105 protein-coding genes and 1 pseudogene (2 of these 106 only partly in view) are annotated in these 113,510 nt (G+C 66.4%); 43 read left to right on the top strand and 63 right to left on the bottom strand.

Features of this window, described 5'->3' with window-relative positions:
• From RW112_RS18395 to RW112_RS18385, 3 genes are all read right to left on the bottom strand, one after another.
• On the bottom strand, positions 1–260 hold the beginning of the coding sequence (locus RW112_RS18395; RefSeq protein ID WP_317783134.1) for a cation diffusion facilitator family transporter. It extends 466 nt beyond the left edge of the window; 260 of the gene's 726 nt are visible here — the first part of the coding sequence; its start codon is at positions 258–260; the stop codon falls past the left edge of the window.
• The gene (locus tag RW112_RS18390) at positions 257–583 is read right to left on the bottom strand and encodes a winged helix-turn-helix domain-containing protein (RefSeq protein WP_317783133.1); all 327 of its coding nucleotides are present in this window, start codon (positions 581–583) and stop codon (positions 257–259) included. The genes RW112_RS18395 and RW112_RS18390 overlap by 4 nt, the downstream gene beginning before the upstream one ends.
• Before the next feature lie 77 nt (positions 584–660).
• Positions 661–1,161 carry a mycothiol transferase gene (locus RW112_RS18385; RefSeq protein ID WP_317783132.1) on the bottom strand — a complete coding sequence of 167 codons (501 nt, stop codon included), beginning with the start codon at positions 1,159–1,161 and terminating at the stop codon, positions 661–663.
• A gap of 114 nt (positions 1,162–1,275) precedes the next feature.
• On the opposite strand from RW112_RS18385, the gene RW112_RS18380 reads away from it, so the two are divergent.
• On the top strand, positions 1,276–1,599 hold the full coding sequence (locus RW112_RS18380) for a hypothetical protein (protein WP_317783131.1): 324 nt from the start codon (positions 1,276–1,278) through the stop codon (positions 1,597–1,599).
• A 110-nt stretch (positions 1,600–1,709) separates the two neighbouring features.
• On the opposite strand, the gene RW112_RS18375 is transcribed toward RW112_RS18380, so the two are convergent.
• Positions 1,710–2,948 carry a serine hydrolase gene (locus tag RW112_RS18375; RefSeq protein ID WP_317783130.1) on the bottom strand — a complete coding sequence of 413 codons (1,239 nt, stop codon included), beginning with the start codon at positions 2,946–2,948 and terminating at the stop codon, positions 1,710–1,712.
• 141 nt (positions 2,949–3,089) lie between these two features.
• Between RW112_RS18375 and RW112_RS18370 the strand changes: the two genes are divergently transcribed.
• Positions 3,090–3,839: a metalloregulator ArsR/SmtB family transcription factor gene (locus tag RW112_RS18370; RefSeq protein ID WP_317783129.1), complete on the top strand. Its 750-nt coding sequence runs from the start codon at positions 3,090–3,092 to the stop codon at positions 3,837–3,839.
• Positions 3,840–3,900: 61 nt separating this feature from the next.
• Here RW112_RS18370 and RW112_RS18365 read toward each other — a convergent pair whose 3' ends face one another.
• The gene (locus RW112_RS18365) at positions 3,901–4,221 is read right to left on the bottom strand and encodes a GYD domain-containing protein (RefSeq protein WP_317783128.1); all 321 of its coding nucleotides are present in this window, start codon (positions 4,219–4,221) and stop codon (positions 3,901–3,903) included.
• Positions 4,222–4,457: 236 nt separating this feature from the next.
• Here RW112_RS18365 and RW112_RS18360 point away from each other — a divergent pair, with 236 nt between their 5' ends.
• Complete coding sequence (locus RW112_RS18360; protein ID WP_317783127.1) at positions 4,458–5,714, top strand: MFS transporter; 1,257 nt, start codon at positions 4,458–4,460, stop codon at positions 5,712–5,714.
• A 113-nt stretch (positions 5,715–5,827) separates the two neighbouring features.
• Here the strand turns inward: RW112_RS18360 and RW112_RS18355 are convergent, their stop codons facing one another.
• The 4 genes from RW112_RS18355 to RW112_RS18340 all read right to left on the bottom strand — a co-directional run bounded on the left by RW112_RS18355 (position 5,828) and on the right by RW112_RS18340 (position 9,381).
• Positions 5,828–6,265 carry an ester cyclase gene (locus RW112_RS18355; RefSeq protein WP_305939993.1) on the bottom strand — a complete coding sequence of 146 codons (438 nt, stop codon included), beginning with the start codon at positions 6,263–6,265 and terminating at the stop codon, positions 5,828–5,830.
• A gap of 81 nt (positions 6,266–6,346) precedes the next feature.
• On the bottom strand, positions 6,347–7,180 hold the full coding sequence (locus tag RW112_RS18350) for a DUF2182 domain-containing protein (RefSeq protein ID WP_317783126.1): 834 nt from the start codon (positions 7,178–7,180) through the stop codon (positions 6,347–6,349).
• A 28-nt stretch (positions 7,181–7,208) separates the two neighbouring features.
• Positions 7,209–7,826: a DUF1326 domain-containing protein gene (locus RW112_RS18345; protein WP_317783125.1), complete on the bottom strand. Its 618-nt coding sequence runs from the start codon at positions 7,824–7,826 to the stop codon at positions 7,209–7,211.
• Positions 7,827–8,022: 196 nt separating this feature from the next.
• Complete coding sequence (locus RW112_RS18340; protein WP_317783124.1) at positions 8,023–9,381, bottom strand: MFS transporter; 1,359 nt, start codon at positions 9,379–9,381, stop codon at positions 8,023–8,025.
• Positions 9,382–9,541: 160 nt separating this feature from the next.
• Between RW112_RS18340 and RW112_RS18335 the strand changes: the two genes are divergently transcribed.
• The 3 genes from RW112_RS18335 to RW112_RS18325 all read left to right on the top strand — a co-directional run bounded on the left by RW112_RS18335 (position 9,542) and on the right by RW112_RS18325 (position 12,882).
• Positions 9,542–10,612 carry a glycerophosphodiester phosphodiesterase family protein gene (locus tag RW112_RS18335; protein ID WP_317783123.1) on the top strand — a complete coding sequence of 357 codons (1,071 nt, stop codon included), beginning with the start codon at positions 9,542–9,544 and terminating at the stop codon, positions 10,610–10,612.
• 33 nt (positions 10,613–10,645) lie between these two features.
• Positions 10,646–11,308 carry a hypothetical protein gene (locus RW112_RS18330; protein ID WP_317783122.1) on the top strand — a complete coding sequence of 221 codons (663 nt, stop codon included), beginning with the start codon at positions 10,646–10,648 and terminating at the stop codon, positions 11,306–11,308.
• Positions 11,309–11,427: 119 nt separating this feature from the next.
• Complete coding sequence (locus RW112_RS18325; protein ID WP_317783121.1) at positions 11,428–12,882, top strand: HNH endonuclease signature motif containing protein; 1,455 nt, start codon at positions 11,428–11,430, stop codon at positions 12,880–12,882.
• Between the two features lie 64 nt (positions 12,883–12,946).
• On the opposite strand, the gene RW112_RS18320 is transcribed toward RW112_RS18325, so the two are convergent.
• Positions 12,947–13,282 (bottom strand): cupin domain-containing protein, encoded by a 336-nt coding sequence (locus RW112_RS18320; protein ID WP_305939986.1) that lies wholly within the window; start codon positions 13,280–13,282, stop codon positions 12,947–12,949.
• A 127-nt stretch (positions 13,283–13,409) separates the two neighbouring features.
• Positions 13,410–14,420 (bottom strand): squalene cyclase, encoded by a 1,011-nt coding sequence (locus tag RW112_RS18315; RefSeq protein WP_317783240.1) that lies wholly within the window; start codon positions 14,418–14,420, stop codon positions 13,410–13,412.
• 188 nt (positions 14,421–14,608) lie between these two features.
• Between RW112_RS18315 and RW112_RS18310 the strand changes: the two genes are divergently transcribed.
• Together RW112_RS18310 and RW112_RS18305 are read left to right on the top strand one after the other, a co-directional pair.
• Positions 14,609–15,109 carry a DUF2975 domain-containing protein gene (locus tag RW112_RS18310; protein ID WP_317783120.1) on the top strand — a complete coding sequence of 167 codons (501 nt, stop codon included), beginning with the start codon at positions 14,609–14,611 and terminating at the stop codon, positions 15,107–15,109.
• A complete protein-coding gene (locus tag RW112_RS18305) occupies positions 15,110–15,319 on the top strand; it encodes a helix-turn-helix transcriptional regulator (protein WP_317783119.1) in 210 nt (69 codons plus the stop codon). It begins immediately after the preceding gene.
• Between the two features lie 64 nt (positions 15,320–15,383).
• Here RW112_RS18305 and RW112_RS18300 read toward each other — a convergent pair whose 3' ends face one another.
• From RW112_RS18300 to RW112_RS18290, 3 genes are all read right to left on the bottom strand, one after another.
• Positions 15,384–15,830 (bottom strand): GNAT family N-acetyltransferase, encoded by a 447-nt coding sequence (locus tag RW112_RS18300; protein ID WP_317783118.1) that lies wholly within the window; start codon positions 15,828–15,830, stop codon positions 15,384–15,386.
• Between the two features lie 63 nt (positions 15,831–15,893).
• Positions 15,894–16,769 (bottom strand): alpha/beta hydrolase, encoded by an 876-nt coding sequence (locus tag RW112_RS18295; protein WP_317783117.1) that lies wholly within the window; start codon positions 16,767–16,769, stop codon positions 15,894–15,896.
• Between the two features lie 193 nt (positions 16,770–16,962).
• Positions 16,963–17,316: a GNAT family N-acetyltransferase gene (locus RW112_RS18290; RefSeq protein WP_317783116.1), complete on the bottom strand. Its 354-nt coding sequence runs from the start codon at positions 17,314–17,316 to the stop codon at positions 16,963–16,965.
• Between the two features lie 89 nt (positions 17,317–17,405).
• On the opposite strand from RW112_RS18290, the gene RW112_RS18285 reads away from it, so the two are divergent.
• Entirely contained in the window at positions 17,406–17,771 is a 366-nt protein-coding gene (locus RW112_RS18285; protein WP_317783115.1) for a DUF6457 domain-containing protein, read from the top strand.
• 64 nt (positions 17,772–17,835) lie between these two features.
• Positions 17,836–19,032, top strand: coding sequence for a TerC family protein (locus RW112_RS18280; protein ID WP_317783114.1), 1,197 nt, complete (start codon positions 17,836–17,838; stop codon positions 19,030–19,032).
• A gap of 41 nt (positions 19,033–19,073) precedes the next feature.
• On the opposite strand, the gene RW112_RS18275 is transcribed toward RW112_RS18280, so the two are convergent.
• From RW112_RS18275 to RW112_RS18260, 4 genes are all read right to left on the bottom strand, one after another.
• Entirely contained in the window at positions 19,074–19,403 is a 330-nt protein-coding gene (locus RW112_RS18275) for an acylphosphatase (protein ID WP_317783113.1), read from the bottom strand.
• Positions 19,404–19,433: 30 nt separating this feature from the next.
• Positions 19,434–19,931: a hypothetical protein gene (locus RW112_RS18270; RefSeq protein WP_317783112.1), complete on the bottom strand. Its 498-nt coding sequence runs from the start codon at positions 19,929–19,931 to the stop codon at positions 19,434–19,436.
• A 493-nt stretch (positions 19,932–20,424) separates the two neighbouring features.
• The gene (locus tag RW112_RS18265; RefSeq protein WP_317783111.1) at positions 20,425–21,087 is read right to left on the bottom strand and encodes a hypothetical protein; all 663 of its coding nucleotides are present in this window, start codon (positions 21,085–21,087) and stop codon (positions 20,425–20,427) included.
• Positions 21,088–21,452: 365 nt separating this feature from the next.
• Positions 21,453–22,181, bottom strand: a complete 729-nt coding sequence (locus RW112_RS18260) for a hypothetical protein (RefSeq protein WP_317783110.1) — start codon at positions 22,179–22,181, stop codon at positions 21,453–21,455.
• 160 nt (positions 22,182–22,341) lie between these two features.
• Here RW112_RS18260 and RW112_RS18255 point away from each other — a divergent pair, with 160 nt between their 5' ends.
• Together RW112_RS18255 and RW112_RS18250 are read left to right on the top strand one after the other, a co-directional pair.
• Positions 22,342–23,550 (top strand): mechanosensitive ion channel family protein, encoded by a 1,209-nt coding sequence (locus RW112_RS18255; protein ID WP_317783109.1) that lies wholly within the window; start codon positions 22,342–22,344, stop codon positions 23,548–23,550.
• A gap of 87 nt (positions 23,551–23,637) precedes the next feature.
• Positions 23,638–25,512 (top strand): alpha-glucosidase, encoded by a 1,875-nt coding sequence (locus RW112_RS18250; protein WP_317783108.1) that lies wholly within the window; start codon positions 23,638–23,640, stop codon positions 25,510–25,512.
• A 280-nt stretch (positions 25,513–25,792) separates the two neighbouring features.
• Here the strand turns inward: RW112_RS18250 and RW112_RS18245 are convergent, their stop codons facing one another.
• The 5 genes from RW112_RS18245 to RW112_RS18225 form a co-directional block, all read right to left on the bottom strand.
• Positions 25,793–26,587 (bottom strand): alpha/beta fold hydrolase, encoded by a 795-nt coding sequence (locus tag RW112_RS18245; RefSeq protein ID WP_317783107.1) that lies wholly within the window; start codon positions 26,585–26,587, stop codon positions 25,793–25,795.
• A gap of 99 nt (positions 26,588–26,686) precedes the next feature.
• A complete protein-coding gene (locus RW112_RS18240; protein ID WP_317783106.1) occupies positions 26,687–27,589 on the bottom strand; it encodes a glycosidase in 903 nt (300 codons plus the stop codon).
• Positions 27,590–27,817: 228 nt separating this feature from the next.
• Positions 27,818–28,642 carry an alpha/beta hydrolase gene (locus tag RW112_RS18235; RefSeq protein ID WP_317783105.1) on the bottom strand — a complete coding sequence of 275 codons (825 nt, stop codon included), beginning with the start codon at positions 28,640–28,642 and terminating at the stop codon, positions 27,818–27,820.
• 12 nt (positions 28,643–28,654) lie between these two features.
• Positions 28,655–30,952, bottom strand: coding sequence for an FdhF/YdeP family oxidoreductase (locus RW112_RS18230; protein ID WP_317783104.1), 2,298 nt, complete (start codon positions 30,950–30,952; stop codon positions 28,655–28,657).
• 145 nt (positions 30,953–31,097) lie between these two features.
• Entirely contained in the window at positions 31,098–32,249 is a 1,152-nt protein-coding gene (locus RW112_RS18225; RefSeq protein WP_317783103.1) for an adenosine deaminase, read from the bottom strand.
• A gap of 48 nt (positions 32,250–32,297) precedes the next feature.
• On the opposite strand from RW112_RS18225, the gene RW112_RS18220 reads away from it, so the two are divergent.
• Positions 32,298–34,931, top strand: a complete 2,634-nt coding sequence (locus RW112_RS18220) for an excinuclease ABC subunit UvrA (protein WP_317783102.1) — start codon at positions 32,298–32,300, stop codon at positions 34,929–34,931.
• Positions 34,932–35,178: 247 nt separating this feature from the next.
• On the top strand, positions 35,179–35,862 hold the full coding sequence (locus RW112_RS18215; protein ID WP_317783101.1) for a transglycosylase family protein: 684 nt from the start codon (positions 35,179–35,181) through the stop codon (positions 35,860–35,862).
• A 111-nt stretch (positions 35,863–35,973) separates the two neighbouring features.
• Here the strand turns inward: RW112_RS18215 and RW112_RS18210 are convergent, their stop codons facing one another.
• Positions 35,974–36,567 (bottom strand): hypothetical protein, encoded by a 594-nt coding sequence (locus RW112_RS18210; RefSeq protein WP_317783100.1) that lies wholly within the window; start codon positions 36,565–36,567, stop codon positions 35,974–35,976.
• A gap of 221 nt (positions 36,568–36,788) precedes the next feature.
• On the opposite strand from RW112_RS18210, the gene RW112_RS18205 reads away from it, so the two are divergent.
• The 4 genes from RW112_RS18205 (at position 36,789) to RW112_RS18190 (ending at position 39,864) form a co-directional block, all read left to right on the top strand.
• A complete protein-coding gene (locus RW112_RS18205; protein WP_317783099.1) occupies positions 36,789–37,694 on the top strand; it encodes an MSMEG_6728 family protein in 906 nt (301 codons plus the stop codon).
• A 58-nt stretch (positions 37,695–37,752) separates the two neighbouring features.
• Entirely contained in the window at positions 37,753–38,670 is a 918-nt protein-coding gene (locus RW112_RS18200; RefSeq protein ID WP_317783098.1) for an SDR family oxidoreductase, read from the top strand.
• 43 nt (positions 38,671–38,713) lie between these two features.
• Positions 38,714–39,121 carry a DUF1622 domain-containing protein gene (locus RW112_RS18195; protein ID WP_317783097.1) on the top strand — a complete coding sequence of 136 codons (408 nt, stop codon included), beginning with the start codon at positions 38,714–38,716 and terminating at the stop codon, positions 39,119–39,121.
• A gap of 68 nt (positions 39,122–39,189) precedes the next feature.
• Positions 39,190–39,864: a DUF2071 domain-containing protein gene (locus tag RW112_RS18190; protein ID WP_317783239.1), complete on the top strand. Its 675-nt coding sequence runs from the start codon at positions 39,190–39,192 to the stop codon at positions 39,862–39,864.
• A 68-nt stretch (positions 39,865–39,932) separates the two neighbouring features.
• Here the strand turns inward: RW112_RS18190 and RW112_RS18185 are convergent, their stop codons facing one another.
• On the bottom strand, positions 39,933–40,901 hold the full coding sequence (locus tag RW112_RS18185) for a bile acid:sodium symporter family protein (RefSeq protein WP_317783096.1): 969 nt from the start codon (positions 40,899–40,901) through the stop codon (positions 39,933–39,935).
• Positions 40,902–41,104: 203 nt separating this feature from the next.
• Between RW112_RS18185 and RW112_RS18180 the strand changes: the two genes are divergently transcribed.
• The 8 genes from RW112_RS18180 (at position 41,105) to RW112_RS18145 (ending at position 49,199) form a co-directional block, all read left to right on the top strand.
• Positions 41,105–41,809 carry a GntR family transcriptional regulator gene (locus RW112_RS18180; RefSeq protein WP_317783095.1) on the top strand — a complete coding sequence of 235 codons (705 nt, stop codon included), beginning with the start codon at positions 41,105–41,107 and terminating at the stop codon, positions 41,807–41,809.
• On the top strand, positions 41,806–43,212 hold the full coding sequence (locus RW112_RS18175; protein WP_317783094.1) for an amidase: 1,407 nt from the start codon (positions 41,806–41,808) through the stop codon (positions 43,210–43,212). The genes RW112_RS18180 and RW112_RS18175 overlap by 4 nt, the downstream gene beginning before the upstream one ends.
• Positions 43,213–43,427: 215 nt before the next feature.
• A complete protein-coding gene (locus RW112_RS18170) occupies positions 43,428–44,228 on the top strand; it encodes a transporter substrate-binding domain-containing protein (RefSeq protein ID WP_317783093.1) in 801 nt (266 codons plus the stop codon).
• An 8-nt stretch (positions 44,229–44,236) separates the two neighbouring features.
• Positions 44,237–44,938 carry an amino acid ABC transporter permease gene (locus tag RW112_RS18165; protein WP_305939951.1) on the top strand — a complete coding sequence of 234 codons (702 nt, stop codon included), beginning with the start codon at positions 44,237–44,239 and terminating at the stop codon, positions 44,936–44,938.
• Positions 44,935–45,684, top strand: a complete 750-nt coding sequence (locus tag RW112_RS18160; protein ID WP_305939950.1) for an amino acid ABC transporter ATP-binding protein — start codon at positions 44,935–44,937, stop codon at positions 45,682–45,684. Before RW112_RS18165 ends, RW112_RS18160 begins: the two co-directional genes overlap by 4 nt.
• A complete protein-coding gene (locus RW112_RS18155; protein ID WP_317783092.1) occupies positions 45,684–46,520 on the top strand; it encodes a fumarylacetoacetate hydrolase family protein in 837 nt (278 codons plus the stop codon). Before RW112_RS18160 ends, RW112_RS18155 begins: the two co-directional genes overlap by 1 nt.
• 23 nt (positions 46,521–46,543) lie before the next feature.
• On the top strand, positions 46,544–47,533 hold the full coding sequence (locus tag RW112_RS18150) for a DUF4862 family protein (protein ID WP_317783091.1): 990 nt from the start codon (positions 46,544–46,546) through the stop codon (positions 47,531–47,533).
• An 82-nt stretch (positions 47,534–47,615) separates the two neighbouring features.
• Entirely contained in the window at positions 47,616–49,199 is a 1,584-nt protein-coding gene (locus tag RW112_RS18145; RefSeq protein ID WP_317783090.1) for an HNH endonuclease signature motif containing protein, read from the top strand.
• A gap of 154 nt (positions 49,200–49,353) precedes the next feature.
• Here RW112_RS18145 and RW112_RS18140 read toward each other — a convergent pair whose 3' ends face one another.
• Positions 49,354–51,189 carry a gamma-glutamyltransferase family protein gene (locus tag RW112_RS18140; protein ID WP_317783089.1) on the bottom strand — a complete coding sequence of 612 codons (1,836 nt, stop codon included), beginning with the start codon at positions 51,187–51,189 and terminating at the stop codon, positions 49,354–49,356.
• Positions 51,190–51,260: 71 nt separating this feature from the next.
• Positions 51,261–53,813, bottom strand: coding sequence for a Tex family protein (locus RW112_RS18135; protein ID WP_317783088.1), 2,553 nt, complete (start codon positions 53,811–53,813; stop codon positions 51,261–51,263).
• A gap of 142 nt (positions 53,814–53,955) precedes the next feature.
• On the opposite strand from RW112_RS18135, the gene RW112_RS18130 reads away from it, so the two are divergent.
• A complete protein-coding gene (locus tag RW112_RS18130; protein WP_305939944.1) occupies positions 53,956–54,252 on the top strand; it encodes a hypothetical protein in 297 nt (98 codons plus the stop codon).
• Positions 54,253–54,383: 131 nt separating this feature from the next.
• Here the strand turns inward: RW112_RS18130 and RW112_RS18125 are convergent, their stop codons facing one another.
• The 3 genes from RW112_RS18125 to RW112_RS18115 form a co-directional block, all read right to left on the bottom strand.
• The gene (locus RW112_RS18125; protein WP_317783087.1) at positions 54,384–54,821 is read right to left on the bottom strand and encodes a CBS domain-containing protein; all 438 of its coding nucleotides are present in this window, start codon (positions 54,819–54,821) and stop codon (positions 54,384–54,386) included.
• A 190-nt stretch (positions 54,822–55,011) separates the two neighbouring features.
• Positions 55,012–55,479, bottom strand: coding sequence for a nucleoside deaminase (locus tag RW112_RS18120; protein ID WP_317783086.1), 468 nt, complete (start codon positions 55,477–55,479; stop codon positions 55,012–55,014).
• Positions 55,476–56,075, bottom strand: a complete 600-nt coding sequence (locus RW112_RS18115; RefSeq protein ID WP_317783085.1) for a heme-binding protein — start codon at positions 56,073–56,075, stop codon at positions 55,476–55,478. Before RW112_RS18115 ends, RW112_RS18120 begins: the two co-directional genes overlap by 4 nt.
• 171 nt (positions 56,076–56,246) lie before the next feature.
• Here RW112_RS18115 and RW112_RS18110 point away from each other — a divergent pair, with 171 nt between their 5' ends.
• Positions 56,247–59,903, top strand: a complete 3,657-nt coding sequence (locus RW112_RS18110; RefSeq protein WP_317783084.1) for a TM0106 family RecB-like putative nuclease — start codon at positions 56,247–56,249, stop codon at positions 59,901–59,903.
• On the opposite strand, the gene RW112_RS18105 is transcribed toward RW112_RS18110, so the two are convergent.
• The 12 genes and pseudogenes from RW112_RS18105 to RW112_RS18050 form a co-directional block, all read right to left on the bottom strand.
• Positions 59,869–60,738, bottom strand: coding sequence for a triose-phosphate isomerase family protein (locus RW112_RS18105; protein ID WP_317783083.1), 870 nt, complete (start codon positions 60,736–60,738; stop codon positions 59,869–59,871). The genes RW112_RS18110 and RW112_RS18105 overlap by 35 nt on opposite strands.
• Positions 60,739–62,088 carry an MFS transporter gene (locus tag RW112_RS18100; protein ID WP_317783082.1) on the bottom strand — a complete coding sequence of 450 codons (1,350 nt, stop codon included), beginning with the start codon at positions 62,086–62,088 and terminating at the stop codon, positions 60,739–60,741. It lies immediately after the preceding gene.
• Between the two features lie 52 nt (positions 62,089–62,140).
• Positions 62,141–62,272, bottom strand: coding sequence for a hypothetical protein (locus RW112_RS18095; protein WP_305939938.1), 132 nt, complete (start codon positions 62,270–62,272; stop codon positions 62,141–62,143).
• A gap of 12 nt (positions 62,273–62,284) precedes the next feature.
• The gene (locus RW112_RS18090) at positions 62,285–63,052 is read right to left on the bottom strand and encodes an SDR family NAD(P)-dependent oxidoreductase (RefSeq protein WP_317783081.1); all 768 of its coding nucleotides are present in this window, start codon (positions 63,050–63,052) and stop codon (positions 62,285–62,287) included.
• A gap of 13 nt (positions 63,053–63,065) precedes the next feature.
• The gene (locus tag RW112_RS18085) at positions 63,066–64,058 is read right to left on the bottom strand and encodes a 3-hydroxyacyl-CoA dehydrogenase family protein (RefSeq protein WP_317783080.1); all 993 of its coding nucleotides are present in this window, start codon (positions 64,056–64,058) and stop codon (positions 63,066–63,068) included.
• 2 nt (positions 64,059–64,060) lie between these two features.
• Positions 64,061–64,555 (bottom strand): ribose-5-phosphate isomerase, encoded by a 495-nt coding sequence (locus RW112_RS18080; RefSeq protein WP_317783079.1) that lies wholly within the window; start codon positions 64,553–64,555, stop codon positions 64,061–64,063.
• Entirely contained in the window at positions 64,552–66,330 is a 1,779-nt protein-coding gene (gene dhaL / locus RW112_RS18075; RefSeq protein WP_317783078.1) for a dihydroxyacetone kinase subunit DhaL, read from the bottom strand. Before dhaL ends, RW112_RS18080 begins: the two co-directional genes overlap by 4 nt.
• 72 nt (positions 66,331–66,402) lie before the next feature.
• A complete protein-coding gene (locus tag RW112_RS18070; protein WP_317783077.1) occupies positions 66,403–67,407 on the bottom strand; it encodes a sugar phosphate isomerase/epimerase family protein in 1,005 nt (334 codons plus the stop codon).
• Positions 67,408–67,585: 178 nt separating this feature from the next.
• Complete coding sequence (locus RW112_RS18065; protein WP_317783076.1) at positions 67,586–68,293, bottom strand: GntR family transcriptional regulator; 708 nt, start codon at positions 68,291–68,293, stop codon at positions 67,586–67,588.
• Positions 68,294–68,418: 125 nt separating this feature from the next.
• Positions 68,419–69,498 carry an alkene reductase gene (locus tag RW112_RS18060; protein WP_317783075.1) on the bottom strand — a complete coding sequence of 360 codons (1,080 nt, stop codon included), beginning with the start codon at positions 69,496–69,498 and terminating at the stop codon, positions 68,419–68,421.
• 82 nt (positions 69,499–69,580) lie between these two features.
• On the bottom strand, positions 69,581–70,636 hold the full coding sequence (locus RW112_RS18055) for a 2,3-butanediol dehydrogenase (protein ID WP_317783074.1): 1,056 nt from the start codon (positions 70,634–70,636) through the stop codon (positions 69,581–69,583).
• Between the two features lie 65 nt (positions 70,637–70,701).
• Positions 70,702–72,491 (bottom strand): annotated as a pseudogene (locus RW112_RS18050) (NAD(P)-binding domain-containing protein).
• A gap of 172 nt (positions 72,492–72,663) precedes the next feature.
• Here RW112_RS18050 and RW112_RS18045 point away from each other — a divergent pair.
• On the top strand, positions 72,664–73,959 hold the full coding sequence (locus RW112_RS18045) for a helix-turn-helix domain-containing protein (RefSeq protein ID WP_317783073.1): 1,296 nt from the start codon (positions 72,664–72,666) through the stop codon (positions 73,957–73,959).
• Positions 73,960–73,972: 13 nt separating this feature from the next.
• Here RW112_RS18045 and RW112_RS18040 read toward each other — a convergent pair whose 3' ends face one another.
• Both RW112_RS18040 and RW112_RS18035 read right to left on the bottom strand, forming a co-directional pair.
• Positions 73,973–74,473 (bottom strand): PKD domain-containing protein, encoded by a 501-nt coding sequence (locus tag RW112_RS18040; protein ID WP_317783072.1) that lies wholly within the window; start codon positions 74,471–74,473, stop codon positions 73,973–73,975.
• A 425-nt stretch (positions 74,474–74,898) separates the two neighbouring features.
• Positions 74,899–75,567 carry a DUF6318 family protein gene (locus RW112_RS18035; protein ID WP_317783071.1) on the bottom strand — a complete coding sequence of 223 codons (669 nt, stop codon included), beginning with the start codon at positions 75,565–75,567 and terminating at the stop codon, positions 74,899–74,901.
• 291 nt (positions 75,568–75,858) lie between these two features.
• On the opposite strand from RW112_RS18035, the gene bioB reads away from it, so the two are divergent.
• The 3 genes from bioB to RW112_RS18020 all read left to right on the top strand — a co-directional run bounded on the left by bioB (position 75,859) and on the right by RW112_RS18020 (position 78,049).
• The gene (gene bioB / locus RW112_RS18030) at positions 75,859–76,893 is read left to right on the top strand and encodes a biotin synthase BioB (protein ID WP_317783070.1); all 1,035 of its coding nucleotides are present in this window, start codon (positions 75,859–75,861) and stop codon (positions 76,891–76,893) included.
• Between the two features lie 276 nt (positions 76,894–77,169).
• Positions 77,170–77,604 (top strand): pyridoxamine 5'-phosphate oxidase family protein, encoded by a 435-nt coding sequence (locus tag RW112_RS18025; RefSeq protein ID WP_305939924.1) that lies wholly within the window; start codon positions 77,170–77,172, stop codon positions 77,602–77,604.
• 25 nt (positions 77,605–77,629) lie between these two features.
• Positions 77,630–78,049, top strand: coding sequence for a very short patch repair endonuclease (locus RW112_RS18020; RefSeq protein WP_055797805.1), 420 nt, complete (start codon positions 77,630–77,632; stop codon positions 78,047–78,049).
• A 14-nt stretch (positions 78,050–78,063) separates the two neighbouring features.
• On the opposite strand, the gene RW112_RS18015 is transcribed toward RW112_RS18020, so the two are convergent.
• Entirely contained in the window at positions 78,064–79,293 is a 1,230-nt protein-coding gene (locus RW112_RS18015; RefSeq protein WP_411709939.1) for a glycoside hydrolase family 26 protein, read from the bottom strand.
• Between the two features lie 233 nt (positions 79,294–79,526).
• On the opposite strand from RW112_RS18015, the gene RW112_RS18010 reads away from it, so the two are divergent.
• Positions 79,527–79,928 (top strand): Hpt domain-containing protein, encoded by a 402-nt coding sequence (locus RW112_RS18010; RefSeq protein WP_317783069.1) that lies wholly within the window; start codon positions 79,527–79,529, stop codon positions 79,926–79,928.
• A 55-nt stretch (positions 79,929–79,983) separates the two neighbouring features.
• Here RW112_RS18010 and RW112_RS18005 read toward each other — a convergent pair whose 3' ends face one another.
• Complete coding sequence (locus RW112_RS18005; RefSeq protein WP_317783068.1) at positions 79,984–80,739, bottom strand: response regulator transcription factor; 756 nt, start codon at positions 80,737–80,739, stop codon at positions 79,984–79,986.
• Positions 80,740–80,841: 102 nt separating this feature from the next.
• Between RW112_RS18005 and RW112_RS18000 the strand changes: the two genes are divergently transcribed.
• Positions 80,842–82,509, top strand: coding sequence for a HAMP domain-containing sensor histidine kinase (locus tag RW112_RS18000; RefSeq protein WP_317783067.1), 1,668 nt, complete (start codon positions 80,842–80,844; stop codon positions 82,507–82,509).
• A 59-nt stretch (positions 82,510–82,568) separates the two neighbouring features.
• Here the strand turns inward: RW112_RS18000 and RW112_RS17995 are convergent, their stop codons facing one another.
• Positions 82,569–83,165, bottom strand: a complete 597-nt coding sequence (locus RW112_RS17995; RefSeq protein WP_317783237.1) for a helix-turn-helix domain-containing protein — start codon at positions 83,163–83,165, stop codon at positions 82,569–82,571.
• A 197-nt stretch (positions 83,166–83,362) separates the two neighbouring features.
• Between RW112_RS17995 and RW112_RS17990 the strand changes: the two genes are divergently transcribed.
• Positions 83,363–83,656 carry a hypothetical protein gene (locus RW112_RS17990; protein WP_317783066.1) on the top strand — a complete coding sequence of 98 codons (294 nt, stop codon included), beginning with the start codon at positions 83,363–83,365 and terminating at the stop codon, positions 83,654–83,656.
• Here RW112_RS17990 and RW112_RS17985 read toward each other — a convergent pair.
• On the bottom strand, positions 83,643–84,902 hold the full coding sequence (locus RW112_RS17985) for an McrC family protein (RefSeq protein WP_317783236.1): 1,260 nt from the start codon (positions 84,900–84,902) through the stop codon (positions 83,643–83,645). The two genes, RW112_RS17990 and RW112_RS17985, sit on opposite strands and share 14 nt — an antisense overlap.
• A 37-nt stretch (positions 84,903–84,939) precedes the next feature.
• Entirely contained in the window at positions 84,940–87,171 is a 2,232-nt protein-coding gene (locus RW112_RS17980; RefSeq protein ID WP_317783065.1) for an McrB family protein, read from the bottom strand.
• Positions 87,172–87,340: 169 nt separating this feature from the next.
• On the opposite strand from RW112_RS17980, the gene RW112_RS17975 reads away from it, so the two are divergent.
• Both RW112_RS17975 and RW112_RS17970 read left to right on the top strand, forming a co-directional pair.
• Positions 87,341–87,613, top strand: a complete 273-nt coding sequence (locus tag RW112_RS17975; RefSeq protein WP_317783064.1) for a PspC domain-containing protein — start codon at positions 87,341–87,343, stop codon at positions 87,611–87,613.
• An 8-nt stretch (positions 87,614–87,621) separates the two neighbouring features.
• A complete protein-coding gene (locus RW112_RS17970; RefSeq protein ID WP_317783063.1) occupies positions 87,622–90,063 on the top strand; it encodes an HAD-IC family P-type ATPase in 2,442 nt (813 codons plus the stop codon).
• Here the strand turns inward: RW112_RS17970 and RW112_RS17965 are convergent.
• The 4 genes from RW112_RS17965 to RW112_RS17950 form a co-directional block, all read right to left on the bottom strand.
• Complete coding sequence (locus RW112_RS17965) at positions 90,060–90,329, bottom strand: PLDc N-terminal domain-containing protein (protein WP_317783062.1); 270 nt, start codon at positions 90,327–90,329, stop codon at positions 90,060–90,062. The genes RW112_RS17970 and RW112_RS17965 overlap by 4 nt on opposite strands.
• 99 nt (positions 90,330–90,428) lie before the next feature.
• Complete coding sequence (locus RW112_RS17960; RefSeq protein WP_317783235.1) at positions 90,429–90,845, bottom strand: acyl-CoA thioesterase; 417 nt, start codon at positions 90,843–90,845, stop codon at positions 90,429–90,431.
• 44 nt (positions 90,846–90,889) lie between these two features.
• A complete protein-coding gene (locus RW112_RS17955) occupies positions 90,890–92,932 on the bottom strand; it encodes an ABC transporter ATP-binding protein (protein WP_317783061.1) in 2,043 nt (680 codons plus the stop codon).
• On the bottom strand, positions 92,929–94,662 hold the full coding sequence (locus RW112_RS17950; RefSeq protein ID WP_317783060.1) for an ABC transporter ATP-binding protein: 1,734 nt from the start codon (positions 94,660–94,662) through the stop codon (positions 92,929–92,931). The genes RW112_RS17955 and RW112_RS17950 overlap by 4 nt, the downstream gene beginning before the upstream one ends.
• A gap of 418 nt (positions 94,663–95,080) precedes the next feature.
• On the opposite strand from RW112_RS17950, the gene RW112_RS17945 reads away from it, so the two are divergent.
• A complete protein-coding gene (locus RW112_RS17945) occupies positions 95,081–95,866 on the top strand; it encodes a hypothetical protein (RefSeq protein ID WP_317783059.1) in 786 nt (261 codons plus the stop codon).
• 193 nt (positions 95,867–96,059) lie between these two features.
• The gene (locus RW112_RS17940; RefSeq protein ID WP_317783058.1) at positions 96,060–96,815 is read left to right on the top strand and encodes a class F sortase; all 756 of its coding nucleotides are present in this window, start codon (positions 96,060–96,062) and stop codon (positions 96,813–96,815) included.
• 91 nt (positions 96,816–96,906) lie between these two features.
• On the opposite strand, the gene RW112_RS17935 is transcribed toward RW112_RS17940, so the two are convergent.
• The 6 genes from RW112_RS17935 to RW112_RS17910 all read right to left on the bottom strand — a co-directional run bounded on the left by RW112_RS17935 (position 96,907) and on the right by RW112_RS17910 (position 104,103).
• On the bottom strand, positions 96,907–98,754 hold the full coding sequence (locus RW112_RS17935; protein ID WP_411709936.1) for an MFS transporter: 1,848 nt from the start codon (positions 98,752–98,754) through the stop codon (positions 96,907–96,909).
• Between the two features lie 9 nt (positions 98,755–98,763).
• On the bottom strand, positions 98,764–99,243 hold the full coding sequence (locus RW112_RS17930) for a MarR family winged helix-turn-helix transcriptional regulator (RefSeq protein ID WP_317783057.1): 480 nt from the start codon (positions 99,241–99,243) through the stop codon (positions 98,764–98,766).
• Positions 99,244–99,467: 224 nt separating this feature from the next.
• On the bottom strand, positions 99,468–101,132 hold the full coding sequence (locus tag RW112_RS17925; RefSeq protein WP_317783056.1) for a thiamine pyrophosphate-binding protein: 1,665 nt from the start codon (positions 101,130–101,132) through the stop codon (positions 99,468–99,470).
• Complete coding sequence (gene speB, locus RW112_RS17920; protein ID WP_317783055.1) at positions 101,129–102,229, bottom strand: agmatinase; 1,101 nt, start codon at positions 102,227–102,229, stop codon at positions 101,129–101,131. The genes RW112_RS17925 and speB overlap by 4 nt, the downstream gene beginning before the upstream one ends.
• Before the next feature lie 102 nt (positions 102,230–102,331).
• Positions 102,332–102,673: a P-II family nitrogen regulator gene (locus RW112_RS17915; protein ID WP_317783054.1), complete on the bottom strand. Its 342-nt coding sequence runs from the start codon at positions 102,671–102,673 to the stop codon at positions 102,332–102,334.
• Positions 102,670–104,103 carry an ammonium transporter gene (locus tag RW112_RS17910; protein ID WP_317783053.1) on the bottom strand — a complete coding sequence of 478 codons (1,434 nt, stop codon included), beginning with the start codon at positions 104,101–104,103 and terminating at the stop codon, positions 102,670–102,672. The genes RW112_RS17915 and RW112_RS17910 overlap by 4 nt, the downstream gene beginning before the upstream one ends.
• A 368-nt stretch (positions 104,104–104,471) precedes the next feature.
• On the opposite strand from RW112_RS17910, the gene RW112_RS17905 reads away from it, so the two are divergent.
• Complete coding sequence (locus RW112_RS17905) at positions 104,472–106,448, top strand: amino acid transporter (protein WP_317783052.1); 1,977 nt, start codon at positions 104,472–104,474, stop codon at positions 106,446–106,448.
• 47 nt (positions 106,449–106,495) lie between these two features.
• Here the strand turns inward: RW112_RS17905 and RW112_RS17900 are convergent, their stop codons facing one another.
• On the bottom strand, positions 106,496–107,071 hold the full coding sequence (locus tag RW112_RS17900) for a helix-turn-helix domain-containing protein (RefSeq protein ID WP_305939904.1): 576 nt from the start codon (positions 107,069–107,071) through the stop codon (positions 106,496–106,498).
• A 299-nt stretch (positions 107,072–107,370) separates the two neighbouring features.
• On the opposite strand from RW112_RS17900, the gene RW112_RS17895 reads away from it, so the two are divergent.
• Positions 107,371–108,894: a sodium:solute symporter gene (locus tag RW112_RS17895; RefSeq protein WP_317783051.1), complete on the top strand. Its 1,524-nt coding sequence runs from the start codon at positions 107,371–107,373 to the stop codon at positions 108,892–108,894.
• Between the two features lie 88 nt (positions 108,895–108,982).
• On the opposite strand, the gene RW112_RS17890 is transcribed toward RW112_RS17895, so the two are convergent.
• Entirely contained in the window at positions 108,983–109,219 is a 237-nt protein-coding gene (locus tag RW112_RS17890) for a hypothetical protein (protein ID WP_317783050.1), read from the bottom strand.
• A 302-nt stretch (positions 109,220–109,521) separates the two neighbouring features.
• Here RW112_RS17890 and RW112_RS17885 point away from each other — a divergent pair, with 302 nt between their 5' ends.
• Positions 109,522–110,736: a VIT1/CCC1 transporter family protein gene (locus RW112_RS17885; protein ID WP_317783049.1), complete on the top strand. Its 1,215-nt coding sequence runs from the start codon at positions 109,522–109,524 to the stop codon at positions 110,734–110,736.
• Positions 110,736–111,644, top strand: coding sequence for a matrixin family metalloprotease (locus RW112_RS17880; protein ID WP_317783048.1), 909 nt, complete (start codon positions 110,736–110,738; stop codon positions 111,642–111,644). The genes RW112_RS17885 and RW112_RS17880 overlap by 1 nt, the downstream gene beginning before the upstream one ends.
• 23 nt (positions 111,645–111,667) lie before the next feature.
• On the opposite strand, the gene RW112_RS17875 is transcribed toward RW112_RS17880, so the two are convergent.
• On the bottom strand, positions 111,668–112,801 hold the full coding sequence (locus tag RW112_RS17875; RefSeq protein WP_317783047.1) for a Rossmann fold nucleotide-binding protein: 1,134 nt from the start codon (positions 112,799–112,801) through the stop codon (positions 111,668–111,670).
• Positions 112,802–112,890: 89 nt separating this feature from the next.
• Positions 112,891–113,510, bottom strand: the 3' portion of a protein-coding gene (locus tag RW112_RS17870) for an SDR family NAD(P)-dependent oxidoreductase (RefSeq protein WP_317783046.1). The gene runs 154 nt beyond the window's last position; only the last 620 of its 774 coding nucleotides appear in the window; its start codon lies off the right edge, out of view; it ends in the stop codon at positions 112,891–112,893.

The raw sequence follows: 113,510 nt of genomic DNA, 5'->3' as shown, positions 1-113,510 counted from the left end.
ATGATCCGCAGGGTCAGGTGCTCACGCCGTTCCGGGTTCTTGGCCGAAAACTGCCAGGACAATGCCAAAGCGGAGCTCACCTCAATGACCGAATCCAGGCCGAAGCCGAGCAGCGCCGAAGAGTTGGCGACCCGTCCCGCCCAAAGCGCCACCACGGCTTCGATGAGGTTGTAGGTGATCGTCGCCGCGGCAAGCATCCTGATCCTGATGCTCAGCACCGCACGGCGTTCCGAGCTTGGTGCGTGCAGCGGCGCCGTCATGCGATGCACTCCCCGTCCGGAGCGCAACAGGCGGGATCCACCGCGAGGACAACACCGATCAGGTCCTTGATCGCGTGACCGAGCCGGGCGTCCGCCAGTTCATACCGGGTTCGCCGCCCGTCGGGAAGGGCAACCACCAGGCCACAGCCGCGAAGGCACGTCAGGTGGTTGGACATGCTCTGCCTGGACACGCCGAGGGCGTCTGCCAGATCCGAGGGATAGCAGGGGGCATCTGACAGTGCCAGAAGGATCCGGGCGCGAGTGGGGTCCGAAACGGCGTAGCCGAAGCGTGCCAGCACGGGAGCCTGCGTCAATGTTTCCATGGACCTAAAATACATCCACCGATGTATTCAGGTAAAGATGTATCGATGGCGGCCGTCATCGGCCCCAGAAGCATCAGTCAGTGTTTCAGGCCCTTCGCATATGCGGCCTGGCCCACGTGCTGGAGGCAGTCGGCGATGGTGCTGACCAGCCGTACCCCGAGGGTGACGTGCGGGTCCCAGCGGGTGTCCACGACGCGGTCCAGGTCCTCGTCACCGAGGCTGCGCAGGAAGTCCGCGGTCTGCTGGTGGACGGCGTCGTAGTATTCCAGCAGCAGCGCCGCCGGGGCCTTCACGGAATCGACCTGAGCGCTCGAATGGCCGTAACCGGTGTCGCGCTCGCGAAGCGGCAGGTCGAAACGGTCCACGAACCCCTGCGAGGTCCACACCTGTTCCAGGCCTGCGGCTGCGGCCACCTGTGCGTCCTCCACCCGGCCCAGGTGCCAGATCAGCCACGCAATCGAGTTTCCGGTGCCCGCGGGCCGCCGGACCAGGACGTCGTCGTCCACCCCTTCCAGGGTGTCGGCCACGGTCTCGTGGATGCGGCCGAAGGCGTCCAGCAGCAGTTCGTTGGATTTCATCGGGTCCCCTCACTCTGCAGTTACGGTGAGGCCCATGCTCGCATGGATCCCGGGCCACCGGATAGGCCTATGTGCGGGACGCGGCCCCTGCCGGTGGCGCGGGATAATGGAGTTATGACCGATCAGGATCAGGACCGGGATCCGTGGGAAGAGTTCGACAAGCTCCAACCCGCAGGCCCCGACCGTGTTGAAGGCCTGCCCGGAGGACAGCCGCTCGGCTTTGGCTTCCGCACCGGCGTGCGCAGCGCCAGGGTGGCCTTCGGATTCGCCGTGTATGCGCTGGTCCTCGGAACCGTGCTGGTGGTCACCGGAGCCGTCGTCTTCATCAGCCAGGGTCAGTGGCTCCTGCTCGGGTTGATGGTGCTGATCGAGGCCGTCTTCCTGTTTGCCTTCAGCCAGCTGGTCCGCCTGGCACGCAACCGCCGCTCGGCCCAGTAGCGATGACGCCTGGTCAGCGCCGCAGACCCCGCCGTCGAAGAAACCATCAAACGCACCGTACAGTCCTACTTCGTGCTGGACGGCAAAATCTGCGCCCTTCGAGGCGCCGGCTATTCCCCGAAGGAAACCCCTCCACCTAAGCGGCAGCTGCCGTTGAGGACTTCTTCGGCAAGTCCGGTCATTTCAAGAGCGATCGCGTTGGTGTCATTGGACAAAGGCGACGGCGGGTAGGCCACTGCCAGGGCAAGCCGCCGACTCCCGTCGGCACTGGCCATTGCGACGGTTCCGTATCCCGGCACGTCGCCCACATAGCCGTTGTAAAAGCCGTTGGTGCAGGCGTCGTTCCACTGATACAGGCCGAGCCCGTATTCGGCATAGACGGGCGCCAGCATCTCCCCCACCAGGTCGCGGCCCAGCAGCCGGCCATTCACCAGGGCATCGAAGAACGTGTTGAGGTCCCCCACGGTCGACACCAGGCCGGTGGCCCCGGAACCACGGTGAAGGGCGGCATGGGTGGTGTCGACAGGTTCACTGTCGATGAGGGCATAGCCGTGGACCATGCCCTCCGGCACCGGTCCGCCGTCCGTCAACCGGGTACTCCCAAGCCCCAAGGGCTGCACGACGTCGGCCCGCAGGACGTCAGCGAGCGGAAGCCCCCGGAGACGTTCGACGATGAGGCCGAGGGCAAGGTAGTTCGAATTCGAGTAGCTCAGGCCTTGGGCACTGCGCTTGTGCCACGGGAGCGTTGCGGCCACCGCAAGCATGTTTTCGGGGCTCATCCGGGTGGCGAGGGCCTGCCGGGGAGGAAGCGAATGCAGCAGGGCGGCGTAGTAGTCGGGCATGCCCGTGGTATGCCCGAGGAGCCGCCGCACTGTGAAGGGCTCGGGCTGGTGGAGCAGGCTCTGGAGCTCCGGCAGGTAGGTGCTGGCCGGTTCGTCAAGGGACAGCCTGCCTTCCCCGGCGAGCTTCAGCACGGAGACGGCCACCAGGGACTGCGTGATGTGGCCGACGTGAACGGCGTCGGCGGCCCGGGCAGCTTCCCCCGCCGGGTTCCGGACACCCGCGGCATGGGTCCAGACCTCCGCGCCAATATGCAGCTCCACGAGGACCGCGGGAGCACCGGCGTCGATCAGCCCCTGGCTGTACTGCTCGAGTTGCGCCCTCACATCTCGAGCGGGTCCCGACGGCGGCCCGGACGCGGTGGGCGGGGAGGTCGACGTCGGCAATGCCGGCTCCGTGGGGCCTGGGACCGGGCCGAACGTGCATCCGCCCAGCACCATGGAGGCTACAACCACGAAGGCAACGCGCGCAGCACGGATCCAGGATCCAGCCTCCTGAGCCACAGCCATCGGACAACCTTCTGACTGTCGGTTTGCAGCATGCCCGGAAACAGAGCTGTCCCGACACTTAATGCTCCCATGCCGTCTTCTGACGTGCTCGCGCTGGTGACTGCCTAGACATGTGACCAATTAGTCACCTATTCTGGAGATGTGGACGCCGTATTCAAGGCCCTGGCCGACGCCACCCGCCGCGATCTCCTGGATGAGCTGTTCCGGAACGACGGGCAGACGCTCCACGCCCTTGAGGCCCGCTTCGAGATGACGCGCTACGGCGTGATGAAGCACCTCAAGGTCCTGGAGGACGCCGGCCTGGTGGTCACCCGCCGTCGCGGGCGCGAGAAACTCCATTTCCTGAATCCGGTGCCCATCCGGCTGGTCCACGACCGCTGGGTGAGCAAGTACGCCGAACCATGGGCCGCTGGCCTCAGCGACCTTAAAACCAGATTGGAAAGTCCCATGGAAAAGATCTTCGAAATCTATATCAAGACCACCCCGGAGCGGCTCTGGGAGGCCATCACGGACGGCGAGATCCGCAGCAAGTACCAGTTCGGATCCGTCATCACCTCGGACTGGACGCCGGGCAGCCGGTTCGAGATGGCCCCCAAGGGCGGCGAACTCCTGGGCGAGGGCGAGAACCTGGAGGTGGATCCGCCGCGCCGGCTGGTCCAGAGCATGCGCGCGCTCTGGGGCGAGGACGTCAAAGCCGAAGGGACGTCGCGGGTCACCTGGGAGATCGAGCCGGTGGGCGATTCCTGCCGCCTGACCGTCACCCACGACCAGCTCCGCGAAGGCGCCAACGACCAGCTCTTCGGCGGCTGGCCGATGATCCTCTCCGGCCTGAAGACCTGGCTGGAAACGGGCGAGCTCCTCACCACGCCCGGCTCGCTGATGTACACCTAGGTGTTCACGCGAGGCGACGGCGGCACCCGGCCGGGTGCCGCCGTCGTCCTCCCCTACTGCCCTACTGCCCCGGCGCCCGGTACGCCGGCGTCTTCTTGGCTGCTTCGTCGATGTCTTCCGGCGTCATCAGCGGCTTCAGGCGCACGTTCACCGAGCCGGTCGAATTGATCATGAGTGACAGCGCGGCGGCATCGGCGTGGCTGGGGGCATCGAAAACGCCCAGGACGTCAGTGTCCCCAAAGGCATAGTAAAAACTCTCGAGCGATCCGCCCACGGAGCTGAGGGCCTCCACCAGCGCGTCACGCCGCTTGCTGCCGCCTTCGCGCATGAGCCCCTTGATTCCCTCACCCACGTAATTCGCTTCAAACAGATACTTGGTCATGGTTTTTCCCGTCTTGGAGCGGGTCCCCGGATTGGGGCCGTGGGCACAGCGTAGGCGCCCGTCACCGTGCTAACAATGGGTACTGCAAAGTCGGCCAACGGTGTCTTCAGGACCGAGGTTAGGCAGGGTCTGACAGACCCTGCCTAACCTCCCATAAATCAGGTAATTTGAGTGGACGACTCCGGCACTGGCGCCGCGTTCCTCCTCCCACTCCCCCTGAAAAGGATCCTTCACCCGTGTCCTCCGCGACCCCTGCTTCCGCACGCGACCGCATGCCTTTCGGCGCTCTGCTGGTGCTGTCGATGATCGGCTTCACCGCCATCACTACCGAACTTCTGCCCTCCGGCCTGCTCCCCCAGATCAGCGCCGGCCTCAACGTGTCCGAGCCCGTGGCCGGCTACCTCACCGCCGGGTACGCCGCGATCATTGTGGCCACCGTGATCCCGGTATCCATGCTGCTCTCCCGCATTCCGCGGCACACCCTTCTGGTGGCGCTGGTACTGACGTTCGCCATCAGCAACGCGCTGGTGGGCCTGGTGTCCGACTTCGGCGCCGCCCTCGCCGCCAGGCTGGTGGGCGGCATCGCCCACGGCCTCCTTTGGACCGCCATGGCACCGTTCGTTGCCCGCATCGTTCCCGCGCACAAGGTGGGCAAGGCAGTGGCCATCGTCTTCAGCGGCAACAGCCTGGGCCTCGCCATCGGCGCTCCGCTGGGGACCGCCCTGGGCGGGCTGGTCGGCTGGCGGGCGTCGTTCCTCCTGCTGGCGGGCGCCGGCGTCGTCCTTGCCGGACTTGCCCTGTGGCTGCTGCCCGCCGTGCGCCGGGTCCCTGACGCCCCGCGCCCGTCACTGCGCAAGGCGGTAGGCCTGCCCGGCGTGAAGTCGGTGGCCATCGCCTGGCCGCTGATGCTGATGGCGCACTTCGCACTGTTCACCTTCATCGCCCCCTTCCTCCGTGAGGCCGGCCTGCCCGATTACAGCATCACCCTCTCCCTCACGGTCCTGGGCTTCTCCGGGCTGGTGGGCATCTGGATTGCCGGCCTCACCGTGGACATGCGGCCGCGCCGTTCACTGCTCATAACGACGGCGATCATCGCCGCCGCGTACGTCCTCCTTCCCCTGGGCGGCAGCACCGTTCCGGGAGCCCTGGTGCTCATGGCGGTATGGGGCGCCGCCTTCGGCGCGATCGGCATCTACAACCAGTCCGCCATCCTCCGCGCCGGCAAGGAATACCGGGAAGCCGCCAACGGACTCACCGTGCTGACCATCCAGCTGGGCATCACCATCGGCGCCCTCTACGGCGCGGCCGCCCTCACAACGCTGGGTCCGCTCATGGTGCCGGTCGCGGCTGCGCTGCCGGTCGTCGTCGCGCTGGTAATTGTGGTGGCCGGGCGCAACCATGCCTACCCGCCCGGACCGAAGGAAGCGGGGTTCGTTGCGGCTGCTGCACCGGCGCCAGCTGCCACCGCCGCCAAAGCAGCTTCGCGCGCATAAGGGTGCGGCACCGCCACGGGACGGTGCCGCACGTGGTGCTTCCCGCCGTCGGCTAGGAGCGGCGGCGGGAAACTCTTTCGGCGGGAACCTTACGTCAGCCACCGTTCGCGATTTCAGCCAGCGCTTGCTCCTGTTGTCTGGGCCGGCATGGCTCCGATCTGCTGCATCAGGCTGAGCGTGTCGGAGGAACCCCAGTGCTCTGCCACTTTCCCGTCCTGGATGCGGATGATGTCCACGCTGCTGAATCGCACGCTCTTGCCGCTTGCCGGAATCCCCATGAACTCGCCCTTGTGCGTGCCGGACAGCACCGCGCGGGAGGCTTCCAGGTCGCCGTCGGCCATCGCCGGGTCGAGCGTCACGCTGAGGTCGGGGAACGCCGTGCGGATGGCGTTGGTGTAGAACTTCACGCCGTCCTTTCCCTGCGGCTGACCCGGCATGGGGTCCTCGTGGTCATGCATGTCGTCCAGCACGAATTCATCGATCAGGGCGAGGTTTCCGCCCGCCAGCACTTCTTCGTAAAACCGCCTGAGGAGTCCTGTTCCTTCAGACATTGTCCGCTCCTTTTGTTGGGTGAGACCGGTCAATATCCCCCCGGTTGATGCGCCGGCAGCGCCCGCGGCGAAAACGGGATGTCACATACCCATCCCGTCCATCGCCGCGGGTGCCAGGGCCACGCCCAGCGCAATGACGGCCAGCGCCACAGCAACGAAGCGGTTGGCCAACCGCTTCCAGGGCAGCATCTTCTCCCCCGCGATGAAGGCACCGATCAGCGCCATCCAGCCGACACTCATCACGCCGAGCGCAAACAGCGCCACCATCAGCGCCCAGCAGCATGCGACGCACCAGGCGCCGTGCTCCACGCCCATCACCAGCGCGCCCCGGTAGCCGGGCCGCAGGCGGTGCAGGATGAAGTCCATGGGCGTCCGGCATTTCATCAGGCTGACGTTCTTGGCGGGCGTCAGCTGGTAAACCGCCGCCAGGAGTATGACGCCCACCGCCAGCCAGCGCCCGCCCTGGTCCGAACCGAAGAGCCCGGGAGACAGCGACGCGACGGACATAAACAGCGAGTAAGCCACCAGCCCGAAGGCCGTCCACGACACCAGGTACCCGGCCACGAAGACGGCGGTTGCCCCGGCGGGCGCGTACCGCCCGGTTTTGCGCCGGTGCTGCTGGATCCGGTCGTACGCCACCACCATGGGTGCCACGGAGGGAAACATCATGGCCGCCAGCATCACCACCCACGTGACGACGAAGAACCCCAGCGGCCCCGGGTCCGTCCAGCGGCCCATGTCCATCCCGCCCAGCTGGGTTGAGGTGACGATCCAGCTCACCGCGGCGAGGAACAGCAGGACGGCGACGAGGCCGGCCTCCCGCGGGTCGATCCGGGACGCGGACAAAGCCTCTAACTCGCCGGAACCTGCGACGGCGGTGCGCACGGCCGGGCGCGCACCGCCCTTCCTCAGCAACCTCCTGTGATACATCGCACGGCCGGACTTAGCCGCGGCCCTTAGGGGCGCCCTCCGCCATTTCGCTGGCGAAGCTGAAATCGGACGTCTCGCCGTATACGCCGTCGAACTCCAGCCCGAAAAGATCCGGGTGACCCGGCCCCTTGCCGATCCTGAATTCGGGCGCAAAGCCGTACATCGCGTTCTTCACGGTGGTCACGCCGCCGTCGGGTCCGGGCAGGGACTCGAACGTAACAAGCACTCGGCCCGCCACCGAGCCGGACGGCGTCTCGCCGTCGGAGAACGTGACACTCGCGCGTTCCAGTCCCAGCCATTCGCCGTACAGCGCGGCAAAGTCGCCGAACGGCCCGCCGGCCTCACCCCGGAGGATGCTCCCCAGGGCGCTCACCTGCGCGTCAGAGGCGGCGTCGTCGACGACGGCCCCCACCTTCCAGCCGCCTGCGGACAGGTGGGTGGGGAACCAGTTGGCGAACGCGAAGTCGACGCCGGACAGGTCCGTGTCGTCCATCTTCCCGCTCGCGATGTGGAAGACGTTCAGGCCCCGGCACTCACCGTCCGGTCCGGTGGGCAAGCCGTCCACGGGGCACGGACAGATCAACTGGCAACTGCAGCTGCCAACGTATGTTCCCGAAATTTCCCAAGACATGGGACCCTCCTCGCTGGCGCCGTCGCCAAGCAGAAGCGGCCCAGAGTCAGCGCCGAGAATAATGGAAACGGGGCGGAAGGCCCCGTTAAGGCAGACAGTATTCCCGCGCCAACCGCGTGTCAATATGGCGTGAAAACAAGGAAACCGGGTCCGGATGGTGCCGTTCGGAGGGACCGTTAAGCGCGCTCCGGGCCGCCTATTTCCGTTCCCGCCAGAGCAGCGTCACACCGAAAGCCACGGCACCGAGCACCAGCATGGTGAGCACCATGAGGCCCCAGTTTTCCTGGTTGACGCCGGTGCCGTAGAAGATGCCGATCATCACCGTGGCCATGATGGCGCCCAGGTACCGGCACGTCTGGAAGATACCCGCAGCCACCCCGCGCTCCTGCGGCTGCATGGAGACGTACATGCCCTGGCTGGACGCGATGCTCACCACGCTCCACGGGATGCCCATCAGCGCAGTGAGCAGCAGCACCAGCGGGATGGCGAAAGAGGCGGTCAGCAGCCACATCGCTCCCGCGGCCGCCACTAGGAACAGCACCCCGGCGATCAGCACCCGCCGAACCCGGAACCGTTCGATCGCGCGGACCGCGAACGGCGTCGCGATCACGGACATTGCTGCCAGGGGCAGCATGAGCAGGCCCACGACGCCGGGATCGTAACCGGCCGCTTCCTGCAGCAGCTGGGGCAGGCCGAAGAACGCGAAGTAGTAGATGCCGTTGAACACTGCGAAGCCCAGGTAGACCAGCAGCAGCGGCCGGTTCCTGCCGAGCAGCCTCAGGTCCAGGAAGGGCGGGCTGAACTTCAGTTCACGCCAGACGAACAGCGCAGCCAGCACCGTGCCGCCGGCCAGCAGCCACCAGCGCGTGCCGGGCAGCACGTTCAGCAGCGCCATCATGATGAGCGTCAGGGAGCCGACGAAACCCAGGATGCCCGGAATGTCCGAGTCGCGCAGCAGTTCCGAGGCGCTGCCGCGTTCCCGGTCCTCGTCCGCCGGGGCGTACTTCCGGACGATGAGGAGGGCCGCGAGCGCCAACGGCACGTTGACCAGGAAAAGCGCCTGCCAGCCGACCAGGCTCACCAGCAGCCCGCCCACCACGGGCCCAACTGCGGCCGCGGACGTGTTCGCCATCTGGATCCGGCCGAGCGGCCGGGTGGACTTCACCTTCGCCGTCCGGTCCAGCGCCCCCACAATGACGACGGCGCTCGGGTACGCGGTGGCCGTGCCGAGGGCCATCAGAGCCCGGGCCACGCAGAGCAGCGCGAAGTTCGGGGCGAACGGAGCCAGTGCGCAGGTCACCGCCACGAGCACCATCCCGAAGCTGAACAGCCGTCGCGGTCCGAAGCGGTCCGCCAGCTTGCCCATCAGCGGCTGGCCGGCGGCGGAGGTGAGGTAGAAAGCGGTGATGACCCAGGTGACGGTGGCGACGTCGAGCCCGAAGTCCGCGCGCAGCACCACCAGGGCCACCGCAATCATGGACGAATTCAGCGGGTTCAGCGACGTGCCCAGGCTGAGGCCGGCAACGGCGAGGGCTGTCCTGGGTTTGTTGCTCACGGAAACAGTCTGTCCCACATGGGCGTCTGGACGAACTACGTTACGCGGGTCGTGTTCATCCTCAGGCCAACTTCCCGCCGGTCAAAATCCATTTGATGTGATTAGCGTGGACGGGTCCGCCGGCCCAGCCGGCATGTCCCCCACAGGAGGAACCATCCCCATGCGCACCATCCTGACTGCCGCGGCCGCCGCCGCCCTGATCGCCGCCCTCGCGACCCCCGCCGCCGCCGCACCTGCAGCGGACGCCGGCGCCGGCACACCGTCGTCGAACACGCCGTCGTCGAACACTGCTCCGAAGACCAACGAGCGCAACGGCTCGTTCGACCTCCAGTCCCACCGCGGAGGCCGCGGCGAGTGGACCGAGGAATCCCTGGGCGCCTTCGCCAACTCGCTCACTCTGGGCGTCAGCACCCTTGAACTGGACACGCACCTGACCGAGGACGGCAAGGTGATCGTCTGGCATGACGACGCCATCCAGGCGGCCAAGTGCGCGGACACGGCACCGGCCACCCCCGGCGACGCCGAATTCCCGTACGTCGGGGACCGGGTGGCCAAGCTGTCCCTGGCCCAGGTCAAGACCCTCAACTGCGGCTACACCCAGCTGACCGGCTATCCGGAGCAGCAGGTCATCGAGGGCAACCGCATCGCCGAACTCAAGGACGTGTTCCAGCTGGTTCACGACGCCGATGCCAAGAAGGTCCGCTTCAACGTGGAGACCAAGGTGGAGTCCAGCATGGTGGCCGGCCCGGGGATGGAAGCGCTCACCAAGGCCGTGGTCATCGAGATCTACAAGGCCGGCATGTCAGAGCGCAGCACCGTGCAGTCGTTCGACTGGTCCTCGCTCAACCTGACCAGGAAGATCGCCCCGCAGCTCCCCCTGGTTGCCCTCTCCAGCGGCGACGCCTGGCTGCAGGTGGGCCAGCCCGGTGCCTCCCCGCAGCTTGGCGGCATCGACATTGACGACTTCGGCGGCTCGCTGGCAAAGGCCGCGGCAGCCCAGGGATACAGCGTCATCTCCCCCACGTTCCGCTCCGTCACCCCGCAGATGATCGCTGAAGCCCACGAACTCGGCCTGCCCGTCATCCCGTGGACGGTCAACACGCCTGAGGACATGGCGCGCCTGATGGACCTCGGCGTCGACGGCATCATCACGGACTACCCCACACGCCTCCGCACGCTCATGGAACAGCGTGGCCTGAAGCTGCCGAAGGCGTACGCGGCAGCGGTGTAGCGGTTTGGTGGGCCGCCGCGTAGTGTTCGGACCATGGCCGCGTCCGGGGGAACCGCTCATCATCGACTGCGCACCGCGACGCTGGCGGTGGCGTGCCTCGCCGTCGTCGTCCTCGCCGCAGGATGTGGCTCGTCTCCACAGCGTGGTGCGGCGGTCGTCAGCCAAACAATCACGACGCCGTCTGCCGCCGCGGCCGCCCCCTCGTCCACCGCCGGACGGTCCCCGGGCATGACGCTCGCTCCGGTTCCTTCCGTTCCCCCGGCTCCCGCCAGCCAAGATCTGGACGACTGCTTGGACTCGGGATTAAAGGCGGCAGTCGCCAACGGACAGATCGTTTGCCAGTACTTCACGTCCGGTTCCATGGTCCCGGCCGGCGTACCATCTGGTGAGGGACTGAGCTCGGGCGACTACGCCATAAGGTTCAGTTCTGTGGGCGGCAGTCCGTTAATGACAGTCCGGATTCCCTGCGCTTCCTATGCGGTGAGGGTCGGCATTACCGGCCAAACCATCACGCCTGTTCCGGGGACAATGGAGAGTTCCGCGGGAACGTGCGAGTTCCCGTGGGACCAGGAACAGCAGCGGATGGAACAGTATCTTCAGGCGCCGCTTCAGTTTGTGGAAAAGGACACAGGGATCGTGCTGCACAACCCTGAATGGGGAATCACGCTCTTCCGCACTCCGTACGAGGCCCGTTAGGCTCGCTTTCCGGCTCCGGCCTGCGGCCCGCCGCTGGATGCAGCGCAAGCACCGGCACCGGCACCGGATGCACCTTGGGGAGTCCGTTAAATGTCAGACCCTCCCACCAAACTTTGAGTATGGAAAGCACCGCAGTAACCGACGCATTGGACGCCGTCGCGGCGTCCGTCGCTGCGCTGTCTGGCCTCATTAAGGGCGCGCCCCCTTCCGGAACCGCACCTTCGGATCACTTGCGGCAACTGGCCGATGACTGCCTCGACGGACTCACCGTAGCGAGCCGGTTGGAAGCCGGGACCGCAGCCCTCAAGGTCCAACTGGCCGCAACGTTTGTCGAAGCCACCAAGGCGATGGAATCCCCGTCGGCCTCTCCGCAGGAGCGGTGCGCCACGGATATGGCCCTGGTGGCCGAGGTGGCCTGCGTCCTGACCGTCAGCGAACGGACCGCGGGCGCATTCCTGCAGGAGGCTCGGCAACTCACCACAGCACTGCCCCTGACACTCGCCTCCCTCCAGGCGGGGACCATCTCGTGGCAGCACGCCCGGATCCTCGTGGACGAGACCTCCGGCCTGGACCGGGCGTCCACCGCGGGACTGGAAGCGCACTTTCTGGACCCGGACGCCGAGAACCCTGCCCGGGGCTGCCCTGCCGGGGAGCTCGTGCCCTCCCGTTTCCGCGCCAAGGCACGCACTTGGCGGGAGCGTCATCACTCCGCGAGCATCGAAAGTCGCCACCGGGCCAGCGCCCGGGACCGGCGGCTCGAGTTCACCCCGGACCGCGACGGCATGGCGTGGCTCGCTGCCTACTTGCCCGCCGACACTGCCGCGTCCATCTGGAACCGTGCCACGGCGGCGGCCAGGGACCTCCAGGGCCCCGACGAATCCCGGAACCTCTCCCAGCTCCGGGCCGACACCGCCGCAAGTTGGCTCATCGCCGGCGTCGCAGAGGGTGTGCCATCGCCGAAGGCGCAAGTCCTCGTGACCGTGCCCGCGTTGTCGCTTCTGGGCGCCGCCGAAGAGCCGGCGATGCTGGACGGCTATGGACCGATCCCGCCCAGCATGGCCAGGCAGCTCGTCGCGGACGGCGCGTCCTCGTTCCACCGTGTCCTGACCGACCCGGCCACCGGCGCCCCGCTGGAGATCGGACGATCCAGCTACCGCGTCCCAAACGCCTTGCGCCATTGGCTGCGCCTCCGCGACGGCAAGTGCCCGTTTCCCGGCTGTAACAACCAGTCCCTCGACAACGAGGCGGATCATGCTCTGGCGTGGCACGAGGGCGGCACCACTGGTGTCTCCAACCTCAGCCAGCCCTGCCGGAAGCATCACCGGCTCAAGCACACCACCGGCTGGCAGCCGATGGACGCCACCCGCGACGCACCACCCGGCTGGATGGCCCCGTCAGGACGCCGCTACACCAGCGAAGAGCAAGACTGGGAGCCCGCCTGGCAGCCGGACGCCAATCTCTGGCCACCGGCCGACACGCCCGATGCCCCCGACGCGCCCGACATTGGCGCATACCTTCCCGACCCCGCGTTGGTTGACCCGCTGCCCGACTGGGAAATGTGGCTCGCCGCGTAGGTAAGCACTACGTGGTTGCTTGCCGCCTTTGCTTGCCGCCTGTTCCCGCGGGGCCCTGCTGCAGCTACCTCGCGCCCTTCGCCACGGTGAACAGGAAGGCCGAATCTTCTTCGGCTTCGAGGCTGTGCAGTCCGTCCGGCACGATCAGCAGGTCACCGGGCTTGCCCTCCCACGACTCTTGGCCTGCGCGCAGTCGGAGGCTGCCCTGCAGGACGTAGACCGTGGCGTCCCCCGGGTTCTGGTGCTCACTCAACTGCGTGCCGGCTTTGAGCGCCATAACGGTCTGGCGGAGCACCTTCTCATGCCCGCCATAGACGGTGTCCGCAGCACGCCCGTTGCTCGCTGCAAGCGCCGCGGCAAGCTGCTGCCGGGCCAGGGCCTCGATCGATATCTTCTGCATGAGGCCACGGTACCCACCCGGACCTTCGCGCGGTATAGGCCGGTGGTCCTGCATCCCTCGGGCCTTCTGAATCCCAGGCATGGGCCAAGCGCGAACGGACACTTGAGGCCCTTTGAATCCGGGCGGTTTATCGGGGCCTCAAATGTCCGTTCGCGCCGTCCCACCATTCAAGGACTCGTGTGCCGAAGAATGTTAGCCACTTGGACGGCTCGCCGGGCGCAACGTCGACCTCGAACCACACCCGCCCCGGGTGGCGACGCCCCTGCAGCCACGTGCCGTCAGGGAGCCGGGCGGCCCGTACCACTTCGATAGCGTCGGCCAACCGCGGATCCGGTGCAACGCCGTCGTGAGCGGCTGCCTCTCGGAAGTAGTCCGCCGCGTTGAGCACGCTGTAGAACGATCGGAACGGGTAAGCGAACGTTGCCACCCAGGGTCCCACGATCTCGTCCGTGGACAGGCGGCGCAGCAACCGGCGCTGCAGCAGGTACTCCTCACCGGCCCGGCGGGCAGCGCGCAGCCGGCTGGTTCCACCGGTCGCGGCCTCGTAGTACTGCAGTCCCTTCAGGGAGTTGAGCGTGGAATGGAAGGAGGACCGGGTGGAGCCTTCCACCCACTCGCAGTTCCAGCCGCCGTCGGCCATGCGGTGGTCCAGGAACCATTGGGCAATCCCGGAGACATCCGCCCCGAGCCATGCCCCGTTGGCGAGCGTGTACGCATTGATGCAGCAGTCCACCTCGCCGCCCCAGAACGGGAGGTCGTCGTACTCCCAGCGGCTGTTCGCGGCCAGCAGCCCGGCGGTGCCCGCGAGGGCAGCCGCATCGAGGCCCCAGTCGCGGAGAGTGTTCAGCGTCCACGTCGTAGCGGTCCAGGGCTGCCCCGGCCCATCACCTGCATCGGGGCCATGGGCTGCCTCGGGCCCGTGGAAGTCAAAGTCACGGGGGAAGAACGCACCGCCCGCCCACTGACCGTCGGGATCCTGCAGAGCGAGCAGGCGCGCAGCGAACCCCTCCGTCGCCATCCTGCCGCGGGTCATTTCCCATACGTCACGCGAAGCGCCCGCCAGATCGCGCTCGATCTGCCAGCGCAGCGCCGGATCGGAGTCCAGCAACCAATTGAGCAGGGAAGGGTCCACGGCCATGCCCGGCACGCTACCACGGCCATCGTGCCGGGTCATTGGCCACGGCCATCGGGTGGGCCATCGTGCTGGGTCATCGGGCACGGCCGGCGTGCGGATGGGCCAGCCCTGGCCGTCCTGGGCACCGACTGCCTTGCGCTGCATATCGAATATCGATAGTATCTAACTGTTATTCGACATTAGGAGAACTCATGGGAAAGCTCACCGTGCTCGCGTTGCGCATTGTCCTCGCGATGGGCCTTGCCGGTTCAGTTTTTGTGCAGGCGGTGATGGTTCCCCTGCTGGCCCGCGACCTGAACGAGGACATGGGCCCCGGCATAGCCAGCGTGAGCGTTCCGGTCATCGTGATCGTCCTGCTGGGCATCGTCACCGTCCAGGTCACCATGGTCTGTGTCTGGCGACTGCTCACCATGGTGCGGCGGGGAACAGTGTTCTCGCACGCCGCCTTCCGTTACGTTGACGTGGTGACCGGCGCCATTGCGGCGGCCTCCCTGCTGACCTTCGGTCTCGGCGTTGTCCTCGCACCGGGCGAATCCGTCGCCCCCGGCGTTGTCCTGCTCATTGGCGGCGCCGGTGTGCTGATCGCCGGAGTGGCGCTCGTCGTCGTCGTACTGCGCACCCTGCTGGCACAGGCGGTGGCGCGCGACGCCGAAGCCAGGCACCTGCAGGACGAACTGGACGAGGTGATCTGAATGCCGATCATCGTGGACATTGACGTGATGCTGGCCAAGCGGAAGATGCCCGTCGGCGCGCTGGCTGACCGAGTCGGGATCACGCCCGCAAACCTGGCGGTCCTCAAGAACGGCCGGGCCAAAGCGGTACGCTTCACCACCCTGGAGGCCTTGTGCGAGGTGCTGGAATGCCAGCCCGGCGACCTGCTGCGGTGGGAACCTGACGCGTAGGCGGCGCCCGAGGAGTCAGCGGGGCTCCATGATCGGGCGGAGCGCGGCGATCAGGCGGACTAGCCTACGGCCTGCTTGACCGGACCATCCGGATCACGGGCAGCTCCTCCCATTCAGGCGGAAGCAGTTTGTGTGTGCCGTCGGGCCGGAAGCCGTGTTTAAGGTAGAAGGCCAGCGCCTGGGGATTGTCCTCGAGCAACCAGAGGTACGCCGGTGAATCGCCGATGGCGGCATGCAGCAGGGCTGCGCCAAGGCCGCTGCCGTACGTGCGTCGGAGGGTGTAGATCGCATACAGCTCCAACTGTTCGGGCGGGTCCGCTTCAAGGCCCGGACCCGCGTCGGCGAATCCCACCACTTCATCGCCGGAGTCCAGCGCAACAATCCTCGGGTCAGGGCTCGCCAGGAAGGATCGACGCTGTTCAACACGCTCGGGAATGCTGGCCCTGCGGAGGCGGAAGAACTCCGTCGACAACTGGTGCGCGTAGCACTCCTCGTGGGCCAGGGTATGCATGCGCACTACGGCATCGGCGTCCCCAGGAGTGGCCCGACGAATTCGGTAATCCATCATTCCAGCCTAGCCAGCTGCCTGTTGCCGCTCCCAGCCGACCTTCTGCAGCCAGCCGGTCAAAAGGGGCAGCACCACGGAGCTGTGCATGGCACCGAGGTGGTCCAGACCGGGAAGGACCTGGACATGCCACCCGGCGGCGATCAGTTCGTCTTGGTGCCGGGCCAACGGTGCGCCGATCTGCACCTGGACTCCGCCCCATTGGGGACTGTAGTCAATGTGGTCGTCCGCGCCGGCAAAAGCAAGCCTCGGCAACCCGCGCGGAACTGCGGCGGTGACATCCTCGAAACCCTGGAGTGCTTCATAGAGGGTGACGAACTGGCGTGTTTGCGCCTCCGTTGTCTGAACGGAGACGCTGTCCCAGTCCCCGGGTTCGGCGTCGGCGACAGGGACAGCCGCAGGGTCAGGCTCCTGGGCGGACATGGCGTGCGCGGCGCGGGTAACCGCCAACATGCTCCGGTACGGTCCTTCCACGGGCGGAAAACCACCCATGGCCAGGGCACGGAGACGGTCCGTGCGGAGTGCAAGCTGGAGTCCGCTCAACGCAAGCCAGGAGTAGCCGTAGTAACCGAAGACGTCGGCTCCCGCAGCGTCCGCAATCGCCAGGAGATCGGCGGCGAGGTTGTCCGGGGTGAGGGTATCCGCCGCCGGATGGGCCATCCTGTGGCCTTCGTAGTCGGCCGCGATCACGCGGCTTGACGCGGACAGCCCGCTTACCAGGGCGGGTCCAAGGTCAGGGTCCCCACCCCATTTGCGGATGGTTTCGGCCTCTGCGGAGGAATACGGTTCCAGCCGGACAGGCAGGAGCAACGCCGGCCCGTCGCCTTGCATCGTGACGGTGAGGCTCGAGCCGTCGTGGAGGACAGCCTCAACAGTGTCCGCCATGTCTGACCTCAGCTTTCGGTTCTGGCTGGCGCGCTCCGGTCCCCGCTAACCAGAAATACGCCGTCGCTTTCGTATCCGAGAACGGCTGCCCGGGCGGGGTCGGACTCCTGGTACACCACAGTGACTTCCTCGCCAACCACCGGGTGCCGGGCCGGTCAGCCGGGCTGGCAGCCGGGCCCTGATGACGCCCGGATTAAGCCCGGGACCGCGCAGCCAGCGCCCCGCTGAGGAACTCAAGATGGGTCGGCGTGATGGCGGCGGTGCTGCCGGCGTACTCCGGATGCGTGGTCAGGAACTTCTTGATGTACGGGCACACCGGCACAATGGCCAGGCCGTCGGCCACGGTCGCGTCCAGGGCCGCAGTGGCAAGCTTGCCCGCAAGCCCCTGGCCGCCGAATTCCTCGTTGATCACCGTGTGATAGAAAATCCGCTGCGGCGAGTCGCCGGCGTCGTAGGTTTTGTACGCGGCCTTGCCGATCACATTGCCGGCGACGAGCACTTCAAAGCGCTCGCGCTCCGGATTATGGCGGATAGTCACATCAGTCATCGGATTCTCCTTGATAGCGGCTCTTGCTACAGCCTAACCTCAAGGCATCTGCCGTTATTTCTGACCGTACATACGACTTAGGAGAGAACATGGCCGCCAGCGAAGACGAAGCACAGATCCTGGACCAATGGAGCCACCGGCTGGCGCAGGCCCTGCAGCTCCTGGACCTCGATTTTGACCGGGAACTCATCCTCGACCTGGCCGGCGAGTCCTCACGGTCGGTCACGCATGCTGCAGCGCCCATCACCACGCTCATGGTGGGCTACGCGGCCGGACTCGCTGCCGGCACCAGCGGAGGCACCAGCGGAGGCACCAGCGGAGGCACCGGCAGCGCCGGGTCCAAGGAGGCGTCCGCCGCGGCAATCGCCCAGGCCGCCGACGTCGCCCTCAGGTTGTGCGAAGACGGAGCCGACGGCGGCCCGTCCAGCACAGGCTGGGCAGACACCGCCCAGTAGCAGACACCCAGCAGCAGCCGCCCGGTAGGGTTGATAGCAACCCACCGACCGGAAGGCACGCAGCATGCAGGTCCCCCTTTACGTATGGATTCTGACCGTCATCGGCATCGTGGGCCTGCTGGCCTTCGACTTCTTTTTCCACGTCCGCAAGGCGCACTCACCGAAGCTCAGGGAATCGGCCACATGGTCCGCGATCTACGTGGGAATCGCGCTGGTCTTCGGGATCGGCGTCCTGGTGTTCGGCGGACCCACCATGGGCACCGAATACTTCGCCGGCTACGTCACCGAAAAGGCCCTGTCCGTGGACAACCTCTTCGTGTTCCTGATCATCATGGCCAGCTTCAAGGTTCCGCGCGCTGACCAGCAAAAAGTGCTCCTGTTCGGCATCGTCTTTTCCCTGATCGCCCGTACCGGCTTCATCTTCCTCGGCGCCGCCCTGATCAACAGCTTCGCCTGGGTGTTCTACATCTTCGGCCTCATCCTGCTGATCACCGCCGGCAACCTGCTCCGGCCCAATTCACACGACGAGGAGTCCGAGGGTCTGGTGGTCCGGCTCGCAAGGAAGTTCCTCCCGGCGTCGCAGCACTACGACGGCGACAAGCTGTTCACCGTGGAAAACGGCAAACGCGTCCTGACCCCCATGCTCCTGGTGATGGTGGCCATCGGCGGAACCGACATCCTGTTCGCCCTGGACTCCATCCCCGCCATCTTCGGCCTCACCCAGAACGTTTTCATCGTCTTCACCGCCACCGCGTTCTCCCTCATGGGCCTGCGCCAGCTGTTCTTCCTCATCGACGAACTGCTGGACCGCCTGATCTACCTCTCCTACGGCCTGGCCGCGATCCTCGGCTTCATCGGCGTGAAGCTCATCCTGCACGCGCTTCACGAAAACAACCTGCCGTTCATCAACGGCGGCGAACACGTGACCGTCATCGAGATCAGCACCGGCCTGTCGCTGTCCGTGATTATCGGCGTCCTGGTGGTCACGGTCCTCGCCTCGATCTACAGCCCCAAGGGCAAGGCGAAGAACATGGTCTCCGGCGCCAAGCGGCACGCCACGGAGTACGTTGACCTGAACTACGAGACGGGCATCGCCGAGCGCGAGGAAATCTTCAACAAGATGGTGCGCGAGGAGGCCGAGCTCAGGAAGCTCCCCGAGAAGTACAAGCGGCTCATCCGCGACGAGACCGAGTTCATGGACCTGCTCAAGCAGGCCCACGCCGAGCACGACGCGGCGCTGCAGCGGGAGGGCCGCTCCTAGGAGCGGCAGCCGGAGCGCGGTCTGTGAGGGTTGAGTCCGGCTCAATACACGACGTCGAAGCTGCTGAACTCCCCCGTCGCCGGCGACACCGACTCCTCCACGTGGTCCACGCGCCCGGGCGCGTCACTGGACCGCAGCCAGCGGCGGAACTCCAGCACCACCGCCTGCGGACCTTCGACGACGACGGCGACCGTACCGTCGTCGTCGTTCCGCACCGTTCCGGTCAGCGATAGTTCCTCAGCCTTCCGCACGGTCCAGTACCGGAACCCCACCGCTTGGACCACGCCCTCCACCCGGGCGCGCAAGCGGACGTCCGCGCCAGAGTCCTGGGCCGGGTTCCGCTTGGGGTTCCGGTCTGATGCTTGAGCCATGGTTCCAATGTAGTGCGGTGGCCCGGGGTTTCAAGGGGTTGTGTTGGCGGCGTGCTTGGCCTTGCGGCGCTTGGACCGCGACCACACGAGGAGGGCACCAATGGCACCGATCAGCACCGGGATGGTCAGGCCCAGCGGCTGCGCCCAGTCCTTCACGAGCGCATTCAGCACATAGCCCAGTTCAATCTCTACCTGGATGTCTTCCCGGAACGTCTCCAGGCTCAGGTCCGGCCCCTCCTCCGCGGTGGCGAACAGTTGCAGGGTCATGGTCTTCCGCCCCGATTCCTTGGGCGTGATCCACCAGCGCCACTCCGCCACGCCTTCCACCGGCACCAGCATCTCACCGCTCGGATTTCCCGCCCGCTCAATGGTCATGCCCGGGCCGGACAGATCCGCCCGCATCTCCTCGCACACAATCGGTTCACGGGTCTGCACCGGGTTGGGCCCGGGGATGTTCTTCTCGTGGCCCTCCCCGGGATCGCCCAGGGTGACGTGCAGGACGAACTCCCTTGTCTCGCCCTGCCGCATGGGCGACGGCGGCCGGAACGTCAGCTCGCCCTGAAAGCACGTTTCCAGGATTTCCTTGGCACGCCTGGCCTTTTCCAGGGCTGTCGAGGTGGTGCCCGGCGGGGGAATTACTCCGTCCGCAGAGGGCTTCGTCCTGGTCGAAGACGTAGTGGGGGTTGGGCCGGCGCCGGGCTTGCTGCTTTGAGGGCCACTCTCACCAGGGAAGGGTCGGGTCGCAGTGGACAGAGGTGTGCTGGGCGTGGATGTCGGCTCCGAACTCGGGCCGGGCCCACTCGGGACCGGCGTGCACGCAGCCAGCCCCAGCACGACAACCAGCCCTAGACACACCGCCACGCACACCGCTATCAGGGCGGATGCCATTGCCTGCGCACCGCTCGCGAGCCGCTGCTTCCCCAGTGCGTACATCAGAACTCCGACAGATCGGACTGCGTCCTGATTCGAGTCTGCGCGGGCGCCCGGGGCCAGTCAAGGAGCCAGATTAAGGCGCTATCAGCTACCGCGCGGGACGCAGCGAGGTGATCATCCGCCGGATGTTCCGGTACTCCCCCGTCTCCGCATACAGCCTGGCCCTCTCCCAGTACGGCAGCGACGGATTCCCCGGCGTGGCATTGTTTGCGGGGTCATAACCGGCGCCGAACATCGCCCCGCTGGGCGGCCACCGGAACAGCAGGAAAATAGGACACGCCAGCGTCCCGGCCTCCTCCGGAATCATCGTGATGCCGTAGGCCGCAATGGTTTCAGCCGTCCGGGCGGCGGCCAGGGCGTCCCCACGCGTCTCAAACATGAACCGCGGCGCGTTGTCGTCCGCTACGCCCTTCTCAGCCAGGGCGGTCATGGGTTCGGAATCCAGCACCGCAAACGGGTACTTCTGCACGCACTCCGAACCGGTCACAATTCTGGTCTCCAGGACCGCCATCGTCTTCCCTGCCGCGTTCAAGACCTCCGCGAACGCCCCGCCGAGCGGTGATTTTCCGCGCGGATCCTTGATGGCCCAGTCCCCCGGATAGTCGAACGTCAGGTCACCGTCCGGCGTCGTGAACGTCTTCCAGCCGGACGCCGTAGGCGACGGCAGCCGGCTCGGGGACGAGGCCGACGGCGACGGTTCACCGGGCGGGGCGCCCGCCGTCGTGCTTGGCGGGACGGCAGTTCCGGTCACCGGGTCGGCGGCTGTTCCATCCGACGTCCCGGTCGCCGTTCCCGTCGCCGTTCCGCCGGCTGACGCTGTGGGCGCACTGGCCGTCGCCGATCCAGTATCCGGTGGTGCGGGAGGCGGCCCACAGGCTGCCAGGAGTACCGCAAGGCAGGCACCGGCAGCAGCCGCTGCCCAGGGTCGTGCCGGTTCAGATGATCCATAGCCGGGCATCCTTGATCGGCGCATGCAATCCTCCCCAAAGAGCTGAGGACTTCATTGTGGCCCCGCCCAGAAACGACTCGCCCGGCGACGAAGGAATTTGCCGCCAAAACGTTGCGCACCGTGGACAGTCCGCGGTGCGCAACCTTTACGACGTAACACTGGGATATTTAGGCGGGCTTCAACGAGGTGATCATCTTCTTGATGTTCTTGTACTCCTGCGTGCCCATGTAGACCTCCGGAGTGTCCACGTGCATCTCATTGCCGGGCGTGGTGTCGAAGGGATCGTAGACGCCGCCGAACATCGCACCGCTGGGCGGCCAGTTGAAGAAGTGGAAAACGGGGCACGCTTCCGTTCCGGAGGGTTCAGGTGCCGTGGTGATGCCGTACGCGAGCAAGGTCATGAGCTTGGGATCGGTGGCGGTGGTGTCCGTCCGGGTCTCGAAAACATACCGGGGCACGGTTCCGTTTTGTTCCAGTGCCGGCAGGGGCTGCGTTTCGTACACGCCGTACGGCTGCTTCACGGTGCATTCGGCCCCGGTGACCATGTTCGTCCGGAGGTCCGCCAGGTTCTTGCCGTTGGCGTTCGTGATGTTCAGGAACACGCCCCCGGGCGCTGCGTCTGCCGCCTTGTCGGTGATCTTCCAGTCTTCCGGATAGTCGAAGGTCAGGCCGTCCGTCGTGGTGTAGGACTTCCAGCCCGCCTCGGTTGGGGATGAAGCCGAGGGCGAGGCGGTGGCCGAGGTTGTGGAGGTGGCGGTGGGCGAAGGGGTCGAGGTGGCGGTGGCGTCCGCGGAACTCGTCGACGGTGACGAGGCGGACGGGCCGCAGGCTGACAGCAGGAACGCGAGGCAGATGGCCCCTGAAACTGCGATGGCCGAGGGTGCTGAGCGGTGCATCTGTTCTCCTGAATTTCATGAGACCGCGAATAATTCCTCAATTCTGGACTGGCGCGGGCCGCCGCCCAAGGAATAAATCCAATCGATGTCCAAATGTTATCGGCGCGCCGATGGCCGACGTGATTTCAGCCCTTCCCGGAAGCTTGATAGAGCTTAACCAATGCAAGAATTCCTCATCCCGGCAATGCCCTTCCTGGCCATGGCTTTCGCAGTAGCGGCAGGACTGGTCCTCTCCTGGCTGATCCGCAAGACGGTCCTCCGGCTCAACCGCCGCCGCCCCCAACTCCAGGCCACCTCCCGCGTGGCCCGGCTTCCGTTGCGCCTTGCCCTCTGCCTGATCGGCGTCCGCATCGCACTGGCGCTGACCACGGACGACGGCGGGTGGCGGGCCGCCGTCGACCATCTCCTGCTGATTGCGCTCATGGGCTCCCTTGCCTGGCTCGCCGTGGCGGTGCTGCTGATAGTGGAAGCCCTGGTCCTCAGCCGCTACAGCGTGGACGTGGCAGACAACCGCCGCGCCCGGCGCCTGCGGACCCAGATGATCCTGGCCCGCCGGATCGCCGTGGCCCTCGTCGTGGTGCTTGCGGTGGGCAGCGTCATGCTGACCTTCCCCGCGATCCAGGCGCTTGGCGCCGGGCTGCTGGCCTCCGCGGGCGTGATCTCCATCGTGGCAGGCCTCGCCGCCCAGACGTCGCTGGTGAACGTGTTCGCCGGCATGCAGCTGGCCTTCACCGACGCCATCCGCGTGGACGACGTGGTGGTGGTGCAGAAAGAGTGGGGCCGGATCGAGGAGATCACCCTGACCTACGTGGTGGTCCACATCTGGGACGACCGCCGGCTTATCCTGCCCTCCACCTACTTCACCACCACGCCGTTCGAGAACTGGACCCGCCGCCAGTCCGAGGTGATGGGCACCGTTGAGTTCGACCTCGACTGGCGCGCGCCCATCGAGGACATGCGCGCCGAACTGCGGACCGTCCTCGACGCTACGGAACTCTGGGATGAGCGCGTGGGAATCCTGCAGATCACGGATGCCACCAACGGCTACGTCCGGGTACGGATCCTGGTGAGCGCAGCGGACAGCGCCGCCCTGTTCGACCTGCGCTGCCTCATCCGCGAGGCCATGGTCACCTTCCTGCAGAAGGGCCACCCGGAGTCGCTGCCGCACGTGCGCTGGGAACCCGTGCAGCCCGCACCCTCCCGGGGAACGTCCCGGCAGCCTGCTGTGGAGTCCCCCCAGCCGGCCGGTCCGCAGGACTCCCAGCTCTTCACCGGCTCCATCGAAGCAATCCAGCGCTCCCGCGCCTTCACCGGCCCCGGCGAGGAAGTCTTCGAGGACCGCGACAAAACACTCTCCGCACGGAATTAGCAGCCCTTTCCTGCCCGGCGGATCTGAACAATAATCGAACCGAGCCCCACCATCAGACCAGCCGCAAGCAACTGAGGAGACCAGGCCATGACCACCCACGCGGACCCCGCAACGGAACCCCCTGTCAGCGCTGCGGAGGACAACGACGACGAGGTGACCACGGACCCAGGGTGGTTCCACAAAGCGGTGGTTTACCAGATCTACCCCCGCAGTTTCGCGGACTCCGACGGCGACGGCATCGGCGACCTTCCCGGCATCATCAGCAAGCTGGACTACCTGCACAAGCTGGGCGTCGATGTCGTCTGGCTCTCCCCCATCTACACCTCCCCGCAGGACGACAACGGCTACGACATCAGCAACTACCGCGATGTGGACCCCATTTTCGGCACCCTGGCCGACCTGCAGGCATTGACCGACGGGCTGCACTCGCGCGGCATGAAACTCGTGATGGACCTGGTGGTCAACCACACTTCGGACGAGCACCCGTGGTTCGTGGAATCGCGTTCGTCCAAGGACAACCCCAAGCGCGACTGGTACTGGTGGCGGCCGCCCCGCGAGAGCCCGGGAGCGGGCACCGGTGCCTCCACGGGCGCGGTGGCTGCCCCCGGCGCGGAACCCAACAACTGGGGCTCAGCATTCTCCGGCCCGGCCTGGGAGTTCGACCAGGCCACCGGGGAGTACTACCTCCACCTGTTCTCCCGGAAGCAGCCGGACCTGAACTGGGAAAACCCGGAGGTCCGCGCCGCCGTCTACGACATGATGAACTGGTGGCTGGACCGCGGTGTGGACGGCTTCCGGATGGACGTCATCAACTTCATTTCCAAGGACACCGCACTTCAGGACGGGCCGCGGGCGGACGGCATGCTGTTCGGCGACGGCAGCCCGCACTTCATGTCCGGACCGCGGATCCACGAGTTCCTCCACGAAATGCACCTGGAGGTCTTCGCCGGCCGGGACAAGCCGCTGCTGACCGTAGGCGAGATGCCTGGCGTCACGGTGGAGGACGCAGTCCTGTTCACGGACCCCGCCCGGCGCGAGGTGGACATGGTGTTCCAGTTCGAGCACGTTGCCCTGGACCAGGAGGACGGCAACAAATGGCGGCCCAGGAAGCTCCGGCTCACCGACCTGAAGCAGTCCCTTGGCCGCTGGCAGGAAGCACTGGCTGAGCGCGGCTGGAACAGCCTCTACTGGGGCAACCACGACCAGGCCCGTGCCGTGTCCCGCTTTGGCGATGACGGGCAGCACCGCGAACTCTCCGCCAAGATGCTGGCCGGCATCCTGCACCTGCACCGCGGCACCCCGTACGTGTACCAGGGCGAGGAACTTGGCATGACGAACATGAGTTTCGGGGCCATCAGCGACTACCGCGACATCGAGGTACTCAACCACCACCGCGAAGCCACCACCCACCTGGGCCACACCGACGCCGACGTTCTGGCCGCCCTGGCGCCCCTGAACCGCGACAACGCCCGCACCCCGGTGCAGTGGGACGCCACCCGGCACGGGGGCTTCACCACCGGCGCCCCGTGGATTGCCGTCAACCCGAACACCAGCCACATCAACGCCGCGGAGCAGGAGGACAATCCGGACTCAGTGTTCAGCTTCTACCGCCAGGTCATCGCCCTGCGGCACGCCGAGCCCGTGGTAGCGGAAGGCGACTTCACCATGCTGCTGCCCGACGACGAGCACGTCTACGCCTTCCGGCGGTCGCTGCCGGGACCCGACGCGACGCCGGGCGTCCAGCTGCTGGTTCTGGGCAACTTCTCCGGCGAAGACCGGACCGTGGAGCTCGACGGCGGCGGCTGGGGCGATACCGAAGCCGGCGCGGATGAGCCGGAACTGGGCCACTACCCGGCCGAGGTGATCCTGGGAAACTATCCGGGCGACGGACCCGGGTCACACGCTGCCATATCGCTGCGCCCCTGGGAGCTGAAGGTCTTCCGCCGGCAACACAACAGCTGAGCTTTATCCAAAACACCAGCGAAGCAAGGAGAGCATCATGACTATTCCACCGCTGCCCGAGCCGGATCCGTTCCCGCCGGAACCCGGACCCACCGGACCGCCGGACCCGGACAATCCGTTTCCGCCCAACAGGCCGGACCCTACAGAGCCACGCCCTCCGCACCCCGGTCCGGAACCGTCACCGGCGCCCGGGCCGCTGCCGATTCCGGACCCCGGCCCCATGCCGCCTGCCCCGAATCCGGACCCCACGCGGTTTTAGGATTGCAGGCTTCCGGGGGCTTCAATCGCCGATGCTGTGCAGGAACCGGCGGACTTCGGTATTGAACGCCTCGGGCGTTTCGGCGGCGGCCAGATGGCCGACGTCGGGAATCACCACGAGCTTCGAGCCGGGAATCTGGCGGTGCATTTCTTCCGCCACCGCCAGGGGTGACCGCACGTCCTCTTCGCCGTAGAGCAGCAGTGTGGGCACGCTGATGGTGGGAAGCACGTCGCGGTAGTCGGCATGCCCGCTGGCATTCAGCAAGGCCCGCATTCCGGCGGGGTGGAAGTCGGCCATGATGGCGCTGGCTTCCTCGACGATCGCTGGATCGGCCCGCGCGGTGAACAGCGTGGGCAGCCAGGCGGGGATGAACTGCTCCGGCGCCTGGTCGAGTTCGGCCTGGATCTGAGCGTAGCGCCGCTCCACTTCCTCCGGAGGCAGCGAGCCGGCCCAGCCTGCGTAGGCCGAGACCAGCAACAGGGACGCGACCATGTTCGGGTGGCTCCGGTAAAGCTCCAAGGCGACGCCAGAGCCCCAGGAGAGCCCCAGGACGTGCGGTTTTCGCGGCGCTACCTCGTGGAGGAAGCCCGCGAGCGCGTCGCCAAGCTCCCGGCCGGAGAAGTCGGGAGGGGGATCGTCGGAACGGCCGCAGCCCGGGGCATCCCAGGCAATGACCGTGAACTCTTTGGACAGCCCTTCAAGCTGCTGTCGCCAGATGCGGCTGTCCTCGTAGGCACCATGAAGGAGCACCAGCGGAGGGCCTTGGCCCTCACGCTGATAGCCGATCCGCAGTCCTGAAACCTCAACGGAGTGCATGCCGCACTGCTCCTTTGGAGCTGACCCTGATGGCTCTGATTCTAGGCCGATCAGGGTCAGCTGCCTACAGGAGCGGGGGCCTGCGCAGGGGTATGACCGCTAGACGAGGGTGATGTCCCGCGTCCGGTGGTCGTAGTTGAACGTGATGCGGCCGCCCGGGTGGTGAAGTTCGTGGTTTGCACCATCGAACGCGCCGAACGCACCGTAGTTCTCGTCCCACGAGCGGTTGAGCGCGATCTTGAAGCTGTAGTGCCCGGCGGGAAGGTCGGCGGTGAGCTTCCACAGCTGGTCCACTGCATCCAGCTTCATCTGCGATTCGTCGTACTGCGGTGCCCAGTTCGCCGGTGCGCCGAGCAGGACGTTGAAGTCGCCGGCAATCGCAACTGCTTCCGGCTGGTCGATCGATTCGGCACCCTGCGCCAGGGCCTGGGCTTCTGCAGACTCCTCGCCGGCCTTGGCTGGCTTGGCGGCAGCCTTGCGCGTGCGCACGGCCTTCGCCACCGGTGCCACTGCGTCTTCGATGAGCTCGGCAGCCTTTTCAACCACCTTGGCAGCCTTGGACGGCGCCTTTTTCTTCGGTGCCGCCTTGGGAGCCTTAGCGGCTGCGGCCTTCGGAGCTGCCGCGCGGGCCGGGAGCTCCGTGGGTACCGGCACATCGGACGGAACCGGAGTGCCCTCGGCGAGTGCGGTGGCAAATGATTCGGCATCCGGGAATGCCACAGTGGCACGGAGCCCGTCTTCGGTAATGGTCCAGCCGCTGCGTCCCTTGACGAGCCAGCCGGCCTTAACGAGCTTGCTGGTGGCGGTGGTCAGCGCCTTGTGTCCCCGGGGAATGCCTCCGCTGAGCAGTTCACTTTCCTTCTCGTTCAGCGGGACGCGAACCGTGGCCTGGGCCAGGACGGCGCCTGCGCCGAGGGTCTCACCTGACAGGACGCTTTCTGCGAGAATGTCGAGCACTGACTTGAGTCGAACCGTGGTGGTGTCTGCAATAGCCGTGGGCATGTTTGTCCTTTCGAGCATGTGATCACTCAGCATTTTGCCAGTGAACTGTAACCAGAGGCGACTATGCGGGTTAACAATGTGTGTCGTGACCCACTATGACGCGGAATGCGACGCAAGTGATCCAAGGGTCTCAGCTTGGAGCCGGAAACTTCGGGACTTTGGGCCCGTTGACAACGCGCCTGTGCTCGATGTCACACGGGGGGCGCTCGATGGGGCATTCGGCTTCTGTCAGGAGGCGCCGTCGTCCTGGACGGCGTATTTGATCACGGATTCTGCATAGTCCTGCGGGTGCGTCAGGTGCGGGATATGGCCGGCACCGGAGCAGGTGAGGCGCTGGGCGTGCGGCAGGGCACCATGGATGCGGTCCAGGACGGCGGCAAACATCGGCGGACTCTGGTCACCTTGTGTCAGGAGGACGGGGCCGGTGTAGTTCTGTAACTGGCCGAGATCGAGGGTGAGGCTGTCCGGGTCACCGAGTTCGTCCAGGAAGGTGGGAGCATTCCGGATAAACGTCTCCTGCTGCGTCACTGGAAGGCGTTCCCAGCTTCCGGGACCCAGCGCGATCGAATCAACGAAAAGTTCGGCACCTTCCGCGTACTTCCCCGCCTTCAGCGTTGCCGCAACTTCGCCCACACGGGCGGTGAAGCCTTGGAGGACCTCCGCATGGACGGGGTCATCAGCCAACAGTCCCAGTCCAGGCGGTTCGTGCACAACGATGGCTGCTACCACCTCCGGATGGGCCGCGGCCAGGCGTAGCGCCACCAGTCCGCCGAACGAATTGCCGACGACCACGGCCGGGTCGAGGCCCAGCAGGCGGATGAGCCCGAAGAGGTCCTCGACATCCTCGCGGATTGATCCCTGCCGGTCCGGCGCGGAGCTGCTGCTGTGTCCCCTCCGCTCGTAGCTGACGACCCGGAAATGCCCGGCCAGCAGTGGCACCATTTGATCCCATTCGTGGTGGTCCACCCAGGACCCGTGCACGAGCACGAGGCCCGGGCCGCGGCCTGCCTCCTCATAGAACAGGTCGACGTCGCCCACGGTGATGATGGCCATGACTGCCTCCGTTCAGGCCAGGCTCGGCTGCAGGCGCACGATGACGGCCTTGGAGACAGGCGTGTGGCTGCCCTCCGCAACGCTCTCCAGGGGCACTAGGACGTTCGCTTCCGGGTAGTAGGCCGCGGCGCACCCCCGCGCTGTTGGGTAGGACACCACCCGGAACTTCCGGATCACCCGCTCGGTGCCGTCCCCGTAGACGCCGTGGATGTCCACGAGTTGCCCGTCCGCGAGGCCCAGTTCGGTGATGTCTTCGGGGCTGACAAATACAACGTCCCTGCCCTTCTTGACTCCGCGGTACCGGTCGTTGTGCCCGTAGATGGTGGTGTTGAACTGGTCGTGGGACCGCATGGTCTGCAGGATCAGCGTGCCGGCGGGCCGCTCCACGTGCTCCAGCTCGTTGACGGTCAGCATGGCCTTGCCCGTCGGGGTGTGGAAGGTGCGGGAATCGCGCGGACCGTTGGGCAGCACGAACCCGCCCCATTCCCGGATCCTCCGGTTGTAGTCCTCGCAGCCGGCTACTACGTGCGAGATGTGGTCCCGGATGAGGTCGTAGTTCCGTTCGTAACCGGCCCAGTCGGCGTTGATCCGGCTGTCCACGGTTGCCCGGGCAAGCCGGCTGACGATCGCCACTTCGGACAGCAGCCCGGGCGCCACCGGCTTCACCTTTCCCTCGGAGGCGTGCACGGCGGACACGGTGTCCTCCACGGACACGAACTGCGGCCCGGTTTCCTGCAGGTCGATTTCCGTCCGCCCCAGCGTGGGCAGGATCAGGGCCTCCTGGCCCGTGACCGCATGCGAACGGTTCAGCTTGGTGGAAATCTGCACGGTCATTTCGGTGGCCGCCACGGCCGCCTCGGCTGCGTGCGTGTCCGAGATGGCCGCCACGAAGTTGCCTCCCATCGCGACGAAAACCTTAATGCCGCCGTCGCGCATTCTGCGGATGGCTTCCACGGCGTCAGCACCGGGTTCCCGGGGCGGTTCGAAGCTGAATTCCTTGGCGAGGGCATCCAGGAAGGCCGGCGGCATCTGCTCCCAGATGCCCATGGTGCGGTCGCCCTGGACGTTGCTGTGGCCCCGGATCGGCGAGGCTCCGGCGCCGGGCTTGCCGATGTTTCCGCGCAGCAGCAGCAGGTTGATGATCTCCTTGATGGTGGGCACGGCCTTCTTGTGCTGCGTGATGCCCATGGCCCAGGTGATGATCACTTTGCCCGCCCGCAGGTACCGTTCGGCGAGTTCGTCGATCTCCATGCTGCTCAGGCCGGTGGCGCGCAGCACTGTGGCTTCCTGCAGGGACGCAAGGTGCGCCTTGAGCTCGTCCAGGCCCTGGCAGTGCTCCCGGAGGAACTCGTGGTCCAGCACTTTGCCGGGGCGCTTGGACTCTGCGTCCAGCACCCGCTTGGACAGGGCCTGCATCAGCGCCATGTCACCGCCCAGCCGGATCTGCAGGTACTGGTCCGCCAGCTCCGTGCCGCGTCCCACGATTCCGTTGATCTTCTGCGGGTTCTTGTACCGCATGAGCCCGGCTTCGGGCAGCGGGTTGATGGCCACGATCTCGCAGCCGGCCTCCTTGGCGTCCTCAAGCGCGGTGAGCATGCGGGGATGGTTGCTGCCGGGATTCTGGCCCATGATGATGATCAGGTCCGCCTTGGCGAAATCATCATAGGAGACGGTCGCCTTGCCCACGCCGATGGTCTGGCCCATGGCCCAGCCGGAGGACTCATGGCACATGTTGGAGCAGTCCGGGAGGTTGTTGGTCCCGAAGGCCCGCACGAACAGCTGGTACAGGAACGCCGCCTCGTTCGAGGTCCGGCCGCTGGTGTAGAACGCGGCCTCATCCGGGCTGCCGAGCCCGTTGAGCTTGCCGCCGATGATGGAAAAAGCCTCGTCCCAGCTGACCGGCCGGTAGTGGTCCTCCCCCGCCGGTTTGTACACCGGCTCCGTAAGGCGGCCCTGCATCCCGAGCCAGTATTCGGACCGCTCCCGCAGTTCGCTGACGGGGTTCGAGGCCCAAAACTCGGAGGGCACCACCACCGGAGTCGCCTCCCACGTGACCGCCTTGGCGCCCTGTTCACAAAACTCGAAGGTCTTCCGGTGCCCGGGGTCCGGCCAGGCGCAGCTCATGCAGTCGAACCCGTCCTTCTGGTTCAGACCCAGCAGGGTCTTGCCGGCCCGCCCCACGCCCATGTGCTTCAGAGCCGGCTGCATGGAGTGATAGACGCCGGGGATACCGGCAGCCCAATCCTTCGGTTTCCCGACTTCCAGGTTGTTCTCGTCGGCTTCTTCCACGTGCGGATTCTTGCGCGGCATGCTGCGCCCTCCCTGACTCGGAACCTGCTGATCAGTGCTGCTTTGAACTGATGTCACCTGGAGAAGCGTCCCCATGGACACGATCTTTCCTCAGGATTAGCAGGTATGACAGGGCCCCGCAAGCATTCGGCCGGCCTTCCCCCCGTCAGGAGTAGCCGAGCTCCGCGAGCAGCTCGGCTTTGCGCTCGTCGTCCGCGAAGGAGGACCGGATGGAGTTGGAGGCCAGCCGGACCCGGTCGAACTCGGAGAGGCCCAGGACGGCCTGGAGCTGCACGAAGTTGTCGTCCACATACCCGCCGAAATACGCGGGATCGTCCGAGTTGACGCTCACATTCAGCCCCGCCGCGAGCATGGCCGGCAGCGGGTGCTCAGCAAGGGTGTCCACCGCACGGAGCCGCACGTTGGACAACGGGCAGACGGTGAGCGGCACGCGCTCCGCCACAAGGTGCTCCACCAGGTCGGGGTCCTCCATGCACCGGATGCCGTGGTCGATCCGCTCCACATCCAGCAGTTCCAGCGCGTCGATAATGTACGACGGCGGGCCCTCCTCGCCGGCGTGCGCTATCCGGTGCAGTCCGGCTTCCTTCGCCCGGGCAAACAGCCGCTCGAACTTGGCCGGCGGGTTGCCCACCTCTGCCGAGTCCAGGCCGATGCCGGCGATGGGCGCGTTCATGGCCAGCAGCTGATCCAGGACGTCGAGCGCCGATTCCTCGGACAGGTCCCGCAGGAACGCGGCAATGAGCAGGGTGGACACGCCGAACTCCTCCAGGGAGTTGGCCAGGACGGAGGCAACCCCGTTCACGCACGTTTCCAGCGGCACGCCACGGGACACGTGGGCCTGCGGGTCCATCATGATTTCGGCGTGCCGCACTCCCGCTGCCGCCGCACGCTGCAGATAAGCACGGGTCATGTCCGCGAAGTCCTGCTCCGTCCGCAGCACCGCCATGTTGGCGTAGTACAGGTCCAGGAAGGACTGCAGGTCCGTGAACTCGTAGCGGGCACGCAGCTCGTCCAGGTCCGCGTACGGCAGCGCGATGCCGTTCCGCTCAGCAAGGGCGAAAATCAGCTCCGGCTCCAGGGTCCCCTCGATGTGGAGGTGCAGCTCCGCCACCGGCAACAGCTTGACGGGCGGCTCGGCCGCTGCTTCGTCGGACACTGCCTCTTCGGACAGAGCCTGTTCGGCCGCTGCTTGTTCGGACACCGCTGCTTCGGACACTGCCTGCTTGGCGTCGGGAACAGGGGCATCGCTGAGTGCTGACGCACCGCCGGGTCCGGGCGCGTCGTCGTAAGTTTCCATCCGGTAAGGATATGCCCGCAGTGCCCCGGCACCGATAGAGTCGAATCAATGCAACACAACAAGCAGGCTTCCGATGTGCCCTTTCTGACCCCGGACCACCACACCGATGGATTTGTCCGGGTGCGCGGTGCCCGGGAAAACAACCTGCGCACCGTGGACGTAGACGTTCCACGGGATGCCATCGTCGCGTTTACCGGCGTGTCCGGTTCCGGCAAGTCATCCCTCGCCTTCGGCACCATCTACGCCGAGGCCCAGCGCCGCTACTTCGAGTCTGTGGCGCCGTACGCCCGCCGGCTCATCCAGCAGGGCCACAATCCCAAGGTGGAGATGATCACCGGGCTGCCTCCCGCCGTCGCGCTTCAACAACGGCGGGGGACCCCGAGCAGCCGCTCCACGGTGGGCACGGTGACCACACTGTCCAACTCTCTGCGCATGCTGTTCTCCCGCGCCGGGACCTATCCGGACGGCAAGGCGCAGCTGGATTCAGAAGCCTTCTCGCCCAACACCGCGTCCGGCGCCTGCCCCGTCTGCCACGGTCTGGGCATTGCCCACACGGTCAGCGAATCGTCCCTGGTCCCGGATACGTCCCTGAGCATTGCGGACGGCGCCATCGCTGCCTGGCCGGGCGCGTGGCAGGGCAAGAACCTCCGCGACATCCTGAGCCACCTGGGCTACGACGTGAACACACCGTGGCGGAAGCTCCCCAAGAAGCACCGCGACTGGATCCTCTTCACCGAGGAACAGCCCGTGGTGGAGGTGACACCGAAGCGGGACCGGGTGGCCAAACCGTACAAAGGCCGTTTCTGGAGCGCCAAGAGCTACGTGCTCCACACCCTGGCCGATTCCAAGAGCGACACCATGCGCCAGCGCGTCCTCCGGTTCATGGAGACGGGCCCTTGCGACCGCTGCGGCGGAAGCGGCCTGACGCCCGAGGCCCTGGCGGTGACGTTTGCCGGCAGGACCATTGCCGAGCTCAACGCCGTGCCCATGACCGAACTGGCCGGGATCATCCGGCCCACCACCGAACTGAAGGACGCCGGAACGGCCAGCCGCGCCGCCGTATCGGGCGAGACCAACGAAGTGGCGGTCGCCATCACCCGCGACCTCCTGCTGCGGATCACCGTCCTGCTGGAACTCGGGCTCGGCTACCTGGCCCTGGGCCGGGCCACGCCCACGCTCTCCCCGGGCGAAATGCAGCGCCTGCGGATCGCCACCCAGCTCCGCTCCGGCCTGTTCGGCGTGGTGTACGTGCTGGACGAGCCGTCCGCCGGCCTCCACCCTGCCGACGCCGAACCGCTGCAGGCAGTGCTCGAGGCGCTCAAGTCCTCCGGGAATTCGGTGTTCGTGGTGGAGCACAACATGGACGTGGTCCGCCGCGCGGACTGGATCGTTGACGTCGGCCCGCGCGCCGGCGAAGGCGGCGGCCAGATCCTCTACAGCGGCCCGGTTGCCGGGCTCGCCGACGTGGCGTCATCCGTCACGCGGCCGTTCCTGTTCCCGGACAGCAAAGGCGCTTCGGGCGGCTTTGGCAGGAAGAACGACGGCGGGACGACCGACCCCGGGATTCCCGCCGCCGGCGGTACCCCCGCAGCCGGCGGGACCTCCGCAGCCGGCGCCGGCCGGGAGGCTGCCGGGTGGCTGGGGCTGCGCGACATCACCCGCCACAACCTCCGCGAACTGGATGCCGACTTCCCGCTCGGCGTGCTGACCGCGGTTACGGGCGTGTCCGGCTCCGGCAAGTCGACGCTGGTCAGCCAGGTCCTCGCCGAGGTGGTGGGAGCCCGGCTGCACCCCGCGGAGGACAGGGCACCCGACGCCACGGCGGACGCCGGGGCCGGGGCCGGGGAACCGCTGAACATTGCTGAAACAGTGGGTCCTGTCTCCGGGCTGGAACAGATCGACCGGCTGGTGCGGGTGGACCAGAAGCCGATCGGCCGTACGCCGCGGTCCAACCTGGCCACCTACACCGGGCTCTTCGACGCAGTACGCAAAGAGTTCGCCGCCACGGAGGAGGCCCGCGCCCGTGGTTTTGGCGCAGGACGGTTCTCCTTCAACGTGGCTGGCGGCCGTTGCGAGACGTGCCTCGGCGAAGGCTTTGTTGCCGTGGAGCTCCTGTTCCTGCCGGGCAGCTACGGTCCCTGCCCGGAATGCCAGGGTTCGCGCTACAACCCGGAAACACTTGAGGTCACATACAACGGCAGGAACGTGGCCCAGGTGCTGGCCATGACCGTGGACGCGGCCGGGGACTTCCTTGCCGGTGTTCCCGCCGCCGCCCGCAGCCTGCAGACCCTTCGCGACGTCGGCCTGGGCTACCTCCGCCTGGGCCAGCCCGCCACCGAGCTCTCGGGCGGCGAGGCGCAGCGCATCAAACTGGCCACGGAACTTCAGCGTGCCAGCCGCGGCCACACCCTGTACCTGCTGGACGAGCCCACCACCGGCCTGCACCCCGCGGACGTCCAGCTGCTCATGGCCCAGCTGCACGGGCTGGTGGACGCCGGCAACACGGTCATCGTCGTGGAACACGAGATGGATGTGGTGGCCGCGGCGGACTGGGTGATCGACCTCGGCCCGGCCGGTGGCGACGCCGGCGGTGAGATAGTGGCGTCGGGGACGCCGGCAGCCGTCGCGCGTTCCAGGAAAAGCCGGACGGCGCCGTACCTGGCGACGGCGCTGGGCCGGTGACGCGGTCCCCCAGGCCGGCTCCCGGGCGCTGGGGGTATCTATTTCGATTTGATAACCTGCCGGCACTGTTTTAGCGTGGAATGCAGTCCCGCCAAGCGGGGACAACGAATGCCCGGTGCTGCCACCACCAGTTACTGCCCGGCCGGCAGACACCGTACATGACCTCTAGTTCGTCAGGGGCGGGCAGTGGCGCGACAACGTCCGGGGACGGACCGAGCGCAGGTGGCCCTCAGGAGCATCCACTTTCATGAACACTTCCACTCGCATGAACACCCGCACGAGCAAATCCACGCTGGGAACCGCGGCACGCCGCGGAGTCACCCTGGCCGCCGTATCAGCGGCCGGCCTCGCACTCTCCGCCACTGCGGCCAACGCGGCCGTGCCCACCGCCACAAGCACCAGCACCTGGGACGCCCTCGCCCAGTGCGAGAGCGGCGGCAACTGGAGCACCAACACGGGCAACGGGTTCAGCGGCGGGCTGCAGTTCACGGACAGCACGTGGGCAGCCTACGGCGGCACCGGATCGGCCGCCGACGCAACCCGCGAACAGCAGATCGCCGTGGCAGAAAACGTCCAGGCCAGCCAGGGCTGGGGCGCCTGGCCCGCCTGCGCCGCCGAGCTGGGCCTGAGCGGCGGCGGCGGAGCGCCCGCCCCGAGCGTCCCGGTCACCCCGGCGCCCGCCGAGGTGCCGGTGCAGGCCGCGCAGGCTCCCGTGCAGGCGGTCGCCCCGGTCCAGGCCGAACCCCGCCACGCTGCCCAGGTTCCGCTGAGCGGCGAAACCTACACGGTTGCGGCTGGCGACACCCTGAGCATCATCGCCGAGAAGCTGGGCGTTACCGGCGGCTGGCAGACCCTTGCCGACGCCAACACAGACACCATCGTGGATCCCGATCTGGTGTTTGAAGGTCAGGTCCTGCAGCTGCCTGCCTAAGGCTTAGGCGACAAAAGCCTTAAACAACGACGCCGGAGCGTCCCCTTCCCGGGGAGCTCCGGCGTCGTTGTTCCTTAAGTCAGTTGTTCCCTAAGTCAGCTGCTTGGCTACTTAGTTCAGGCTGGCGTGCGCGAAGGACCCCTGCGGCAGTTCGCGGACGATCCGGACTTTCCAGGCGGAATCGTCGCTCGTGTCCAGCACGGCCACGGTGCCGATGTGCAGGTGCAGGGCAACCCGCTTGGCGGCCAGGAGCTCGAGGTACAGGTGCTCGTTCATGCGGGCCGGCGAATCGATCACAAACTTCACGGCGTCGCGCACCTTGCGGTAGTTGGCGCTGCGTTCACGGTGCAGGTGCAGCTCCAGCGAGTGGCGCTGGCGGACCTTCGGTTCGTGCTTGTTCAGCCACGAAACCCCTGCGTGAACGCCGACCACAACAGTGAGGGAAACGGCGTAAATCCACCATCCGGTAGACAACAGGAAGAGCGGCAGGTTGGCGATGGCCACCACGGCGATGAACAAGCGGAGGGCAACGATGCGCCGCAGTTTGAGGGCCACAGAGCCAATCGCGGCGCGGAACCCGTGCTGCTCCTTGCGGGCCGCTTCCGGGTCAAGGGTGAATTCGTCAAGCACCAGGATGCCGTTGGCTTCCGGGCTCAGCATCTGTCCGAACTTCGGCGTGAACGGAACTGCTTGGGTAAGTGTCATGTCGTATCTTCCGGAGGGTGGCTGAGGCGGGTTTTTGGTTGCGGTCATCTTAGTCAAATTGTGACCGTGTTGTCTCCGCCGTCTCACCATACGGTCCAGTAGACTACGCCGCCCGGCTGCCAAACTGCTAACAGCTTACTCCGGCGCGGTGCCCGTACTGCGCACGGGCACCGCCGCCCTCGGCATTTGGTCTGGGACCCTGCCGCCTCCACACTTGAAGGATGCAGACTTTCCTCCCCTACCCAGATTTCCAGCAGAGCGCCGCGGTCCTGGACCGCGCGCGGCTCGGCAAGCAGCGTGTCGAGGCGCTGCAGACCCTGCGTGCGCTGGTGATTCCGGAGTACGGCTGGCAGTCGCACCCCGCCATCCGCATGTGGATGGGCTACGTTCCCGCCCTCACCATGTACGGCCTGGCCATGGTTGACGAGTGGGTCGCCCGCGGCGGCGAGGACACCACACGCGCCAAGATCCTGGAATTCGCGCCGCAGGCGGGCCACGCTGCGTACGCGGCCAAGATCCCCATGCCGCCGTGGCTGGGCGAGCCCGACGTGCACCTCAGCCACCGCTCCCGGCTGATGCAGAAGGAGCCCCGTTTCTACAGCGAACTCTTCCCCGGAACGCCGGCGGACCTGGAGTACGTCTGGCCTGAGCCCCGCCACGAGTTCCTCCCCGAAGACCCGGTGGGTGACCGGCTCTGGATCCTGCGCGCCCCGGTGGCCGACACCCGCCCGGAAAAACTGGACATCGTCAGCCTTCCGGAAGTCGGCCGCGCTGCGAAGGCCGCCGCCCAGTCCGAGGACTACGAGTTCGTCTACGCGGACGACACCTCCCGCCGCCCGGCCAAGAACCCCAAGAAGCGGCCGCCCAAGCAGCTCGTGAAAAAGCCCACCCGGAAGAGGCAGCGCCAGGAAGAGGCCTTCCGCACCCTGCCGGGCAACACGGAACTCGCGGTCCCGTTCGACGGCGGCGCCACGTTCGCCATAGGCAGGGTCCAGGGGCGGCCCATCACCGTGGACGGCCGCTTCGCGCGGAACTTCCAGGTGACCGACGTCGTGGAACGCTCCTCGTTCGACTACCCCGCCCTACTCCAGGACCCCCGGGTGTTCTTCCCGATTCCTGCGCGGTAGCCCGCGGTTCCGGCGCCCCCTGCCAAGCAGCGGGCGTCATTCTGGCAGACTGGGCCGTATGACTGTTCTTATGGCCGGCTGCGGCGATCTGGGTACCGAGGCCGGGCTGCGTTTCGCTGCCGCCGGCCACCGCGTGGTGGGCTGGCGGCGGTCCCCGGACAAGCTTCCGGCCGCCATCGAAGGAGCCAGGGCTGACCTGACCACCCCGCCGCTGCCGGCCATCCCCGAAGGCACCACCGCCGTCGTGGTCGCCATCGCGGCAGGTACCCCCACCGAGGATGGCTACCGGGCCGCGTACGTGGACGGACTGTCGAACGTCCTGGATGCGCTGGAGCGCGACCGGATGCACGACGACGGGGCGCTGCCCACACTGGCGCTGCCCTCGCTGGTCCGGCGCGTGTTGTTCGTCTCCTCCACCGCCGTTTACGGCGACGCCGGCGGGGGCTGGGTGGATGAAAGCACGACGACGGAACCCGGCGGATTTTCCGGCCGCATCATCCGCGAGGCGGAGGACCTGCTGCAGAAGCGGCTGCTCGGCACCGGGATCACTCCCGTGGCGCTTCGGCTGGGCGGCATTTACGGGCCGGGGCGGACCCGGCTGATCGACCAGGTGCGGTCCGGTGTGGCCGTGGCCCCGGCCGAACCGCGCTACACGAACCGCATCCACCGGGACGACGCCGCTGCGGCGATCGTGCACCTCTGCACCATGGCCGCCGAGCCCGCCCCCGTCTACGTCGGCGTGGACAACGATCCTGCAGAGCTCGGCGAGGTCCAGCGTTTCCTGGCCGACGAGCTGGGACTGCCGCGGCCGGCGTCGGACGTTCCGGGTGATACCGCCGGCGGGGAGCCGTCCCGCGGCGGCAACAAGCGGTGCAGCAATGCACTGCTTCGCAGCACCGGGTTCGAGTTTGCGTACCCCACCTTCCGCGAGGGGTACCGCGCCATCCTGGCGGGCGAAGGCGTCCGGCACCCGTGACGCAGCCTGGCCTGTCCGTGTCCGCAGCGTTGTAAGGGGAACAATGGATTTTCAGCACATTATCGAGACGGTCGGCAGGTTCATGGACTTCGCCGGCGTGGCCGTCATGGTGATCGGCGCCGTCGTCTCCATTCCCATGGCACTGCGCGGATTCCAGCCGAAACGCCTGCCGGAAGGCTCCGAACCGCTCTCCGTCTACCGCTCCTACCGGCAACTTCTGGGCCGAGCCATCCTGCTGGGGCTTGAACTGCTGGTGGCGGCGGACATCATCCGGACGGTCGCCGTGACTCCCACCTTCGAGAGCGTGGGCGTGCTGGCCATCATCGTGCTCATCCGGACGTTCCTGAGCTTCTCGCTGGAGCTGGAAATCACCGGACGCTGGCCCTGGCAGAAACAGCCGGCCGGCGCGGCAGCAACCGCCGGCTCCTCCAGTTCATCTACTGAGGGCTGATTCCCTTGTCCGCTGTGGAATTCACTGACCCGTGGCCCGATCCGCCGGAGCTGCCTTCCCCCGTGATCATGGACCAGCGGTGGACCGATGCCGTCTTCCTGCACTGGCGCATTACCGAAGCGGAGGCGGCAGCGTTCATGCCGGCCGGGGTGGTGCCGGACGTTTTCGACGGCTCGGCATGGGTAGGCCTGATCGGGTTCCGCATGCAGAAAGCAGGCCTTGGCCGCGGGCCGGCGGTGCCGTTCTTCGGGGACTTCAACGAAATCAACGTCCGGCTCTATTCGCGGGAACCGGATGGCACCCGGGGCGTGGTGTTCCTCAGCCTGGACGCTGACCGGCTGGCCGTGGTGCTGGCCGCCCGCGCCGCCGGCATCCCGTATGTGTGGTCGCACGCCCGCTTCCGGCCGGCCCACTCCGGCAGCCCGTCCACCGGCTATTCGGTGCGCCGGTTCCGGCACGGGGCCACGAGCGACTTCGCTGTTGTTCCGGCGTTCGACGACGTCGCAGCGGATCCGCTGTCCATCCACCTCACAGCCAGGTTCGGTCTGCACTCCCGCTTCCGCGGCCGCACGCTCTACATCCCGAACACGCACGCAGCCTGGCCGCTCTACCGGGCCGAGCTGACGGTGCTTGAGGACGGGCTGATCGGCGCCGCCGGCCTGCAGGTGGCTGGCCGGCCCGATTCGGTGCTGTTTTCCCCCGGGGTCCGGACTCAGTTCGGCCGGCCTCGGGTGCTTGCCTAGGGTGGTGCTGCCGTGCCTGCCGCGGGAGGGGCAGGGCCGCAAGTGTCCGTTCGCGCTTTCCTGCAGGTTCAGGAAACCTCGGCGGTCTGGCGGACGGCCGCGGTGCCCTGCTCCGGGGCATGCTTGCGGGCAACCCTCCGGGCGATAGCGGCGCACACCACCAGTTGCATGGCGTGATACATGATCACCGGAAGGATCACCACGCCGGCCAGCGGCCCGTGAAACAGGATGGCTGACAACGGCAGGCCGGTGGCGAGGCTCTTCTCGGATCCGCAGAACATGATGGCAGTGGCGTCCGCCCGCGGGAAGCCCAGCTTCCGGGCCGCCAGGGACGTCGCCGTCAACGCGGCCGCGAGCATGACCGCGCAGATCCCGGCGGTCACGGCCAGCTGGGCCGGCGGCAGTTTTTGCCAGAGCCCGTTGGCCACCGCAGCCCCGAAAGCGGCGTAGACCACCAGGAGGATGGCTCCGCGGTCCACGATCTTCAAGGGCACGGCCCGCGTGGCAGCCCAGCCACCCAGCCTCCGGTTGAGCAGCTGTCCCAGCACGAACGGAACGACGATCTGGAGCACGATCTTCACTGCCGAGGCGGGGTTCATTCCGCTGTAGGAACCCAAAGCCAGCGCCACAAGCAGCGGCGTCACCACAATCCCCAGCAGGTTGGAGATGGAGGCCGCACACACGGCCGCGGCCGTGTTGCCGCGCCCGATGCCTGTGAAAGCGATGGCCGTCTGCACGGCTGTGGGGAGCATGGTGAGGAACAGCAGGCCGGCCACCAGCTCATGGGTCAGGTACCAGGACGATGCCGCTGCCACGCCGAGGCCCAGCAGTGGAAAGAAAACAAAAGACGTGGCCGCAATGACCAGATGGAGTTGCCACGCCTTGAGCCCTTGAACCACGGCGGACGTGGACAGGCGCAGGCCGCTGATGAAGAACTGCACGCCCACCGCCACACCACTCGCTGCCGCAAGGACGGACCCCACGTCACCCCGGGGCGGAAACACCGCCGCGGCGCCCAGCGTCAGGAGCAAAAGCACTATGAACGGATCCAACCAGGCGAACCGACGGCTGACCGTGCCCGCTCCTCTTCCCGCGACTCCCATGAACCAGTACCCTCCGCATCGACAATGCGCTTAAGAATACTGTAGACATTTTTACAGAACGTCTCCGGGTGTAAACGCTGTGTAAACTCCTGACAGTCCGGGAGCGATTGATAATCTGTAGACAGTAGTCTGGATTCATGATCGTCCAGGAAAGCCTCGTTTCACTCGCAGCACATGAGATTCGCAAGCTGATCGTCAGCGGAGAACTGGCTCCGGGCGACAAACTCAATGAACCTCCACTCGCCGAACGGCTGGGCATTTCACGGCCGCCGCTCCGTGAGGCGCTGCGCATGCTGGAGAGTGAGGGGTTGCTGGAACAGACACCCCGCCGGGGCTACCGCGTGGTGGAAATGACCGAGTCGGACATCAACGAGATCTACTCACTCCGCCGGGCACTGGAAATGTTCGCCCTGGACCTCCTGCTGGCCAGGAAAGATCCGGCGGCCTACTCGGCCCTGGACCCGATCATGACCACGATGCGCGCGGCCGCCAAGCGGGGCGACCAGACGGCGGTGGTGCAGGCAAACGTGGATTTCCACACGGCAGTCGTGGAAGCCGCGGGCCACCGCCGGCTGACCGAGGCCTACCGTTCACTTATGCTCCAGATGCAGCTGTGCATGGCAGCCAATGTGATCGGGGAAGCCCGCACCAAAGGCGACCTCAGCAAAGGCTGCGAGCGCCACGCCGCCCTGCTCGAGTGCCTGCGGTCCGGAGACGCCGAGCGAATTCGCCGCGAAGTCGAAGAACACGGTGAACGGGACTACCTCGAGCGCCGGGGCAACGCTGCGTCCCCGGCCGCAGACGGGGAATCCGGCCCTTCCGTCGAAGGCATCGCTGGATGAGCGCTTCAGTTCTGGGTGAGCTCAACGGGAACGCGCTGGACGCCACGGCCATCGCGGAAGCTGTCCGCTCCGGTTCCCTGTCCGCCGTCGACGTCCTCACCGCCACCCGAACACTCGCCCAGTCCCCCGCCGGACGGGCCATGAACGCGTTCATTACCGAAGACTGGGACCGGGCCGCGCGGGCCGCTGCCGCCGTCGACCGCCGCCGCACCGCCGGCGAGGAACTTGGACCGCTGGCGGGCGTACCGTTCAGCGTCAAGGACGTGATCGCCGTCGCCGGCCTTCCGATAACGGGCGCCAGCAAGGCGTTTGCGGACCTGGTGGCGACGACGACGGCGCCGGCCGTCCAGCGCCTGCTGGACGCGGACGCGATCCTGATTGGCAAAACCAACTGCCCGGAGTTCGCCTTCGGCGTCACCTGTGACAGCCCGCTGCTGGGCAGGACGGGGAACCCGCGGTTTCCCGCAAACACGCCGGGCGGCTCCAGCGGCGGCGAGGCCGCGTCCCTGGCCGCCGGCATTTCCGCGCTCGGCGTCGGCACCGACTTTGGCGGCTCGGTCCGCTGGCCGGCACAGTGCGTCGGCATCACCGCACTTCGTCCAGGCGTCGGCTCGGTGCCCGGGGACGGCCAGGTTCCCGGCGTCGGCGGCAACTTTGGCGCGGACGGAACGGTACCGGCCGCGAGCCCGGGGATGCAGGGTTCTTTCCAGACCGTCGGCCCCATGGCCAGGTCAGTGCGCGACCTGCGGACGGCATTCCTCATCATGTCCGGGGCCGGCAGCACGCCCGGGGTCCGCGAGCGCGCGTACCGGGTTGCCTGGAGCGACGGCGCCGCCCTGGGCCCCGTCCGGGCGGAGGTCACGGCGCTGATGGAGCGCCTGGCCGCTGCACTGGCGGCGGCCGGCCACACCGTCGGGGAGCAACCGGATCTGTTCGCGGACTGCCTGTCCCCTTACAACCGGCTACGGGACGTGGATCCCATGATGGACCACGCCGCGGCCATCAAGGGACGGGAAGGCGGGGTAACAGCCGCCAACCTCCAGACCATCGAGGCGTCGTTCGCTGCCACGGCCGCCGACGTGGAGCTTGCCTGGCAGGCCGCTACTTCGGCGCGGGCGGCAGCCCTGGGCCAAATCGCGGCGGTTGACATCGCCCTGATCCCGGTCGCGGGAGGCCCCGCGGGCGACGCCGACGGCCGCCTGGACATCGACGGCCGGACTGCCGAAGGCTGGGAAATCATGGGGCACTGCCGCGCCGTCACCCTGACCGGATGCCCGGCCGTCTCGCTGCCGGTTGGAATGTCCGCCGAGGGCCTGCCGCTGTCCGTGCAGATAGTGGCCGGGCCGGGCGCTGAGCTGACCGCCCTGGACTTCGCCGCCATGCTGGAGAGCCTGGATATCTGAGCATCCTCGGGCCGGTTTCGGGGCCCCTGCTGCCTGGCCCAGGAGGCTGCCGCACCGGCTTCCGAAGTCACCCAAGCTGTAAAATTGTCTACAGAATTCATAATTAACATACCCGAAACGAAGCAGGTGATTCCCGGACACACGAAGCCCATAGCGTCTTAGCTGTCAGGCACTCAGTCACTGGCATCTGGATCACTGAAAGTGGGAAGCAACGCATGTTTTCACGCACTAGCAAAGCCGCCGTCGTAGCCACTCTGGCCGCTCTGGCCCTCGCTGCAAGCGGCTGCTCAGCCAGTAGCAGCGCCTCCGCAGACGCGGCCGCCAAAGAGAAGTTCACCATCGCCACCAGCGGTACCTTCCGCCCCATCACCTTCTCCGATGGCGGCAAGCTCACCGGCTTCGACATCGAAGTGGGCACGCTGATCGCCGACAAGCTGGGCATGGAAGCGGAGTTTGTTGAAGGCCAGCTGTCCGGACTTCTCCCGGGCCTGAACAGCGGCAAGTTCGACGCCGTGATGTCCGGCCTCACCATGACCGAACCGCGCAAGCAGTCCATCTCCTTCTCCGCCCCCTACCTCGCCGACGGCGCAGTGGCGGTGGTCTCCAAGGACAACACGTCCGTCCAGGACGTCAGCAAGCTGGACGGTTTCAAAGTGGGCGCCATCGGCGGCTCCGGCACCGAATCGGACGTCAAGGGCATCGGCGGCTTCACCGAACTCAAGGCCTACCCCGGCGCACCCGAAGGCTTCGCCGACGTCGCAGCCGGACGCATCGACGTCTTTGCCACCGGGCGCATCGCCGCGGAGAACTTCATGAAGAACTCCCCGCTCGCCGCGGACCTGAAGATCGTGGGCGAGGTGTACGGAACCAAGCCCGCCGGCGTCGGACTTCCCAAGAGCGATACCGAGATGAAGCCCAAGGTGGACAAGATCATCGCCGAACTGAAGGCGGACGGCACCTTGGAGAAACTGAACCAGAAGTGGTTCGGCTTCACCGTCGAAATCCCGGCGGGGTAACTGCCGCCATGACCATCCCTGAGCCCGGCTCTGTAGCAGCCGAATACTTCCCGATCTTCCTGAACGGCGCCCTGACAACCCTGGGCATCGTGGCCGCGGCCATCGTCTGTGCCACCGTCCTGGGATACGTGATCGCCACGCTGCGGCTCTCACGGATCCGCGCACTGCGCATCTTCGCAGCGGCGTACGTCTGGTTCTTCCGCGGCCTTCCGCTGATGCTGTCGCTGTTCTTCTTCTATTACACGAAGCCGTTCGGACTGACCCTGGACGCCTTCTCGGCGGGCCTGATCGCCATGAGCCTGAACTCGGCGTCGTTCTTCTCGGAAATCATCAGGGCCGGGCTCAAGTCGGTCAACACCGGACACCTGGAGGCTGCGGACTCAGTGGGCATGAACCCGCTGCAGAAGTTCCTCCGCGTCACGGGCCCGGAGGGCATCCGCCTGATGACTCCGCCGTACATCAACAACTGCATCATCATGCTGAAGGAATCGGCCCAGATTTCCGTGATCACCGTCCCGGACCTCATGCTCCAGGGGCAGAAGGCGTACAACTCCACGTACAACGTCATGGAAACCCTGGGCGTGGTGGCCGCGATGTACCTGGCCATGACGAGCCTGCTGATGGTCCTGCAGATCATCATCGAAAAGAAGACCGGCCGAAAAATGGGCACCACCAAATCACTCCGCGAGTCCGTAGGGAGCATGGCATGATCAGCATCACCGGGTTGACCAAGAGCTACGGCTCCCGCGAAGTACTCAAGGACGTGGACCTGCGCATCCTGCCGGGCGAGGTGGTGGCGATCATCGGTCCCAGCGGGGCCGGCAAGAGCACACTCCTGCGCTGCATCAACATGCTGGAGGTACCCGACGCCGGGCGGATCCACGTGGACGGACGGCAGGTGTTCTACACGCCGAACGCGCGAGGGAAGCTGGGAATCCTGGACCAGTTCCGGCTGACGTGGCTGCGCCGGGAGATCTCCATGGTCTTCCAGCAGTTCAACCTGTGGCCGCACCGGACCGTCCTGGAGAACCTGCTGGAGGGTCCGGTCATCTCCAAGCGCGAGAAGCGGGCGGTGGCCGAAACCCGGGCACTGGAGAAGCTGCGCTCCGTGGGCCTGGAGGAAAAGGCGGACGCCTACCCGGCCGACCTCTCCGGCGGGCAGCAGCAGCGGGTGGCGATCTGCCGTGCGCTGATGATGGAACCCAAGGCCATCCTGTTCGACGAACCCACGTCCGCCCTGGACCCGGAGCTGGTCAACGAGGTCTTGGACATCATGGCCAAGCTGGCCAGGACCGGAATGACCATGGTGATCGTGACGCATGAGATGAAGTTCGCCCGCGAAGTGGCAGACCGGGTGATCTTCATGGAACACGGCGGCATCGTGGCGGAGGGACCCCCGGACGAGGTGTTCCAGCACCCGCGGCTCCGCGTTTACGCATCCCACCTGAGCCACTGATGGCGCGCCATCCGCTAACTGTGGTTGCGGCTGGCCCGGCTGCCCGGCCGTACCTGGAGTGCGATGCCCTGCCCGGTGTCCGCATCCCCGGCCAGCTGATCGGCATTGGCGAGAACTACTGGCCGGATACGGCTGAGGGATTCCCGGATACTTCCGGGTCCGATACTCCCGGGTCCGAAACTCCCGGGTCCGATACTTCCGGGTCCAATACTCCCGGGTCCGAAACTCCCGGGTCCGCCGGAGGCACTGCCCCGAACCGGCGGGCCGTGGGCCGCATTCCGCTCGTCTTCGGCAAGTTCCCCGGGAGCCTGGCCGGCGACGGGCAGCCGATCGTACTGGACCCCGCGCTGACCGGAACGGTGGTCTGCGAAGGCGAACTCGCCGTCGTCGTCGGCCGCGTCCTGAAGGATGCGCACAGCGCATCCGAGGCGCTCCAAGCAGTGGCGGGCGTGACCGTGGCGAACGACGTCTCGGCGCGGGACCTCCAGCAGGCCGACGTCCAGTCCACCCGCGGCAAGAGCCTGGACACGTTCTGTCCGCTGGGACCGGAGCTCGTGACGCTGGACGAGCTGCCGGACCTGCAGTCGCTGGGCATTCTCACCCGGATCAATGGCGCCGTTGTCCAGGAATCATCCACGGCCAACATGGTGTTTTCCGTTGCTGAACTGCTGATGTTCTGTTCCCGGTTCATGACCCTGTACCCGGGCGACGTGATCCTGACCGGGACCCCGTTCGCGGCCGACGAATCGGTGTTGGAGCTCCGGCCGGGTTGCACTGTTTCGGTGGAAATCGGGGGCGTCGGCACACTGGCCAATCCCGTGGTTGCGCGGGTGTGACAGTGTCGGCTGCCGTTGCTAGCTTGCCTGCTACCTTGCCGGGGCTGATCCTGAGTGCCTACGCGGCAGCACCTGCCCTCGATTCCTGGCACCGCGCGGACGAGGCCGCCTATCTCGCCGCCGCAGCCTCGCTCCCCCACGTCGCCGGCCTGGAGGTTCCGTTCTACGGCCGGAGCTTGCATCAGTACGACGGCGGCTGGTTCCTTGAGGCTGTCCGGCACCTGCCGCCGCACCTGGCGTTCACCGTCACAACCATCCCGGACACGATGCACCGTTTGAGCGGGCAACAGGGGTTCGGACTGGCTTCCCTGGACGACGAGGGGCGGCGCGCGGGCCTGGCCGCGGTGTTCCGGACCGCCGAAGCTGTCCGCAACCTCAATGACGCCCTGGGGCGGCGGGCCGTGACGTCGGTCCACCTGTTCAGCGCTCCCCGCCCGGCTGCCGGCGCACCTGCTGGAACGTCTGCCCAGGCGTCTGCTGGAGCGCTGAGTGTGTCACTGACGGAGCTGGCGGACTACGCCTGGGATGGCGCCCGGCCGGTGCTGGAGCACTGCGACGCCGGGACAGGCAGCGGGCCGTGGATCAAGGGATTCCTTCCCGTTGAAGCCGAAATCGACGCGATTCTGGCAGCCGATGCCGGCGTCGGGCTTGCTGTGAACTGGGCCCGCTCGGTGATTGAAGAGCGCGACGTCTCCGCCCCGGTCCGCCACGTTAAACTCGCCGGCGACGCGGGGGTACTGGCCGGCGCTGTCCTTTCCGGCTGCTCGCCCGTGGACACACGGTTCGGGAGCGCCTGGGACGACACCCATCTGCCTCCGGCCCCGCTGGAGTCCAACTCCCTGCTGACGGCGGCCCGCGTCGCGGAGTTTGCGCGTGCCGCTGGTGCGGAGATGCCGGGCGGTCGCGGCCTGTACCGCGGCCTGAAGGTTTCAGTGCCACGCGGGGCGACCGTGGAGCAGCGCCTGGCCATCCTCTCGGGGTCCATCGCCGCGGTGCGCGAGGCCGGATTCTGAGGCGAAGACTCTTTCAAGCCGGTAACGGCTTCGGCCCACGTGGAGTCGCTATTTTGTCGTAGGTCGCTGCGAGACTTGTCCCATGGAGGTCTTGGGGGAACTCGCAGAAGCAGGAGGGGCGTTGCGGTGGGCGGCATTGCCCGCCGCTGGCGTTGCTTTAGCGTCCGACGGCGGCGGGTCCGGTGATCTCGCCCGGATCCTTGGGCTGCTCAAACGTGCCAGTTCGACGGCGGTTGCCGGCTCTGCGGTGATGGGCTTCCGGGAGGCGGCCGACTTCGCGGCGAACGTTGAGGAAATCGCCCGGTCCATGGAATACCTGCAAGTGGTCGCAGCCATGGCTGTGGACCGGACCCGGCGGGAGGCCTCCGCTGCTGCGCGGGCTGGCTCTGGCTCCGGTTCTGGGGTTGGTTGGACCACCGGGTGGGGCAGCCAGCAGTCCACAGCCCCGGACCCGACGGATGACGGCTGCCGGAACACTACCGAGTTCCTGCGTATGAGGCTGAGGATCGGTGCCGGCGAAGCCCGCCGCCGGCTTGCGCTGGCCGAAGCGGTGCTGCCAACGACCGGGATCACCGGCCACGTCCAGGAACCGCAGCGGCCCGAACTCGCCGAGGCCGTGGCGGTCGGGACCGTGGGCTCCCGGTCCGCGACCATCATCACCCTCGCCCTGGACCGGGTCCGCCACCACGCCACCGAAGGCACCGCCGCCAAGATGGAACACGCCCTGACCCGCGCAGCGGTAGAGCACGACACCGATTTCGTCGCCCGGGTCGCCCGGCAGTGGACGGAGGCGATCGACCAGGACGGCAGCGAACCCTCCGAGGCGGAGCTCCGGCAACGCCAAGGTGTGTTCCTGCGCCCGCCCCGCCGCGGGCTCCAGCGGATGGAAATCTTTGCCACGATGGAGCAATCCGAACACCTGCTTACTGCGATGAATACGGCCACCAACCCCCGCACCCAACCGGGCGAGGGCAGCCCCGGGAACCCGCAGCAGGATCTGGAGCAGCGCACCCGCCAGCAGCAACTCCTCGACGGCCTCGTGGGCGCCTGCAAAGCAGGACTAGCCACCGGTATTCTTCCGGCCGCGGGAGGGCTCCGCCCGCAAGTCATGGTGACCATCGACTACCGCGACCTGTTGGAACGGTTGGAACGCGTGGACCAGGTGGACAGTGCGGATCCGCCGGGCACCGGAACCCCATCCACCGCCACGAACACCGGCACAGGCACGGGGACCAGGACCGGAACGTTCACGTTCACCGGTCCCGTCACCGCTTCAACGGCCCGGAAGATCGCCTGCGACGCGGACATCATCCCCGTCCTGCTCGGCAGCGAAGGCCGCGTCCTGGACATCGGCCGCACAACCCGGATTTTCGCGCCCCACATCCGCAAAGCCATCACCGCCCGCGACCAGGGCTGCGCGTTCCCGGGCTGCACCATCCCGGCCCCCTGGTGCGAAGCCCACCACATCACCTACTGGTCACACGGCGGCACCACCAGCACAGACAACGGCACCCTGCTCTGCAGCCATCACCACCACCTGATCCACAAAGAACAGTGGCACATCCAGGTCAAAGCCGGGATCCCATGGTTCATCCCGCCACCCCACATCGACCCGAGACAGGTCCCGCGAAGAAACAACTACTTCAGAGCCTTGCTTTCAGCCTGACGCTGATCGACCGGGAGCAATCACCCGCGGGCGTCCGGCCGGCGGTGGCGGAAACGTAGCAGCCCTGTAGCCCTTCCGGGCCGCAAGTGTCCGTTCGCGCTGCACGTGGGGCCGCAAGTGTCCGTTCGCGCTGCGAAGAAGTGTCTGCAGGGGGCTACCGCCCCGCTGCGTAGCCCTGTGCCCCGCGCGGGTTCGCAGCCGCCTGCAGGACTCCCGTCAACGGATCCCGCACGACGGCGGACAACCGTCCCAGCGTCCAGTCGCCGGCGCGAGTGATCCGGTGGCCTCGACGCTCAAGACCTGCGATGACATCCTCGCCCAGCCGGTCCTCCACGACGGCGCCGCCCGGTTCCCAAGTGCGGGGCCAGAACGAGCCGGGCATCGACGTCGTATGGAACGTTGGCGCATCAATCGCCTGCTGCGGGGTGTAGCCGCCCACTATGGTCCGCAGCAGGTACGGGAGCTGCCACTGGTCCTGCTGGTCGCCGCCGGGTGAGCCCAATGCTGTAACAGCCGTGCCGTTGCGCAGCACAAGGGTGGGCGTCAGGGTGGTCCGGGGACGTTTGCCCGGTGTGAGCGTGGACGGTGTTCCGGGTTCGAGCCAGGTCATCTGCAGCCGCGTTCCCAGGCAGAACCCCAGCTCCGGAATCGCCGGGGAGGATTGCAGCCAGCCGCCGGAGGGAGTAGCCGAGATCATGTTGCCCCAGCGGTCCACAACGTCGATATGGCAGGTGTCGCCGCGTGTCTCGCCGGTGGCCAGGACGGTCGGCTCACCAACTCCGGAACCGGCGCCGTGCGCGCGACGGCGGGTGCCGCCGTCGTCGTCCGCAAGCGCCGGCGGCACATACTCCGTCCGCAAGGGCGGGACAAACGGCGGGTGTCCCGGAACCCGGCCGGGCCGGAACTCGTGCGACGCCTGCTCGGTAATCAGGGCCCGGCGCGACGCGGCGTACTCGGCCGACAGCAGGTATCCGAGCGGGACGTCGGTATCGCCGTAGTAAGCCTCCCTGTCCGCGAGCGCCAGTTTCTGGGCCTCGAGGATGGTGTGAGCGCCGCGCTCGGTGGACGGATCAAGGTGATCGTCGTCGAACCCGTCCAGGATCGCGAGGGTCTGCAGCAAAGCCGGCCCTTGGCCCCATGGCCCGGTCTTGGCAATCGTGTGGCCCCGGAACTCAACAGTTGCGGCGGCCTCATAGCCGGCTTCGAAGGCGGCCACATCACCCAGTGCCAGCACGCCGCGGTGGTCTGTCCCGGAGGAGTGCCGGTGCGGGGTCTGCACGGACTCGGCCATCGCCTGCGCCACGAAGCCTTCCCGCCACTCCAAGCGGGCGGCATCGATGCGGGCTTCCCGGGACGACTCCGCGGTCCCGGCGTGGACCAGCCGCTGAAGGGTCCGCGCATACGCCGGGTTCCGGACGAGTTCACCCTCTGCCGGAATCCGGTCTTCAGGCATCCACAGCTCGGCCGACGTGGGCCAGTGCTCCCGGAACAGCTCAGAGACGGCGGCTATGGTGGCGCCGACGCGGCCCAGCACCGGATGGCCGTCGCGGGCGTAGCCGATCGCAAACTCCAGCACAGCCGAAAGTTCCCAGGTCCCGTGATCCCGCAGCAGCAGGAGCCAGGCGTCGACGGCGGCAGGCACCGCAGCGGCCAGCGCCCCCGAACCCGGGACCAGTTCCAGGCCCTCGGAGCGATAGTGCTCCGGCGTCGCACCTGCCGGAGCCGGCCCCTGCCCCATCAGGACCACCGGCGTGCCCGGATCCTGGGCGGTGACAAAAACCCCGGTCATGTCCCCGCCCGGTCCGTTCAGGTGCGGCTCAACAACGTGGAGCACAAATGCCCCGGCCGTGGCGGCGTCGAACGCGTTCCCGCCACGCTCCAGCACCGCCTGCGCAGCCGCAGTGGCCAGCCAATGCGTGGAAGCGCTCATCCCGAAGGTTCCCCGCAGGGTGGGGCGCGTGGTGAAAGGGCCGGGCGGGGTGAAAGTCATGGGGACCACTGTAGCCACGGCCGCCGGCGCAAGGCCGGATTGGCATCACCGCGGCCTTGCCGCAGTGACGGCTACTTGCCCAGGCCGGCCTTTCGGAGGGCCTCGGCCATGGCGGTGTTGGCCGGTGCGGGCGTGGGCGGCGGCGGGCTGTTGCCCTTCCGTGGTGCACCGGCGCCCTGACGTGGCGCCCCGCTCCCTTGACGGCCGCCGGACGCATCACGTGCACCGACGCCCTGACGTGGCGCCCCGCTCCCCTGCCGGCCGCCGGCAGCCGGCCGTCCAGCGGCAGGTGCCGGTTCGTCGTCGAGCCTCAACGTGAGCGAGATGCGCTTCCGCTCGGGGTCGGCCTCGAGGACCTTCACCCGCACCACCTGTCCGGACTTCACCACTTCGCGCGGATCGGACACGAAGCGGTTGGCCAGCGCCGATACGTGCACCAGTCCGTCCTGGTGCACTCCGACGTCCACGAACGCCCCGAAGGCAGCCACGTTGGTGACGGTTCCTTCCAGGATCATCCCGGGCTTGAGGTCGGAGATCTTCTCGATCCCCTCCGAGAACTTGGCGGCCGCAAACGCCGGCCGCGGGTCCCTGCCGGGCTTTTCCAGTTCGGACATGATGTCCTGCACCGTCGGCAGGCCGAAGGCGCCCTCCACGAAGTCCTGCGCGTTGAGCGACGCGAGGCTTCCGGCAATGGACGCACCGGCAGCTGACTCGCCGCCTGTTGACTTGCCACCTGCGGCGGCGAGGATCTTCCGCGCCACCGGGTACGCCTCCGGGTGCACACTGGAAGCATCCAGCGGTTCCGCTCCGCCCGTGATCCGCAGGAAGCCCGCGCACTGTTCGAACGCCTTGGCACCTAGCCGCGGCACCTTCTTCAGGTCACTGCGCTTAGCGAACGGGCCGTGCTCGTTGCGGTACGCCACGATGTTCTCGCTCAGCAGCGGTCCCACGCCGGCCACCCGGCTCAGCAAAGCGGGCGACGCCGTGTTCACGTCCACGCCCACAGCATTCACGCAGTCTTCCACCACCGCGTCCAGGCTGCGGTCGAGCTTCGCTGCCGTGACATCGTGCTGGTACTGCCCGACGCCGATCGACTTCGGCTCGATCTTCACCAGCTCGGCCAGCGGATCCTGGAGGCGCCGGGCGATCGACACCGCCCCGCGCAACGAGACGTCCATGCCGGGCAGTTCAGCTGCAGCCAGCGCCGACGCCGAATACACCGACGCTCCGGCCTCGGACACCACGAGCTTTTCCGGCGCCGCAGTTCCCGCCGATTTCTCCGCGGACAGCTTCTTGATCAGTTCCGAGGCCAGTTTGTCGGTCTCCCGGGACGCCGTACCGTTGCCGATGGCCACGAGCTCGACGGCGTGCTGCCGCGCCAGCCGTACCAGCGTGGCCAGTGCTTCGTCCCACTTCCGCGCCGGGGCGTGCGGGTAGACGGTGTCCGTTGCCACCACCTTGCCTGTCCCGTCCACCACTGCCACCTTCACACCGGTGCGCAGTCCCGGGTCGAGTCCGAGCGTTGCCCGGTTCCCGGCCGGGGCGGCAAGCAGCACGTCGCGAAGGTTGGCGGCGAAGACCCGCACCGCCTCGTCCTCGGCGGCGGCGAACATCCTCCCCCGCAGGTCGGCCGTCAGCCGTGCCAGCACCCGCGAGCGCCACGCAACCTGCGCTGTCTGCAGCAGCCACTCATCGGCGGGCCGGCCGCGGTCCGCCACCCCGAGGAACCTGGCCACGGCGGACTCAAACCGGCCGCGGGCGGCGGCCAGTGCGTCGTCGTCGGACGGCTCCGCTTCGGCGAGGTCCAGCTCCAGCACCCCGTCCTTTTCCCCGCGGAGGAGCGCCAGGACCCGGTGCGAAGGCATCCCGGACGGCGACTGCGAAAACTCGAAATAGTCCTTGAACTTCTGCCCCTCGGCCTCCTGGCCCTTCTTCACCCGCGACACCATGCGGCCCTGGGTCCAGAGACGTTCCCGCAGGGTCGCAGCAAGATCAGGGTCCTGGGCGACCCGCTCCACCAGGATGGACCGGGCGCCTGCCAGTGCTGCCGCGGCATCGTCGATGGAATGGCCAGCGTTCAGGAACTTGGCGGCCTCGCGCTCCGGATCCAGGTCCGGACGCTTGAGCAGGGCATCCGCGAGCGGTTCCAGCCCCGCCTCACGGGCGATCTGGGCCTTGGTCCGCCTCTTGGTCTTGAACGGAAGGTAGATGTCTTCCAGCCGGGATTTGGTGTCAGCACCGACGACGGCGGCCTGCAGTTCAGGTGTCAGCTTGCCTTGCGCGGCTATCGCTTCAAGGACCGTCCGACGGCGGTCCTCCAGGTCGCGGAGGTACCGGAGCCGCTCCTCGAGTTCGCGGAGCTGGGTGTCATCCAGCGTCCCGGTGGCTTCCTTGCGGTACCGGGCGATGAAGGGAACCGTCGACCCGCCGTCGAGCAGTTCCACCGCGGCCTTCACCTGCCAAGCCTTCACACCCAGTTCGCCGGCGATCTGGACCGCAATCTGTTCCGCGGCGGTGTCTGCTGTCTTGCCGGCGGGAGCCTTGCCGGCGGGTTTACCGGTCGCGGTGACGTGGGTGGCAGGGGATGCGGACGGGCGTTGCGGGATGTGGTTCACCCAGAACATTTTGCCTTACCGGACCGACAGTATGTGTTGCCGCAACATGACAGCGCAGTCACACACGGCCGAAACTGGGGCTACCCACGAGGGAAAAGAAGTGGTGTAGTGGCAGTTGGGGGAGCCGGTCGATCAACGGAGGCGGTCCATCATGCAGGAGTTGCTCATCATCCTTCAGGGCGGCTTTGAGGAGGACAACGTCACTGTTTTCGTCAACGGCAAGCAGGCCAGGCGCGACACCGCTCTCTCCACCAACCCGCTGCTGGGCATAGCGGAAGAAGTTGCGATCGAGCTTCCGGCGCGCGGTGCCCTCATCGGCGTCGACGTCACCAGCCGGGGCTTGTCCGGGGGCGTGAAGCTCAGCGGAAAACCGAAGAGCCTCCTCGTTTCCATCGAAGACGGCAAACTCCTGCTGCGTGAGGGAACCGGCCGCGAGGCCGTCCTGTAGCCTGCGGTCAACCCTTGCGGTCAATCGGAGACCGGTGCAACGAGCTGACGGCAGGCGCGAAACAAGCGCCGCAAATGGTTCGCGGCGCTTGTTGCTTGGGTCAGTGGGACAGTAGTTGCTTAACTTTGGCACTAGGCCATGTTCTCCATGGGCTTCTTTGCCGAAATGTGTTCCACCAGTTCGCCGACGCGCTCTTCCGAGTAGTTGCGTGCAATGTCGCCCTGGCTGATGATGCCCACCAGCTTGTGGTCGGAAATGACAGGCAGGCGCCTGATCTGGTACTGCTCCATCACTGCGATGGCTTCGTCGATGTTGGCGTCAGCATCGATCCAGCGTAGATTGCCCTGGGCGAGGTCGATGGCCCTGACCTCCCTGGCGTCCAAGCCCTCGGCAACGCACCTGAGTACGATGTCGCGGTCCGTGATGAGTCCCCTGAGTTTGCCTTCGCTGCCACAGATCGGCAGCGAACCACAGTCAAGGTCGCGCATCATTACTGCCGCTTCCTGCAGTGTCTGGTCTTCCCTGACGCACTGGGCGTTGGTAGTCATGAATTCACGTACGACGCTCATCAGTCCTCCTTCATCGGTTGGGATTCGACGCAGGGGCCTTCGGCTCCGGCGCCGATGCTGTCAGCCTACGCCCGGTCAAACGCCCTGACTAGGTTCAATGATGGCTCGTCGCACGGCGGGACCGGACGGCGCGCCGGGGCCGGTTCGGACTCCATTTTGGAGTTCAAACAGGGCTGCCGCAGGGGTCCGACTACTCGGCGATGTCTTCCGCCCACAGTTCCGGGTTGTCGCGCTGGAAACCAACCATCATGTCCACGCAGCGCTGGTCGTCCAGCACCAGCACGTCCACTCCCCGCGAGCGCAGGAGCTCGAATTCGCCCGGGAACGTCCTGGCCTCTCCCACCACTACCCTGGGAATTTTGAACTGGATGATGGTCCCGGTGCACATCGCGCATGGTGCGAGGGTGGTGTACAGCGTGGTGTCCCGGTAACTCTTCTGCCGGCCGGCCGCACGGAGCGCCGCCATCTCGCCGTGAGCGATGGGGTCGCCGTGCTGCACACGCTTGTTGTGGCCGCTGGCGAGCAGTTCGCTCCCCCGCACCAGGGCGGCCCCGATGGGGATGCCGCCTTCGCTGAGGCTCTGCTGCGCAGCCTGGACCGCCGCTTCGAAAGCGGCCTCGTTATACGTGGCGGTGCGCTCACGTGGTTGACCGTTCATGAGGCCCCTTCCCCCTTGCCGGCGAGTCCTGCCGACTCCTCGATGTCCTGGACCACTTCATTCTTCCTGAGAAACCACGGTTTGAAGGGCGGGTCGAAGCGCGCGAACCGGGGCGCCCCGACTGGCCGAAGGCCGGCCTGCGCCAGTGCTTCCTGCAGGTCATGGTTCCGCTTCCCGAACGCCGCTTCCGACCCCCTGCCGGAAAATCCCAGGACCGCGGCCACGGAGCCGGGCACGGCCCGGATTTTCACTTCCGGATTGCCGGGCACCGGGGCAGTCTCCGCCGTGATGCCGGCCGGAAGCACGAAGGCCACGACGAACTCGCTGTCGCCGAGCACACCGCGCTGGACCACCGGCGCGGTCATGGCCAGTTTCCGGGACGACGCGGGACTCTGCAGAACCGGGGCGGTCATGGACACGGATGCACGTGCAGTGTTCTGGCCGCTGATGTACCCGAAAAGAAGCCGGAATGCGGTGTTCCCCGCGCTATCAAACGGGGCGTTCACCGTTACTTCGGCAACGGCGTGCGCCGGGTAGCGGCGCACTTCGAAATCCGGGAACTGCTGGACGACGTCAAAAGGCTGCTGTTCAGTCATGTTCCTCAGACCTTACGCCGCACGGGCCTGCCCGGGCCAGAGGTCCGTGTCAGCGCCGAAGCATCAGCGCCGAAGCATCATTACTGTCAGGGGCCTTTGGTAGCTTGGCAATAGGACATCAACGGCACCATCAGAGCAACAGCAGACCAACTTCTAGGGCAACGAGGCACAGTGTTTCTTCTTGAACCGGACGTACCGGATCTGGCACAGGATCTGGTCTTCTCCGCGAGCGATCTGGTGATCGCGGCCACGTGCGAATACCAGGTGCTGCGCAAGCTCGACGAAAAACTGGGCAGGGCCGCCAAGGCCGAATTCGAGCCCGACGAGATGCTGGCCCGCACAGCTAAACTTGGTGACATCCACGAGCACAAGGTCCTGGACAAGTTCCTTGATGAGTTCGGCCCTTGGAATCCCGCCACCGGACGCGGCGTATACGACGTCGCGGCCGCCACCGCAATGGACCGTGCCACGCTGCAGGCCAAGCATGCCGAATCCATTGATGCGCTGCGTGCCGGGGCGGACGTCGTGTTCCAGGCGGCCTTCTTTGACGGCCGCTTCCACGGCCGTTCCGACTTCCTGGTCAAACAACACGACGGCAGCTACGCCGTGTTTGACACCAAACTGGCACGCCACGCCAAAGTGACGGCGTTGCTCCAGCTTGCCGCCTACGGCGACCAGCTGCTGGCGGCCGGAATTACTCCGGACCCTGCCGTGACCCTGATCCTGGGTGCCACGGTGGAGACCGCCGAAGGGGGCTTCGACTACGTCCGGAGCAGCCACAGCCTGGCCGATATCCTCCCGGTCTTCCGTGAGCGGCGGGACAGGTTCCTTGCCCTGACGGCCGGCCACCGCAACCAGCCCGACGCCGTCAGCTGGGGCGCGGCGGGCGTCGTGGCCTGCGGCCGGTGCGACTACTGCCAGGAACAGGGCAAGGCCACGGACGATCTCCTCCTGGTGGCGCGGATGAACTCGGCGCAGCGGAAGAAACTTCACGAAATGGAGATCTTCACCGTCAAACAGCTGGCCGACGCAACCCTGCCTGGCGCCACCCCGTCCCTGCTGCGGATGCAGGATCAAGCCAGGATGCAAAGCAACTCCGGCACGGCTGAGGGCTCCGTCAGCTACGTCAAGGAGGGTGAGCAGCACACCATCAGCTACCGGGTGATCCCGGAGAACACCCTGGCGGAACTGCCCCCGCCGAGTCCGGGGGACATCTTCTTCGATTTCGAGGGGGATCCGCTGTGGCAGGACAGCGCCACCGGGGTCTGGGGCCTCGAGTACCTGTTCGGGGTCATCGAAACGCCTCAGGAACCGGATGGCCGAACCACGTTCAAGCCGTTCTGGGCCCACAGCCGCGCGGCGGAGAAGGAAGCCTTCCTCGATTTCCTGGACTACGTCGAGGACAGACGCCACCGCTACCCGGACATGCACGTCTACCACTACGCCGCCTACGAGAAGACCGCACTCCGCAAGCTGTCAGTCATGCACGTCGCCGGCGAGGACGTCGTGGACAACTGGCTGCGGGACGGGCTCCTCGTCGACCTCTACCAGACCGTACGGAACAGCATCCGGATCTCCGAAAACTCGTACAGCATCAAGAAGCTCGAGCCGCTCTATATGGGGGGCAACCTGCGCTCCGGGGACGTGAAGGACGCCGGAGCCTCGGTGGTGGCGTACGCCGATTACTGCGAAGCGCGCGACGCCGGGCTGGCTGAGGAGGCTGCGACCATCCTCGCCGGCATCTCCGACTACAACGAATACGACTGCCTCTCCACGCTGGAACTCCGGAACTGGCTGTTGCGGCTGGCAACCGAGCGCGGAATCGTCGCGGCACGGGCCGGGCGTACCGGAACTGGCGGTCCTGCGGGAAATTTAGGCCGGGCGGGTTCTGATTCCGACGACGATGCCGTGGTCCGGCCTTCGGAAGTCGCCATCAGGAATTTCCTCGGCCGGGCAACGGAGTTCCGTGCGGCTTCCGGTCTCGGCGGCCAGGATCCCGACGTTCAAGCTGTTGCCATGGTGGATGCCGCCGTGAGCTACCACCGCCGCGAGCGCAAGGCCTTTTGGTGGGCCCACTTTGACCGCTGCGAAAGCGGCCCCGACACCCACCAGCAGGACCGCAACGTTTTCCTCGTGGAGGAGGCCCGCATCCTTAACGACTGGCACAGGGTGGGCACCAGGCTCCCGGAGCGAAGGGTGCAGCTGACGGGCACGGTGAGCGCCGGTTCGGACCTGCGCGAGGGCAGCAAGTGGTTCCGAATGTATGAGCGCCCGTTGCCTGCCGGACTTGAGGGCACGGGCAGCGACGGCTCCGGACGTAACGGGTGGTTCGGTACGGAGGTCCTGGAGCTCGGCCATGAGGACGGCAGGGATACCGTGGTGATCCGGGACAGGCTGCACCGGAAGATCGAACCGCATAACCACCTGCCCATCGCGCTCACGGAGGACCAGCCCGTGGCCACCAAGAGCTTGGAGGAAGCACTGGCCCGGCTGGCTGACCAGGTCGCTGCCGGCCTTCCGGACGGCTCGGCAGAGGCTCCGGGTAAGCCGGCTTTCCGGAAGCATCCGGCGCTGGACCTGGTGCGCCGGATCCCACCGAGGCTGGTGACAGGCGGCCCGCTCCCCGCACCTGCCGGCGGCCCTGACCGCTTCATTGACGCCATCACCGCGGCCGTTGAGGCGCTCGACCATTCGTACCTTGCCGTCCAGGGGCCTCCGGGCACCGGCAAGACGCACGTCGGATCGCACGTCATCGCGCGGCTGGTGGCCCGCGGCTGGAAAGTGGGCGTCGTTGCCCAGTCGCACGCGGTGGTGGAGAACCTGCTGTGCACCGCCGTGGAAAAAGCGGGAGTGGACCCGCTGAGGGTCGCCAAGGACGTGAAGCACGACGGTTCCCTGCCCTGGGACCACCGGGCGGCCGCCGACGTGGACCGGCTGCTCAGTTCCCCCGGCGGCGCCCTGGTGGGTGGCACCGCCTGGACCATGACCGGCGCCACCGTACCTGCAGGCTCCCTGGATCTGCTGGTGATCGACGAAGCCGGGCAGTTCTCGCTCGCCAACACACTTGCCGTAGCGCAGGCGAGCCCGCGGCTGCTGCTGCTCGGCGATCCGCAGCAGCTCCCCCAGGTCAGCCAGGGCACCCACCCGGAGCCGGTCAATGAATCCGCCTTGGGCTGGATTTCGGCGGGCCACGCTACCCTTCCGCCTGAACTCGGCTACTTCCTGGCGGATTCGTGGCGGATGGCGTCGCCGCTGTGCGCCGCCGTTTCGGAACTCTCCTACGAAGGCAGGCTGCAGTCAGCCAGCGCTGCGGACCTGCGGTTCCTGGCCGGTGTTCCCGCCGGAATAGAAACCGTCATGGTGCCCCACAGCGGCAACATCACGTCCTCGCCGGAGGAAGCCGCCGAAGTGGTGCGCCAGGTCGGCCGGCACCTGGGCCTGACCTGGCACGATGAGGCGGGGCGCCGGCCCTTGGGGCCGGGAGACATCCTGGTGGTCGCGGCCTACAACGCGCAGGTGAACCTGATCCGGGACGCCCTCGACTCCGCCGGGCACGCGGCGGTCCGCGTCGGCACCGTGGACAAGTTCCAAGGCCAGGAGGCTGCCGTTGTGGTGGTGTCCATGGCCTGTTCCGCGGTGGCGGAGGCTCCGCGGGGCATGGAATTCCTGCTCTCCCGCAACAGGATCAACGTGGCGGTGTCCCGCGGCAAATGGCGCGCAGTGGTGGTGCGCGCACCGGAACTGACCAACTACCTGCCCACCCACCCCGAAGGCCTCGAGCAGCTGGGCGGCTTCATCGGGCTGTGCCAGCGGTCTGTTCCGTCCTAGGGACGGTCAGCAGCGCCTCATCCAGCACCGCGCCGAAGTTCGTCGCGTCATGCGCGAAGCGGCCCAGGAACAGCCCGGAAACGCCGCCGAGCATGGGAAGCAGGCCGGGCTTGGCTGACCCGCCGTAGATGATCGGAAGTTCCCGGAGCCCATGCCCGGCGAGCAGCGCGCGGAGGTGACTGACGACGTCGGACACGTACCCGGCGTTCGCAGGCTCGGCGGCGCCGATGGCCCAGACAGGCTCGTAGGCAATGACCAGGCGCGAGGCCAGCCCCCAGTCGCCCCTCACGGCGGCCTGGATCTGCCGGTACACAACCACGGCGGCGTCACGGGCGGACCCGTCCCCCACCGGGTTTTCGCCAATGGCGGCTTCTCCCGCTGAGTCTTCTCCCACGCAGAGCAGCGGCGTCAGCCGGGCGTCGTCCGCTGCCCGGATCTTGAGCGCCACCACGGCATCAGTTTCGCCGAAGTGCGCGCGGCGTTCGGCATGGCCGATCTCCACCAGGCGGACGCCCAGTTCGGCCAGCATGGACGGTGCCACTTCCCCGGTCCACGGGCCGTCAGCCCAGCCGCAGTCCTGCGCACCCAGCACCATCGGCGACCCCTCCAGGAGAGCCGCGGCCGCCGGGAGCGCCGGGAAGGACGGAATCACAAACGGGACAACCCGCCCGGCCGCGAGGGCCGGGCGGGAGTCCACTTCGTGCCGCAGACGCCCCAGCCAGTCCAGGGTGTCCCGGTAGCCCAGGTACATCTTGGTGCTGACGCCGACGTAAATGACCGAGTCGGTGACTGAGTCGGTGACTGTGTCGGTGACTTTGTCTTTGGCTGTGCCCACTTACTTCTCCAGCAGTTCGTCCGCCTTGTTCCGGAACCGCTTGGTCGCGAACATCATCGCGGCGGCCAGGAACGGCAGCACGCCGAGGGCGTAGACGCCCATGGTGCCGGTGTCGGATGCCGTGACCTGGTTGACCGTGGTGCGCAGGATCGGGGCCACGAAACCGCCCAGGTTGCCCAGCGAGTTGATCAGGCCGATGCCCGCAGCGGCGGCCGTTCCGGTGAGGAACGCCGTCGGGTAGGACCAGGCGATGGGGCCGATCGACAGGAAGCTGCACACCGCCAGGGTGATGAAGATGATGCCCAGTGCGGGCACGTGGTTGGCTCCGGCCCAGGCCGAGCCGAAGATGCACAGGCCCGTGGAGATGAACAGCCCGGTGCCCCAGACGCGGCGGCGGACGATGGTGTTGGCCGCCTTGCCGATGAAGTAGCAGGCGAAGAGGCCGAAGAACCACGGGATGGCGGCCAGCAGGCCCACCATGAAGCCCACCTTCTGGCCGGTCAGCTGTGCCACCTGCTGCGGCAGGTAGAACGTCACGCCGTACACCGCCACCTGCAGGCAGAAGTAGATGACGGTGAAGTACCAGACCTTGCGGTTCTTCATGGCCGCGAGCACGCCGCGGGGGCCTGTTTCTTCCTTCACGGTGTCCTCCAGCGCCATGACATCCAGCAGCGCCTTCTTTTCACCGGGGTTGAGGAACTTGGCGTCCTGCGGGCTGTTGATCAGGAAGAAGTACGCGGCGATGCCGGCCACCACTGCGAGCATGCCTTCGACGAAGAACATGACCTGCCAGCCGGCCACGCCGGGAACCTGGTCGCCGATGTTGATCAGCCAGCCGGAGAGCGGGGCGCCCATCATCTGGGAGAACGGCTGCGCCAGGTAGAAGATGGCGAACATCTTCACGCGCACCTTGTTCGGGAACCACGCCGCAAGGAACATGATGACGCCCGGGAACAGGCCGGCTTCGGTCACACCCAGCAGGAAGCGCAGGATGATGAAGGAGGTCTCGCCCTGGACGAACGCGAAGCACGCGGACACGATGCCCCAGGTGATGGCGATGCGGGCCAGCCACACCTTGGCGCCGAACTTGGTGAGCAGCAGGTTGCTGGGAATTTCAAACAGTGCGTAGCCGATGAAGAAGATCCCGGCGCCGAGGGCGTAGGCGCCGGCCGTAACTCCCCGGTCCACACCGAGCGCGGCTTCGGCGAAGCCCACGTTGGTGCGGTCCAGGAACGCCACGATGTACAGGATGACCAGCATCGGCATGAGCCGGAAGGAGGCCTTGGAGATCGCCGATTTGAGGATCGGCGAATCCAGGAGCTCCTTGGTGGAAGTTGCTGTTAGGGACATCAAAACTCCTCTTTGAGTAAATCAGTTGCACACGAAGGGGGTACTTCAGGTCCTAGCGGGAGAACGCGATGATCATGATCCCGGCGATGCAGGCCAGGATGCCGACGGCGAGGTAGATCCGGCGTTCGCGGCTCCAGGAGCGGAGTCCGGTGGCCCGGGATGTTGCTGGTTGGTGCTGTGCCATGGCTGGCCTTCCCTAGTGCATGTAGAGTCCGCCGTCCACATTCAGCGTCTGGCCGGAGATGTATCCGGCGTCCTCGCTGATGAGGAAGGCGATGGCTGCTGCGATGTCGCGCGTGGATCCGACCCGGTTGACCACGAGGTCCCTGGTGAGTTCCTCCTTGCGTTCCGGGCTGAGCGTGCCGCCCATGATGTCCGTGTCGATGGGGCCCGGGGAGATGGCGTTGACCGTGATGTCGTACTCCCCCAGTTCGCGGGCGGTGGAACGGGTCAGCCCGATCACGCCGGCCTTCGCCACCGAGTAGGGCGTCTTGGAGAACGTGCCGCCGCCGCGCTGGGCGGACACGGAGGAGATGTTGACGATGCGTCCGATCCGGTTCTTCACCATTGACTCGGCCACGCGGCGGGTGGCGTAGTGGACGCCGTTGAGGTTGATATTCAGCACCCGGTCCCATTCCGCTGCGTCCAGTTCCAGGTACGGAACCGGTGAGCTGACGCCGGCCACGTTGGCCAGGGCCACGATCTGCGGCAGCTCCGCCTCGATGGAGTCGATCGCAGCCCGGACGGAGGATTCGTCCGCAACGTTGGCGCCGACGCCGTGGGCCTTGATGCCGTACTCCGCGGCAAGTTCTTTCGCGGCAGCCTTGCACAGGGCGTCGTCGAGGTCGATGATGCCGATGTTCCAGCCCTGCGCGGCCAGGTAGTTGACGGTGGCCCGGCCGATGCCGCGCTCGGAGACGGCTCCGGTGACGATGGCGGTGCGTTCCGCGGGGAAAGTGCTCATGGTTGCTCCTGTGTTAGTTGACGGGCGCGGGGCCCAGGTCCTCGAGCAGCTGCTGCATGGCCACGTAGGCCTTGTTGCGGTATGCGATCAGCTCGGGCGTGCGCTCGGCGGGAACGTTGAGGAAGCCTGCACCGGTCTTGGTGCCCAGCTTTCCGGCGTCCACCAGGTCCGTGAGGATCTTCGGGGTGGCGAACCGCTCGGGGAAGTCGGTCTGAAGGGACTTGTAGCAGAAGTTGTAAACGTCCAGGCCGGCCATGTCCGCAATGGCGAACGGGCCGAAGAACGGCAGCCGGAAGCCGAAGGTGGTGCGGACCAGGGTGTCCACGTCGTCCGCCGTCGCGATGCCCTGCTCCACCAGCTGCGCTGCTTCATGGAACAGCGCGTACTGGAGCCGGTTGAGGACAAAGCCGGTGACGTCCTTGACGACGGCGGTCTGCTTGCCGGCGGCATGGACCAGGTCGCGGGCTGCGCCCACGGTGGCGGCCGAGGTCCCGGCGTGCGGGATGATTTCGACGCCCGGGATGAACGGTGACGGGTTGGAGAAGTGCACGCCGAGGAACCGCTCCGGGTTGGTGACCGGCTCGGACAATTCGGCGATGGAGATGGTGGAGGTGTTGGAGCCGATGATGGCGTCCGGCCGGGCGGCGGCGCTGATGCGGGCCAGCGTCTGGTGCTTGATGGCGATGACTTCGGGGACGGCTTCCTCGATGAAGTCCGCGTCCGCCACGGCTTCCTCGATGTCCTTGGCGGCCCAGAGGTTCTGCTTCAGGATTTCGGTGGAACCGGCGGGGAACAGTCCGTCGGCCACGAACTGGTCTGATTCGGCCAGGAGGCGGTCGTAGTTGCTCTGCGCCACTTCGGCGGACACGTCGGCGAGTGCCACGCGGGCTCCGCCGAGGGCCAGGACCTGCGCGATCCCGCCGCCCATGTAGCCGGAGCCGACGACGGCGATCCTGCGGGCGCTGTTGGGTGCTGCCGCGGCGGACGTGCTGACTGTTTCGGTCATGATCAGACTGCCTTCGTGTAGTCGGGCTCGTAGGAGCAGATGGCGTCCACCTTGGCGGCGGAGGAGGAAGTCTCGTCGAACCGGTAGTCGAGCCATTCGCCCACCAGCTTCTTGGCCAGTTCCAGGCCGATCACCCGCTGGCCCATGGTGAGGACCTGGGCGTTGTTGCTCAGCACGGACCGCTCCACGGAGTAGCCGTCGTGGGCCGTGACGGCGCGGATCCCGGGAATCTTGTTGGCCGCGATGGCCACTCCCAGCCCGGTGCCGCAGATCAGCAGGGCGCGGTCCGCTTCGCCGTCGGCCACTTTGCGTGCGGCATCGACGGCGACGTGCGGGTAGGCGGTCGAGTCGTTCGCTCCGACGCCCACATCCTCAACGGACGCCACGCGGCTGTCCGCTTCCAGCAGCGCCTTCAGCGCTTCCTTGTATTCGACGCCTGCTTCATCGTTGCCGATGACAATGCGCCATCCTGCCGTGGTGCCGGGGGTGGTGCTCATGAGTTTGCTCCATTTCCGGCCGCGGAGGCGGCCAGCGGGGAATCAGTCTGTGGAAAATCTGTCAGGTCGGAATCGAGGTAGCCGGAGATCCGGGCGGCAATCAGCGCGAAGGAAACCGCGCCGGGGTCCGGGTGGCCCAGGCTCTTTTCGGCGAGCGGCCTCGCCCTGCCCTTGAGCGGCCGGAGCGACGCGGTGGCTTCCGCGGCGGACTGCGCAGCAGCCGCTGCCGAGGCGAGCGCCCCCGTCACCGGAGTGCCGCCGTCGAACGCGGCCAGGAAGGCGTCCCGGAACGGAAGCAGTGCGTCCACCATGGTCTTGTCCCCCGGTTCGGCCTTGCCCAGGGCGGTGATGGCGTCCACGAAGGCGGTCACGGCGGCAGCGGCGTCCTCGCCGCGGTACGTGTCCCTGTTGCCGAGCGCGAGTCCGGCGGCAATCACCGCGGATCCCCACAAAGCCCCGGAGGTTCCGCCGGCGCGTTCGCTCCAGGCCTCCCCCGCCGCGGTGAGTACGCGCTCCACCGAAGCCCCTGCTGCCGACGTTTCGTGGGCTGCCGCGGCCGCCGCGTCCACGCCGCGGCGCATGCCGATGCCGTGGTCGCCGTCGCCCGCAATGGCGTCCAGCTTGCCCAGTTCCTCTTCGTTCTCGACGACGACGCCCTGTACTTGCGCGAGCACGGCGGCTGCCAGCCGGCCCAGGTCAGCTGCTGCCGGCGTCGTGCTTTCCACCTCGCCGGCCACGGCGTCATCCGGTCCGGCCAGTTCGCGGCGGGCCCGCGGGGCCAGGCTGCCCTTGCGGAACGCCGGCGTGTCGGCCGGGGCGGCCCAGAACTGCTCCAGTTCGTCGTCCAGCCAGAGCAGCGTGAGGGAGAGTCCGGACATGTCCAGGCTGGTGACCAGCTCGCCGCATTCCGGTTCCACCACGGTCAGGCCGGCACCGGTGAGGAGCTTTTCAATCTTGCCGAACAGCAGGAACAGTTCGTCGTACTTGACCGTGCCCAGCCCGTTGACGATGGCCACCACGCGGTTTCCGGCGTCGTCGGGCTTGTCCGCGAGCAGCCTGGAGACCAGCAGTTCGGCGAGTTCGGAGGCGGTGGGCATGGGGTGTTCGGAGATGCCTGGCTCACCGTGGATCCCCAGGCCCAGCGACATCTGGCCGGCGGGCACGTGGAACAGCGGCGCGTCCGCTCCCGGAAGCGTGCAGCCGTCAAAGGCCACGCCCAGCGAACGGGTGCGGTAGTTGGTCCGGATGGCGAGCCGTTCGACGGCGTCGAGGTCCAGTCCCGCTTCGGCTGCGGCGCCGGCGATCTTGAAGACAGTCAGGTCTCCGGCGATGCCGCGGCGCTTCTCGATCTGGTCCAGCGGGGCGCTGGCGATGTCGTCCGTGACCAGGACGGTGCGGGTTTCGATGCCCTCCGCGTTGAGCCGCAGCTGGGCCTGGCCGAAGTGGAGCACGTCGCCTGCGTAGTTGCCGTAGCTCAGCAGCACGCCGCCGCCCGCGTTGGATGCCTTGGCCACCCGGTAGACCTGGCCGGCCGCCGGGGAGGCGAACATGTTGCCGCAAGCGGAGCCGGTGGCGAGGCCCGGTCCCACCAGCCCGGCGAACGCCGGGTAGTGGCCGGAGCCGCCGCCCACCACCAGTGCTACCTGGCCGGCGGGCACCTCGGTGGAGCGGACCACGCCGCCGTCCACCCGGGCAACATACCCGCGGTTGGCTGCTACGAAGCCGTCCAGTGCCTCATCCGCGAAATATGCGGGGTTGTCGAAGATCTGGGTCATGGTTTCCTCATCGAATCCGTGTTGGAAATGCGGTGTTGGGTTGCCGACGGGCTGTGGTTACGCCGCCTCCGGTCAGGCGCTGGCGAGTTCGACGGCGGCCGGCTGCTGCCGGCCCTGGGCCACCTGGCTCTGGCCCAGCGCGTAGCCGTCCGTCTTGGGGAGGACGTGGCGGCGGAGGTAGTCCTGGTTGCTGGCCGTCACGCTGAGGCCGTCGCCGCCGTAGTGCTCGGTGCAGAGGATGCCCTGGAAGCCGACGGACAGTGCCAGCTTGAAGGCCTCGCGGTAGTTGATGAGGCCGCTTTCCATCGGCGCGGGCATGGCGACATACATGTCGCGCGCGGTGTCCTCGTCGCGGATGTAGTTCTTCATGTGCCAGTAGTTGGAGTACGGCAGGGTTTTGGCCACCATCTCGCGCCAGTCTTCGATGGGCCGGTGAAGGCGGATCAGGTTGCCGAGGTCCGGGTTGAGGCCGACGTTGGCGAGGCCGATGTCCTGGACCAGCTGCACGGACGAATCCGCGGTGCCCAGGAAGGTGTCCTCGTACATTTCGAGGGAGAGCAGCACGCCTACTTCGGCGGCGTGCCGGCCCAGTTCGCGGAGGCGGCTGACGGCGTTGCCCCAGGCTTCCTTGTTGCCCGCCGGGTCCTTGTATCCCTCGACCGTCCAGAACCAGAGCTGCTTCTGCTGCTCGGGCGTGATGGCCTGGTGGAGGCCGAAGGAGACAACTTCGCAGCCCAGTTCGGCGGCGGCGTCGATGGTGCGGTGGCTGTAGGCCAGGTTGGCTTCCCAGCGGCCTTCTTCGATGACGCTGCGGCGGATGGCGGAGATGACCGGGACGCCGATCCCCACACTGTCCGCCGTCTGCTTGAACTCCGCCAGGCGGTCCTTGTCCAAGTCGCCGGGGCGCACCCAGCTGTCGGTGAGGTCCGCGTTGGCGAACCCGGCTTCCTTGACCTCGGTGAGCACCTCTGCCCAAGCGGCGGGGCCGGCGTCGTTGATGTGGGTTCCCTGGGCATCGGTGCCCGGGAACTGAAGCAGGGCCGCAGTAATGGGCCAGTTCTCGGCTGTGTAGGCCATGGTGTTCACTCCTTTGTGCGAATCCTGTTTCCTATAGGATTTACTATCGACAAAGAGTTGTCAAGGTCACATTTCAGGTGGTGTCAGCCCAACTAGGTAGCAGCAGATGTCGTTATGGGCCTCCAAAACGACATCTGCTGCTACCTAGTTGTTGGGTGGGAGGCGCTGCGGGGCAGGGTCAGCCTTCCGGGGCGTCCGCGATCGCACGTCCGCGGACCTTGCGGACGTGCTCGGCCATCGCTGACGCGGCCTGCTCGGGGTCCCCTGTGGCCAGGGCGTCGAGGACGGCCTGGTGTTCGGCGATGGCGTTTTCCGCGTCCGTGATTCCCACGCCGCCGAACAACCGGAACCGCTGAACCTGGCCACCGAGGGCAGCATACGCGGCCACCATGAACTGGTTACCGGTCTGTTCGGCGATGAGCCTGTGGAACCGCTCATCCGCTTCGAGGTAGTCCCGGTACTCAGCGAACGACGGCCCCCGCGGCGCAGTCTTCAAATCGGTCACCGCCTGCTCCAGCTCCGCGAGCCGCTCCGGAGTGAGCCGCGCACAGGCGAGCCGGGCATTCACCGGCTCAATGGCGAGCCGCGCTTCCATCAACTCGGCGAAGTCCTCGCGGGTGAAAACAGGCGCCACCCGGTACCCCTTGAGGGCCACCCGGCGGACCATGCCGGTGTGCTCCAGCCGGGCCAGGGCTTCCCGGACCGGGGTGGGCGAGACGTCGAGGTCCCGCGCTGTCCCGTCAATGCTGACGGTGGCGCCCGGTTCGAGCCGTCCGTCCATCAGGGATTCCAGCAGTTCCTCGTAGACGTGGTCGGCAAGCACCTGGCGGCTCACGGGCCGGCCCTTGCGGCTGCCGGGACTGTTGATCTGGGAGGGGCGCTGCATGTTCAGATCCTATAGGGCTGGCCGGGAGCAGCAGAGTTGACCGGTCACAATACGGGTGAAGGCGGGCGCAATTGGATTGCGCCCGCCTTCACCCGAAGACCCTGAAAGCCCTGTTCCGGAAGTCGTTAGTTCGCGGACTCCTCGTAGAACGGGTAGTCCGTGTAGCCCTCCGCGCCGTCGGCATAGAAGGTGGACTGGTCCGGTTCGTTGACCGGCAGGCCTTCGCGCCAGCGGCGTACCAGGTCCGGGTTGGCGATTGCCGGACGGCCCACCACCACGGCATCGGCATGGCCGTCAGCCACGAGCGCGATGGCCTCGTCGCGGGTGGTGATGACGCCGAACCCGGTGTTGACCAGGAAGGGTCCGTTGAACCGCGAACGCAGGTACTGGACCAGGTCGCCGGCGGGCTCCTTGTGCAGGATGCTCAGGTAGGCCAGCTTCAGCGGCGAGATGGCGTCCACCAGTTGCGAGTAGGTCGCGCGGGCGTCTGCGGCGTCCGTTTCGAGGGCGCCCTGGACGTTGTGTTCCGGAGAGATCCGGATGCCGACGCGGTCGCCACCGACGGCCGCAACCACAGCCTGTACAACCTCGATGACGAAGCGCGCCCGGTTCTCGGGTGAGCAGCCGTAGATGTCCTCGCGCTGGTTCGACGACGGGGCAAGGAATTCGTGCAGCAGGTACCCGTTGGCGGAGTGCAGCTCCACGCCGTCGAACCCTGCTTCGATCGCGTTCAGCGATCCCTGCACAATTTCTTGGAGGACGCCGGGCAGTTCGTCAGTGGTCAGGGCGTGCGGCACGGGGTGCGCCTGCTTGCCCTTGTACGTGCGGGTCTCTGCCTCGACGGCGATGGCGCTCGGCGCGACCACCTGGTGTCCGCCGTTGATGTCCTCGTGCGAAACCCGGCCACCGTGCATGATCTGCGCGAAGATCCGGCCGCCTTCGGCGTGAACAGCCTCCGTGACCTTCTTCCAGCCGGCGATCTGTTCCGGGGTGACAATGCCGGGCTGCCCCGGGTACGAGCGTCCGGCCGGGCTCGGGTACGTGCCCTCGCTGACGATCAGGCCGAGCGATGCGCGCTGGCGGTAGTGCTCGGCGACGATCGGGGCGGGTACGCCCGCTTCGCCGGAGCGGAGACGGGTCAACGGCGCCATCACCAGGCGGTTGGGCAGTTCAAGCTCACCGAGGGTCAACGGGGAAAACAGCATGCGCATTTCCTTTCACAGCGGATTGGGTCCACTGAGGCCAACTGCGAGGCGCCTGCAACTATTCCGGATGAGACCCGGATAACTACGGATGCACGATGATCTTCACCGCCGTGTCGTTGTGGTGGATCAGGGTGTCGAAGCCCTTGTCCACCAGATCGTCCAAGGCAATGCGTCCCGTGATGAACGGCTTGAGGTCGACTTTTCCCTCCTGGACCAGTTTGATCGCGGCCGCGTGATCGCCGCGGTAGGCAATCGTTCCGCGCAGGTCGATTTCCTTGAGGACGATCTTCTGCATGTCCACGGTGGCGGGGCGGCCCCAGATGGACACGTTGACCACCACTCCGGCGGGCTTGACGACGTCGAGCATGGTGTCCAGCACCGCGTTCACCCCGGCACATTCGAACGCTGCGTCCGCACCTGCTCCCCCGGTCAGTTCCAGCACCCGCGCCTTGACGTCGACCGCGCTGGGGTCAAGCACGTGATCCGCGACGCCGGATGAGGTGGCCTTCTCCTTCCGCGCGGCGGACAGTTCGGTCACCACAGTGGTGACGCCCAGTCCTTTCAGGACCGCCGCCGTGAGCAGCCCGATGGGACCCGCACCGCCGACGACGGCGACGTCCCCGGCTTTGACGTCGCTGCGGCCCACTGCATGATAGGCAACGGCGAGGGGTTCGATGAGCGCAGCTTCGTCCAACGGGATGTCGCCGACCGGGTGGACCCAGCGCGAGTCGACCACGATCTTTTCGCTGAGTCCCCCGCCGCCGCCGGCAAGCCCGATGAAGCCCGACTTGGTGCACAGGTTGTAATTGCCCGCTTTGCACGGACCGCATTCGTCACAGACAAAGTAGGGCTCCACCACCACGCTGTCTCCGACTGACAGTCCGGTCACACCGTCGCCCAGTTCCTCCACAGTGCCGGAAAACTCGTGTCCCAGGGTGACCGGGGCCTCCTCGTGCGACAGCCCGTGGGGGTGGCCGGGCGGCGGGGTGAAGATGGGCCCTTCCAGGAACTCATGGAGGTCCGTGCCGCAGATCCCGCACCACGCGACGGCGATCTTTACGGCACCAGGCCGCAACTCCGGCTCCGGAATGTCTTCGATCCGAAGATCCTCGCGGGCATGGAATCGTGCTGCTTTCATGGTGTTTTCCTTCGCATGAGGGGCCGTGGATGCACCGGGGCGGCGCATCCACGGCATGTCGTTGATCAGCGCTTGTGGTGGGTGGGCTGGAGCTCGTACACCGGAGTGGGCAGTCCCTCCATCCGTGCCTTGAGCTGCAGCGCCAGGTAGTTGGAATAGTGGCGGCTCTGGTGCAGGTTGCCGCCGTGAATCCACAGATTCTCAACGTTGGTGGGCTTCCACATGTTGCGCAGCTCCCCCTCCCACGGCCCAGGATCCTTGGGCGTGTCCGAGCCGAAGCCCCAGCATTTGCCGACGGCGTCCGCCACCTCAGGCGAGACCAGGTCGGCAAGCCAGCCGTTCATGGACCCGTAGCCGGTGGCATAGATGATGACGTCTGCCTCGAGCTCCGCTCCGCTGTCCATGACCACAGCGTTTCCGGTGATTTTGGTGACTTGCCCGTTGGCGAGCTTGACCCGGCCGTCAATGATCAGCTGGGAGGCGCCGACGTCGATGTAGTAGCCGGAGCCGCGCCTGAGGTACTTCAGGAACAGGCCCGAACCGTCCACGCCGAAGTCCAGGTCGAAGCCGGCCGCCTCGAGCTGGGAGTAGAATCCGGCGTCACGCCTGGCCATCTCCTCGTAGACAGGGATTTGGGCTTCCGGCAGGATCCGGTACGGCAACGATGCGAACAGGAGGTCCGCCTTCTCCGTGGTGACGCCGTTGGCCAGTGCCTTCTCCGAGTAGAGGTCGCCGAGCGCAAGGTCCATCAGCGATTCGCTGCGCGCAATGTGAGTGGAAGACCGCTGGACCATGGTGACCTCCGCGCCGTGTTCCCACAGGTCCGCGCAGATATCGTGGGCCGAGTTGTTGGAACCGATCACCACGGCCTTCTTGCCCGTCCAGTCCCCGCCGCCCGGGTGCTTGGACGAGTGGTACTGCTGCCCCAGGAAGGACTCGGCGCCGTCGAACGCGGGAACGTTCGGGTATCCGGAGACACCCAGTGCGAAGACCAACTGCTTGGGCCGCAGGGTGACCGGTTCGCCGTCGCGCATTACCTGCACGATCCATTCCCGGGACGCTTCATCGAAGCGGGCGTTGGTGCATTCTGTCTTGGACCAGTAGTTGAGCTCCATGATCCGCGTGTAGTGCTCCAGCCAGTCGCCGATTTTGTCTTTGGCGGCGAATACAGGCCAGTCGTCCGGGAACTTCATGTAGGGAAGGTGGTCGTACCAGACGGGATCGTGCAGGTGGAGTGACTTATAGCGGTTCCGCCAGGAGTCGCCGGGCCGTTCGTTCTTCTCGACGATAATGGTGGGCACGCCGAGCCTGCGCAGCCGCGCTGCCAGCCCGATTCCGCCCTGGCCGCCGCCGATGATCACGGTGTAAGGCTGGTCTTCGTATCCCAGGCGGGCTTCCTGCTCCTCCTTGAGCTCCAGCCACGACTTGCGGCCCTTGCTGATCTGGTGCGCCATGCCCTTCTCGCGGTTGGGGCCCTTTTTCTCCTCGAAGCCCTTGAGCTCCTTCATGGTGGTGAGCAGCGTCCAGCATTTGCCGCCGCGGAGGCGCACATGGGCGTAGCCCCGCGCCTGGGCGGTTTCGAAGTCTACCCAGGCCTCAGTGTTCGCGGCGTCGCCGGTGCATCCTCGGCGAGTGCCCAGTTGCTTGGCCGGACGTCCGCGAGCGTGGCATCCAGCATGCGCTTGATGTCGTCCTTGCCCTCGATCGTCTTGAGGTTCCAGGTGAAGGAGACAAAGTCGCGCCAATACGGTTCGTCCTCGAACAGCTGTAGTGCGGCATCGGTGTCCTTGCTGCGCAGCGCCTCGTCGAACTGCGCCAGCCAGGCCTCCACGATGCCGTTTGGTGTCTCAGGCATGATTCCTCTTTTCGTTGCTGACAGTGGGCCGTGCCCGGTCCGCCTCGCGATGACCGGCCCGTGACCCGCATCACAAGTAAAGTGCGCCGGGGGTTACAATCGAGTGACACGGCCCCCTTCCCGGTTTTTCGGGCGGTCCGGCACGATTCGATGACGAGTTGGGAGACTGCGGATGCGGACGGGCACCGGCGCGACCACCCATCTTCCCGACCTGAGGTTTACTGCTCCTGCGGAGTACGCCCGCACCTTGCGCAAGGCCCATGAAGCCACGATTTCGGGCAGTCCTGATCCGTCAATTTCTCCGTCCCTGATCAAGTCCTGGCAGCGTTCGATGGCGCTGGGCATCGACCCTGACCAGCACAGGCCGGTTCACCGGCACGACGTGTCCGAGGCGCGCTCGCTCAGCGCCGGGCACCGCCTGGCCACCGTGATGCCGGCGTTGTCCCAGTTGCTGGCTGACGAGTCCGCCGCGGGCCGCCACCTGCTGATCGTCACCGATCGGCAGGGCGAAGTGCTGTGGCGGGTGGGGAGCCGGCAAGCGCTGAGGCTGGCCGACTCCCTGGAGTTCGTCGAGGGGGCCGACTGGTCCGAAGCGGGAGTCGGGACCAACGCCATCAGTGAGGCCCTGGTGACCGGCCTGCAGGCGCAGTTGTTTTCTGCCGAACACCTGGTGCGCACCCATCACGACTGGGCATGTACGGCTGCACCCATCCGCGATCCGAACACCGGAGAAGTGGTGGGGGTGCTGGACGTTTCCGGCCCCTTCGAATCGGTGACACCGGACAGCCTGCGAATGGTGCGTTGCGGGGTGCGGCTGGCGGAGGAGCTGCTGAAGTCTTCCGGTGGTCCAGCCGCCAGGCAACAGAGCGCCGCCGTGCGTTCCACGCTGCTGCTGACTTTGTTGGGCGACAAACCGAGCGCCGAGCTCGACGGCGGCGAGCGGCTTCCGCTGACCCTGCGCCGCGCCGAGATCCTGGCGCTGCTGGCCTCCCGGACCCAAGGGTGGAGCGCCGATGAACTGGCGTATCAGCTTCATGGCGAGGACGGCGCCGCCACGGCGATCAGGACTGAAATGCATCGGATCCGAAGCGTCCTGGGCAACGTGGTGGAACCCAACCCTTACCGTTTCTCGCCGGCCATCCGCGTGGTCACGGACGTGTCAGTGGTCGCCGACCATTTGCGAAACGGAAGGGTGGCCGAAGCGCTGGCCGCCTACCCCGCGAAGCTGCTCAACCGTTCGACCAACCTGCCTGTCGAGCTGATGCGGGACGAACTCAACGAAGCTGTTGGCGCCTCGGTCCGCTCCAGCGGAGACGCCCAGCTCATCCTGCGGTGGTGCGCGAGCGACATGGGCGCGTCGGACACCGAAGCGGCCGCGGCAATGGCGGGCCTCATCGGACCGGGCGATCCGCGGTTTCAGTTAGTGCGGGCGCGGATGGAACGCGTGGACCGGGAACTGCAATCCTGAACCGGCAAGTTGTTCACGGGGCGGGGGCTGTGACTCCCGGGCAGCCCTGGCCTTGGGGGTTCGCGATGCAGTCATCGGCGTAGTTTCGCGTGATGGACCGCCACACGCTGATGGTCTGCGGCGGCGAACTGAACTGTCCTTGGCCGGGGATGGGCAGCGGCGGGCCGTTGTTGACGGAGTACGTTCCCTGGAAATGGGTTGTCAGCACCACTTGGTAGTCACCGGTCTGCGTGTAGACATGGCTGGTCCGGGTCTTCTCGCCCCACCGGTCCTGCGGGAGCGGGCCGCCTGCCGACTGCTGCGGTCCAAACGTTGTCCCATCGCCGTAGTTCCACGTGTACTGGACAGGGGTCGCCACCACATGGACCTTCTGGGCCAGGATCGTGATGTCGAACTGCTGTTCTGCCGAGTCCGCGAAGAAATTCGTCTCGGCTCCGCGCAGGGTGTGGGGACTCGGCTGGGCCGTGACGGTTCCTGCGGCTACGGGAAGCTTCTGGAACTCGCTCTGAATCATCGCCGCGATGCGATCCAATATGTCCTCTGGTTTCGCATCGTAAATACAGGTGGGTCCTTCAAAGAAGCTCCAAACTGGCGGATCGAAGTCTTTGAGCGATCGGTACCAATTGACGCTACGCCCTCCATCCCCGTCCCCGCAGGCAACTTCTGGCCCTGTGCAGTTCGATCCGTCGAGTACGGGATCATTTCTGCAAAGTAGCTTGTACTTATATCGATAGGGATCACTCGGTATACCGATAGGTAGCTGCGTCCAGGCGCCCGTTTCGGGATCTTGGTTCCAGCTCCCACCAACGTTGGCTCCGCTCTCGTCCCAATCCCCTTTAATTGGCGAGTCCGAGGAAGCCGCCTGGCCGCCAACCATGGTTAGGCCGAAGCTGAGCAGAACCCAGACCGAACATGCAAATATTCTGAGGGCTACCTTGCTCATTGACTGTTTGCAAGGTGCTCGACGGTATTCGCCCGCCAGGCTCCCCCATCGTAGGAAGCCAGCATTATGTCGCCGGCTGCAGGTTTTTGCTCCGTCTTCTCATCGAGCGTCTTATCGGAGCGGTAATAGGAAAGTGGTTCTTGAAAAACCTGAATCAATACTTGATATTCACCGGGTGCGGTTTCTACGAATTTGGATTGGACTCCCTGCACAACCATCTTGCCGCCAGCCAGCCAGCGCCCTTCAGAATGCCATGCTTCCACCACTTCTTTTACTCGGTGGCATGATGCGCATGTCGTGGCGGACACAGCTTGTAGGGGTGTCACGTCGCCCGTTTCATATGCGTAGCTAAGGGTCGCGTACCAGTACTTCGCGAAAGCCTCCAACCCCTCCTTCGTCTCCGCCTTGGCCGCCTCTGGCAGCACCGGAACGGGAACGTTCTGCGCCTTGCCGCTGGCGTCGGCCGGCTTGTACGCGGCGGACGGGGTGGGCGTGGGGCTCGGCGAGGGGCTTGCCGACGCTGACGCGGACGCAGACTCCGAAGCTCCGCCAGTTCCCTGGGGATTGCCGCCCCCGTTGCACGCCGAGAGCACCAGCACCGAAGCGGCGAAAACTGCGGCGGCGGAATAGCGCCACTGCGCGAGAGCAGAAGTACGAGATGTCATGGGCAGCTATTCCCCCGATAGTTTCAAGACGTCCGAGCCGCCCGGCACCAATTCCGGACAACGATTAAAGGGTAACTGAGGTCACACTTTGCTGCTCAAAGTTATCCACAGGCAACTTTCCCGGTTTACCACTCAGGGCCACCGATGAAAAGTCATATCGCCGGAATGGCCACAGCTGCCCTTTCCCCTCAACGTCAACGCCACCCCTTTGTTGATTCCCCACAAAACCGGCAACAAAAAGCCAAACTAGCGTCAGAGAAGACCAGCCGAACCCGCAAAAGGATCCCATCAATGACGATTCAGGCAAGCCTCGCCGCAAGCGACAACACAACCTACCCAATCCTCGAAACAGCCCGCCGGCAGGTCCTGGAGGACGGCATCGGCCTGACCCAGGCGCAGCTCGAGGAAGTCCTCCGACTCCCGGACGCAGCCCTTCCCGCCGCCCTCCAACTGGCCCACGAAGTCCGGCTCAGGCACTGCGGTGAGGACGTCGAAGTCGAAGGCATCATCTCCATCAAGACCGGCGGCTGCCCCGAGGACTGCCACTTCTGCAGCCAGTCCGGCCTGTTCGACTCCCCTGTAAGAGGCGTCTGGCTCGACATCCCCGAACTCGTCAAAGCCGCCAAGGAAACCGCCGCCACCGGAGCCACCGAATTCTGCATCGTCGCCGCCGTCCGCGGCCCCGACATCAAGCTCATGAACCAGATCAAATTCGCGATCGACCGCATCAACGAAGCCGTGGACATCAACATCGCCTGCTCCCTGGGCATGCTCACCCAGCGCCAGGTGGACCAGCTCAAAGACTGGGGGGTGCACCGCTACAACCACAACCTCGAAACCGCCCGCAGCTACTTCCCCGAAGTGGTTACCACCCACAGCTACGAAGAACGCCTCGAGACCTGCAACATGGTCAAGGCCGCCGGCATGGAACTGTGCTGCGGAGCCCTGATCGGCATGGGCGAGACCCTGGAACAGCGCGCCGAACTCGCCGCCCAGCTCGCCGCCCTCGAACCCCACGAAGTCCCCCTGAACTTCCTCAACCCCCGCCCCGGCACACCGCTCGAGAACCAGGGCATCATGGACGGCAAGGACGCCCTGCGGGCCATCGCAACCTTCCGCCTCGCCATGCCCCGCACCGTGCTCCGCTACGCCGGCGGCCGCGAACTGACCCTCGGCGACCTCGGCACCCGCGAAGGACTCCTAGGCGGCATCAACGCCGTCATCGTCGGCAACTACCTCACCACCTTGGGCCGCCCCGCCACCGCGGACCTCAACCTCCTTGTCGAGCTGAACATGCCCATCAAGGAACTCCAGAAAACGCTATGACCGGAGTTTCCCAAGACTCAACCCCCGCTGCGTTTTGCGGGCACTGCGGTGAGCCGTCCGACGGCGGCGCCGGCCCGACGTCGGACGTTCACCGCCGCTGCGGCGAGCGCCTCATGCTGGAACCGCCGCGCTACTGCGCCGCCTGCCGGCGCCGCATGAAAGTCCAGGTCACCCCGACAGGCTGGACCGCTGAATGCTCCCGGCACGGCTCCACCGAAATGAGAATGCGTCCTTAAGACACTGGCCAACGCCTGCCACTGACTGAACAATGAGCACATGATGTTCACACACGCAGACGGCAATCCCATTCTCAACCTTGACGATGACCAGTCGTGGAAGCTCATCGAGGGCACCAAGCATGGTCGGCTGGTAGTGACCGTAGCCGGTGAACCGGATATCTTTCCGGTCAACTACGCCGTGAGCGACCGGAAGCTCTACCTTCGGACCGCTCCGGGAAACAAGCTTGCGGAGCTAACGATCAATGCCAAAGTCCTCTTTGAGACGGACGGCATCATGTCCGACGAGGCCTGGTCAGTGGTTCTTCGCGGAACGGCGCGGGTCCTTGACCAGTCCGCGGATATCGCGGCCGCGGAATCACTCGGATTGAAGCCCTGGGTGCCCACGCTGAAGGACTTCTACGTCGAGATCGAGCCGGTTTCGGTCAGCGGACGGCACTTCCAGTTCGGGGAACATCCGGAGCGGGAAATCTAGGATGGCGGCCGCCTAGACTTGATTCATGGCTGACCAGCTGACTCCCGAACGGCGCAGCTGGAACATGTCCAGGATCCGGGGCAAGAACACAAAGCCGGAACTGCTGGTGCGGAGCCTGTTGCATGCGAAAGGCTACCGCTACCGGTTGCACGGCAGCGCGCGCGGCGGCAAACTCCCGGGCAATCCTGATTTGGTGTTCGCGGGACGGCACAAGGTCATCTTCGTCAACGGCTGTTTCTGGCATTTCCACGACTGCAAGGCGGGGCAGCACGCGCCCAAGGCCAACGCGGAGTTCTGGGAAGCGAAGCGGACGCGCACCAGGAACCGCGACGCCGAACAGCGCCGGCTCCTCGAGGCGTCCGGTTGGAAGGTGCTCACCGTCTGGGAATGCGAGCTGAAGGACGCCTCTGCCCTTGAAGAGCAGCTGGAGCAGTTCCTGGCCTGACCGCGACCCGGCAGCTACGACACCCGACGGGACCCCAGCGCGGCTTTGAACGCTGCCGCCGATGAGTCGCTGCTGTTGATGCGCCAGTCCGTTTCCTTCTGTAGGTGGAACCAGACGAAGCCCACCACATCCGGCTGGGCTGCCAGGTAGCTCACCAGATCGGTGTTCCACTGCGCCTTGGAGCCGCCGGCCTCAGCGGATGCGGTCTCGGCGATCAGGATGGGGACGCCGGGCGCGAGTGTCCGCAGCTGGGCTATCCCGGGTGCGAAGAGGTCCTGGGGCGAAATCCAGCTGCTCCACGACGCGGAGGTACCCCAGTTGTACCCGTCGAGGGCCACGACGTCCACGTAGCTGGCGCCCGGGAACAGCCCCGCAATGTCGGTGGAGCCAAAGTACGGAACATTCGGGCTCCATACCCAGGACACATTGCTGGCGCCGGTGGACGCAACCACATCATGCACGTGCCGCCAGGCCTGCACATAGTCACCGGACTGGTTGCCGTTCACGCCCTCCGCCCACGGGTACCAGTTGCCATTCATCTCGTGCGCGAACCTCAACTGGACGGGCTGGCCCCAGGACGCCAGCGCCTGCCCCCACTGCGTAAGGTAGGCGTCAAAGTCGCCGGCCGCGATCCGGTCCAGGGCGTAGGCAGGCTGCGTGAGCCCGCTGCCCCATGCCCACGGCTCCCACGTGACCAGCGGGACGGCTCCGCGCGCCCGCACGGCATTCATCTCGGTGATGGGCGGAGCCTGCAGGAAGTCCTTGTAGAACAGCACGCTTGACGGGCTTTCCCCCGCAAGCTGTGAGACTTCATCCAGTTCGGCACCGGCCAGCGGGCCGCCCGCCGTTGCCACCCCGAAGCGGAGCGCAGCCGTGCTGACGGGAGGGATGGCGGGAGCGGAGGAAGTGACGGTGAAAACGGATGAGGCTTTGATGGAGGACGTCTTCGCTGTGATGGTCAGCGGTCCAGGAGCCGCAACCGGGATGGTGATGGACGTGCTGAAGGCACCGGAGGCCGCCGTTTTGAAGGAAAAAGTGGCGGACCCGACTATGACGGTGCCCGTTGTGGAAACCTTGAATCCCGTTCCGCTGACGGTCACCGCCGAACCTGCCGGGCCGGTGTTCGGGTTGAGGTAGACCTGGGCTGCCGCGGCCGCCGCAGCCGGCGCCGCCTGGACGGGCTGGACGGCCGCCACGGCCAGGCCTACCCCCACCACCAGGGCAGCAACAACAGTCCTAACGATCCTGAACACAGCGGTCCCCGCAATCGGCTGGTGGCCCGGACAGCCACAGGTCAGTTCGGTGCCGGCAGACACTTGTCCCGATCCTAAAGCTCAACCGGCCCACTCTGATCAAGATTGGCGCAAATTTTTCCGGAAAGCGTATTCCATGCGCGGGCGAGCCCTACTGTAAAAGAGGCAAGGATGTGTCCGCACCCGTTATCCCGGTTGTGCAGGGCCAAGGGAAGGGGTGTCCAATGGATGGACAGGATGGCGCCAGCCACCCGTACGTCGACCCCTCCGTGCTGGAGACCCTTCGCTGTGAACTCGAGCCCGACGCCGAGTACTGCGCCGTGTTCGTCAACAGTTACATCCAGCAGCTGCCGAGACGGCTCGATAAGCTTCGCCACGCCGTGGAGGCCATGGACCTGGATGCCGCCATGGACGCCGTCCTGAGCGTCAAGACCTCCAGCATGATGGTGGGTGCGGCGTACCTGGGACGGCTCGCGGATGAGCTCGAAACAATCCTGAGGCATTTGGAGTCGCACCCGGAAACCGTGGCTGAACAGCCGCCCAGGCTTCAACTGGCGCTTCTGGAAAGCATGGACGCGTGCACCGACCAGACCGTGGCCGGCCTCTCGGCAGCCGCCGCGGCCTAGGATGTAGCCGGCCACCTAGACCTCCGACAGCCAGCGGCCGGGCCCCACCCCGGGATCAGCGTTCAGCAGGAGCCAACCGGTAGCCGACACCGCGGACCGTCTGCAGCCAGCGCGGGTTCTGCGGGCTATCGCCGAGTTTCTTGCGGAGGTTTCCCATGTGCACCTCGACGGAACGCTCATCGGCTTCCGAAATGTAGCCTCCGACGTCGTAGGGTTCGTCCCGAAGCCGTCTCACCAGTTCCGATTTGGTCCGCACCATCCGGCCCGCTTCCAGGAGGGCGTGCAGCAGGTCGAACTCGGTTCGCGTCAGGTGCAATTCACGCCCGTCCACGCTCACGGTGCGCGCGTCGTAGCTGAACTCAAGGCCGTTGTGCGTCAGCGTCCGGCCCGTGCCGGCAGCGACGGCGGGGGCCTTGCCCCCGGCGGCGGCGTCCGACGTCGAACGCGGACGCCGCATCATGGCGGCAACCCGTGCGCGCAGTTCGCGGGGACGGAAGGGCTTGGTCAGGTAGTCGTCCGCCCCGGATTCCAGGCCGATGAGGGTATCCAGTTCCTCAGCTCGGGCGGTCAGCATCACGATGTAAGCGTCGGAGAATTCCCTGATCTGGCGGGCCACTTCGAAGCCGTCGATGTCCGGGAGGCCCAGGTCAAGGGTGATGACGGCGGGATTGAGGTCCTTGGCTGCGATCACTCCTGCCGCCCCGCTGCTGGCCACTTGGACATCGAATCCGGCCTGGACGAGCACCACCCGGACCAGTTCACGGATATCGTGATCGTCCTCGATTACCAGACCCACACGTGATTCACTCATCGCAGCCCCCTCAGTCCGCTCGATACCGTCAGAAGTATAGCGCTCGGCGGATATCGTGGGAGGTATGCGCCCAGTAAACCGCACGTCTTTAATTACCCTGCCATGAGCCGCAACGTCACGTGGGACCTTGCATCCGGCCGGATACTCTTCTTCCGCCGGCCATTCCACGAGTACTCGCTGCGGGGGCGTGTCACCCTCAGCCAGATGCCGTTGTCCATCACTGCAGGGCTCACCGCCGTGCTGATGCTGCTGTTCTTCCCCGGGACGCTGGGTAATCCCCTGTTCGTCGCGTTCTTGGCCTCGCAGGTAGTGATCCTGGGCTTGTGCTACCTCATGCCATGGGAACGGCTTCCGTTCGGGAGCTTCCTGGTGATTCCCGTCCTTGACTTCGTCTCCATCGCCCTGGGAAGGGAGGGCGGGCAGGAGGGCCTGACCGGGATCAGCCTGCTGGCCGTCTTCCCCGTCATCTGGCTCTGCGCGTCGGGGCTGTATCCCCGGGCTTCCCTGCTGGTTTCCTTCCTCGCACCCCTGGGCATCATCTGGGTGCCCCTCTTCCTCCGCGGCGACATCAGCGGCCAGGATTTGGCGCGGACCCTGCTGCTCCCGATGATGATGCTGGGGATCGGCGTATCGGTGAGCGTGCTGACGCTCAGCATGGTCCGCCAGCAACGGGACCTGGAAGAAAAGGACGCTCAACTGCGGCTCACATTGAAAGAGAGCAAAAGGCAGGAAGGCCTGCTGAATTCCGTGCTGGAAACCGTCCATCTGGGCGTCCTGGCAGTGGACGCAGACGGTCACGACGTCCTGATGAACCGGAAGCAACGGGAGAACCACCGGCTCGCCACGCCTCCGGGAAACGACGATCCGAATGAATCACAGCTCCTGGTGTTCCAGCCTGACCGGACCACCAAGGTACCGGTCGAAGAACGGCCGGTCCGCCGTGCCGTGCTGGGCGAAAGCTTCACGGACAACCTGGTGTGGCTTGGCAGCGGAAGCGCACAGCGCGCCATCACCACCAGCGCCCGCGCGATGCGGGACCAGGACGGCGCCTTCGCCGGCTCGGTGATCGTGTTCAGCGACGTCACCGACCTGGTCAACGCCCTGGCTGCCAAGGACGACTTCGTAGCCAACGTGTCCCACGAGTTCCGGACGCCGCTGACCTCAATCCTCGGCTATGCGGAACTGCTGCTGGACGACCGTGACGGAGTGCCCGAATCCCATCGTGAACCCCTCCTGATCATCCGCCGCAATTCGGAGCGGCTGCTGGGGCTGGTGTCGGATCTGCTGGCCAGCCGGAGCGGGCAGCTCATCGTCAGCCCGCAGGCGGTGAATGTGGCCGAACTCGTGCGCGCCAGCATCAGTGCCGCGCTCCCCCGCGCAGCCGCCGCGAAGGTGCGGCTCCGGGCGGATGTTCCCGAACGGCTGGAGGCCCACGTGGATTCCGGGCGCATGTCGCAGGTACTGGACAACCTCGTGTCCAACGCCATCAAGTACTCGCCCGACGGCGGAGACGTGTTGGTGTCACTGGACTCTGAGGGGCAGGACGTGGTGTGCGAGGTACGCGATACAGGCATGGGCATGAGCGACAAGGACCAGGCGGAAGTGTTTACGAAGTTCTTCCGGACCGGCAATGTGCGGAACACATCCATCCCGGGCGTGGGGCTTGGCCTGTCCATCTCCAAAGCCATCGTTGAAGCGCACGGCGGGAGCATCCACCTTCGCAGCGCGCTGGGCGAAGGCACCACCTTCACCGTCAGGGTGCCGGCCTAGGTTCCGGCCGGTGGCCCGCCGGCCCGCCGTCGGTTTGCGGGCGCCGTCGGCCCCCGCCGTCAGGTTTGCGGCCGGTACTGCTCAATCAATGTCCGCGCCATCGCCTGCGCACGCTTGGCGGCGTCCGCATCGCCCTCAGCCGCGGAGATGATGGACCCCTTCATGAGGATGTGCCACGACCGGGAGAAATCCTCGGTGTCCCTGAGCCCCGCTTCCTCGGCGAGCTGCTGGACGTGGCCGCGGATCCGGGCAAGGTAGTCGATGCTTGCCCGCCCCAGCGGATGGTTGGCGCCCATTTCCAACAGAATGTTGATGAAGGAGCACGCCTCAAAGTCGTCGCGCCGGAACCAGTCACCAAACACATCGAAGATGGCCAGCAGCTGCTCCGCGGGTGTTCCTCCGCGGCGGCGCGCGTCAGCGACGATCAGGTCTACCGTCCACTGGCGGTCGCGCTGTTCAAGGAAGGCAAGCACCAGTTCGTCCTTGGATGAAAAGTGCCGGTAGAACGTTGCCTTGGCCACACCCGCGCGGCTGATCAGCTCGTTGACGCCCACGTCCCGGATCCCGCGGCGGGCGAAGAGCTCGTAGGCCGTATCAACGATCCGCTGCCTCGCGTCGGCGCCACTGATGGCAGCCTCGCCCTCCGGGGCGGGCATAACCGGGGCAGCCACTACCACTGCGTGCTCTTCCACTGCAGCCTCTACCGCTGCGTTATCTGGCGTGGGATTCATTACAAATAGTCTAGCGCAGAGGGGAGACAGACTTGTCTGTCTGAGATAAAATTCTCTACATTCCGGTCGGTCGAATTCCCAGGCGTTTGAGCCAGAGCGCTTGTGCCACAGGAAGGTAAGAGATGCCGAAGAAATTGTTGTCAACCGTTGAACCCCATCAGGGCATTTCACGGCAGGCGCGGTCCGGGATCCATGCCGTTGGGGGGCCCGCACGCGGGCGCGTGAATCTTGAGCCGATTCGTCACCAGTCGTGGGAAATCATCAATGCAATCCTGATGGACACCGATCCGGAAGGGTCCGAAATCCGCAATCAGCTGCGCCGTTGCCTTGACAGGAACCAAGGCAACCCTGAGAGGGCTTTGCTCATGCACCTCATGTCAATGCCGGGCCGCTCCGAGCCCGTCATCGTTGATTAAGTCCTGCCTGCCGCACCACTTCGCCCCAGGACTGCTGTGCAAGGTCGGCAACAGCTGCCAGGATGTCCGCCGGCGGCAGGGACAGATCAAGCGGGTACTCCACCACGTCGATGTCAGTGTTCAGGATGCGGCGGAGCTTCATTTCCCCCGCGCCTGCGTACACAAGCCAGGCGGTGGGGACACGTAGGGCCGTGCAGTAAGCCAGCATCTGGAAATGGTCTGCGGACAGGGACGCGCCCTGGTCCGTGGCCGCCCGGTATTTCGTGTCGTAGACCACCACCGGGCGCCCGCCGAGCAGGTGCACCGCGTCCGGATTCACCGTCAGCCGGTCGGAGTCGCGCACGGCCTCGTTCAGCAGTGCGTTGTACTGCAGCCGCATCTCCCCGGGATGGGCGGCCATGGCTTCGCGGAGGGCGGTTCCCACAAAATCCTCGAACACCTGCCCCATGTCTACCACGAACGACGCCGTCTGTTGCTTTCCGTCGCCCGCCTCGGCTGAGGCGTTGCGCAGGATCACCTCGGAGAGGCGGAGCACTGCGTGGTACCGGGTGTTCATCCGGGTGGCCTGCCACGACGGCAGCGGCGCCCCGGACTGGAGGCGCGTGACGGCGTCGAGCTTTCCCTTCAGCTGCCGCAGGCGGCTCTGGACGTCGGGCCGCACTCGCGGAACCTGGGCCATGCGTTCCAGGGCGGCCCGGAGGATGCGGTTCTCTGCGATGTCTTCGGTGAATTCGTCGTAGGAAACTTCCAGCGGCACCAGCATTCCGGGCCGGCGCGAGATCTGGTCCGAAATCCGGATCCTGCCCTTCACCGTACGCAGCGATTCGTCGACGGTGAGGTATCCCTGCAGAACGCCGCGGCTCAGCGCGCGGTCCGCCAGCTGTGCCAGGGATTCCGCCAGCGCACTCCACAGGTCCGAGTCTTCGACGGCGGCCACGGGATCGTCCCGGAAACCTTGGTTCCCCGCATAACTGAGGAGGAACAGCAGCCGGTTAAGGCCGAGCCGGTCCTTGGGCCGCACTTCCAGCTGCACCGTGGGTGTCCGCACCGACCCCACCATGCCCACCGGTTCGATCCTGAACAGGCCCATGCCCATGGGCGACGCCTTGGCCAGGCCGCTGGCGTTCACAAACGCCGCACTTGCAGCGTCCAGCTTGTCCACCACGCCGCCGGACAGCTCGTCCAGGACGATGTGGCGCACAGCCTTGCCGGCACTGGAAGGCTGCCGCGCCGGCCGCGGCGGCACGACCACCGGCGTTGTTCCCTTGCCGGGGAGCAGCCCGTTAGCGGGACGCAAGGCGCCCCAGCAGCTGCTCAAGCCCGAAGCGCTCCTGGAGCTGTGCCCGGTTCAGCTGGCCGTGGTAGTGCTCCTCCAGGAGCGGCATGAGCTCGTATTTCCAGATCCGGCGCAGGCCGGAGGGAGTCTGGGCTGCCTTTTTCATGAAGTAGGACGGCCCGATCATGAGGTCGCGGTCCCACTCGTCAATCGCATCATTGAGGGCGTCGAGGAGGAGGGCCGGGGTGGTGTCCAGGTTCCGGGCCTGCAGGAAGCGGAGCAGGGAGCCCTTCACCGGTTCCGTCTTGGGGTGCAGCTCGATGAACGAGAACCGCCTGCGGATGGCAGCGTCCATCATGGCGATGGAGCGGTCTGCGGTGTTCATGGTGCCGATGATGTACAGGTTGTCCGGGAGCGTGAACGGCTCGTTCGGGCTGTACTGCAGGTAAATGCGGTCGTCACGGTATTCCAGCAGGAAGTACAGCTCTCCGAATACCTTGGCCAGATTGGCGCGGTTCATCTCATCGATGATCAGGAAGTAGGGCTTGTTTTCGTTTCCGGGCTTGGCAGCCTCTTCCGCGAGGCGGCGCAGCGGTCCGGCCACGAGCTTGAAGGACACCTGCCCCTCGTCGGTCTTGTCCGGCCGGAAGCCTTCGAAGAAGTCCTCATAGGCGTACGACGGGTGGAACTGCACCAGCTTGACGCGTTCGTCGGTGCTGTCCCCGGCAAGCTCGGCCGCCAGGTGCTTGGCGAGGTAGGTTTTGCCGGTTCCGGGCGGACCGTAGAGCACCAGCTGCCGGTTCTCCTCCAGGAGTTCGGCGATTTCCTGCAGCGGTTCGAGGTCCATGTGCAGGGACGCGGCGAACTCTTCCGTCAGCGGACGGAACCCCTCCGGAACCGGTTCGACGACGGCGGCCGGCGTGGCGGCGTCGTCGTCCTCCGCCTCCGCTTCGGCGGGCAGCAGCGCCTGCAGCGCCTGCACCACCCGGGTGACGTCCACGATGACCCCCGGCGTGGCCAGCTGGCGCTGGACGTGGCGGGGAAGGTCGGCCATGTTGTGTGCTTCGTCGAACCAGCGGACCTTGCGGCGCATCCGGCGGTTGTCCTCGTTGTGCTCCGGTTCGCCCAGGACCCCGCCCAGGCGGACGGTGCCGGCGTGCTGGTACAGGACCAGGTCGCCCGGCTTCATCACCGTCAGGAACGCAAAAACGGCTGTCTTGTTGTCCTCACGCTCCACATAGCCCAGGTGCTTGTAGTCCTCGTCCACGGCGTGCTGTACGACGCCCGCCGTGACTCCGGGGTCCAGGAGCCGCAGATGTTCGACGTCGAGCGTCACCTTCTCCTCGCCGTGCCACGCCGCAAGGAGGTCCTTCACGTCATGGTGCGTGCGCAGGAGCCAGGCGCGGCGGCCCGGATCCCCCACCTTGCGCCACTGGCTCACCAGCTGGCGGGCGTACCAGTCGATGCGCTGGCCCGCCTGCTTGTCCAGGTAGAGCCGGATCCGGTGGATGTCAGCGGTGATTTCCGCTTCGCTGTCACCCTTGGCGCCGCCCACCAACGACGCGAAGGCATCCCGGATTTCCTGCCGCTCCACGTCGGCCACCACCGGTTCGAAGTAGCTGGGCCACGCAAGGTACTCGAGGCTGCGCCGGATCGCCGGCTGGTCATCCGGCGTCCCGGACGCGAGCTGATGGAAGGCGAGCGGATCCTTCAACGCCTTGGTCATGGCATTCGTGGACTGTTGGTCCACGTGCTGCACGAAGCGGCACAGCCACTTCAGGTGGTCCCAGATCGTCCAGTTGAATTCGGCAGTCCGGTCGCGGATGACGCCGTGGTCCGTCATGCCTTCGTAGAGCTCGTCCGGAAGTTCCAGCGGCGGCTCCAGCCAGGAGGCCGCCTCAGCCACCCGGGCACGCTTGACTTTCAGTGACTTGACCTCGTGTGCCAGCGGCAGCGACTGGAGGAACAATAGCTCAACGGCCAGCTGCTTGGCGGCGCGGGAAGCGTCCGACAGGTTTTGCCGGAGGTTGGTCATCATGGGCGCCTTGGAATCGGCCACACCCCGTTCCAGCCGCTCAAGGAGTTCCGAGGCTGCCGCGGTGGTCCACGTCTGGGTCCGTCCGTCCAGCGCCGACGGCTTGCCCTGCAGGCCGGCCCCGAGGACAAACCACGCCGCGTCCTCGATCTCCTTGGAGATACCGGGGGCGCGGGTCATGGCAGGCTTCGCGGTGGGGGTCATGCGTTCAAATTTACAGGGTTAACCTGAGCGGCAGCACCACGGGACACCACAGGTTACTGCCTGGTAGCTCTTTAGGCATTATGTATGTTTACTTGGCAGCCACCGTGGCTTTCGGCCCTATGAACCCGGGAGCGCCGGCCATAGGCTGGCGGCACCAAAGGAGCGTGCCATGACTTTCCAAGACGTCACCCAGAAGATGTTTACAGCCATACGGCGCACCGGGCTCAGCCGAGGACCGGACAGGTGGCTCGGCGGCGTGTGCGGCGGAATAGCAGCCAAGCTTGGCGTGGACCCCAATGCAGCGAGGATCGTGTTCCTGGTTCTGGCCCTGGTGCCGGGCCCGGCCCTCACCTTCTACATCTGGGCCTGGATCCTCCTGCCGGACAGCACCACAGGCCGCATCTACCTCGAATCCTGGCTGAGTAACGACTCCGTCACCTGAGCCGCGACGTGACGCAGGCAGATCCGGCGCGGACGGGCACTGAACATGCTGGCGCCCCGCCCCGCAGTTACGGCCCGCTGACCGGACTCAGTTCCCGCGAGGTGCAGTCACGGACGGAAGCGGGATACACCAACGAGTCTTCCACGCGACCGTCGCGGACGCTCTGGCATATCTTCAGGGCAAATGTCCTGACACTTTTTAACGGAATCATTGCCGCATGTTTCCTGATCATGCTGCTGCTCAACGAGTGGAAGGATGCGCTCTTCGGCTTCTCGGCCACCGCGAACGCCTTCATCGGAATCGTCCAGGAGTACAGGGCCAAACGGGCCCTGGACCGGCTGGCCGTCCTCACGGCGCCGCGTGCCCGGGTGGTCCGCGACGGGGCAGTCACGGACATCCCGTTCGCTGCAGTGGTGCGGGACGACGTGCTGCTGCTCCGCGCGGGCGATCAGGTGGTGGCCGACGCCGTGGTGCTCAGCGCAGAGGGCCTGGAGTTGGATGAGTCCCTCCTGACCGGCGAATCCAAGCCGGTTGACAAGGCCGCCGACGCTGAAATCCTCTCCGGGTCAAGCGTGGTGGCAGGCTCCGGCACGGCACACGTCGTGAGGGTGGGCGACGATTCCTTCGCGGGCCGCCTGACCGCCGAAGCCCGGCGCTTTTCGCTGGTCAACTCTGAGATCCGCAGCAGCCTGAACCGTGTGCTCCGATGGATCGCCTGGGCGCTGCTGCCCATCATGGCGGTGGTGGCCAATGGTCAGATCCAAGCCGCCGGCGGCTGGGATCCGGCCTTTGCCAGCGGCACGTGGCGGGAGGCGCTGGTGGGCGCGGTGGCCAGCGTCACCGCCATGATTCCGCTGGGCCTCGTTCTGATGACCAGCCTGGCGTTCGCCATGGGGGCCGTCCGGTTGAGCCGGAACATGGTCCTGATCCAGGAACTGCCTGCCGTGGAGGTCCTGGCCAGGGTGGACATACTCTGCATTGATAAGACCGGAACCCTCACCGAGGGAGGCATGAGCTTCGATGCCCTGCACCCGGTGGGAGCGGCGTTGCCTGACGGTCTGGAACTGGCCCTGGGCAGGCTGGCCGCCACCGGAGGCAATGCCACCGCCGGCAGCCTCGCCGTGGTGTTTGGCGATGACGGCAGGCTTCGGCCACTGGTGTCGGTGCCCTTCTCGTCAGCCCGCAAATGGAGCGCCCTGAGCCTTGGCCGCGGCACTCCGGCACCGGGGACCTGGGTCCTTGGCGCTCCGGAGCTGGTGCTGGATGCAGGGGCACCGGGTAACAGCGAGGCGCTGGAACAGGCTGCCGAGCTGGCGGCGAGCGGACTGCGGACCCTGCTCCTCGCCCACCGCGCCGCCGCACTCACGCCCCAGGAAGCGGGGCAGGACAGCCCTCCGCGGTCTGTGACGGCTGCGGCGCTGCTGACCCTCCGCGAAACCGTTCGGCCGCACGCCGCAGAGACCCTGGCCTACTTCCGGCGGCAGGGTGTCCAGGTGAAGGTTTTCTCCGGCGACGATCCTCGGACCGTGGAGTCCGTTGCCCGGGACGTGGGCCTCGCGGCGGACGGTTACGATGCGCGAACGCTCCCCGCGGACCCCGCTGCCCTGGCCGGCGTCTTGGCGGAACACCACGTCTTTGGCCGCGTCACGCCCGCCCAGAAGCAGGCCATGGTCAAAGCATTGCAGGATCAGGGCCATGTTGTGGCCATGACCGGGGACGGCGTGAACGACACCCTGGCGTTGAAGGCAGCGGACATCGGGATCGCCATGAACACAGCCGCTGCCGCCACGAAGGCAGTATCACGGCTGGTGCTGCTGGACGGCAGTTTCTCCCGGCTGCCGGAGATCGTGGCGGAGGGCAGGCGGGTCATTGCGAACACCGAGACGGTAGCGATGATCTTCCTGACAAAAACGGCCTACGCCGTGTTGCTGTCCGTAGTGTTCGGAGCGCTGCTGTGGGGCTTCCCGTTCCTGCCGCGCCAGATGTCCATCACCGATGCCCTCACCATTGGGATCCCGGCGTTCTTCCTGGCCTTAATGCCCAACGCCGGACGCTACGTGCCCGGGTTCCTGAGGCGTTCACTGGCATTTTCCGTTCCGGCGGGGCTGGTTGTTGCCGCAGCAGTGCTGGCGGTGAATGTCGTTGCCGCCCTGACCGGGGCGGCCCCGGACGTCACCCGGACGGGCTCGGTGCTTGCCCTTTCGGTGATTGCCCTGTGGGTGCTGGCAGTGCGGTCACGGCCGCTAAACGCCTGGCGGCTCTTGGTCATTGCCGCCATGTTCACTGGACTGGCGGGGCTGCTGACCCTGCAGGCCGCCACCGACTTCTTCGAGTTGCCTGCCCTGCCGCCGGACCTGCTGGCCGCGTCCCTCGGCGTGGGAGCCGCCGGGAGCGCCGTCATAGAAGTCCTGGGCCGGTGGCACCGGCGCCGGTACAGCCGGCAGAGCTAGCGGGCAGTTGCCGCCGAGCGCCGGGGCAGGTTCTTCCGCCCGAACGCGAAATAGCTTCCCGGACCCACAAAGTTGATCAGCGTGACCATGCGCCACAACGCCTTGCTGCCGCGGATCTGTTCTGCCGGCCGCTTGGAAATGTCACGCTGGGCCGCAATCAGGAGTGAAAGCTGCACCGCCCCCACAATGACGGTCCCGACGCGTGCCAGCGGCGGCAGGTCCTTCCAAGACTTCTTCTTTTTCCTGGTGTCCTTCTTCGTGGCCATGGCCGGTGCTCCTTGCTTCCGTTGGTTGGTGCTTCGTGCTGGCGGTCACCTAGTGACGATCATAGGGACGCAGCCCGCCCCGGGGTAGGGGCTTTGGGCTCAGGCCGTGAACGGGGCCATCCGCTCCTTCTGCTCCGGAGTCAGGCGGAGCACCCTGCCGGTGCCCTCATCCACGAAGGCCAGGTGGGTGGTGGCCTTGACGCAGTCCTCCCGGGTCACCGGGTCCTGCAGCAGGTAGTGGATGTCGAAGCTGGCGCCTTTGACGGCGCCGATCCACAGCTGGACCACTGCCGGAACATTCCGGTATTCGAGCGTCCTGACATAGCGGATTTTGTGCTCCACCACCAAGGCCATGGTGCCCTCTTCGACGTCGTTGAAAAGGGATACCTGCGGTTCGACGCCAGGCAGTCCGGCGCCGCGGGGAGGTCCAAAGGCCGCGATGCGGGCTTCCTCCAAAATCCGCACCACCTGGACGTTGTTGACATGGCCGTAAGCGTCCATGTCTCCCCAGCGCATCGGTACGAGGACCTCGATGCGCCGGGCGGCCGACGGGGCGGCGCTCAACTGTGCACCGCCGTCACGTTATCCGCGGAATTCTCCACGGCCGCGTCAGCGTCTTCGCCCGCGAACTGGGACATGTAGAGGCGGTGGTAGGCGCCCTTGAGTTCCAGGAGGGCGTGGTGGCTGCCTTGTTCAACGATCCGTCCGGCTTCCATCACCAGAATGGTGTCGGCGTCGCGGATGGTGGACAACCTGTGCGCAATCACAAAGCTGGTGCGGTCCGTCCGGAGGGCAGCCATGGCTTTCTGGACCAGGACTTCCGTGCGGGTGTCCACGGAGCTTGTTGCCTCATCCAGGATGAGCAGGGACGGGTTGGCCACAAAGGCCCGTGCGATGGTGATGAGCTGCTTCTCGCCCGCGCTGACGTTGTTGCCTTCCTCATCGATGACCGTGTCGTAACCGTCAGGCAGCGCCCGGACGAACCGGTCGACGAACGTTGCCCGTGCCGCTTCCATGACCTGGTCCTCGGTGGCGTTGAGGTTGCCGTACTTGATGTTGTCGTAGATGCTGCCGCCGAACAGCCACGCATCCTGCAGGACCATGCCCACCTTGGCACGCAGTTCAGAGCGGCTCAGGTGGGTGATGTCCACACCGTCCAGGGTGATGCTTCCCGAATTCAGCTCGTAGAACCGCATCACCAGGTTGACCAGGGTGGTCTTGCCTGCTCCGGTGGGGCCGACGATTGCCACGGTGTGGCCCGGCTCGGCGGTGAAGGACAGGTCTTCGATCAGGGGTTTGTCCTCGGAGTAGCTGAAGGTGACGTGCTTGAACTCGACATGCCCGTCTGTCTTGGCAGGCAGGTGCTCGGTGGCAGTCTCGGCATCCTGCTCCTCGGCATCCAGGAACTCGAACACCCGCTCAGCCGAGGCAACGCCGGACTGCAGCATGTTGGCCATGCCGGCCATCTGTCCCAGCGGCTGCGTGAACTCGCGGGAATACTGGATGAAAGCGGTGGCGTCGCCCAGGCTCATGCCGCCGGACGCCACCCGCAGGCCGCCCACCACCGCGATGCCCACGTAGCTCAGGTAGGAGACGAACTGCATGACGGGCATGATCATGCCGGAGACGAACTGGGCCCCGAAGCTGGCCTTGTACAGGGCTTCGTTCCGTTCGTCGAAGCGTTCCAGGATGTCAGCGTCGCGGCCGAAGACACGCACCAGGTCGTGGCCGGAGAAGGATTCCTCGATCTGGCCGTTGAGCTGGCCGGTGTTCTTCCATTGCGCTGCGAACAGCTTCTGGCTGCGCGAGCCGATGATGCCGGCGGCCACGCCGGACAGCGGGAGTGCGACCAGGGCGATGAGGGCCAGCTGCCACGACACGATGAACATCATGATGACGATGCCGATGACCGTCAGCGCCGAACTGACCAGTTGCGCGAAGGCCTGCTGCAGCGCCTGCTGGATGTTGTCGACGTCGTTGGTGACGCGGGAGAGGGTGTCGCCGCGCTGGCGCGTGTCGAAGTAGTTCAGCGGGAGGCGGTTGAGCTTTTTCTCGGTGTCGTCACGCAGTTTGCGGACCACGCGCATCACGAGCACGTTCAGGACGTAGCCCTGCAGCCAGGTGAAGATGTTCGCCACGAAGTACATCACCAGCACCACGCTGATCAGGAACGACAGTTTCTGGAAGTCGATGCCCGAACCCGGGACGAGTTCCATTTTGGCGACCATGTCTGCAAAGTTGTTTTCGCCCTGGGCGCGCAGCCCGTCCACGAACTGGTCTTTGCTCACCCCCGCGGGCAGTTGCTTTCCCACGACGCCCCCGAAGATGACATCCATGGCCTGTCCCAGGATTTTGGGAGCCACGACGTTGAGGACGACGGCCACCGTCACCATGGCGAGCACCACGGCGATGCCGGCGGACTCGGGTTTCAGCAGGCCCATCAGGCGCTTGGCGGACGGCCAGAAATGCTCCGCCTTCTTCGCAGGCGTACCGCCGAACATGTCGCCGTCGGCCTCGGTGGGCTTGTACTCCTCTTCGTAGAAGTCGTCATCGTCCGGGGGAACGGTTTCCTGGCCGGCGGCGGGTTTCTGGTCGGTGCTCATGCCACTTCCTCCGCGGTCAGCTGGGACTCGACGATTTCCTGGTAGGTGGTGGAACTGTGCAGCAGTTCCTCGTGCGTTCCCCGGTCCACGATCCGGCCGTTGTCCAGCACCAGGATCTGGTCGGCGCCGGCGATGGTGGACACCCGCTGGCCCACAATGATCACCGTGGCGTCCGCCGTTTTTGCCTTGAGTGCGCGGCGGAGCCGGGCGTCGGTGGCGACGTCCAGCGCCGAGAAGGAGTCATCGAACAGGTACACCTTGGGCTTGGTGACCAGGGCCCGGGCGATGCACAGGCGCTGGCGCTGGCCGCCCGAGACGTTGGTGCCGCCCTGGGCGATCCGGGAACCGAGTCCGTTCTTCTTCTCCCGGACAAAGTCAGCGGCCTGGGCCACCGTGAGGGCGTCCCACAGTTCCTGGTCTGTGGCCTCCGTCTTGCCAAAGCGCAGGTTGTGCTCGATGGTCCCGGAGAAGAGGTAGGGCCGCTGCGGCACCATGGCGACACGGCCGGTGATTTCGGACCGGTCAAGGTTGGTGACCGGGACGCCGTCGAGCAGTACCTCGCCGGACGCGACGTCGTAAAGCCGCGGCAGCAGCGACAGCAGGCTGGTCTTGCCGGCACCGGTTGAACCGACGATGGCCACGGTCTGGCCGGGCTCGGCCGTGAAGCTGATGCCGCTCAGGACAGGCTCTTCCGCTCCGGGATAGGCGAACGACACGTTGCGGTACTCCACGCGGCCGGTGCGGTGGGCGGGCGCCACCGGCGCCGCCGGTTCATGGATGGAGGGCTCGACGTCGAGCACTTCACCGATGCGGTCCGCACAGACGGAGGCGCGCGGAATCATCATGGCCATAAACGTTCCCATCATCACCGCCATGAGGATCTGCAGGAGGTATTGCAGGAAGGCCGTCAGGGAGCCGACCTGCATCTCTCCCGCCTCCACGCGCTGGCCGCCGAACCACAGGACGGCTGCAGTGGAGACATGCAGGATCATGCCGATGGCCGGGAACATCAGGACGAACAGGGCGCCGATCTTCAGGGAGACGTCCGTGAGTTCGCGGTTGGCCTCGCCAAAACGCTCCGATTCGTGCGGTTCCCGGACAAAGGCGCGGACCACGCGGATGCCGATGATCTGCTCGCGGAGAATGCCGTTGATACGGTCGATTTTCGTCTGCATCGAGCGGAAGAGCGGCATCAGGCGGACCACGAGGTATCCGACGACGGCCACAAGCACCGGAACGGACACCCACACCAGCCAGGACAGGCTCAGGTCCTCGCGCAGCGCCATGAAGATGCCGCCGATGCACATGATGGGTGTTGCCACCATGAAGTTCAGGCCCATCAGCACGAGCATCTGCACCTGCTGGACATCGTTGGTGCCGCGCGTGATCAGGGTTGGGGCGCCGAAGATGTTGACATCCTTGGCCGAAAAGCTCGTGACTTTGCGGAAGACCCCGCGCCGAAGGTCGCGGCCGAAGGCCATGGCGGCTTTGGAACCGAAGTACACGCCGGCAATGGCGGTGGCCACCTGGATCAGCGCAACCCCGAGCATGAGGCCGCCTGTCCTCCAGATGTAGTCCGTGTCCCCTCGGGACACTCCCTCATCAATGATCTGGGCGTTCAGGCTTGGTAGGTAGAGGGCCGCAATGGTGGAAGCCAGCTGGAAAAGAATGACTGCCGCGATATACGGCAAATACGGCTTCGAGTAGCGCCGTATCAAAGTGACAAGCATGCCCGGGGGTCCTTTGGGAGGTGCGATGTGAGTGCAAGAAAGTAATACCAGCGAGGGCCGACACTCTTAGCTTTCCCACTCTACGAAATCTGTTGCCTCAGCGAAACAACGCCCGGTGAATATCATCCTAAGGGCGTAGCGACTCAGGGTGGCTATAGCTTCCCACGTGCACCCTGTTACAGGTGGAACGGGTGTTAGCCGGCGACCCCCTGCGGAGCAACCTGTGAAAAACGAGTGGCGAGTCAAGTATCGGTTACTCGCGACCGCCCCCGTGCCTGGGGATTAGCGTGAAGTGGTCAGTCAATGACAACTCTGCAGGAGAGTCGCAGGTGATCTGGGCATCCGCGACCATCGGTCAGCTCCCCCGTGGGCCCCGCTCCCGCAGTCTGGTCAGTCCACAATGATCCAGGAGAATCCCATGAAGAGAATCCTCGCAACTGCCGGGATCGCCGGCATTGCGTTAGTAGGCGTCACGGCCCCGGCGAATGCCGGCGACAAAGACAACAACAACGGTGCAAACGGCGACAACAAAGTCAGCATCTGCCACGCCACCGGCTCGGAAACAAACCCCTACGTCCACATCACGGTCAACGAAAACGCGCTCAACGGAAGCGGCCATGCCTCGCATGAGGGTGACATGATTCCGGCACCGGCGGCCGGCTGCCCAGGCGGCGGCCACGGCGGCGGCGGGGGCGGGGGCAAAGATGATGACCATGGCCCGGACAAGATCACGATCTGCCATGCCACGGGATCTGAGAAGAATCCCTACGTCGTCATCACCATTCCGGAGAAGGCCTGGTGGCACGGCCACAAGGACGGCCACAACGGCCGCGCCGACATCTATCCGGTCCCGGCCGGTGGTTGCGTCGCTGAAGAAGAGGAAGAAGAGGAAAAGCCGCCGGTTGTCGTCCCGCCGGTTGTCGTCCCGCCCGTTGTGACGCCGCCAGTCGTGACACCGCCTGCAGTCACCCCGCCGGCACCCGTCGGAGCGGCGGCAGCACCCGTGGGAGCCGCAGCGGCACCCGTCGGAGCGGCGGCAGCAGTAGTACCGGTGGTCAACCGGGGGTTCAACGCCCAGACGGCGGCCGGCAGCCAGCCTGACGGCATGCCGGCCTGGTTCGGTGGCCTGGCAGCACTCCTGGGGGCAACGGGGCTGATTGCCCTGAGGCAGCGGGGACGCCTGCAGGTGCCCGGGTCCAAGTAAGGCCGATCCTGCGGTGAGGACGGGCATCCGCCGCCACGGCGCGATGCCCGTCCACACCACACTCCACGGAGGAGTTCCGATGTCCTTGTCCGGCTACAAGCCCGCAGCACCCGAGGACGCAGCCCCAAGCGACCCGTCCCCCAAGCACCTTTCATTGGAGCGGCCGTCATTCGTGCGCCGGTTCCTGCGGCGCATGTCCCTTCTGCGAGTGCCACTGAACCGGCTCTCCTTGAACCGCGGTGACCGGCTGTTGCTGCTCGCCGGCGTCGTGGCCTTTTTCCTTCTCACGTTCCTGCCCGGCATCGTCACTGCCGGGAACACCTCCGGCGGAGCCGGACTTCACCTGGCAACTGCGCCATATTCGCGGGCCGACACTCCGTCCACCGCCTATGCCCCGCCTGACACGTTCCCCTGGAGCGGCAAGGGCTCGGCCGCGGAGGCCGTCAAGGGCGCCGCCGTTGCACCGCCGGCCCAGCAGCCGCCGAGCCTTCCCAACTATCCGCCCGCCGCGGCGCCCACCCGCATCGTCTATCCCGCGGCCGGCCTGGATGTCACCATTCATCCACTCACACCGACGCCGGAGGAACTCGAGTCCCAGGCGATCGTGCCGCCCATCACCGTGGACGGCTACTGGGTGTCCAGCCTCGGCATGCCCGGCGCGGGGTCCACCAACACCACCTACATCCTCGGCCACAGCTGGGAGGACCGCGACGCCCCGTTCAACAGGCTGAGCGCGGCCAGCGCCCCCGGCGACGTCTTCGAGGCCACAACGGCCACGGGAACCATGCGTTACCGGGTGGATTCAGTGGATACCTACCTGAAGTCAAGCCTGAAGGACAGCCCGATCTGGACCGGCTTTCCCAACCGCCTCGTCCTGATCAGCTGCTATACGGAAGACCCGTGGGGAAAGAACGTGGTCGTGGTTGCGTCACCTGTCCCCGAGCCCTGACCGTCACGGAGCTTTGACCATAAGGAGCAGACGACGACGGCGGCACCCAGCCGCCGTCGTCGTCTGCTCCTTGCCGTTCGGTGGGCGCGGATTACTCGCTCCGGTGCCGTCCGTGCGTTGCGATGTAGTCAGCTGCAGCGCGCTGCAGCTTCCGCTCCTTGGCCAGCTGCCGTCGGAGGGTGGCCAGCTCCCCGCTGATGCGTGACTGTTCGGCGGCGATCTCGCGCTGCCGGCTGAGGACCTCGATGAACTCCCGGTCGAGGTCCACAATCCCGGACCGGCCCGCCGCGGAAAGCCCGCCGTCGTCATTCCCGGCGGCCGCCGGTGCGGCAGCCGGCACGATGTCCACGGTCCGGCGCAGCGGTTGTTCCTTGATGAACAGGATCGCGACGAGCGCGACGATGCCAACGACCGCGGAGATCAGGAAAATCTCGGCCGTCGCGTCGCCGTAGGCCGCCCGCATGATGTCCCGGATGGGTGCGGGCATGTCCTGGAGGTCCATGCTGGCACCCGCTGATCCGCCAGCGGGAATGCCGGCAGCAGCGAGGCCGTCAGCTGCCAGTTCCTTGACCCTGTTGGCCAGCACGGCGCCGAGCACGGACACACCGATTGCGCCGCCCACCGAGCGGAAGAAGGCCACGGAGGCGCTTGCAGTGCCGATGTCCGTGGCCCGGACAGTGTTCTGGACCGCCAGCACGAGGTTCTGCATCAACAGGCCGAGACCCAGCCCGAGGACCGCGGTGTAGAGGCCGGTCAGCCAGAGTTCGGTGGTGTGGTCGATGGTTCCGGCCAGTCCCAGGCCGCCGATCAGCAGGATGGAGCCGGCAACCAGGTAGCGCTTCCATTTCCCGGTCCGGCTGATGAGCTGGCCCGACAGGACCGAGCCGATCAGGTTGCCTGCGATCATGGGCAGGGTCAGCAGGCCCGCTTCCGTGGGGGTGGCCCCGCGGGCCACCTGGAAGTACTGGCCCAGGAAGGCGGAGGATCCGAACATGCCGACGCCAACCGCGACGGAGGCCAGGATGGCCAGTGCGGTGGTGCGCTCGCTGATGATCTTGAGCGGAATGATGGGCTGTTCCACCCTGGACTCCACCACAACGAGCAGGGCCAGGAGAAGCACGCCGCCGCCCACCATGGCGGCGGTCTGCCAGGACCACCAGTCGTAGTATTCCGGGTTTCCGGCGAACGACACCCAGATCAGCAGCAGGCTGACGCCCGACGTGAGCAGGATGGAACCGAGCCAGTCGATCTTGGCGGGGCGCTTGACGTGCGGAAGCTTCAGCGTGATCTGCAGCAGGATGAGCGCGACGACGGCCAGCGGGACACAGACAAAGAAGGTCCAGCGCCAGCCCAGCGGGCTGTCCACGATGAATCCGCCCAGCAGCGGACCGCCGGCGGTACCTACGGCCATGACGCCGCCCATGTAACCGGAGTATTTGCCGCGGTCCCGGGGCGGAATGATGGAGCCGATGATGGCCTGCGCCAACGCCGTGAGGCCGCCCATGGCGACGCCCTGGATCACGCGGGCGGTCAGCAGCAGCGGGATTGTCTCCGACAGGCCGGCCATGACGGACCCGGCTACGAAGATCACAATGCTCAGCTGGACCAGCAGCTTCTTGTCGAAGAGGTCGGCGAGCTTGCCCCAGATCGGCGTGGTCGCTGCGTTTGCCAGCAGCGCTGCCGTGATGACCCAGGCGAAGTCGGTCTGCGTGCCCTTGAGCTCGGACATGATGGTGGGCAGCGCGTTGGCCACGATGGTGCTGCTGATGATCGCTGTGAAGAATGCAGCCAGCAGGCCGGTGAGGGCTTCCATGATCTGGCGGTGGCTCATCGCAGGCTGGGGTGACTGGGCAGGTGGCTGCCGGGAGGACGGTGACGACTGCTGTGGTGTCGTGGACATGGCCCGGGACGGACCGGTGGCTGTGGCGTGGCTTGCCATGGGCAGCTCCTAAACGGTTGGAATGATTTCGGTGGGTCCGGCCGTCTTTGCCCGGGCTGAGTCCCTCAGGGATTCAGCAAGTTTCTTGAGGATTTTCGCGGTCTCTTCGGCGTCGTACTGGCTCCAGTCCTGGAGGTACCCCTGGAGGGTTGCCGTGCGCTGCTGTTCTATTTCGCGCAACTTTCCCGCTCCGGCTTCGGAGAGCGCCACCAACTGGGCCCGTCCGTCCTCGGGATCAGGACGGCGGACCACCAGGCCCTGCTCTTCCAGGTCGGCAATGTGCCGGCTTAGGACCGGAGCGCTGACGCCGAGCCGGGCGGCGAGATGCGTGGCGCGGGACTCCCCCTCCCCCACGAACCTCAGGACGCCCTGGAGCGCCACCCCGGTGTCCTGCCCGCGCAGGCCGGCGACTGCCACACACCGGACTGCCCGCTGGAGGTCGAAGATCTGGTAGACGAGGTCGGCGGCGGTTTCCGGTGCGACTGCCATGATGGATATCCCCTTTGTTTGCCTTAGGCAACTATATCCGAAAATGGTTGCTTTAGGAAACTAACCAGCAGGGAGGGTGCGGACCGGGGTGCCGGGCTGCCTTAAACGCCAAGCGCGAACGGACAGTTGAGGCCCCGGGGTTTGGGGCCGCAACTGTCCGTTCGCGCTTGTTGTGGTGCGGGTTAGGTGGTGCGGGTTAGGTTAGGCGGTGCGGCTAGTGGCTGTCAGACGTCCAGGTGCGTGGGGCCGAACATCTTCAGCAGGGTTTCGACGACGACGACGTTCGGGCCGTCTGCGGCGAACCCCGCCTTCAGGGCCTCCCCCACGTCTTCCGGCGCAACCCGCACGGCCGGGACACCGAAGGCTTCGGCGAGTTTGACGAAGTCCGGGCGGGCCAGTTCGGTGGCGGTGGCCTTGCCAAAGGCACCCACCATGTACTCGCGCAGGATGCCATAGCCGCCGTCGTCTACGATCAGCCAGGTGACCGGGACGTTGTGCTGTTTGGCCGTGGCCAGTTCGGAGATGGAGTACATGGCCGAACCGTCACCGGAGACAGCCAGCACCCGCGCTGAACTGCCGGGCCGGCCGGTGGTTTCCAGGCCTACGGCCCCGCCGATGGCCGCGGGGAAGCCGAAGCCCAGCCCGCCGGCACCCTGGGCGGAGTGGAACTGGCCCTCGCGTGCGTCCCAGCAACTCCAGGCCCAGTACGCGGAAATGGTCATGTCCCAAAAGGTCTGCATGTCCGCGGGGACTGCCTCGCGGATGTCCGCCATGAACTTCAGCTCTTTGCCGAGGTCCTGGGACTCAAGCCGGGCCCTGACTTTGGCCAGGGACTCCTTGACCAGTGCTTCCGGGGAGGTGCCGTGCCAGTCGGCCCGCTCGCCGTGCGGCTCGGTCAGTGCCTCGTCCAGCGCGGCGAGGGCCTGGCCGGCGTCGGCGCGGATGCCCAGGCCCGGCCGGTTGGATTCCAGGACCCGGGGTTCGGCGTCGATCTGGATGATCCGTCCCCGCGGCTCGAACGTGAAGTAGTTGGACGTCACCTCGCCAAGGGAGGATCCGATGACGATCAGCACGTCCGCGTCCTCGAGCAGGTCCGTCATGTACCGGTCCTCAATCCAGGACTGCAGCGACAGCTCATGGTTCCACGGGAAGGCGCCGTTGCCGCCCGGAGTGCAGATCACCGGCGCCCGCAGCTTCTCCGCGATCGACAGCAGCGACTTTTCCGCCCGGCCGCGGCGCGTGCCGCCGCCGGCGATGATGGCGGGACGTTCCGCCGTCGACAGCCATTTCACGGCTTCCCTGACAAGCTCCACCCGCGGCGGGTTGTCCGCCGCTTCGGCGAGCGCGTCCTCCACCGGCGGGACCAGGATGGGATCCAGGAGGACGTTCTGCGGGATCTCCAGCCAGACCGGGCCCTGCGGCGAGGAAATGGCCTCGGTCCAGGCATCCTGGATGGCCGAGGGGATGCCCGAGGCGTGCTGGATCAGCCGCTGGCTCTTGGTGACGTTGGCGGCGGACGCCTTCTGGTCATCGAGCTGGTGCAGCATGCCCTTGCGGCGTGCGCCCAGACCGTCGAGCGGGATCTGGCTGGCCACCACCACCATGGGCACACCGGTGGCGTACGCTTCCTGCAGCCCGGCCAGGGACGTCAGCGCTCCGGGGCCGGTGGACAGGAACAGCACCCCCACCTCTCCGGTGGCACGTGAATACCCGTCGGCTGCAAACGCCGAGTTGTTTTCCACACGCGACGACACGAAGTGCAGGTTGCCCCGGCCCATCGCATCAAACAGGCCCAGCGCGTGCTGGCCAGGTATGCCAAAGACCGTCTTCGCCCCCAGCGCTTCAAGGGTCTCGACGACGAGATCCCCGCCGTTGCGGACGCCGGTCACCGGGAGACGCCGGTCGCGACGGGCCGTGCAGCGGCGGCGAAGCCGGCCTGGTGCAGGGATCCCTGTCCGGGGGCTCCCTGTCCGAGCGCCTGCGCGGCGTAGCCGTTGGCAGTGCCGAACCTGCTGCCCTCCACTGCGGAGTCCGCCATGAGGGTCACGAGTTCGTAGGCGACGTGGCTGGCCGCGACACCGGTGATTTCAGCGTGGTCGTACGCCGGGGCCACCTCGACGATGTCCGCGCCCACAAGGTTCATGCCGCGGAAGCCGCGGATGATCTCCAGCAGTTCACGGCTGGTGATGCCGCCGGCTTCCGGCGTTCCGGTGCCCGGGGCGTGCGCGGGGTCCAGCACGTCGATGTCCACCGAGATGTACAGCGGGCGGTTTCCGATGCGGTCCCGGACCTTGGCCACGGTCTCCAGCACGCCTTGGTAGTAGACGTCAGCGGAGGTGACGATGCCAAAGCCGAAACGGTGGTCGTCGTCGAGGTCCTTCTTGCCGTACAGCGGGCCGCGGGTGCCGATGTGGCTGATGGCCTCGGTGTCGAGGATGCCCTCTTCGACGGCGCGGCGGAACGGGGTGCCGTGGGTGTATTCAGCCCCGAAGTAGGTGTCCCAGGTGTCCAGGTGGGCATCGAAGTGCAGCATGGCCACCGGCTCGCCGGCGCGCTCGGCGGCGGCCCGCAGCAGCGGCAGCGCAATGGTGTGGTCACCCCCGAGGGTGACCAGCTTGCTGCCGCCGGCCGTCAGGTCCAAGGCGTTCTGCTGGATGGTTTCGATGGCCTCGTTGATGTTGAAGGGGTTGACGGCCATGTCCCCGGCGTCGGCCACCTGGACGTTCTCGAAGGGGCTGACATCCCAGGCGGGGTTGTAGGGGCGCAGCAGCCGGCTGGCCTCGCGGACATGGTTGGCGCCGAAGCGGGCCCCCGGCCGGTAGGAGACGCCGGAATCGAAGGGAACTCCCACCACCGTGATGTCCGCCTTGGCCACCTGGTCCAGCCGCGGGAGGCGGGCGTAGGTTGCGGCCCCTGCGTAGCGGGGAATACGGGATGAATCGATGGGGCCAAGGTTGCCGTTGGCCTCGATGCGCAGCTCTTCCAAAGGGACGCCTCTCCTTCGAGGATGGGTCGGTAGTGTGACACCCATCATACACCGCGGTTTCCCAATGTGCATCAAGTGTTTACCAATCCATCCCCCGCGTCCTCAATCGATGGCTGACCGGCCCCTCTCCCCGGTCCGTACCCGGACGGCGTCGGAAACGGAGATGGTCCAGATTTTGCCGTCACCGAATCGTCCCGTACTGGCGCCGGCTTCGATGGCGGCCATGACGCCGTCCATGGCGTCCTCGTTGACCAGGACTTCCACCCGGGCCTTCGGCAGAAGGTCCGAGTTGTATTCCGTTCCGCGATAGACCTCCACATGGCCGCGCTGCTGGCCGTAGCCGCTTGCCTGGCTGACCGTCATGCCGCTGACTCCAAAACCTTCCAGGGCGGCCCGCACCAACTCGACTTTTTCCGGCCGGATGATGGCCGTGATGAGTTTCATCTCCGGGCCCCGCTGCGGTCCGGCTCGGCAACCGCCCCAGCCTTGTCCGGCCCGCCCTCCGCAGCTTCAACCGCACCGGCCGCGCCGGCTGGAGCCGGCTTGCCGTGGTGCTCGCCGGGGTGGAAGGTTCCCCCCACCATGAGCAGCTCGTAGGCCGTTTCCGCATGCTCGGTGACGTCGATTCCGGACCGCTCGTTGGCTTCGGACACCCGCATTCCCATCGTCTTATGGATGGCGTATCCGATCAGCGTGGTCATGATGGCACTCCAGGCCGTGACGATGAGGGCCGTGAGGATCTGGGGCCAGAACTGGGTCAGGCCGCCGCCGTAGAACAGCCCGCCCTCGGTCTTGGCCGACGGCACGGCAAAGAAGCCCAGGGAGAGGGTCCCCCACAGACCGCCGACAAAGTGCACGGCCACCACGTCCAGCGAGTCGTCGAGGCCGAGCCGGAACTTGAGGCCCACCGCGAGCGCGCAGACCGCTCCGGCGACAGCCCCGATCACGATGGCGCCGACAGGGTCGACGAATCCGCAGGCCGGGGTGACGGCAACGAGGCCGGCAACGGCTCCCGATGCTGCACCGAGGGATGTTGCGTGGCCGTCCCGGAGCCGCTCGACCAACAGCCAGCCCAAAAGAGCCGCGCTCGTGGCCAGCAGGGTGTTGGTCCAAGCGAGGCCGGCGGTGGCATCGGCGGCAAGTTCAGAGCCGGCGTTGAAGCCGAACCATCCGAACCACAGGAGTCCCGCACCGAGCATCACGAACGGAAGGTTGTGCGGACGGATGTTGGGATCCTTCATGAATCCCAGGCGTTTTCCAAGCACGACGGCGAGCATCAGCCCGGCGATGCCGGCGTTCATGTGCACCACGGTGCCGCCGGCGAAATCGAGCGCGGAGATCTTGCTGCCCACGATGCCCGTCGCGCCGAAGAGGCCGCCGCCCCAGACCCAGTGGGCGATCGGGGCGTAAACGAGGGTCACCCAAAACGCGGCAAAAAGCAGCCACGGCCCGAACCTGACCCTTTCGGCCACTGCCCCGCTGATCAGCGCGACCGTGATGATGGCGAACGTGGCCTGGAACCCGATGAACACCATGTCCGGGAGCCCTGGCGCCTTGCCCCCGATGGTGCTGGTCAGTCCGCTCAGCCCGGGGTTGGCGAACGGATCCCCGACCAGCCCGCCCATGGCGTCGGGACCGAACGCCAGCCCGTAACCCCACAGCGCCCAGACCACGGCGACAACTCCCATGGCGCCAAAACTCATCATCATGATGTTCAGGACGGATTTCATCCGCACGAGGCCCCCATAGAAGAACGCCAAGCCCGGTGTCATCAGCAAAACCAAGGCGGAAGCCGCCAGCATCCAGGCTGTGGCGCCGGGATCAAGAGCCGTGGGATCCACCGCCATTCCCACATTGAGTTGCGAGATCTTCATTACGGGAGCCTTCCTCTAGAAGCGGCGCTCCTGGGCGCCGACTGCGGCGAGACCATTCAAAACGACGAAACAAGCCCCCTGGACGCGGGAGCCGCTGCGTTCCCCAAATCCGACGCTACAACGGCGGTGTTTCCGTCATAGCCGAGATGCTTTTCGGGGATGTTAAACAGCAGGGCCGGGCATGAATCCTGGGTTTCCGGCAGGTTTCGAGAATGTGACGTACATCTCACCATTCAGTGACCACAGTCACACAGGCCGTAAAGGTTTCGTTAAGGCCCGCATCGCGGGCACTTTCGCGGGCCTACGCTCCAAGCAGGAGCAGTACACGGGGCCGCACCGGCCGACGGCACGCTGCGTGAAAGGATACCGTGACCACGCTGACCAGGCCGCCGGCCGACCCCTCGGACAGATTCAACCGCAAGCCGCACCGGCTCAGGAGCTGGCTGCTGGAGGGCATGCCCGAAGGATCAGGCAAACGCCAGGGACCGCACGGACAGCCGCAGGCCAACCACACGCCCCAGCCCTGGTGGAAGGTCATGTGCCTGACCGGCGTCGACTATTTCTCCACACTCGGCTACCAGCCCGCCATCGCCGCCCTTGCAGCAGGTATGGTCTCCCCGCTGGCCACGGTGATCCTGGTGGCGGTAACGCTCCTCGGCGCCCTTCCGGTGTACCGCAGGGTGGCCGCGGAAAGCCCGCGCGGCGAGGGTTCCATCGCCATGCTTGAACGGCTCCTGCCGCGATGGGGCGGCAAGCTGTTCGTCCTGGCGCTTCTCGGGTTCGCGGCCACGGACTTCATGATCACCATCACGCTTTCCGCCGCGGATGCCAGCGCGCACGCCATCGAGAACCCGTTCGCTCCGGATTTCCTGCACGGCCAGGAGGTGGCCATCACGCTGGCGCTGATTGCGGGCCTGGGCATCGTCTTCCTCCGCGGCTTTAAGGAGGCCATCAACGTGGCGGTGGCCTTGGTGGCGGTGTTCCTGCTGCTCAACGCGGTGGTGGTGCTGGTGGGCCTCGCCCATGTCCTCAGTGAGGCCCACGTGGTCACGGACTGGTGGGCAGCACTCAACCAGCAGCACGGCAACCCGCTGGTGATGATCGGCATCGCCCTGCTGGTGTTCCCCAAGCTGGCCCTTGGCCTCTCCGGCTTCGAAACGGGAGTGGCCGTCATGCCGCAAATCCAAGGTGGCCCGGAGGATACCGAAGCGAAGCCGGACGGCCGGATCCGCGGCGCGCACAAGCTGCTGACCACCGCCGCCCTGATCATGAGCGCGTTCCTCATCGCGTCCAGCTTCATCACCACTTTCCTCATCCCGGCCGCCGAGTTCCAGCCGGGCGGCAAGGCCAACGGCCGCGCCCTGGCCTTCCTCGCCCACCAGTACCTGGGCGACGGTTTCGGGACGGTCTACGACGTCAGCACCATCGCCATCCTCTGGTTCGCCGGCGCCTCCGCCATGGCGGGGCTCCTCAACCTGGTGCCGCGCTACCTTCCGCGTTTTGGCATGGCTCCGGCCTGGACCCGGGCCGTGCGGCCGCTGGTACTGGTGTTCACCGCCGTCGCCTTCCTCATCACGGTGGTGTTCGAGGCCGACGTCGAGGCACAGGGCGGCGCGTACGCCACCGGCGTCCTGGTGTTGATGACCTCCGCGTCCATTGCCGTCACGCTGTCCGCCCGGCGCAAGCAGCAACGCGGCCGGACGGCCGCATTCGGTGCGATCGCCGTCGTCTTCATTTACACCACCGTGGCGAACGTGGTGGAGCGCCCCGACGGCCTGAAAATCGCGGCGATGTTCATCCTCGGCATTGTGGCGGTCAGCTTCGTATCCCGCGCCCGGCGGTCCTTCGAGCTTCGGGCCACCCATATCCGGCTGGACGAACGCGCCCTGGAATTCATGGCTGCCAGCGAAGAGGGGCCCATCCGGCTCATCGCGCACGAGCCCAAGCGGCTCAGCGCCGCGCGGTACCGGGCCAAGCTGGAGCACGCCCAGCTGGCCAACCACCTGCCGGCGGACAGCGACGTGATCTTCATCGAGATCCTGGTCGACGACAGTTCGGACTTCGAGCAGGAACTCCTGGTCACGGGAAAGGTCCGGCACGGTTTCCGCATCCTCGAAGTCCACAGCAACAACGTGCCCAACACGCTGGCGGCCGTGCTGCTGCACCTGCGCGATGTCACGGGCCTGATGCCGCACATCTACTTCCGCTGGACCGAGGGCAATCCGCTGACCAACCTGACGCGGTTCCTGCTGTTCGGGGAGGGTGAGATCGCCCCCGTGACCCGCGAAGTCCTGCGCGAAGCCGAGCCCGACGTCACCCGCCGGCCCTGGGTCCATGTGGGCTGAACCGGCTAGCCGGTTCAGCGGCTGGCCCGCCGGGCCGGCCAGCCGTCTCAGCGGCTGGCGGCGGGTACCAGTACCCAGAGCACCTCGACAGCGTCATCCGTGGGGTTGACCCAGGTGTGCGGTTCCCTGCCGGGGAACGTTACGGTATCGCCGGTGCCGAGCTCGTATTCCTCGTTGGTCAGGATCAGCCGGATGCGTCCCTTGATCACGTGCAGGACATCCACGTCGCAGTCCACGGCATAGAGCTCGGATTCACCGCGGCCGCGGGGCTCGATCACGGCCTGGATGATCTGGACACGCCGTTCCGAGCGTGCAGTCAGCAGGCGTTCAATGATGCCTTCGCCGCCGAGCGAAATCCGCGGGCCCTCGTCCTTCTTGGTGAGGTGCGTTTCCGGTGCGGCAAAGAGGTCTCCGATGGAGATCGACAGCACCTGGCACATCGTCACCAGGGATGCCACCGACGGCGATGTCAGGTCGCGTTCCACCCGGCTCAGGAATCCTTTGGTCAGTCCCGTGGCGTCGGCCACCTGCTCGATGGTGAGCCGCTGGGACTGGCGCGCAGCGCGGATGCGCGAACCAATGGCAACGGGAATGTTGCTCGGTTCAACTGGTAGAGCCTTCATTTACGAACCTTTCACAGCCGGCCGCACGGCCCCATTGCTGGAGCCATACTAACGGGATACCCGCCCTGTGGCGCTTCCTTATGACGCGGAACCGGCCATGGTGTCAGCCCGCCTTGACTGTTACGCGGATCACAACATACGCTTTCGGGCAACAAGTGTTGTCTATTAGGCAATCAGCTCGTTACCTTCAGGGATCTCCCCCTGCATCCCCCGTTCTATAGCAGCGGAATTCCGGCGCCGCCCAACCGCGCTCCCGCGAACTCCGCCATGCTGCCGACACGCTCCAAGGAGCCCACTTAATGGACGCAAACTTCGTCAACATCGCCATTGTGGTGGTGTACCTGATCGCCATGCTGGCCTTCGGCTGGTGGGGCAAATCCCGCACCAAGAACAACAGCGACTTCCTCGTGGCCGGCCGCAGGCTCGGACCCTTCCTTTACACGGGAACCATGGCGGCTGTCGTACTCGGCGGCGCCTCGACGGTGGGCGGCGTGGGGCTCGGCTACAAGTTCGGGATCTCCGGCATGTGGCTCGTGGTGGCCATCGGCGTCGGAGTGCTGCTGCTGAGCATGCTCTTCGCCGGCACCATCCAGAAACTGAAGATCTACACGGTGTCCCAGATGCTGACGCTGCGCTACGGCAGCCGTGCCACCCAGACCTCCGGCATTGTCATGCTGGCCTACACGCTCATGCTGTGCGCCACCTCCACCGGCGCCTACGCCACCATCTTCGTGGTGCTGTTCGGGTGGGACCGCGCCCTGGCCATTGCCATCGGCGGCGCCATTGTCCTGGTGTACTCCACCATCGGAGGCATGTGGTCCATCACCCTTGCGGACCAGGTCCAGTTCGTCATCAAGACCGTGGGCATCTTCTTCCTCATGCTGCCCTTCACGCTCAACGCAGCCGGCGGCCTGGACGGCATCCGCAGCCGCGTCGAGGACAGCTTCTTCCAGATCGACGGCATCGGCGTCCAGACCATCATCACGTACTTCGTGGTCTACACCCTTGGCCTGCTGATCGGCCAGGACATCTGGCAGCGTGTATTCACCGCCAAAACCCCCAGTGTGGCACGCTGGGGCGGCGCCACCGCCGGCATCTACTGCATCCTCTACGGCGCTGCCGGCGCCCTGATCGGACTCGGCGCACGGGTGGCCCTCCCTGAGATCGACGTCGCAACAGAGGGCAAGGACGTTGTCTACGCCGAGGTGGCCCAGAGCCTGCTGCCCGTCGGCATCGGCGGCCTGGTGCTCGCAGCGGCCGTTGCAGCCATGATGTCCACGGCTTCCGGAGCACTGATCGCCGCTGCAACAGTGGCGCGCGCCGACGTGCTTCCCTTCGTTGCCAGCTGGTTCGGCAAGGACATCAACACCGATGACACCGACAACCCCGAGCACGACGTCAAAGCAAACCGCATGTGGGTCCTGGGCCTGGGCATCGTGGCCATTCTCATCGCCATCATCACCAAGGATGTCGTGGCAGCACTGACCATCGCCTACGACATCCTGGTGGGCGGACTCCTGGTCGCGATCCTCGGCGGCCTGGTCTGGAAGAGGGGCACCGGCGTGGCGGCTGCGGCGTCCATGGCCGTGGGCACTGTGGTCACGCTCGGCACCATGATCGTCCTGGAGATCAACGCCGCGGCACCGCTGGACGGTGTCTTCGCCAACGAGCCGATCTACTTCGGCCTGCTGGCGTCAGGCCTCGTGTACGTCGCGGTGTCCCTGGCAACCAAGCCGACTGATCCCCGGGTCATGCAGCACTGGCGGGACCGCGTGGCCGGCAAGGCCTCCGACGAAGAGCCGGTTCCGGCCCTGGTCGACTAGCACAGCACGACGGCGGTGCCTCCCCTGCGCGGGAGGCACCGCCGTCGTTTGTTAAGGCCGGATTCGATGGTCTAACGCCGGGGATGTGTCACTCGTTTTCCTCCGGTTCAAGGAATTCCTCCCCGCCCAGGGGCACCACGGGTTTCTCGTCGCCCAGGAAGTCCTCCTCAGCCAGGGGAACAAGCTGGTCCGCTTCTTCGAGCAGCCCCTCTTCCTCGGTTTCCGCGGCGTCATCGATGGGCGCGTCCTCGGCGAAGTCATAGGCGGGATCGGATTCGAGGATGTCCCGTTCCGGCTGGGCGGGGTGTGATCCGGTGGTGTCCATGGTGCAAACCTCCGTGTCTGGTGTGCGGCCAGCCTGGTGATGCGGCCAGTCTGGTGATGCGGCCAGGGGCCGGTCCGGGGAGGCACCTGCCCTGGCAATCATCACAGCACCGGCGCCCCGCGCGGTCAAGAGCCGGTGCACCTGGCTCAGCCGGAACCCTCAGAAAGGGACCGTTCCAGGGCCAGATTTGAGGTCAGCCTAAACTTCCGGGTGAGGAATACCGGCCGAAAATCCGCGGAAAACCGGGGTACGCTGGAGGTGCAATGGGGCCGAACCACGCCCCATCTAGCCCAGGAGTGTTCGTGTCTCAGCACGCTAAATCTGACCGAAACCACGCCCTTCCCGCGCACAGCCCCGCAGCCAGCGCCCCCGGAGCCCCCGCAACCGGAAGCCCCTCCGCAGCCGGACTCAACGCAGACACCTCCAACGCAGACACCTCGCCCAGCACGGCCGACATTAAGCGGTGGCGCCAGTACCTCGCCGATGAACGTGCCGAGGCCCGTGTCTACCGCGACCTGGCCCAGAGCCGCCGCGGCGAGGAACGGGACATCCTGCTGGCCCTGGCCGAGGCCGAGGGCCGCCACGAAGCCCACTGGCTCCAGCTCCTCGGCGATCACGCCGGCAAGCCCCGGCAGGCATCCCTCCGCAGCCAGCTGCTGGGCTTCCTGGCCCGCCATTTCGGCTCCGTCTTCGTCCTTGCCCTGGCACAGCGCGCCGAGGGCCGCTCCCCCTACGGCTCAGACCCGTCAGCCACGCCTGCGATGGTGGCCGACGAACAGATCCACGAGGAAGTGGTCCGCGGACTGGCCACCCGTGGCCGGAACCGGCTGGCGGGTTCCTTCAGGGCGGCGGTGTTCGGCGCGAATGACGGCCTGGTCAGCAACCTCTCCCTGGTCATGGGCATGGCCGCGTCCGGAGTCGGCAGCCAGGTGGTGCTTCTGAGCGGCGTGGCCGGGCTCCTCGCCGGGGCACTGTCCATGGGCGCCGGCGAGTTCATCTCGGTCCGTTCCCAGCGGGAGCTCCTGGCCGCAACGCGGCCCACGCAGATCACCCTGTCCGCCGCCCCGCGGCTGGACATTGAGCACAACGAACTGCTGCTGGTCTACCTGGCCCGCGGCATGTCCCGGGAAGCCGCCGAACACCGGGTGGCCGAACGGATGGGCCTGCTGGCCTGCGACTGCGATCCCAGCCTGTCGCTCCAGCCCGAACTCCCTGACACCGAGGACCGGCATGAGGCGGTGGGCACCGCCTGGAGTGCGGCGGCGTCGAGCTTCTGCTTCTTCGCCTCCGGCGCCGTCATTCCCATCATCCCGTTCCTGCTTGGCATGACCGGTGTCGCGGCGCTGGTAGTTTCCGCCGTCCTGGTGGGCATGGCTCTCCTGCTGACCGGCGGCGTCGTCGGCCTGCTGTCCGGTACCTCCCCGACCAGCCGCGGTTTCCGGCAGCTGGCCATCGGCATGGGGGCCGCCGCCGTCACCTACCTGCTGGGAATGGCCTTCGGCGCCGTGGTCGCTTAGTGGAAGATCCGCAACGGCGGCAGCGCCGTGCGCGGCATGCCGGCGGGCCGGGCGGTGTTGCCCGGATCCTGCGAACGGCGGCGCTTACCGCCCTGATCGCCGCGGCGGCCTTCACGGCGGCCGGCCTCTTCTACGGTGATCCCCGCTTTGTGGGGCTGTTCCAGCTCCGCAATACGGCCGTCCCGAACGGACAGGCCGAGGACCAGCACCCGGGAACAGCCCCGGAAGGAGTCAGTTCGGACGCGCCTCCTCCCGGACTGGAGGAAGCGGACTCGCCGCTGGGAGCAGCGGAAGAGCCGCCCCTGGCCAGTGACTCCTTCAAGTTCCTGGCCATCAACGACGACGGCTCGCCCGTTGGATATTCGCCCTGCCGACCGTTGCACTACGTGGTCAATGCCGGCCAGGCTCCAGCGGGATCCGAAGACCTCGTGGAAGAAGCCATCGGCACGATTTCCCGCGCCACCGGGATCCGGTTCGTCAACGACGGTCCCTCCACCGAGACGCCTGCCGAGGACCGCGACCCGTACCAGCCTGAAGCGTACGGCGAGCGCTGGGCGCCGCTCCTCATCTCGTGGACCACCCCGGACGCCTCCGCCAAGCTGAAGGGGCAGGTGATCGGCACCGGAGGCAGCACGCACTACAGCTTCGACGGCGGTCCGAAGACGTTCGTTACGGGAAGCCTGGACCTCGACGCCCCGCAGATCGCCCTCGAACTCGAGCGGCCGCAAGGTTCTGCCTACGCCACCGCCGTCATCCTGCACGAACTGGCCCATGTGATGGGGCTGGAACACGTCGATGATCCGCTGCAGCTGATGTACCCCGAGATCGGTGCCCCGGACGGCCTCGCCGCCGGCGACCTCAACGGTCTCTACCAGCTGGGCAAGACCGCCTGCCGCAAGGACCTTTAGCCCGGCGCTGCCGGTCCCGCCCCTTAGCGCGACACCACAGCGAGGGCTTCCTCCACCGTCTCCACCAGGAAGATCCTGTCCTCCATGGCGTTGCCCTCCGCCAGGCTCTGGAGCAACGGCCAGGCCGGATAGCGGCGCTGCCAGTGCTCACGGCCCACCAGGACCATGGGCCTGATGGTTTCGGAAGCTCCGTAGTAGTTCTCGCACGCGTCCTGGAAGATTTCCTGCAGGGTTCCGGCGGACCCCGGCAGGAAGATCACACCGCCGTCGCACAACTCCAGCAGGATCGCCTCCCGGATGGCGTTGGCGAAGTATTTTGCGATGTGGGTGGCGAAATAGTTGGGCGGCTCGTGGCCGTAGAACCAGGTGGGAACCCCCAGCGACGGCGTCCCGTGCGGATGGCGTTCGACGACGGCGGCTGCCGTGCGCGCCCACGCGGACACCGAGGGCCGGAACCCCGGCACGGCTTCCAGTTGCGCCAACGCCGCGTGGAAGTCGGCATCCGGCAGTTCGCTGAGGTAGGCGCCCATGTTGGCGGCCTCCATGGCCCCCGGCCCGCCGCCCGTGGCCACCACACGGCCGCTCCTGGCTAAAAGCCTCCCGGCGATGGCCGCCTCCTCGAAGGCCGGAGTGCCCCGCCTCGCGGTGTGGCCGCCCATGACTCCGACCATCGGGCGGCCGCGGCACAGCTCGGAGCGGGTCAGTTCGTCCAGGGCGTCGCCGATCGAGTGGTCATGCAGGGCAGCGGCGAGCGTGGAGTCCAGCCGGTGCCGCTGGCCGGGCCTGATGCTCCACTGGTAGATCCGGGCGTCCAGCGTTGATTCGTACCGGCCGCCCGGCGGACCGAAGTAGAGTTCCTGCGGCGAGTAGAGCTGTCCCCGGTACGGATTAAAGGGCACGGTTTCCAGCTTGGGGAAGATGAGCGCGCCCCGGCTGCGAAGCGCATCCTCCACGCCGTCGTCGAACGTGCACCCCAGGAAGATGGCGCCCTGCGCGTCCATCGCTTCCAGCGGAGCGGCCCGGCCGCGGAGGTCCAGGGACTGCGCGTGCCAGCCCTGCATGCTGCGGACGCCCGCCTTCACCAGCCGGTCAAAACTGTCCAGGCTTTCAACCTCAAGGGTTCTGGGACTGGGGCTCAGGCTGCGGGCGGCGTTCATGCTGCCAGCCTAGTCCGCGGCAAACACAGAGGGGTGCCCCCGGCGGAACTCGCCGGGGGCACCCCTCTGTTTGTGAGACTGGCCTTCGGTCAGCTGACCTGCAGTCCGCCGTTGATGTCGTACGTGGCAGCGGTGATGTAGCCGGAATCCTGGCCGAGCAGGAAGGAGATCAGGGCGGCGACTTCCTCACGGGTGCCCACCCGCCCCATCATGATGCCTTCGGACATCTGAGCCTTGCGCTCCTCGGTCAGGGTGCCGCCCATGATGTCGGTGTCGATGGGGCCCGGTGCAATCGCGTTGACAGTGACGCCGAATTCGCCCACTTCACGGGCCAGGGCCCGGGTGAAGCCGATGATTCCGGCCTTCGACGCGCTGTACGCCACCTTGGAGTAGGTTCCGCCGCCGCGCTGGGCCGAAATCGAGGAGATGCTCACGATGCGCCCGAGCTTGCGCTCGATCATGCCTTTCAGCACACGCTGGGACACGATGAAGGTTCCGCGCATGTTGATGGCGAAAACCTTGTCCCATTCCTCCACCGTGGTCTCCATGAACGTGGTGGGCGAACTGATGCCCGCAAGGTTCGCGAGGGCGACGATCGGCGGCAGCGTGTCTTCGATTTCGCTGATCGCACGGTCCACCGAGGCGGCGTCGGAAACATCAGCGCCGACGCCGATGGCCTTCACGGCACGGTTGGAGCCAATTTCGGCGG

The sequence above is a fragment of the Arthrobacter sp. B10-11 genome, assembly GCF_033142195.1.
Classification (GTDB): domain Bacteria; phylum Actinomycetota; class Actinomycetes; order Actinomycetales; family Micrococcaceae; genus Arthrobacter; species Arthrobacter oryzae_C.
Note: the sequence above shows the minus strand (reverse complement) of the source record. Positions and strands in the feature narration are given on the sequence as shown.

Excerpts from the sequence above, each read along its gene's own strand:
- RW112_RS17875 (WP_317783047.1), bottom strand. The coding sequence starts at position 112,801 with ATGAACGCCGCCCGCAGCCTGAGCCCCAGTCCCAGAACCCTTGAGGTT.
- RW112_RS18280 (WP_317783114.1), top strand. The coding sequence starts at position 17,836 with ATGCAGGTCCCCCTTTACGTATGGATTCTGACCGTCATCGGCATCGTG.
- RW112_RS18055 (WP_317783074.1), bottom strand. The coding sequence starts at position 70,636 with ATGAAAGCAGCACGATTCCATGCCCGCGAGGATCTTCGGATCGAAGAC.
- RW112_RS17940 (WP_317783058.1), top strand. The coding sequence starts at position 96,060 with ATGTCCCTTCTGCGAGTGCCACTGAACCGGCTCTCCTTGAACCGCGGT.
- RW112_RS18375 (WP_317783130.1), bottom strand. The coding sequence starts at position 2,948 with ATGGCTGTGGCTCAGGAGGCTGGATCCTGGATCCGTGCTGCGCGCGTT.
- dhaL (WP_317783078.1), bottom strand. The coding sequence starts at position 66,330 with ATGACCCAGATCTTCGACAACCCCGCATATTTCGCGGATGAGGCACTG.
- RW112_RS18210 (WP_317783100.1), bottom strand. The coding sequence starts at position 36,567 with ATGACACTTACCCAAGCAGTTCCGTTCACGCCGAAGTTCGGACAGATG.
- RW112_RS18290 (WP_317783116.1), bottom strand. The coding sequence starts at position 17,316 with ATGACTGATGTGACTATCCGCCATAATCCGGAGCGCGAGCGCTTTGAA.
- RW112_RS18355 (WP_305939993.1), bottom strand. The coding sequence starts at position 6,265 with ATGTCTGAAGGAACAGGACTCCTCAGGCGGTTTTACGAAGAAGTGCTG.
- RW112_RS18295 (WP_317783117.1), bottom strand. The coding sequence starts at position 16,769 with ATGGCGGACACTGTTGAGGCTGTCCTCCACGACGGCTCGAGCCTCACC.
- RW112_RS18045 (WP_317783073.1), top strand. The coding sequence starts at position 72,664 with ATGCGGACGGGCACCGGCGCGACCACCCATCTTCCCGACCTGAGGTTT.
- RW112_RS17930 (WP_317783057.1), bottom strand. The coding sequence starts at position 99,243 with ATGGCAGTCGCACCGGAAACCGCCGCCGACCTCGTCTACCAGATCTTC.
- RW112_RS18235 (WP_317783105.1), bottom strand. The coding sequence starts at position 28,642 with ATGGCCATCATCACCGTGGGCGACGTCGACCTGTTCTATGAGGAGGCA.
- RW112_RS18115 (WP_317783085.1), bottom strand. The coding sequence starts at position 56,075 with ATGACTGAACAGCAGCCTTTTGACGTCGTCCAGCAGTTCCCGGATTTC.
- RW112_RS18040 (WP_317783072.1), bottom strand. The coding sequence starts at position 74,473 with ATGATTCAGAGCGAGTTCCAGAAGCTTCCCGTAGCCGCAGGAACCGTC.
- RW112_RS18325 (WP_317783121.1), top strand. The coding sequence starts at position 11,428 with ATGGAAAGCACCGCAGTAACCGACGCATTGGACGCCGTCGCGGCGTCC.
- RW112_RS18215 (WP_317783101.1), top strand. The coding sequence starts at position 35,179 with ATGAACACTTCCACTCGCATGAACACCCGCACGAGCAAATCCACGCTG.
- RW112_RS18315 (WP_317783240.1), bottom strand. The coding sequence starts at position 14,420 with ATGGCCGTGGACCCTTCCCTGCTCAATTGGTTGCTGGACTCCGATCCG.
- RW112_RS18300 (WP_317783118.1), bottom strand. The coding sequence starts at position 15,830 with ATGCATACCCTGGCCCACGAGGAGTGCTACGCGCACCAGTTGTCGACG.
- RW112_RS18335 (WP_317783123.1), top strand. The coding sequence starts at position 9,542 with ATGCGCACCATCCTGACTGCCGCGGCCGCCGCCGCCCTGATCGCCGCC.
- RW112_RS18305 (WP_317783119.1), top strand. The coding sequence starts at position 15,110 with ATGCCGATCATCGTGGACATTGACGTGATGCTGGCCAAGCGGAAGATG.
- RW112_RS18310 (WP_317783120.1), top strand. The coding sequence starts at position 14,609 with ATGGGAAAGCTCACCGTGCTCGCGTTGCGCATTGTCCTCGCGATGGGC.
- RW112_RS18320 (WP_305939986.1), bottom strand. The coding sequence starts at position 13,282 with ATGCAGAAGATATCGATCGAGGCCCTGGCCCGGCAGCAGCTTGCCGCG.
- RW112_RS18345 (WP_317783125.1), bottom strand. The coding sequence starts at position 7,826 with ATGTCTTGGGAAATTTCGGGAACATACGTTGGCAGCTGCAGTTGCCAG.
- RW112_RS18200 (WP_317783098.1), top strand. The coding sequence starts at position 37,753 with ATGACTGTTCTTATGGCCGGCTGCGGCGATCTGGGTACCGAGGCCGGG.
- RW112_RS17955 (WP_317783061.1), bottom strand. The coding sequence starts at position 92,932 with ATGAGCACCGACCAGAAACCCGCCGCCGGCCAGGAAACCGTTCCCCCG.
- RW112_RS18165 (WP_305939951.1), top strand. The coding sequence starts at position 44,237 with ATGACCATCCCTGAGCCCGGCTCTGTAGCAGCCGAATACTTCCCGATC.
- RW112_RS18240 (WP_317783106.1), bottom strand. The coding sequence starts at position 27,589 with ATGCCCACGGCTATTGCAGACACCACCACGGTTCGACTCAAGTCAGTG.
- RW112_RS18205 (WP_317783099.1), top strand. The coding sequence starts at position 36,789 with ATGCAGACTTTCCTCCCCTACCCAGATTTCCAGCAGAGCGCCGCGGTC.
- RW112_RS17935 (WP_411709936.1), bottom strand. The coding sequence starts at position 98,754 with ATGGCAAGCCACGCCACAGCCACCGGTCCGTCCCGGGCCATGTCCACG.
- RW112_RS17915 (WP_317783054.1), bottom strand. The coding sequence starts at position 102,673 with ATGAAACTCATCACGGCCATCATCCGGCCGGAAAAAGTCGAGTTGGTG.
- RW112_RS18085 (WP_317783080.1), bottom strand. The coding sequence starts at position 64,058 with ATGACCGAAACAGTCAGCACGTCCGCCGCGGCAGCACCCAACAGCGCC.
- RW112_RS18220 (WP_317783102.1), top strand. The coding sequence starts at position 32,298 with ATGCAACACAACAAGCAGGCTTCCGATGTGCCCTTTCTGACCCCGGAC.
- RW112_RS18250 (WP_317783108.1), top strand. The coding sequence starts at position 23,638 with ATGACCACCCACGCGGACCCCGCAACGGAACCCCCTGTCAGCGCTGCG.
- RW112_RS18175 (WP_317783094.1), top strand. The coding sequence starts at position 41,806 with ATGAGCGCTTCAGTTCTGGGTGAGCTCAACGGGAACGCGCTGGACGCC.
- RW112_RS18270 (WP_317783112.1), bottom strand. The coding sequence starts at position 19,931 with ATGCGGCAGGGCGAGACAAGGGAGTTCGTCCTGCACGTCACCCTGGGC.
- RW112_RS18245 (WP_317783107.1), bottom strand. The coding sequence starts at position 26,587 with ATGCACTCCGTTGAGGTTTCAGGACTGCGGATCGGCTATCAGCGTGAG.
- RW112_RS18190 (WP_317783239.1), top strand. The coding sequence starts at position 39,190 with ATGGACCAGCGGTGGACCGATGCCGTCTTCCTGCACTGGCGCATTACC.
- RW112_RS18195 (WP_317783097.1), top strand. The coding sequence starts at position 38,714 with ATGGATTTTCAGCACATTATCGAGACGGTCGGCAGGTTCATGGACTTC.
- RW112_RS18020 (WP_055797805.1), top strand. The coding sequence starts at position 77,630 with ATGGCTGACCAGCTGACTCCCGAACGGCGCAGCTGGAACATGTCCAGG.
- RW112_RS18145 (WP_317783090.1), top strand. The coding sequence starts at position 47,616 with ATGGAGGTCTTGGGGGAACTCGCAGAAGCAGGAGGGGCGTTGCGGTGG.
- RW112_RS17995 (WP_317783237.1), bottom strand. The coding sequence starts at position 83,165 with ATGCCCGCCCCGGAGGGCGAGGCTGCCATCAGTGGCGCCGACGCGAGG.
- RW112_RS17950 (WP_317783060.1), bottom strand. The coding sequence starts at position 94,662 with ATGCTTGTCACTTTGATACGGCGCTACTCGAAGCCGTATTTGCCGTAT.
- RW112_RS18155 (WP_317783092.1), top strand. The coding sequence starts at position 45,684 with ATGGCGCGCCATCCGCTAACTGTGGTTGCGGCTGGCCCGGCTGCCCGG.
- RW112_RS17990 (WP_317783066.1), top strand. The coding sequence starts at position 83,363 with ATGCCGAAGAAATTGTTGTCAACCGTTGAACCCCATCAGGGCATTTCA.
- RW112_RS18010 (WP_317783069.1), top strand. The coding sequence starts at position 79,527 with ATGGATGGACAGGATGGCGCCAGCCACCCGTACGTCGACCCCTCCGTG.
- RW112_RS18255 (WP_317783109.1), top strand. The coding sequence starts at position 22,342 with ATGCAAGAATTCCTCATCCCGGCAATGCCCTTCCTGGCCATGGCTTTC.
- RW112_RS17965 (WP_317783062.1), bottom strand. The coding sequence starts at position 90,329 with ATGGCCACGAAGAAGGACACCAGGAAAAAGAAGAAGTCTTGGAAGGAC.
- RW112_RS18285 (WP_317783115.1), top strand. The coding sequence starts at position 17,406 with ATGGCCGCCAGCGAAGACGAAGCACAGATCCTGGACCAATGGAGCCAC.
- bioB (WP_317783070.1), top strand. The coding sequence starts at position 75,859 with ATGACGATTCAGGCAAGCCTCGCCGCAAGCGACAACACAACCTACCCA.
- RW112_RS18095 (WP_305939938.1), bottom strand. The coding sequence starts at position 62,272 with ATGGCACAGCACCAACCAGCAACATCCCGGGCCACCGGACTCCGCTCC.
- RW112_RS17890 (WP_317783050.1), bottom strand. The coding sequence starts at position 109,219 with ATGGACACCACCGGATCACACCCCGCCCAGCCGGAACGGGACATCCTC.
- RW112_RS18385 (WP_317783132.1), bottom strand. The coding sequence starts at position 1,161 with ATGAAATCCAACGAACTGCTGCTGGACGCCTTCGGCCGCATCCACGAG.
- RW112_RS17910 (WP_317783053.1), bottom strand. The coding sequence starts at position 104,103 with ATGAAGATCTCGCAACTCAATGTGGGAATGGCGGTGGATCCCACGGCT.
- RW112_RS18000 (WP_317783067.1), top strand. The coding sequence starts at position 80,842 with ATGAGCCGCAACGTCACGTGGGACCTTGCATCCGGCCGGATACTCTTC.
- RW112_RS18125 (WP_317783087.1), bottom strand. The coding sequence starts at position 54,821 with ATGAGCGTCGTACGTGAATTCATGACTACCAACGCCCAGTGCGTCAGG.
- RW112_RS17895 (WP_317783051.1), top strand. The coding sequence starts at position 107,371 with ATGGACGCAAACTTCGTCAACATCGCCATTGTGGTGGTGTACCTGATC.
- RW112_RS18065 (WP_317783076.1), bottom strand. The coding sequence starts at position 68,293 with ATGCAGCGCCCCTCCCAGATCAACAGTCCCGGCAGCCGCAAGGGCCGG.
- RW112_RS18005 (WP_317783068.1), bottom strand. The coding sequence starts at position 80,739 with ATGAGTGAATCACGTGTGGGTCTGGTAATCGAGGACGATCACGATATC.
- RW112_RS17980 (WP_317783065.1), bottom strand. The coding sequence starts at position 87,171 with ATGACCCCCACCGCGAAGCCTGCCATGACCCGCGCCCCCGGTATCTCC.
- RW112_RS18080 (WP_317783079.1), bottom strand. The coding sequence starts at position 64,555 with ATGAGCACCACCCCCGGCACCACGGCAGGATGGCGCATTGTCATCGGC.
- RW112_RS18120 (WP_317783086.1), bottom strand. The coding sequence starts at position 55,479 with ATGAACGGTCAACCACGTGAGCGCACCGCCACGTATAACGAGGCCGCT.
- RW112_RS18390 (WP_317783133.1), bottom strand. The coding sequence starts at position 583 with ATGGAAACATTGACGCAGGCTCCCGTGCTGGCACGCTTCGGCTACGCC.
- RW112_RS18230 (WP_317783104.1), bottom strand. The coding sequence starts at position 30,952 with ATGCCGCGCAAGAATCCGCACGTGGAAGAAGCCGACGAGAACAACCTG.
- RW112_RS18170 (WP_317783093.1), top strand. The coding sequence starts at position 43,428 with ATGTTTTCACGCACTAGCAAAGCCGCCGTCGTAGCCACTCTGGCCGCT.
- RW112_RS18135 (WP_317783088.1), bottom strand. The coding sequence starts at position 53,813 with ATGTTCTGGGTGAACCACATCCCGCAACGCCCGTCCGCATCCCCTGCC.
- RW112_RS18365 (WP_317783128.1), bottom strand. The coding sequence starts at position 4,221 with ATGACCAAGTATCTGTTTGAAGCGAATTACGTGGGTGAGGGAATCAAG.
- RW112_RS18035 (WP_317783071.1), bottom strand. The coding sequence starts at position 75,567 with ATGACATCTCGTACTTCTGCTCTCGCGCAGTGGCGCTATTCCGCCGCC.
- RW112_RS18130 (WP_305939944.1), top strand. The coding sequence starts at position 53,956 with ATGCAGGAGTTGCTCATCATCCTTCAGGGCGGCTTTGAGGAGGACAAC.
- RW112_RS18275 (WP_317783113.1), bottom strand. The coding sequence starts at position 19,403 with ATGGCTCAAGCATCAGACCGGAACCCCAAGCGGAACCCGGCCCAGGAC.
- RW112_RS18140 (WP_317783089.1), bottom strand. The coding sequence starts at position 51,189 with ATGACTTTCACCCCGCCCGGCCCTTTCACCACGCGCCCCACCCTGCGG.
- RW112_RS18025 (WP_305939924.1), top strand. The coding sequence starts at position 77,170 with ATGATGTTCACACACGCAGACGGCAATCCCATTCTCAACCTTGACGAT.
- RW112_RS17975 (WP_317783064.1), top strand. The coding sequence starts at position 87,341 with ATGACTTTCCAAGACGTCACCCAGAAGATGTTTACAGCCATACGGCGC.
- RW112_RS18160 (WP_305939950.1), top strand. The coding sequence starts at position 44,935 with ATGATCAGCATCACCGGGTTGACCAAGAGCTACGGCTCCCGCGAAGTA.
- RW112_RS18225 (WP_317783103.1), bottom strand. The coding sequence starts at position 32,249 with ATGGAAACTTACGACGACGCGCCCGGACCCGGCGGTGCGTCAGCACTC.
- RW112_RS18180 (WP_317783095.1), top strand. The coding sequence starts at position 41,105 with ATGATCGTCCAGGAAAGCCTCGTTTCACTCGCAGCACATGAGATTCGC.
- RW112_RS18380 (WP_317783131.1), top strand. The coding sequence starts at position 1,276 with ATGACCGATCAGGATCAGGACCGGGATCCGTGGGAAGAGTTCGACAAG.
- RW112_RS18090 (WP_317783081.1), bottom strand. The coding sequence starts at position 63,052 with ATGAGCACTTTCCCCGCGGAACGCACCGCCATCGTCACCGGAGCCGTC.
- RW112_RS18260 (WP_317783110.1), bottom strand. The coding sequence starts at position 22,181 with ATGCACCGCTCAGCACCCTCGGCCATCGCAGTTTCAGGGGCCATCTGC.
- RW112_RS18100 (WP_317783082.1), bottom strand. The coding sequence starts at position 62,088 with ATGTCCCTAACAGCAACTTCCACCAAGGAGCTCCTGGATTCGCCGATC.
- RW112_RS18330 (WP_317783122.1), top strand. The coding sequence starts at position 10,646 with ATGGCCGCGTCCGGGGGAACCGCTCATCATCGACTGCGCACCGCGACG.
- RW112_RS17900 (WP_305939904.1), bottom strand. The coding sequence starts at position 107,071 with ATGAAGGCTCTACCAGTTGAACCGAGCAACATTCCCGTTGCCATTGGT.
- RW112_RS18070 (WP_317783077.1), bottom strand. The coding sequence starts at position 67,407 with ATGGCCTACACAGCCGAGAACTGGCCCATTACTGCGGCCCTGCTTCAG.
- RW112_RS18060 (WP_317783075.1), bottom strand. The coding sequence starts at position 69,498 with ATGCTGTTTTCCCCGTTGACCCTCGGTGAGCTTGAACTGCCCAACCGC.
- RW112_RS17960 (WP_317783235.1), bottom strand. The coding sequence starts at position 90,845 with ATGCGCTGGGGAGACATGGACGCTTACGGCCATGTCAACAACGTCCAG.
- RW112_RS17945 (WP_317783059.1), top strand. The coding sequence starts at position 95,081 with ATGAAGAGAATCCTCGCAACTGCCGGGATCGCCGGCATTGCGTTAGTA.